The organism is Parabacteroides johnsonii DSM 18315 (assembly GCF_025151045.1).
Lineage (GTDB): Bacteria > Bacteroidota > Bacteroidia > Bacteroidales > Tannerellaceae > Parabacteroides > Parabacteroides johnsonii.
This window is the reverse complement of record NZ_CP102285.1, coordinates 3,344,947-3,460,289: the sequence shown is the minus strand read 5'-3', so window position 1 is coordinate 3,460,289 and position 115,343 is coordinate 3,344,947. Positions and strand designations below refer to the sequence as shown.

The 115,343-nt window shown below is 44.6% G+C and carries 88 protein-coding genes and 1 tRNA gene (1 of these 89 running past the window's edge); 56 read left to right on the top strand and 33 right to left on the bottom strand.

Annotation, left to right across the window (positions count from 1 at the left end):
• The first annotated feature begins 247 nt into the window (after positions 1–247).
• From NQ564_RS14445 to rfbD, 3 genes are all read left to right on the top strand, one after another.
• A complete protein-coding gene (locus NQ564_RS14445; RefSeq protein ID WP_008146335.1) occupies positions 248–1,411 on the top strand; it encodes a 6-bladed beta-propeller in 1,164 nt (387 codons plus the stop codon).
• Between the two features lie 73 nt (positions 1,412–1,484).
• Complete coding sequence (locus tag NQ564_RS14440) at positions 1,485–2,705, top strand: DcaP family trimeric outer membrane transporter (RefSeq protein WP_008146334.1); 1,221 nt, start codon at positions 1,485–1,487, stop codon at positions 2,703–2,705.
• On the top strand, positions 2,705–3,592 hold the full coding sequence (gene rfbD, locus NQ564_RS14435) for a dTDP-4-dehydrorhamnose reductase (RefSeq protein WP_008146332.1): 888 nt from the start codon (positions 2,705–2,707) through the stop codon (positions 3,590–3,592). Before NQ564_RS14440 ends, rfbD begins: the two co-directional genes overlap by 1 nt.
• Positions 3,593–3,643: 51 nt before the next feature.
• On the opposite strand, the gene NQ564_RS14430 is transcribed toward rfbD, so the two are convergent.
• Positions 3,644–4,654 (bottom strand): aspartate-semialdehyde dehydrogenase, encoded by a 1,011-nt coding sequence (locus NQ564_RS14430; RefSeq protein ID WP_008146330.1) that lies wholly within the window; start codon positions 4,652–4,654, stop codon positions 3,644–3,646.
• A gap of 132 nt (positions 4,655–4,786) precedes the next feature.
• Here NQ564_RS14430 and NQ564_RS14425 point away from each other — a divergent pair, with 132 nt between their 5' ends.
• On the top strand, positions 4,787–7,138 hold the full coding sequence (locus NQ564_RS14425; protein ID WP_008146329.1) for a lamin tail domain-containing protein: 2,352 nt from the start codon (positions 4,787–4,789) through the stop codon (positions 7,136–7,138).
• A 7-nt stretch (positions 7,139–7,145) separates the two neighbouring features.
• Here the strand turns inward: NQ564_RS14425 and NQ564_RS14420 are convergent, their stop codons facing one another.
• On the bottom strand, positions 7,146–8,273 hold the full coding sequence (locus NQ564_RS14420) for a clostripain-related cysteine peptidase (protein ID WP_008146327.1): 1,128 nt from the start codon (positions 8,271–8,273) through the stop codon (positions 7,146–7,148).
• A 144-nt stretch (positions 8,274–8,417) separates the two neighbouring features.
• On the opposite strand from NQ564_RS14420, the gene NQ564_RS14415 reads away from it, so the two are divergent.
• Both NQ564_RS14415 and NQ564_RS14410 read left to right on the top strand, forming a co-directional pair.
• Complete coding sequence (locus NQ564_RS14415; RefSeq protein ID WP_039848021.1) at positions 8,418–8,975, top strand: DUF3575 domain-containing protein; 558 nt, start codon at positions 8,418–8,420, stop codon at positions 8,973–8,975.
• A gap of 7 nt (positions 8,976–8,982) precedes the next feature.
• Positions 8,983–9,483, top strand: a complete 501-nt coding sequence (locus NQ564_RS14410) for a DUF3868 domain-containing protein (protein ID WP_008146324.1) — start codon at positions 8,983–8,985, stop codon at positions 9,481–9,483.
• 559 nt (positions 9,484–10,042) lie between these two features.
• Here the strand turns inward: NQ564_RS14410 and NQ564_RS14405 are convergent.
• From NQ564_RS14405 to NQ564_RS14380, 6 genes are all read right to left on the bottom strand, one after another.
• Entirely contained in the window at positions 10,043–10,951 is a 909-nt protein-coding gene (locus tag NQ564_RS14405) for a fimbrillin family protein (protein ID WP_008146318.1), read from the bottom strand.
• Between the two features lie 136 nt (positions 10,952–11,087).
• Positions 11,088–12,053 carry a fimbrillin family protein gene (locus NQ564_RS14400; RefSeq protein ID WP_129650200.1) on the bottom strand — a complete coding sequence of 322 codons (966 nt, stop codon included), beginning with the start codon at positions 12,051–12,053 and terminating at the stop codon, positions 11,088–11,090.
• A 45-nt stretch (positions 12,054–12,098) separates the two neighbouring features.
• Positions 12,099–13,010: a DUF5119 domain-containing protein gene (locus NQ564_RS14395; RefSeq protein ID WP_008146315.1), complete on the bottom strand. Its 912-nt coding sequence runs from the start codon at positions 13,008–13,010 to the stop codon at positions 12,099–12,101.
• Positions 13,011–13,135: 125 nt separating this feature from the next.
• The gene (locus NQ564_RS14390; RefSeq protein WP_008156402.1) at positions 13,136–13,987 is read right to left on the bottom strand and encodes a helix-turn-helix domain-containing protein; all 852 of its coding nucleotides are present in this window, start codon (positions 13,985–13,987) and stop codon (positions 13,136–13,138) included.
• A 12-nt stretch (positions 13,988–13,999) separates the two neighbouring features.
• Positions 14,000–15,529 carry a glycoside hydrolase family 10 protein gene (locus NQ564_RS14385; protein WP_008146311.1) on the bottom strand — a complete coding sequence of 510 codons (1,530 nt, stop codon included), beginning with the start codon at positions 15,527–15,529 and terminating at the stop codon, positions 14,000–14,002.
• Between the two features lie 97 nt (positions 15,530–15,626).
• Complete coding sequence (locus NQ564_RS14380; protein WP_039847987.1) at positions 15,627–16,391, bottom strand: GntR family transcriptional regulator; 765 nt, start codon at positions 16,389–16,391, stop codon at positions 15,627–15,629.
• A gap of 232 nt (positions 16,392–16,623) precedes the next feature.
• Here NQ564_RS14380 and NQ564_RS14375 point away from each other — a divergent pair, with 232 nt between their 5' ends.
• The 8 genes from NQ564_RS14375 to uvrA all read left to right on the top strand — a co-directional run bounded on the left by NQ564_RS14375 (position 16,624) and on the right by uvrA (position 34,730).
• Positions 16,624–17,811, top strand: coding sequence for an MFS transporter (locus tag NQ564_RS14375; protein WP_129650406.1), 1,188 nt, complete (start codon positions 16,624–16,626; stop codon positions 17,809–17,811).
• Between the two features lie 78 nt (positions 17,812–17,889).
• Positions 17,890–19,347, top strand: a complete 1,458-nt coding sequence (locus tag NQ564_RS14370; RefSeq protein ID WP_008146307.1) for an L-fucose/L-arabinose isomerase family protein — start codon at positions 17,890–17,892, stop codon at positions 19,345–19,347.
• Between the two features lie 29 nt (positions 19,348–19,376).
• The gene (locus tag NQ564_RS14365) at positions 19,377–22,577 is read left to right on the top strand and encodes a SusC/RagA family TonB-linked outer membrane protein (protein ID WP_008146305.1); all 3,201 of its coding nucleotides are present in this window, start codon (positions 19,377–19,379) and stop codon (positions 22,575–22,577) included.
• Positions 22,578–22,598: 21 nt separating this feature from the next.
• The gene (locus NQ564_RS14360; protein WP_039847986.1) at positions 22,599–24,035 is read left to right on the top strand and encodes a RagB/SusD family nutrient uptake outer membrane protein; all 1,437 of its coding nucleotides are present in this window, start codon (positions 22,599–22,601) and stop codon (positions 24,033–24,035) included.
• A gap of 40 nt (positions 24,036–24,075) precedes the next feature.
• Positions 24,076–26,616, top strand: coding sequence for a hypothetical protein (locus NQ564_RS14355; protein WP_129650198.1), 2,541 nt, complete (start codon positions 24,076–24,078; stop codon positions 26,614–26,616).
• 89 nt (positions 26,617–26,705) lie between these two features.
• A complete protein-coding gene (locus tag NQ564_RS14350) occupies positions 26,706–28,211 on the top strand; it encodes a sialate O-acetylesterase (RefSeq protein ID WP_039847985.1) in 1,506 nt (501 codons plus the stop codon).
• A 265-nt stretch (positions 28,212–28,476) separates the two neighbouring features.
• Positions 28,477–31,704, top strand: coding sequence for a glycosyl hydrolase (locus tag NQ564_RS14345; protein ID WP_008146299.1), 3,228 nt, complete (start codon positions 28,477–28,479; stop codon positions 31,702–31,704).
• Between the two features lie 239 nt (positions 31,705–31,943).
• Positions 31,944–34,730, top strand: a complete 2,787-nt coding sequence (gene uvrA / locus NQ564_RS14340; RefSeq protein WP_008146297.1) for an excinuclease ABC subunit UvrA — start codon at positions 31,944–31,946, stop codon at positions 34,728–34,730.
• A 249-nt stretch (positions 34,731–34,979) separates the two neighbouring features.
• Here the strand turns inward: uvrA and NQ564_RS14335 are convergent, their stop codons facing one another.
• Positions 34,980–35,204 carry a hypothetical protein gene (locus NQ564_RS14335; RefSeq protein ID WP_005633206.1) on the bottom strand — a complete coding sequence of 75 codons (225 nt, stop codon included), beginning with the start codon at positions 35,202–35,204 and terminating at the stop codon, positions 34,980–34,982.
• A gap of 402 nt (positions 35,205–35,606) precedes the next feature.
• On the opposite strand from NQ564_RS14335, the gene pyrH reads away from it, so the two are divergent.
• The 6 genes from pyrH to rsgA all read left to right on the top strand — a co-directional run bounded on the left by pyrH (position 35,607) and on the right by rsgA (position 41,725).
• On the top strand, positions 35,607–36,317 hold the full coding sequence (pyrH, locus tag NQ564_RS14330) for a UMP kinase (protein WP_008146293.1): 711 nt from the start codon (positions 35,607–35,609) through the stop codon (positions 36,315–36,317).
• 7 nt (positions 36,318–36,324) lie between these two features.
• Positions 36,325–37,971: a DUF4980 domain-containing protein gene (locus NQ564_RS14325; RefSeq protein WP_008146291.1), complete on the top strand. Its 1,647-nt coding sequence runs from the start codon at positions 36,325–36,327 to the stop codon at positions 37,969–37,971.
• Between the two features lie 26 nt (positions 37,972–37,997).
• Positions 37,998–38,867 (top strand): carbohydrate kinase family protein, encoded by an 870-nt coding sequence (locus tag NQ564_RS14320; RefSeq protein ID WP_008146288.1) that lies wholly within the window; start codon positions 37,998–38,000, stop codon positions 38,865–38,867.
• A 2-nt stretch (positions 38,868–38,869) separates the two neighbouring features.
• Positions 38,870–40,030 carry an MFS transporter gene (locus tag NQ564_RS14315; RefSeq protein WP_005644707.1) on the top strand — a complete coding sequence of 387 codons (1,161 nt, stop codon included), beginning with the start codon at positions 38,870–38,872 and terminating at the stop codon, positions 40,028–40,030.
• A gap of 109 nt (positions 40,031–40,139) precedes the next feature.
• The gene (frr, locus tag NQ564_RS14310; protein ID WP_005633201.1) at positions 40,140–40,703 is read left to right on the top strand and encodes a ribosome recycling factor; all 564 of its coding nucleotides are present in this window, start codon (positions 40,140–40,142) and stop codon (positions 40,701–40,703) included.
• Between the two features lie 89 nt (positions 40,704–40,792).
• Positions 40,793–41,725: a ribosome small subunit-dependent GTPase A gene (gene rsgA, locus NQ564_RS14305; RefSeq protein ID WP_005644705.1), complete on the top strand. Its 933-nt coding sequence runs from the start codon at positions 40,793–40,795 to the stop codon at positions 41,723–41,725.
• Here the strand turns inward: rsgA and dgt are convergent.
• From dgt to NQ564_RS14275, 6 genes are all read right to left on the bottom strand, one after another.
• Complete coding sequence (dgt, locus tag NQ564_RS14300; protein ID WP_005633199.1) at positions 41,722–43,047, bottom strand: dGTP triphosphohydrolase; 1,326 nt, start codon at positions 43,045–43,047, stop codon at positions 41,722–41,724. The genes rsgA and dgt overlap by 4 nt on opposite strands.
• A gap of 14 nt (positions 43,048–43,061) precedes the next feature.
• Positions 43,062–43,670 (bottom strand): L-threonylcarbamoyladenylate synthase, encoded by a 609-nt coding sequence (locus NQ564_RS14295; protein WP_005633198.1) that lies wholly within the window; start codon positions 43,668–43,670, stop codon positions 43,062–43,064.
• Between the two features lie 100 nt (positions 43,671–43,770).
• On the bottom strand, positions 43,771–44,628 hold the full coding sequence (locus NQ564_RS14290) for an enoyl-ACP reductase FabI (RefSeq protein ID WP_005633196.1): 858 nt from the start codon (positions 44,626–44,628) through the stop codon (positions 43,771–43,773).
• Positions 44,629–44,737: 109 nt separating this feature from the next.
• Positions 44,738–47,203 carry a bifunctional UDP-N-acetylmuramoyl-tripeptide:D-alanyl-D-alanine ligase/alanine racemase gene (locus tag NQ564_RS14285; RefSeq protein WP_005633184.1) on the bottom strand — a complete coding sequence of 822 codons (2,466 nt, stop codon included), beginning with the start codon at positions 47,201–47,203 and terminating at the stop codon, positions 44,738–44,740.
• Between the two features lie 20 nt (positions 47,204–47,223).
• The gene (locus NQ564_RS14280; protein WP_036658198.1) at positions 47,224–48,207 is read right to left on the bottom strand and encodes a GSCFA domain-containing protein; all 984 of its coding nucleotides are present in this window, start codon (positions 48,205–48,207) and stop codon (positions 47,224–47,226) included.
• A gap of 300 nt (positions 48,208–48,507) precedes the next feature.
• Positions 48,508–49,587 carry a mannose-1-phosphate guanylyltransferase gene (locus NQ564_RS14275; RefSeq protein ID WP_008146278.1) on the bottom strand — a complete coding sequence of 360 codons (1,080 nt, stop codon included), beginning with the start codon at positions 49,585–49,587 and terminating at the stop codon, positions 48,508–48,510.
• Positions 49,588–49,767: 180 nt separating this feature from the next.
• On the opposite strand from NQ564_RS14275, the gene NQ564_RS14270 reads away from it, so the two are divergent.
• The 4 genes from NQ564_RS14270 to NQ564_RS14255 all read left to right on the top strand — a co-directional run bounded on the left by NQ564_RS14270 (position 49,768) and on the right by NQ564_RS14255 (position 56,123).
• Positions 49,768–49,851 (top strand) — tRNA-Leu (locus NQ564_RS14270).
• 156 nt (positions 49,852–50,007) lie between these two features.
• Complete coding sequence (locus tag NQ564_RS14265) at positions 50,008–51,168, top strand: acyltransferase (RefSeq protein WP_008146277.1); 1,161 nt, start codon at positions 50,008–50,010, stop codon at positions 51,166–51,168.
• Between the two features lie 320 nt (positions 51,169–51,488).
• Positions 51,489–54,884, top strand: a complete 3,396-nt coding sequence (locus NQ564_RS14260; RefSeq protein ID WP_008146276.1) for a sensor histidine kinase — start codon at positions 51,489–51,491, stop codon at positions 54,882–54,884.
• 27 nt (positions 54,885–54,911) lie between these two features.
• Positions 54,912–56,123 (top strand): sugar MFS transporter, encoded by a 1,212-nt coding sequence (locus NQ564_RS14255; protein ID WP_008146275.1) that lies wholly within the window; start codon positions 54,912–54,914, stop codon positions 56,121–56,123.
• 73 nt (positions 56,124–56,196) lie between these two features.
• Here the strand turns inward: NQ564_RS14255 and NQ564_RS14250 are convergent, their stop codons facing one another.
• Positions 56,197–57,078, bottom strand: coding sequence for a PfkB family carbohydrate kinase (locus tag NQ564_RS14250; protein WP_005636645.1), 882 nt, complete (start codon positions 57,076–57,078; stop codon positions 56,197–56,199).
• A 592-nt stretch (positions 57,079–57,670) separates the two neighbouring features.
• On the opposite strand from NQ564_RS14250, the gene NQ564_RS14245 reads away from it, so the two are divergent.
• The 7 genes from NQ564_RS14245 to NQ564_RS14215 all read left to right on the top strand — a co-directional run bounded on the left by NQ564_RS14245 (position 57,671) and on the right by NQ564_RS14215 (position 67,438).
• Entirely contained in the window at positions 57,671–58,240 is a 570-nt protein-coding gene (locus tag NQ564_RS14245; protein WP_008146274.1) for an RNA polymerase sigma-70 factor, read from the top strand.
• Positions 58,241–58,308: 68 nt separating this feature from the next.
• Positions 58,309–59,292 carry a FecR family protein gene (locus NQ564_RS14240; protein ID WP_005644670.1) on the top strand — a complete coding sequence of 328 codons (984 nt, stop codon included), beginning with the start codon at positions 58,309–58,311 and terminating at the stop codon, positions 59,290–59,292.
• 216 nt (positions 59,293–59,508) lie between these two features.
• Complete coding sequence (locus NQ564_RS14235) at positions 59,509–62,907, top strand: TonB-dependent receptor (RefSeq protein WP_227963164.1); 3,399 nt, start codon at positions 59,509–59,511, stop codon at positions 62,905–62,907.
• 22 nt (positions 62,908–62,929) lie between these two features.
• Positions 62,930–64,498 carry a RagB/SusD family nutrient uptake outer membrane protein gene (locus NQ564_RS14230; RefSeq protein WP_005644666.1) on the top strand — a complete coding sequence of 523 codons (1,569 nt, stop codon included), beginning with the start codon at positions 62,930–62,932 and terminating at the stop codon, positions 64,496–64,498.
• A 57-nt stretch (positions 64,499–64,555) separates the two neighbouring features.
• Positions 64,556–65,344, top strand: coding sequence for a cupin domain-containing protein (locus NQ564_RS14225; RefSeq protein WP_005644664.1), 789 nt, complete (start codon positions 64,556–64,558; stop codon positions 65,342–65,344).
• An 11-nt stretch (positions 65,345–65,355) separates the two neighbouring features.
• Positions 65,356–66,072, top strand: coding sequence for a 3-keto-disaccharide hydrolase (locus tag NQ564_RS14220; protein ID WP_005644662.1), 717 nt, complete (start codon positions 65,356–65,358; stop codon positions 66,070–66,072).
• 19 nt (positions 66,073–66,091) lie between these two features.
• On the top strand, positions 66,092–67,438 hold the full coding sequence (locus NQ564_RS14215) for a Gfo/Idh/MocA family protein (RefSeq protein WP_005644661.1): 1,347 nt from the start codon (positions 66,092–66,094) through the stop codon (positions 67,436–67,438).
• Positions 67,439–68,148: 710 nt separating this feature from the next.
• Here the strand turns inward: NQ564_RS14215 and NQ564_RS14210 are convergent.
• Positions 68,149–69,435, bottom strand: coding sequence for a UDP-N-acetylmuramoyl-tripeptide--D-alanyl-D-alanine ligase (locus tag NQ564_RS14210; protein ID WP_005644658.1), 1,287 nt, complete (start codon positions 69,433–69,435; stop codon positions 68,149–68,151).
• 96 nt (positions 69,436–69,531) lie between these two features.
• Between NQ564_RS14210 and folP the strand changes: the two genes are divergently transcribed.
• The 5 genes from folP to NQ564_RS14185 all read left to right on the top strand — a co-directional run bounded on the left by folP (position 69,532) and on the right by NQ564_RS14185 (position 75,805).
• Positions 69,532–70,392, top strand: coding sequence for a dihydropteroate synthase (gene folP, locus NQ564_RS14205; protein ID WP_008146267.1), 861 nt, complete (start codon positions 69,532–69,534; stop codon positions 70,390–70,392).
• A 4-nt stretch (positions 70,393–70,396) separates the two neighbouring features.
• The gene (gene cdaA, locus NQ564_RS14200) at positions 70,397–71,182 is read left to right on the top strand and encodes a diadenylate cyclase CdaA (RefSeq protein WP_005644656.1); all 786 of its coding nucleotides are present in this window, start codon (positions 70,397–70,399) and stop codon (positions 71,180–71,182) included.
• Between the two features lie 132 nt (positions 71,183–71,314).
• A complete protein-coding gene (gene pta / locus NQ564_RS14195) occupies positions 71,315–72,328 on the top strand; it encodes a phosphate acetyltransferase (RefSeq protein ID WP_005634495.1) in 1,014 nt (337 codons plus the stop codon).
• A gap of 85 nt (positions 72,329–72,413) precedes the next feature.
• On the top strand, positions 72,414–73,613 hold the full coding sequence (locus NQ564_RS14190) for an acetate/propionate family kinase (RefSeq protein WP_008146264.1): 1,200 nt from the start codon (positions 72,414–72,416) through the stop codon (positions 73,611–73,613).
• A gap of 173 nt (positions 73,614–73,786) precedes the next feature.
• Positions 73,787–75,805 (top strand): type 1 glutamine amidotransferase family protein, encoded by a 2,019-nt coding sequence (locus tag NQ564_RS14185; RefSeq protein WP_008146262.1) that lies wholly within the window; start codon positions 73,787–73,789, stop codon positions 75,803–75,805.
• A 107-nt stretch (positions 75,806–75,912) separates the two neighbouring features.
• Here NQ564_RS14185 and NQ564_RS14180 read toward each other — a convergent pair whose 3' ends face one another.
• From NQ564_RS14180 to rsmA, 8 genes are all read right to left on the bottom strand, one after another.
• On the bottom strand, positions 75,913–76,689 hold the full coding sequence (locus tag NQ564_RS14180) for a UDP-2,3-diacylglucosamine diphosphatase (protein ID WP_008146260.1): 777 nt from the start codon (positions 76,687–76,689) through the stop codon (positions 75,913–75,915).
• A gap of 4 nt (positions 76,690–76,693) precedes the next feature.
• Entirely contained in the window at positions 76,694–77,011 is a 318-nt protein-coding gene (locus NQ564_RS14175) for an SUF system Fe-S cluster assembly protein (protein WP_008146258.1), read from the bottom strand.
• A gap of 154 nt (positions 77,012–77,165) precedes the next feature.
• Entirely contained in the window at positions 77,166–77,846 is a 681-nt protein-coding gene (gene radC, locus NQ564_RS14170; RefSeq protein ID WP_008156512.1) for a RadC family protein, read from the bottom strand.
• Positions 77,847–77,931: 85 nt separating this feature from the next.
• Positions 77,932–78,495, bottom strand: a complete 564-nt coding sequence (gene efp, locus NQ564_RS14165) for an elongation factor P (protein WP_005634477.1) — start codon at positions 78,493–78,495, stop codon at positions 77,932–77,934.
• 346 nt (positions 78,496–78,841) lie between these two features.
• Positions 78,842–79,540 (bottom strand): LrgB family protein, encoded by a 699-nt coding sequence (locus NQ564_RS14160; protein WP_008146252.1) that lies wholly within the window; start codon positions 79,538–79,540, stop codon positions 78,842–78,844.
• Positions 79,533–79,883, bottom strand: a complete 351-nt coding sequence (locus NQ564_RS14155) for a CidA/LrgA family protein (RefSeq protein ID WP_008146251.1) — start codon at positions 79,881–79,883, stop codon at positions 79,533–79,535. Before NQ564_RS14155 ends, NQ564_RS14160 begins: the two co-directional genes overlap by 8 nt.
• A gap of 78 nt (positions 79,884–79,961) precedes the next feature.
• Complete coding sequence (gene mgtE / locus NQ564_RS14150; protein ID WP_008146249.1) at positions 79,962–81,311, bottom strand: magnesium transporter; 1,350 nt, start codon at positions 81,309–81,311, stop codon at positions 79,962–79,964.
• Between the two features lie 79 nt (positions 81,312–81,390).
• Positions 81,391–82,176: a 16S rRNA (adenine(1518)-N(6)/adenine(1519)-N(6))-dimethyltransferase RsmA gene (rsmA, locus tag NQ564_RS14145; RefSeq protein WP_036607887.1), complete on the bottom strand. Its 786-nt coding sequence runs from the start codon at positions 82,174–82,176 to the stop codon at positions 81,391–81,393.
• Positions 82,177–82,272: 96 nt separating this feature from the next.
• On the opposite strand from rsmA, the gene NQ564_RS14140 reads away from it, so the two are divergent.
• Both NQ564_RS14140 and NQ564_RS14135 read left to right on the top strand, forming a co-directional pair.
• Positions 82,273–83,268, top strand: coding sequence for a lysylphosphatidylglycerol synthase transmembrane domain-containing protein (locus NQ564_RS14140; RefSeq protein ID WP_008146245.1), 996 nt, complete (start codon positions 82,273–82,275; stop codon positions 83,266–83,268).
• Between the two features lie 88 nt (positions 83,269–83,356).
• On the top strand, positions 83,357–84,811 hold the full coding sequence (locus NQ564_RS14135; RefSeq protein ID WP_008146243.1) for an aminoacyl-histidine dipeptidase: 1,455 nt from the start codon (positions 83,357–83,359) through the stop codon (positions 84,809–84,811).
• Between the two features lie 293 nt (positions 84,812–85,104).
• Here NQ564_RS14135 and NQ564_RS14130 read toward each other — a convergent pair whose 3' ends face one another.
• Positions 85,105–86,100, bottom strand: a complete 996-nt coding sequence (locus NQ564_RS14130) for an IS110 family RNA-guided transposase (protein ID WP_227963163.1) — start codon at positions 86,098–86,100, stop codon at positions 85,105–85,107.
• Positions 86,101–87,288: 1,188 nt separating this feature from the next.
• On the opposite strand from NQ564_RS14130, the gene NQ564_RS14125 reads away from it, so the two are divergent.
• From NQ564_RS14125 to porU, 5 genes are all read left to right on the top strand, one after another.
• Positions 87,289–90,654 carry a DUF6383 domain-containing protein gene (locus tag NQ564_RS14125; RefSeq protein WP_008146241.1) on the top strand — a complete coding sequence of 1,122 codons (3,366 nt, stop codon included), beginning with the start codon at positions 87,289–87,291 and terminating at the stop codon, positions 90,652–90,654.
• A 359-nt stretch (positions 90,655–91,013) separates the two neighbouring features.
• On the top strand, positions 91,014–91,211 hold the full coding sequence (locus NQ564_RS14120; protein ID WP_008146240.1) for a hypothetical protein: 198 nt from the start codon (positions 91,014–91,016) through the stop codon (positions 91,209–91,211).
• Between the two features lie 305 nt (positions 91,212–91,516).
• A complete protein-coding gene (locus NQ564_RS14115; protein ID WP_008146238.1) occupies positions 91,517–92,167 on the top strand; it encodes a redox-sensing transcriptional repressor Rex in 651 nt (216 codons plus the stop codon).
• A 3-nt stretch (positions 92,168–92,170) separates the two neighbouring features.
• Positions 92,171–92,785 (top strand): fumarylacetoacetate hydrolase family protein, encoded by a 615-nt coding sequence (locus NQ564_RS14110; protein WP_008146236.1) that lies wholly within the window; start codon positions 92,171–92,173, stop codon positions 92,783–92,785.
• Positions 92,786–92,801: 16 nt separating this feature from the next.
• Positions 92,802–96,167, top strand: a complete 3,366-nt coding sequence (porU, locus tag NQ564_RS14105) for a type IX secretion system sortase PorU (RefSeq protein WP_008146234.1) — start codon at positions 92,802–92,804, stop codon at positions 96,165–96,167.
• Here porU and NQ564_RS14100 read toward each other — a convergent pair.
• From NQ564_RS14100 to NQ564_RS14090, 3 genes are read right to left on the bottom strand one after another with little or no spacing between them, the layout of a single operon-like run.
• The gene (locus tag NQ564_RS14100) at positions 96,156–97,436 is read right to left on the bottom strand and encodes a DUF6080 domain-containing protein (RefSeq protein ID WP_008146232.1); all 1,281 of its coding nucleotides are present in this window, start codon (positions 97,434–97,436) and stop codon (positions 96,156–96,158) included. The genes porU and NQ564_RS14100 overlap by 12 nt on opposite strands.
• Positions 97,437–97,444: 8 nt before the next feature.
• Positions 97,445–98,038, bottom strand: a complete 594-nt coding sequence (locus NQ564_RS14095; RefSeq protein ID WP_008146230.1) for an HAD-IB family hydrolase — start codon at positions 98,036–98,038, stop codon at positions 97,445–97,447.
• 1 nt (position 98,039) lies between these two features.
• A complete protein-coding gene (locus tag NQ564_RS14090; protein ID WP_008146228.1) occupies positions 98,040–98,936 on the bottom strand; it encodes a decaprenyl-phosphate phosphoribosyltransferase in 897 nt (298 codons plus the stop codon).
• Between the two features lie 140 nt (positions 98,937–99,076).
• Between NQ564_RS14090 and porV the strand changes: the two genes are divergently transcribed.
• From porV to NQ564_RS14055, 7 genes are all read left to right on the top strand, one after another.
• Positions 99,077–100,243, top strand: coding sequence for a type IX secretion system outer membrane channel protein PorV (gene porV, locus NQ564_RS14085; protein ID WP_008146225.1), 1,167 nt, complete (start codon positions 99,077–99,079; stop codon positions 100,241–100,243).
• A 26-nt stretch (positions 100,244–100,269) separates the two neighbouring features.
• Positions 100,270–100,746 (top strand): 2-C-methyl-D-erythritol 2,4-cyclodiphosphate synthase, encoded by a 477-nt coding sequence (ispF, locus tag NQ564_RS14080; RefSeq protein ID WP_005634408.1) that lies wholly within the window; start codon positions 100,270–100,272, stop codon positions 100,744–100,746.
• Positions 100,747–100,967: 221 nt separating this feature from the next.
• Positions 100,968–101,312: a translation initiation factor gene (locus NQ564_RS14075; RefSeq protein ID WP_008146220.1), complete on the top strand. Its 345-nt coding sequence runs from the start codon at positions 100,968–100,970 to the stop codon at positions 101,310–101,312.
• A 4-nt stretch (positions 101,313–101,316) separates the two neighbouring features.
• Positions 101,317–104,544: a UvrD-helicase domain-containing protein gene (locus NQ564_RS14070; RefSeq protein ID WP_008146218.1), complete on the top strand. Its 3,228-nt coding sequence runs from the start codon at positions 101,317–101,319 to the stop codon at positions 104,542–104,544.
• Between the two features lie 72 nt (positions 104,545–104,616).
• On the top strand, positions 104,617–105,279 hold the full coding sequence (locus NQ564_RS14065) for a phosphatidylserine decarboxylase family protein (RefSeq protein ID WP_008146216.1): 663 nt from the start codon (positions 104,617–104,619) through the stop codon (positions 105,277–105,279).
• 9 nt (positions 105,280–105,288) lie between these two features.
• Entirely contained in the window at positions 105,289–105,993 is a 705-nt protein-coding gene (locus tag NQ564_RS14060) for a CDP-alcohol phosphatidyltransferase family protein (protein ID WP_008156540.1), read from the top strand.
• Between the two features lie 52 nt (positions 105,994–106,045).
• The gene (locus NQ564_RS14055; protein ID WP_008146214.1) at positions 106,046–106,312 is read left to right on the top strand and encodes a DUF4834 family protein; all 267 of its coding nucleotides are present in this window, start codon (positions 106,046–106,048) and stop codon (positions 106,310–106,312) included.
• Positions 106,313–106,317: 5 nt separating this feature from the next.
• Here the strand turns inward: NQ564_RS14055 and NQ564_RS14050 are convergent, their stop codons facing one another.
• Together NQ564_RS14050 and NQ564_RS14045 are read right to left on the bottom strand one after the other, a co-directional pair.
• Entirely contained in the window at positions 106,318–106,761 is a 444-nt protein-coding gene (locus NQ564_RS14050) for a nucleoside deaminase (protein WP_008146213.1), read from the bottom strand.
• The gene (locus tag NQ564_RS14045) at positions 106,758–106,985 is read right to left on the bottom strand and encodes a hypothetical protein (RefSeq protein ID WP_005644624.1); all 228 of its coding nucleotides are present in this window, start codon (positions 106,983–106,985) and stop codon (positions 106,758–106,760) included. The genes NQ564_RS14050 and NQ564_RS14045 overlap by 4 nt, the downstream gene beginning before the upstream one ends.
• Positions 106,986–107,055: 70 nt before the next feature.
• On the opposite strand from NQ564_RS14045, the gene NQ564_RS14040 reads away from it, so the two are divergent.
• Genes NQ564_RS14040 through NQ564_RS14030 form a run of 3 tightly spaced genes read left to right on the top strand, consistent with a single transcriptional unit; the run spans position 107,056 to position 108,544 of the window.
• On the top strand, positions 107,056–107,421 hold the full coding sequence (locus tag NQ564_RS14040; protein ID WP_008146212.1) for a YraN family protein: 366 nt from the start codon (positions 107,056–107,058) through the stop codon (positions 107,419–107,421).
• An 18-nt stretch (positions 107,422–107,439) separates the two neighbouring features.
• The gene (locus tag NQ564_RS14035) at positions 107,440–107,796 is read left to right on the top strand and encodes an MmcQ/YjbR family DNA-binding protein (protein WP_008146211.1); all 357 of its coding nucleotides are present in this window, start codon (positions 107,440–107,442) and stop codon (positions 107,794–107,796) included.
• Positions 107,789–108,544 carry a biotin--[acetyl-CoA-carboxylase] ligase gene (locus NQ564_RS14030; RefSeq protein WP_008146210.1) on the top strand — a complete coding sequence of 252 codons (756 nt, stop codon included), beginning with the start codon at positions 107,789–107,791 and terminating at the stop codon, positions 108,542–108,544. The genes NQ564_RS14035 and NQ564_RS14030 overlap by 8 nt, the downstream gene beginning before the upstream one ends.
• 123 nt (positions 108,545–108,667) lie before the next feature.
• On the opposite strand, the gene NQ564_RS14025 is transcribed toward NQ564_RS14030, so the two are convergent.
• Entirely contained in the window at positions 108,668–110,875 is a 2,208-nt protein-coding gene (locus tag NQ564_RS14025) for a GH92 family glycosyl hydrolase (protein ID WP_008146209.1), read from the bottom strand.
• A gap of 33 nt (positions 110,876–110,908) precedes the next feature.
• Entirely contained in the window at positions 110,909–111,118 is a 210-nt protein-coding gene (locus NQ564_RS14020; RefSeq protein WP_008146208.1) for a hypothetical protein, read from the bottom strand.
• Between the two features lie 154 nt (positions 111,119–111,272).
• On the opposite strand from NQ564_RS14020, the gene NQ564_RS14015 reads away from it, so the two are divergent.
• From NQ564_RS14015 to NQ564_RS14005, 3 genes are all read left to right on the top strand, one after another.
• A complete protein-coding gene (locus NQ564_RS14015) occupies positions 111,273–111,842 on the top strand; it encodes an RNA polymerase sigma-70 factor (protein ID WP_008146207.1) in 570 nt (189 codons plus the stop codon).
• 310 nt (positions 111,843–112,152) lie between these two features.
• Complete coding sequence (locus tag NQ564_RS14010; RefSeq protein WP_008146206.1) at positions 112,153–113,094, top strand: FecR family protein; 942 nt, start codon at positions 112,153–112,155, stop codon at positions 113,092–113,094.
• A 212-nt stretch (positions 113,095–113,306) separates the two neighbouring features.
• Positions 113,307–115,343 carry the 5' portion of a TonB-dependent receptor gene (locus NQ564_RS14005; RefSeq protein WP_227963162.1) on the top strand. It continues 1,275 nt past the right edge of the window, so the window shows 2,037 of its 3,312 coding nt (coding positions 1–2,037); the start codon lies at positions 113,307–113,309; its stop codon lies off the right edge, out of view.

Below are 115,343 nucleotides of genomic sequence, written 5' to 3'. Positions count from 1 at the left end.
GGTATAAAATCAAATTTTATGCGCTACTGTTTCGATTTGGACCAATGGGTATTTTGGAAAACAATACAATAAGGTCTGGAATGACAATAAGCTACGGTTCTTTTATACAGAAAGAAGAATGGTTTGTTAAATAATGTATGAATTGGTGGGGTGAAGATTATTCCTTATCTTGGCAAAATATTGGAAGACCGGAGAGTTTCGGTTGCTACGAATTAAGGATGTATAAGTAAATAAAGAATTTAGTACAATGAAAAGAAGAACTGCAATAGGGGCGGTTGTCCTATCCGTTTTAGCCGGAATAGGAATAGTAGGGTGCCAGCAATCCGAAATATCCGAATCCCTTGTGACTATTGACGTAAAAGCTGATTATCCGGAAAAGGAGCTGACCCTCCAGGATTTTATGGAGGTGGAATACATCCCGTTGGAGACGAATGACGAGTTCATTACGCAAGGGAGCGTCAAGGCAATCGGGCGTGACTATTTAGTCGTGACAAACCGCATTAATGACGGTAATATTTATATGTTTGACAGGAAGACCGGTAAAGGAGTAAGAAAAATTAATAGAATGGGGCAAGGTGCCGAAGAATATGCTTTTATCAACGGGATTGTCTTGGACGAAGATAACGGGGAAATGTTTGTCAATAGTGCTTCAATGAAAAAGATATTCGTGTACGACTTGCAGGGAAACTTCAAGAGAAGTTTCAACCATGCGGAAGGGGCGGAATATTTGGAAGTGTACGATTATGACAAAGATAACCTGATATGTTATGATATGTCTCTATATTATAAGGATGGCGAGAAAAGAGAGAACAAATTTTACCATGCGCTCATATCGAAACAAGACGGAAGTGTCACCCGGGGTATTCCAATCCCATTTGATATCGTTAAAGCACCTTTTGTACAAAAGGGAGATATGGTTGCAGTCTCTGCTGTACGCTCGATAACTCCATATCGGGAAAACTGGTTGTTGGTTGAAACCTCTTCCGATACGGTGTATCGATATACATCTGCAAAAGGTAAGTTGACCCCGTTCCTTGTGAAAAAGAGTACTACGGAACCTGACGTTATGCTTAGCATGGGTGTTGTTACTGACCGTTATTATTTTATGCAAGCCATAGAAAAAGTGTTTAACTTCGAAAAGGGAAGAGGATTCCCGAGTTCGGACTTGATGTACGACAAACAGGAGGCTGCCGTATTCAAGCCTGTTGTGTTTAATGCGGATAATGATAAACGGGTGGAATTGGTTATGCATCCGGAAGGTGGAGAGATCGCCTCATTTCAAAGCTTGTCGGCAGATCAACTGGTTGAAGGCTATCAGAATAACGAGTTGAAAGGGCGACTGAAGGAAATCGCAGGCAGATTGAACGAAGAGTCTAACCCGGTTATCATGCTGGTAAAGTACAAGAAGTAAAAGATCCTAAGTCGTTGTTTTTGTAGTGAGAGCAAACTTCCTTACCTTTGCAATCAATTTGAAAAGACGGACAATGAAAAGATACTTGCTACTCTTTGCGGCCTTGTGTATGGGTATGGCCGGTTATGCTCAGAAAAAGAATTTTTCTTATAAATTTTATGGGCAGGTGCGTGGCGACCTGTTTTATAATTCACGTGCCAATGCTGAAATTGTTGACGGGCTATTCCACCTTTATCCGAAAGACAAGAATTTGGATGCCGATGGAAATGACCTGAATGCTACAGCAAACGGGAGTTTCTATCTGCTCTATTCCCGCTTGGGAGTGGATGTGACGGGACCGAATATCGGGAAAGCCGTGACGACAGCCAAGTTGGAGGCGGATTTTCGTGGCTCCGGGAGTAATTGGGCAGTCTTGCGTATTCGCCATGCTTATGTCAACCTGGATTGGGGGAAATCAGCGGTGCTGGTGGGGCAAACCTGGCATCCGTTGTTCGGCGATGTGTCTCCGCAGATGTTGAACCTTTCGACCGGTGCGCCTTTCCAGCCGTTTAACCGTAGCCCGCAGATCCGTTACCGGTACACGTCGGGCAAAGGATTGCAACTGACGGGGGCTGTATTGTGGCAGTTGCAGTATTTGTCTGCCGGCCCGAACGGAAAAAGCGAGGAATATATAAAGAACAGTTGCATCCCGGAAGTCTACGTTTCGGCTGATTATAAGGCAGACGGTTTGATTGCCGGCGTCGGTATGGAAATGCTGTCCTTGAAACCCCGGCAGCAGACGACGGTGGACGACCGTGTGTATAAAGTGAACGAGCGCGTGACTTCCCTTTCTTTCGAGGCACATGCCAAATATACAACCCGGGACTGGGTGATTGCCGGTAAGACCTTGCTGGCTTCTAACTTGACGCAGGCCTGTATGCTGGGCGGTTATGCGGTTACCTCTGTCGATCCGCGTACAGAGGAACAGGAGTATACGCCTTACCGCCATTCCATGACCTGGTTGAATGTGGTCTATGGCAAGAAATGGAAACCGGGAATTTTTGTCGGCTATCTGAAGAACTTAGGGACGGGAAAGGCGATCGCCGGACCGACCTATGGCGTCGGACTGGATGTGGACCAGGTGTTTACCACTAACCTCCAACTTTCTTATAATCTGCCTCACTGGAAGTTGGGAGTGGAGTACAGCCCTTCTCTTGCTTGGTATGGAGATATGAATGCGGAAAATGGTAAAATAGAGAACACGCATTCGGTGACAAACCACCGTGTGTTGGGTGTCCTGATCTATATGTTCTGATGAAAAAGATATTGGTTATAGGTGCAAACGGGTTTGCTGGGCGGAGAATTCTGGATAAACTTTCGTCGAACGGGGAATGTGAGGTTGTCGGTTGTTCTCTTCATCCGGATATCCAGCCGGGGGAAAAGCATACGTTTGTCCGGGTGGATATGAATGATTATCCGGCAGTGGAAGTCTTGTTCGATCATGTATGCCCTGATGTCGTGATCAATTGCTCGGCTCTTTCCGTCCCTGATTACTGTGAGCAGCACCGTGAAGAGGCGTATGCGATTAATGTGGCGGCGGTGGAGAATCTGGCGCACTGTTGCGAGCAGCAGGGAAGCCGCTTTATCCATCTGTCGACGGATTTTGTGTTTGACGGGAAAAGCGACCGTCTCTATACGGAAGAGGATATGCCTGCTCCGCTTAACTACTATGGCCTGACCAAGTATCAGGGAGAACAGGCGGTTGCAAGGAACTGTCGCAACTATGCGGTTGCCCGTGTGGTTGTCGTCTATGGGAAAGCATTGCCGGGACAGCATGGCAATATCCTGCAACTGGTCAAGAATCGTTTGGAGGCAGGGCAGGAGATCCGTGTCGTTTCCGACCAATATCGTACGCCGACTTGGGTGGCGGATATCGCAGATGGCGTAGAGAAGCTGGTGTATTCCGGCAATTCCGGCATTTATCATATCTGTGGCGGGGAATATCTCTCTATCGCCGAAATGGCGTACCGTGTAGCCGATTATTTCAAGTTGGATCATTCCCTGATCTGTCCCGTTACAACGGAAGAAATGAAGGAGGCAACGCCACGTCCGCGTAATAGCGGATTGTCTATTGATAAAGCGAAGCTCGAGTTAGGCTATCGCCCGCATACGCTGGAAGAAGGGTTAAGGGAAATGGCATAAAAAAAGAGGATAGCTTTAACGCATCCTCTTTTCTGTATATTTAAATATCGTTTATCCGATATTCTTTACCTTCAACAAATACTCTGCGATCTGTACGGCATTCAAGGCTGCCCCTTTCTTGATCTGGTCGCTCACCGTCCAGAAAGTCAAGCCGTTCGGATTCGTGATGTCCTTACGGATACGGCCCACGTAGACAGGGTCTTTTCCGGCGATGAACAATGGCATCGGGTAGTCTTTCTTTGCCGGTTCGTCCTGCAGGATAACACCTTCGGCTTCAGCGAACGCCTTACGGGCTTCTTCTACACTGATCGGTTGTTCTGTCTCTACCCAAGTCGCTTCGCTGTGGGCACGCATAACCGGAACACGTACACAAGTTGCGCTCACTTCGATGTCGGAGTGCATGATCTTGCGTGTTTCGTTATACATCTTCATTTCTTCCTTCGTGTAGCCGTTATCCGTAAATACGTCTACGTGCGGGATGACATTGTAAGCCAGTTGATAAGCGAACTTCTCCACTGTCGGTTCTTCGCCTTTCAACAGTTGTTCATATTGTTTTACCAGTTCGGCCATAGCTGTTGCGCCTGCACCGCTGGCAGCCTGGTAAGTCGATACGTGTACGCGTTTGATATGCGACAGGCCTTCGATCGCCTTCAATGCAACGACCATCTGGATAGTGGTACAGTTCGGATTGGCAATGATACCACGCGGACGATTCAGTGCATCTTCCGGGTTCACTTCGGGAACAACCAAAGGTACATCGTTGTCCATGCGGAATGCGCTGGAATTGTCGATCATCACAGTACCATGTTTCGTAATGGTTTCTGCGAACTCGATAGAAGTACCGCCACCGGCCGAAACAAAAGCAACATCGATTCCCTTGAAGTCGTCGTTATGCTTAAGCTCCTTGACGGTAATCTGTTTACCACGGAAAGTATAAACACGTCCGGCACTGCGAGATGAGCCAAAAAGCACCAGCTCATCCATCGGGAAGTTTCTCTCGTCGAGTACGCGCAGGAATTCCTGTCCTACCGCTCCACTCACTCCAACAATTGCTACTTTCATTTTGAGCACTAATTAATTTGTTTATAGAAAAAATAGTATAACTTTACAACGTCTACAGAAAGCTTTGCGCTTCCTTCATTACAACGCTTTGGGGTGCAAAGATATACAATTTATAAACAAAACTAGAAGGCTATGAAACAATTTATTCTTTTTCTCTTCGTATTACTTCCTTTTTGTGTGAATTCACAGGTGAATGAGACGTTTGATGGCCCGACGTTGGGGGCCGACTGGATCGGCAAGGACAGAGGGCAGTTTGCAATCAATGCCGATGGCAGGCTTCAGTTGAATATCGAACCGACTGAGTCAGGTACTGCTTCCATCGGCAAAGAAATCGCCTATTCGTCCGATATGCAATGGGAGTTTGATGTGCATATGCAGAAGTCTCCAAGTGACAAGAATAAACTATATGTTTACCTGTACCAAGAGAATGACGAACGCTTTTGTTATGTGCATATAGGAAATGTCGGCTATAAGGAGTTAGGCTTGAAACATCATGGCAATACCGATTTGATATCGCCTCAGACAGAATTCGAGGCCTTTCCTCTGCTGCTGCACGTGAAAGTGACGCTTGAAGATCACGAACGTTGGAATTTATATTACAAAACCGATGAAATGACCGGATATCGTTCGGAAGGTTCAGCCTTGTTTGCGACAGACGAATCGGTAGGGAAAGGCAATCTGATCTTTACATTTTATTATACGAAGACATTGAGCGATTTGTTCAGTATCGACAATGTGCGTATTCTCAACCGAGTGACAGAGACTCCACTCGAACCGGAGATACCAGACAAACCTGAAATCTTGCCGAATCTCATAGAAGTAGAGTCGTTTTCGGCCTCTAATCTTTTGTTCTCTTTCGACAGTCCGGTCGATATCTCCGATGCGGTTTTCAATATCTCGACTATTGGAGACGCCTATACAAAGAGTTATGTGGATACTGATACTAAACGGGTTGTCAGTACCTTCTTTGAGAAAAAAATGCAGACTGACTGTTCGTACACAATCTCTTATACAGGATTAAAGTCATTGTCGGGAAAGGCGATGCAAGATGAATGCTTGGAAGTCATATTGCAGGAAGAAGGCTCGGATCCTTCTCCTGAACCGGATCCTGTGCCAGGCAGACCTGATTCGTATCCAAAGGGATCAGTCGTTATCAATGAGGTTATGGCAAAACCTGGGAACGGGGGAATGGTGGAGTATGTTGAGTTACGCAACATGACTTCTGCTTCCGTTTCCTTGCATAAATGGGAGTATAAGAATGTGACGGGCAGGAAAACGAAAGTCTTGCCGAATATCGATTTGCCGGCTGGTGGATATGCTGTTCTGTTGGACGATGAAGAGAAGTTGTCCGTTCCTGCCCAAGCAGCGCTTATCCTGCTTGAAAAGTTTCCGGCATTGAACGACAATGGTGCGACGCTACAGTTGTGGGATGCTGCCGGGAATAAGATAGAAGAGATGACGTATGATGCTGCGACCTCCGGTGTGTCTTGGGAGCTGTCGGAAGGGAGATGGCTGCTTTCTACCGCCGTTTCGGGAGGAACACCCGGAGCAGTTAATTCTAACCCTCAAATAGAAGAAAAGCCGGAAGATCCTGACGATCCCGACGAGAACCCGGAGGGTCCAGAAGAGCCGTCTGTCCCGGATGAATTCGAACCTGTCCTCCCAGGAGAAATCATCATTAACGAGTTGCTCCCCGATCCGTATGCCGGAGGCAGCGAATATATCGAGTTGTATAACCGCTCGGAGCATGCCTTGTCTTTGTCCGCCCTTTCTCTCGCCATCCGTAAATCGGACGGGACGCTCAGCACCCGCTATCCTTTGACTTCTGTCCCGCATAATCTGAAAGCAAAAGGTTATCTCCTTTTGACCAAGAATTTGGAAGGCGTAACCTCTTTCTACGACATTGCCGATCTGTCTGCTTTTTGTGAGTTATCCAAACTTCCTATCCTTGCTAATACCTCTTCTACTTTGGCATTGCTTCGTACGGCAGATAAAATAGTAATAGATGAAGTCGCCTATTCTTCTAAATGGCACGCCCATTCGGTCAAAAACGTCAAAGGAGTCGCTCTTGAGCGTATCGATCCGGATGCCGCTACGCAAGATCCTGCCAATTGGACTTCCGCTTCCAAAACAGTAGGTTGCGGTACCCCTGGCTATCAGAACTCCCAATATAAAAATGCTTCATCGGGCGATGCTACGGGAATAGAGCCTCCTGTGTGGATAGAAGAATCCGGCAGCTACACCGTTTCTTACCTGCTCGATCGTCCGGGATATAGCTGTCGCGCTTTCGTTTTCAATACCTCCGGGCTGCGTGTTGCCGAGATATCCAATCATGAGTTGTTAGGCATTTCCGGCAAAATCATATGGAGTGGCATAGCTAACAACGGAAGTCCGTTGCAAGCAGGTATCTATATCTTCTATGCTGAAATATATCATCCCGAAGGTATGGTGAAACGCTTCAAGAAAGCTTTCCTGATCAGGTGAAGAAGGTTTATTCATAAACCGCCTGATACCAGCTAACCCTTTGTTGATACCATTCGAGCATTTTGGGTAGAGATTCTTGCGGAACGAAAACGGTCAGGCCGCAATAGCTGTTAATCGGCAATGCGTTTCCTATGGCGGCGTAGTAGGACTTTGGCGTATGTGCCTTGTAGACGACTGCTTTGTCCAGGCAACTGATGAAACGGTCGTATTGTTCGGCTGTCGCCAACTGCTTGATATAATCATTGAAGTCATAGAGCATTCCCGGGCTGCGGTATAAATATTCCAATCTTTGCATCTCCTTTAGATCGAGGCTGTAAATATCGCTTTCGGTCTTATCTGCCAAGATATCATGTGTTACGCTTTTCAGATTATCCAGTTCGCTCGTTTTCGTAAGCGATACGGTCGCATACGGATAGGAATCGTTCAGATAATAGTTGTAGAAGGTTTCGCCTACCTTTTCCAATTGTAGGTCGGTAGCGAACAATTGCGGCATCATCTCTTTATAAGGCCATCCGTCCGCCAATGTCTCTGTCGGGGAAGCTAAGATATATTCTGCTTTGTCTCTAAGCTCATATGCACATTCGATGCTTGCCATATAGCAGGCATCGAACAGGATAAAATTAAATACGTCGTCCGGCAACCCCTTTGCCAGGTCGTCGATCTCCATCCAGTTGTTGCCGTCCTGTCCGAACGCTTTCAGTTTATTCTGGTAGTCGGAAGGAAGCCAGGCAGTCCCGTGGCTCCATAACACCAATCCGTAACTGTCTGCCGGATATTGTGAAACCACTTCGCTGATCACGCTCCGCATCACGTCTGGATCAGCAGAGTTCTGTTTTTCATAGTCCTTCAGATGGAATTTCTTGACAATGCCGTTTTCTTCTTTTATCTGAAGAAGTTCCGGGTTCGAGCCAGAAGGGGCATAATAAACGATCAGATTCCCTCCGTTAAGGTTTTTGCCGGTCGCTCCTTCTATCATGCTTTCTATGTTTTTCGAGGCGAAGCTGTTGAGGCTGTTATTGGCCATCATATAGACTAAGATGGTGCGAGGTGTCCGGGGTTCCGGGGTCTCGTTCTCGGAACAGCTTGTGAATCCTAAGCAAAGGATGATAAACAGAGTGATAAGTTTAAATTTCATATGCCCCCAATACTAAATGGTTTGCTGCACAAAGATAGGTAATAAATCTGTCCGAATGTGCATTTAGTATTCGATTCTGTTTATGGACAGATGTATTTTGCTTATCTTTGTTTTCTAATTCATGTTGTAAATCAATAAATGTCGATGAATAGAGTCTATCTCGTCCTTGTCTGTCTGTGTTGTGCTTTCTGTGCCCGGTCGCAGGTGGTTGCCGTCAAAACGAATGTGCTGTATGATGTCACTACGACTTTCAACCTGGGAGCTGAAGTTGCATTCGATAAACATCTTTCGCTGGATATTTCCGGCAATTACAATCCCTGGACTCTCCCGGACGATAAATCCATTAAGCACTGGCTCGTACAACCGGAGTTGCGCTATTGGCTGCATGAACGGTTTAACGGACATTTTTTGGGTGTCCATGCCCTGTATGCCGATTATGATGTGGCAGGCAAGACACTTTTGAATGTGATGAAGTCCGATTATGCTTATGAGGGCAATGCCTATGGGGGCGGTATTTCGTATGGCTATCAGTTATATCTTTCACCCCATTGGAATATCGAGTTTACTGCCGGAGTCGGATATGTTCGTTTCAAGTACGACAAAACGCCTTTCCCGGCGGGCCAGGAGGCGGCAGGCAGTTATCGGAATGACTATTTCGGGCCTACCAAGTTAGGGATAAGTATCATGTATATCATTAAATAAGAACTTTATGAGAACAATTCCATATATCCTGTTTTTTCTTTTTACCGTCTTGTCCTGTCCTGCTCAGGAACTTCTGTCCGATTACCGGGGAATGGTGTATGTAAGAGAAAATAGTATCGAGCAGCAGGGAGATAACTTGATGTTGAATTTGCAAATCGACTTGTCCGGATTGTCCGTAGGCCGCTACCAAAGCCTGGCGATTGCACCGATGCTCCGTGAAGGGCGCGATTCGCTGAAGCTTCAACCGATCGTTGTGAACGGAGCCAATAAGCAGAAGATGTACGAACGGACCCTTGCCTTTAAAGGAAAAGTTGTGGCTGATGACGGGGGGTATCTGGTTGTGAAAAATCAACCGACCTTACTTCGGGAGGTTACTTATCGGATGGCAGTCCCTTTCGAGTCTTGGATGAAGGGAGCGGAGCTTGTCTTGGTCGGCGAACTGAAAAATTATGATGGTGTTACAAAGGAGGTCTATATAAATATTTTGACGGATAATCTAATCTTTTGATGCGCGGTGTGTCAGAACGTGCTTGTCCCCGCGCTCGGTAAATGCGGGTCGTTACACTAACGGATTTACTATTTTATAGAGAAAATGCTAAAATGCTCGACACCCGACATCTTTTACTTTTATCATTTTGATAAATAGACGATTATAAAGGTGTCGTTCTGGTGCCGTCCTGGTGTCGTTCCGGGTGATGCCGGTTTCAACATCCGGTATCACCCGGAACCAGTCTCCGATAACCGGCAAACTAATCCGTTTCGTGCCATCAACTAAGTCAAAACACCCGAAGAACTAAATGATAACATATAGTAAAGTATGTATAGGCAGTTACTGCCTGTTGCCTATAGGTAGTACTACTAATTGGTGATATGTAGCACTATGTATTCGTGATAAGTAGTACTACATATAAGTAATATATAATATGTTTTGAATTAGTTTACTATGACTTTCGAGTTAGTTTAGGGGATGTTCCGGATTAGTTGTTCGATGAGAGCGGAAAATTCCGGGTGAAGTGCCGGAAAATAAAAAGGTATGATCCGTATTGGCCAATAACAGGTTCTTGTTGCTAAAAATAAACCGTCTCATTGCTTGAACCTCCATCTGTCCAGGGATTGATGCTGCCGGAGAGATGGATGTCTTTCGCTTGTAAAGTGAATTCGTAGGTTTGTTTCTTTCCTGACTCGAATGCTTTTAAGGACTCGATGGTGTACTCTTTCCCGCTCATACGCACGATAAACACGGGCTTAGGAACCGGAAAAAGCAAATAGTCGGTAACGATCGTCTGTTGCGCTGGAATGACAGGCGTATTTAAGCCTTTGATAAATGTATAGGTTGCAGTGGAAACCGCCTGTGTCAGTTTGCCTGTTTGAATATCGAGTTGCAAAGTCGGGGAGTAATTGGCTAAAGAGATGCTTTCTAAAATCATCTCTTCTTTGATATCATCATCTTTTTGGAATTTGATGGTGACGGCGGAAAGGAGGTGGTTGAAAGCGAGGTTAACCGCTTCTTCGTTTGTGGCTTTACTCCGGTTCAATACGGGAGTGGACCACATGATATCTTCTTGTTTGCTTAGATCGAATGGAATGCTTCCAGATGTATGGGCGGCCGACTGTATATAAGGATAGTAAGCGTAGAAATTTAGCAAGGTGTCAGGATTGATGGGATAATGGGCGTCTGTCGAAGCTGCTAATTCAGTGTCGCCGGCTTCTTTGGTATAGAGATTGTTTGCCAGATCTTTACGGAGTGTCGTATTGACGCTTCCGTCGTTTTTATGATGTCCCCAGGAAAAGACTCCGATTTGGGAGTTGTCGGGAAGGGTAGTTCCGGTAATGATGGACTTGGTGGTAAGGGTTTGGATACGGGTGGAAAAGTGGATGGCTTGTGATGGCGTTACTTCTACCAGTGGTACATCTGTTTCATTACAACCAGATAGTATAAGAAGTAATAGTCCAAACGTGTATTTGATGATTTTCATTTGTTATGATTGACTTGTGAAAGGAATAAAGCTATAAAGGGCTATGTCACAACTGCCTTGTTCTCGTATTTGATTCCATGGCCGTCAAATGCGAGGACAAGAAGATTTCGACACAGCCCTTTAAGGCTTTCTTTAATTAATCAAATGTTCCACTTCCAGAAGTAGTACCTGTTCCCCAACCTGTAATAGTTGCTGTTGGTTCAATACCTGTTGCACTGAATGTTAATGTGATCTTATGTGCATTACCAATTGTTGCTGCTCCAGTCATTGTAATAGTGACCTCTTTTTCTGTAACATTGTCTGTCGCAACGAGTAAAGTGTAACTTTCAGCAGGCTGTAACATTAGATAACCAACGTTTTGAGCATCTGCTGTCACTGGCATGTCAATGTTTGCAATCTCTTGATCATCGTTCTGGTTACGAACAGATAAATTTGTTTTGTCTGTAGTATTTGTCCAGTCTAATGTAGTTACTTCATTATCACTAAATGTCATTTTGGGTTTGGTTAGAGCATCTTTTACCTTGATGGAAACTATCTTTCCAAATGTTGCTTTTGCTGCTTCGCTTCCAATGACTTCAAATTGTAATTGAGTTAATAGATGTTTGAATGATAAAGGGGCCATCTGTTGGCCCTCTGTTTTTGAACCACTAACGGCTTTTGCAATTATTATATCTTTTGTTCCATCTATAGTCCATTCGACTTGTCCAGCAGTATTTGTTCCTTCAGGGCTGTATGCAATTAAATGCGATTTATTGCTTGCATTTGCATTATAATATAATTTAGTTGCATTTGTAAAATCAATTTTCCCATCTGTACTTAATTGAGGAGTGGATGCCACAGTTGCTACATCTGTCCAAACTGCTGATGGAGCGTCTGGAGCTGCAACAATTTGTAACGGAACAGTTGTTGTAGGATAATTGGCATTACCATCAGTTCCATTTTCAATAGGGGTCTTTGTTAATATAACGCCAGCGCTCAACTTTATCTCCACCTTATCCTGATTACCGCCAGTCACTTCGTCAATCACATCGCTTTCGTTTGAGCAGCTGCTCAAAACTGAAATGCTTGCTATTGCAAGCATGCTTACTACTAAATTTTTCATGATATTCTTTTTAAAATTGTTATTATACCCTATATTGCTTATCATTTATTCGATGATTAGACTGTCTCCGGCTGCTACTTCCCAATGGTTGATTTTGACTGTGAAAGTGGGGCCGGGAACGACGGAGGCTTCTATGGCTACGTCTATGTCGTGGCCTTCGGTTTCGTCGATGGAGGTTCCTAAGTCGATGGTGGAAGAACTGCTGCTACCGTCGGATAAGGTAAAATCTAATGTTACCTCATGAGTGGGAGTCTCCGGTTTTTCCGATGGTTCTTCTCCTTTTTCTTTAGGTTTTCCCAGTATCAGAATGTTTGCATTTACTCCTTCCTCTGAAGGGGTGGTTTCGAATGTCAGGTCTGTCTTCTCACCGGTTACAATCTCCTGTCTGCTTAGATTGATGGAAGTCGACATACCGCTGATGGTCCCTTTACAATTTGTTATCTTCTCCATTCCGTCTACTTTGACCTTGATGGACAGGTTACGGACCAATGGTTCGGGAGTGAATTCGATTAACTCGTTGCTCCCGGCTTTTATTTCTAATTCTTCAACAACAACCCCGTATAAGGGGATTTTTCCTGCTTGAGCGCTTTCGGCCGTCTTTGTCGTTTGAAGGTAAGCCTCGGCTGTTTCAAACTTATTGGTGTTTCTAAAATCGATGTCTGCGGCATCACAATTAAATATCAATAATTTATAGCGGGCAGGCGGCAATGTGAAACTCAATTCATCGGCATCATCTTCCATCTGGATGACTGAACCTCCGTCTGTCGGATAGAAACAGTATCTAACCCGTTCCGGGGCCGGATATCCTTTCAAGCGCTTATCCCATTTGAAGGAATATTGTATGTCGCCCTGTTTGTCCAGACTCGGTGTCTTTTCCGTACTGCATCTGATCAGTGTGATGATAATGCAACAAATGGTAAAGACGATTCCTGTTTTTATACAATTCTGAATGTTCATTCTTTAAATAAGTATTGATAATCAATACTATTTTTTCTTTATGTCGCAAATATAGAGGGATAACAGGTAGCTGGAATTGCTTTTTTTAATCAAAAGGTTGTAAAACCTATGAAATATATTGATTTTTATACGTTTTCGTCCCTTTCGTTACGGATGGCCCTCGGAGACTTGCCGAAGTTAGCCCGGCAGAAGTGGGAAAAGTTAGACAAGGATTCGAAGCCGTACTTATAGCAGATCTCGGATATGCTTGCATTCGTGGTGGTCAGGTCGTTTTGTATATCCAGGCATTTCTTTTTGGTCATCCATTGGTAAGCCGGCTCTCCGAATGTCTCTTTGAATAAACGCCGGAAGGTGGGAGTGCTATATCCTCCTAATTGCGCAAAAGACTCGACATCTTTTGCTTTCAGGTAGTTTTGCATGACAAAGTAGCGGAATGTTTGGCTATACCTATATATAGGTGCATAGAAATTGGCAATCTCTTTCAAGGTATAGTAGCAGTTGAGCAGGAAATACAACTCCGTCTGCTTGGCTTTCAGGAATTCCGCACACAGGAGATCATTGTTGAGGTACATCTTGAGCCCGTTGATAAAAAGGCGCAACGGGAAACACATATCCATGACGACCGGGAGCATGGGAGACTCTTTCGCCAGTTCCAGTCCTTTGTTGAAACGGTCGGTACAAATGTTTTGCGGAGCCTCGAACAGGTAAAGGATGCATTCTGTAGATTCCAGGATGTGGAACTCTACACGTGAACCGATCGGTTGCATGATGAACTGCCCGTCATGAAATACCGTGCCCGGATGCTCGTCGCTGGTTACCCGAACGGAGCCGGATATCAGAAAATAGATCGTATTTTGTGAACACCGTTCTTTTGGGATCATCATTCCTTTCAGGAAAGAACGGTATTTGAATATCTGCTTCTGATAGTGGGAGCAAGAAGAACAGTCTGTATATTTCTGACAGATAAAATCAGACATCCGTGGCTGAATTTAAAGTTTTACCTTTTTGCTTTTACCTTGATTTTCATTATGGAAACGGTCTACGGCTGTGACTACATAACGGTATTTGTGTTTCCCGTCGTCGTAGGGCAGCAGATAGTTCGTCTCGCGTGTGACCGCTACGATCTTGGAAGGATCGTCCAGATTGACCGGCTCCTTGTTTTCGAAGCGGTAAATGACGAAATAGCTTGCCAATTCGGGATTGGTCTTGCTCTGTTCCGCCTGCCAGTGCAACATATATCCCTGGGCTGTCCATTCGGTTTTCAGTTTCTTGACCTCTTGCGGAGCCCGGTTGTGCAGATGGGTATAGGCCGGGATCAAGGCTGGATAGCGGTGGTAGTTCCGTTTCAGGCTGTCGGCTACACCCTTGTTGTTCCAGAGTATTTCGTTTGCGGGCCAGAAGCAGTTACCTTTTACTTTCGAGAGCGAACGTTCGTAAAGCATTTTGCGGGTGAGCTGGTCTGCTTTCATGGTGCGTGCTACGTCTTGGCCGATATACAGATGCGTGCCTTCCCGTGTCGCGTTTTTGTTCCACCATTGGATCAACGTGATATAGTCGGCTGCCGGATGTCCGATCTCCCAATATATCTGTGGAATGTTATAGTCTATCCAACCCTCTTTTACCCAGTGTGTCACGTCTGCATACAGGTCGTCGTAGTTTTGCAGTCCGTTGGTGTTGCTGCCTGAACCGTCGGGTGTACTTTTCTTGTTGCGGTAGATACCGAACGGACTGATACCGAATCTTACCCAAGGTTTGGATAACAGGATGGTGCGCTTGATCTCGCGAACCAGCTTGTTCACATTTTCCCTTCGCCAGTCTGCACGTTGTGATGCTTTATATCCTTTGTTCAAACCGTATTTCTGAAAACTTTTGTCGTCCGGGAAAGAGATACCCGCTACCGGATAGGGGTAGAAATAGTCGTCCATATGGATCGCGTCTACATCATAGCGGCTGACGATATCCCGTACCACGCGACAGATGAACTGCCGGCTTTCCGGTAATCCCGGGTCAAACAGGATTTGCTTGTTGTAGGTTACGAACCATTCCGGATGCTTATTATATATATGTGAATCTGCAAAACGGGTATTCCCGGCTGTGCTTGCCCGGTAAGGGTTCAGCCAAGCGTGAAATTCCATATTCCGCTTGTGGCATTCTTCGATCAGGAAAGCCATCACGTCGAAGTCTCCGTCTGGGGCGAGCCCCTGCCTGCCGGTGTAGAAACGGCTCCAAGGTTCGATATCCGATTTATAGAAAGCGTCGGCTTCCGGGCGTACCTGGAAGATGATAGCGTTGATCCCGCATTTTTGCAGATAGTCGAGTTTGCGGATAAAGTCTTTCCGCATTTGTACGGGTGTCATATCCTTGTATTCTCCCTGGAAAGCCGTCTGTATCCAAGCCCCGCGAAATTCCCGTTTCGCTTCTTTTCCAGTCGGTTGCTGCGGTTTTTGTTGTGTCGTCTTACATGACGTTACTGCTCCAAGCAGCAAGATCAGTAACAGACGAAGGTATTTTGCCATCATGAAGTCTGTGAGTTTGAGATTCTTTTGTTTGTTGTCCTATACACTTTGTACAAGCCGACACAAAGATAATAAAAGTTTAAAAGCAGAATAAGGTCCGCTATTTCTTTTCACTGATTAGTTGCGGTTTTGTATGGATTGAAAATTTATATTTATCCCCTCTGTATAGGGAGTGTTCGATCTCTACTACTTTCTGGTTTTCACAAATTACGGCACTGTCCAGTATAAAAACGGAGAGCGGAAGGTTATTCTCAAAATAATTATTTTCTTCTTCCGGATATGTGACGGTCGTGCTGAGGGTTCTCTGCACGCTGTCCAGCTTCAGATGATATTTATCTTCGTATATTTTCAGAAAAGCTTGGTTCAGTTCCATCATATTCATTTTGGGACAAAGGGCCATTGAAACATAGCGGGTTTCGTCTTTTAATAACAGTTCGTCCGCATACCGGAGTCTACGTATTTTCAGAACATTGCCTTCTATTATATAGTTCTTCCCATTGATATTGATGGATATTCCACTATCAATGATGGTTTTTTCAAGTGTTACGTTTTTCGGGGTAAAGCCTTCTTTTACCAGGTTATCGCTAAAACTTTCTTTGATAGCATGGAAAGATCCCAATATACGGGTAAGGTGTTTGTCTTCGGAGCGGTTCAGGACAAATGTCCCTTTTCCCTTGATCCGGTTGGCCCAACCTTGCAGTTCCACTTCCAAAAGGCTTTTCCTTGCAGTCGTATTACTGATCTTATACATATTGATAAGTTCGTTTTCTGAAGGGACCTTGTCTCCCGGTAATAATTCTCCAGCTTCGATCTTTGCTATTATCGCTTTGCTTATCTCGATATATTTTGGACTGCTGTTCTTCATATTTCTTTTAGATTCTTGTATTGAAAAGGACTTCATGCACTAACATGTGTCTTTTGTCAACTTTGTTTATATGTGGCAAAGGTACAATGTTTTATCTTGTCTGCAATTATTTTTCAAAAAAAACTGTATAAAACTTGTTTATTAAATAATACTACTTATATTTGCGGAGTAATAATCTTAGTGCGTTAAGTCTAATATGAGGAAGAGGAGAATATTTTGGATTGTTTCATTGATGCTGTTACTTGCAACGGCTTTGAGCTTTATGGATCGTCAGGTTTTGTCGATCTCTATCATTCGGATAAAGGATGATCTGCATATCACCGATACGGAGTATGGCTTTATAAATTCAGGATTCTTGATTAGTTATGCTGTCATGTTTACATTGGGAGGTATGCTGATCGATAAATACGGAAGTCGGTTAGGGTTGGCTTTCTCTGTTGGGTTCTGGTCTTTGGCAACTGCCTTGCATGCACTTTCAATGAATGCATTTCATTTCGGACTGTTCCGTTTTTTATTGGGAGTAGGCGAGGGTGGGTGTTTTCCGGGAGCGATAAAAGCTGTAATCGAATGGGTCCCCAAGCAGAAACATGCCATTGCTAATGGCATTGCTATCGGAGGTTCAGCGATAGGAGCGGTAGTTGCTGTTCCGCTTTGTGCTTTTACTTTGAATTATACGAACTGGCGGGTACTTTTTCTAATAAGTGGAGTATTGGGGTTGATATGGGTGTTATGTTGGTTGCGGATGACAAATAAATATGCAAAGGAGCAGAATCAAATTGTAAACAAAGTCTCCCACTCTTTGAAAATGTCTGATTTTGTGGCTTTGTTCCGTAACAGAGATGCGCTTCTGTTTATTTTGATTCGTTTTTTATTGGACCCGATCTTTTATTTTTATATGTTTTGGATTCCAAAATATCTGAACGAATCGAAGGGGCTTTCTTTAGATCTGATCGGTAATATTTTGTGGATTCCCTTCCTGGCTTTAGGAATCGCAAATGTGATGGGAGGGTGGTTGTCCGATAAGATTCAACAGAAAACCGGGAATACGGGCCGGGCACGAAAAATTTCAATGGGACTTGCTGCAGTTTTGACATTACCGGTTTTGTCGGTCGGAATGCTGGAATCATCTATGCTGGTTATTTTTGTGATGTCATTGGCTTTCTTTGCACATGGAATCTGGATTACGAATTACATAACTTCTATCGGAGATGTTTTTGGCGCTTCGAAATCATCGACGGTGGTCGGATTATCGGGAACGGCGGGTGCAATCTCTTCTTTTGTGATCAATCCGTTGATGGGAGTGGTGATTGCTAATTATACATATACTCCTTTGTGGGTATATTCAGGCGTAATGTATCCGGTTGCTTTTCTCATTTATCTTTTCTTCCTGCATGGTATTCGTATCAATGGCGGAAAATAGAGTAAAAAAGTTGTGTTTTATATAGTATTATACTCAAAATAACATAGTGCGTTAATTAAAAAATAAACAAGCGTTAATATGAATAAGATGAAGGAAGAGAAGATGGGAAAAGCACGTATAGGTGTTTTTAGTGTCGGATATGATAAGTATTGGTCACAATTTCCCGGACTGTTGGATGAGCTTCTGAAAAAGGAAGCCGAGTTTATTCGTAAGATTCCTGTGGAGGAAGTGGAGGTCTTCAGTTTCGGGATGGTTGATTCTCCCGCTGTCGCTTACGAAAAGGTGAAGGAGATCGTTGCTGCGAATCTGGATTTCCTGTTCTGTGATATGTTGACTTATGCGACTTCCGGGACTTTCGGAGTGATTGCTCGTTCTGTGCAGTGCCCGATTGTATTGGTCGCTTTACAGCCGTTGAAAGCGATGGATTATAAACAGGCTACAACTTATATGCAGTTAGTGAACGATGATATCTGTGCCTTACCTGAATTTACAGGTGTGGCGGTGCGCTTGGGAAAGCCAGTTCCGGAAATCATTATCGGAACTTTGTATGATGACCGGCAAGTGGATGAGGAGGTTCGTGAATATTGCCGGATAGCAAAAGTTTTGCACAGTCTGAAAAATGCGAAGTTAGGACATATAGGCCATCCTCTTAATTCGATGATGGATATGAATACGGATCCGACTATGTTGACTGCTTTCTTTGGCTCTCATGTCATCTCATATGAACCGAATGAGCTATTGCAGCAAATGGAAAATGTTTCGGACAGAGAAGTTAAGGAGAAAGAAGCCTGTATCCTTGATTTCTTCGATACTCCTGATCCAGTCTCAGACCCGATATCGATGAAGTTGAGAGATGAAGATCTGAAAGTGGCAGCCAAAGTAAGCCTTGCTTTGGATAAATTCGTGGAAAGCAATGGGTTGAATGGTTTGGCATATTATTATGACGGAGCAGATAATAGCTCTATCCGTCAGCTGATGTCTAACTTGATTGTTGGAAATTCATTGCTGACGGCAAGGCATATCCCGATGTGCGGTGAGTCTGATTTGAAGACACTGGTAGCATTGATGATTATGGACCGTTTGGGTATCGGAGGCAGTTTTGCCGAATTTCATCCGATTGATTTCAATGACGGTTTTGTTTTGGTCGGGCATGACGGTCCTCATAATATCTCGATAGCAGAAGGTAAACCGGTCTTGAGAAGTTTAAAAAAGTATCACGGAAAGCCCGGCAACGGAGCAGGCGTGGAGTTTAAAATCAAAGAAGGACCTATTACATTATTATCAATAAATTCAACATATGATGGAAAATTCAAATTAATTATTGCTGAAGGTGAGTCTGTAAGCGGGCCTATTCCTCCCACAGGGAATACGAATACGAGAGGATTCTTTCAACCGGATGTACGGACTTTCTTGAAAAGGTGGATTAGTGAAGGTCCTACGCATCATTTTGCGTTAGGCATCGGGCATCATGCGGCAACTCTGGAAAAGATTGCCAGATACTTGAATCTTGAATACAAGATTATATCTGTTAATTAAAAAACTATTTCAATTTAAATCTGAGAATCATGGGAAAACAGTGTCAAATGATTGACGCATTGCAAATCAGGTTTCGGCAATTAATTCGTTTGCCCTTTTTGGTTTGCTTTGCTTTTTTTAGTGTAATGATGGCTTATGCATCTCCTGGAACAGTAAAGGGTAAAGTGATTGGTTCTGACGGCTATGGTATTGCTGGTGTGAATGTTATTGAAAAGGGTACGACGAATGGAGTTATTACGGATGTTGAAGGGCGATATGTTTTAAATCTGACTACGGAGAATCCTGTAATTGCATTTTCATTTATCGGATATGTCTCGCAGGAGCTCTCGGTCGGAAATAAGACAGTTGTCGATATTGTGTTGAAAGAGGATGTGAAAGCGCTTGAAGAAGTAGTGGTTGTCGGATATGGTACGCAGAAGAAAAAAGATCTGACAGGTGCCATTGCTTCGGTGAATAGTGAAGATTTGGGTAAGACGCCTGCATTAAGTTTCGATCAGTCATTGCAAGGAAAAGTTGCAGGTGTACAAATTTCCCAGACGAACGGAGCTCCGGGTGGTAATATAAATATTATGGTTCGTGGTATCAGTTCGATTACCGGTTCTAATTCTCCTTTGTATGTAGTTGACGGATTTCCTATCGGAACAGGTGGGGGAGGTTCTAACTTGTCCAATTTTTCCAATAGCAGCTATTCTTCCAGTGGTATGGCAAATGCCACGACAGAGAAAATCAATCCGTTAAGTACGATTAACCCCTCGGATATCGAGTCGATCGAGATATTGAAGGACGCATCGGCTACGGCTATTTATGGTTCCAGAGGAGCGAATGGTGTTGTCTTGATTACGACAAAGAAAGGGAAAACCGGTAAAACATCCATTAATGTAAATGCCTCTTTCGGTGTACAACAGGTCGCTCATAAATTGGATTTGTTGACTCCTCGCGAATATGCGGAATTTGTAGCGGAAGGTAGAGATAATGCTTGGATTTATGCTGGTGGTCAAGCAAGTGATCCGAATGAAGTCAGAACTTCCAATGCTTGGGTAAGGCCAGAATACCGTAATCCCTCTTCCATTTCAAATGAAGGGACAGATTGGCAGGATGTAATATTCCGTTTGGCAACTGTCCAAAATTATCAGGTATCGGCTACTGGGGGTACCGAAAATATAAAATATATGGTATCATTAGGCTTCTTCGATCAGAAGGGTATCGTGATTGGTTCCGATTTTCAACGCTTCAATATCCGTTCTAATATCGAAGCAAAACTGACGAAACGATTGAAGTTCGGTACAAATCTTGCTGGTTCTTATGGGTATGGCGATTTTGCACGAACTGAAGGACATCTGGGCTTAAGAGGTATGATTCAATGTGCATTGGCTATAAATCCGGGAATGCCGGTTTATGGTCAGGATGGCAGTTATAATTCCGAGTTTGATGATCCGATGGGAGCACCTGTGGAAAATCCGTTATTTATTGCTGAAAATTTCTCCGACAAAAGAAATATGAAGGATTTCATTGTAAACAATTATCTGGATTATGAATTTATACCAGGTTTGAATTTCAGAACATCGTTTGGTTTGAAGTTTAATTTGAATCAAACGGAACTATGGAAATCGTCGAAGATCGGAACCTATGCGGATAAATCCAGTCCGGCAACAGCTGCCGCTATAGATAAGAAAGGCTTAAACTGGTTGAATGAAAATACATTGACATATAAAAAGAACTTTAATGAAAAACATGATTTGAATGTTGTAGCTGGCTTGACAGTTCAAAAGGATACCTATAGTCAATTATCTGCCGGAGCAACGGATTTTCCTACCGATTATATACATTATTTATCTGCCGGAACGATCAATTCTGGGACACACCTGAAGTCCGAATGGTCTATGGTCTCTTTGTTGGCGAGAGCAAATTATGTTTATGACAATAAATATATGTTGACGGCGACTGTTCGTAGAGATGGTAGCTCACGGTTCGGAGCAAATCAGAAATGGGGAACATTTCCTTCTGTTTCGGTTGGGTATCGTGTATCGGAAGAACCTTTTATGCAGAATTTTAGAGCTTTGTCCGATTTAAAAATAAGAGCAAGCTATGGGGTTGCCGGAAATAACAGTATCGGAAACTATAATCAGATAGCTTTGTTAGGCGTTTCTAATTATGTGGATGCAAACAAAATCTTACCGGGTTTGGCTCCAAGTACATTGGCAAACGATGAACTGACTTGGGAAAAATCTAAGCAGACTGATATCGGTATTGATTTCGGTTTGTTCAACAACCGTGTGTCAGTCATTGCCGATTGGTATTATAATCTGAAAACAGATTTGTTGTTAAGTGTGAATCTGCCGGCTGCCTCTGGTTTCGGAAGTGCAATGCAAAACGTTGGAGAAATAGAAAACAAAGGATTTGAGTTTGCTTTAAACACTGTGAATATCGATACAAAAAATTTCTCATGGTCGACTTCTTTTAATATAAGTACAAATCGTAATAAGGTAAAAAAACTTGCAACGGAAGATGGGCGTATCGTTTCTGATAAGTTTATAACTGAAGTGGGGCAACCCATTTCCAGTTTCTATATGATGAATGTTGTCGGAGTTTTTAAAGATGATGCGGATGTCGCGAAAGGCCCGGTTTATTCTCCCAATACAAGACCAGGTGATTTGAAATATGAAGATGTGGATGGCGATGGCAAGATTACGACGGCTGATAAAACAATTGTCGGATCGCCATTTCCCGATTTTACCTGGGGCTTGAATAATGAATTTAAATGGAAGAATTTGAGTTTAAGTGTTTTTGTTAACGGGTCTCAAGGGGGAAAGACCTATTTCGAAGCAGGAGAAACCTTGTTAAATTGTGCAGGTGTACAGAACCAATTGTCATTGGTTAATGATCGTTGGAGATCTCCTGAAGAACCGGGTAATGGATATCTGCCGAGGGCTATACGTTCCGATTATGCGCTGGGGATGTCTGCCAGTTCCAGATATTTATTTGATGCTTCGTATGTCCGTATTAAAGACATTACCTTATCGTATGATTTCCCAGGATCTATCACGCAAAAAATTGGATTGAAGGGGTTGAATGCCTATTTCAATGTCTCTAACGTATATACATTCACGGATTATCCGGGTTATGATCCGGAAGCAAGCCAGTCTGGAGACTCTGTGACTTCTGCTGGGATAGATAGTGGCGTTTATCCTACTCCGAGAACATACACATTAGGTGTAAAGGTTGCTTTTTAATAATTGCTTAAAATGAATAGTATGAAAAATAGAATAATGAGATATTTACCTCTTTTGGCAATATCACTGAGTACGATGTCTTGCTCTGATTTCTTGACATTAAAACCTGAATATCAAATGAACGAGTTGGGATTTTATCAGAATGAATCTGATTTTGAAACAGCTGTAGTCGGTTTGTATTCCGGATTACAGAGCTATGGTCAAAATTTGATCTGGATGAATGAGCTGGCTACCGATAATGCAGTTTTCCAATTGGCGAATGCCGAGACTGCCGTAACAGGGTTTGATTATATGAATTTATCTGCGACAAATGCTTATGTGAGTACTTACTGGAGCAATTCGTATGGAATGATAAGCCGTGCAAACGGTATACTGAACAGATTGTCGAATTTTGATTTCAATTCAAAGGCGAAAATGCAGGGTGAATGTAAGTTTATACGTGCATTGGCTTATTTCCAGTTGGTTCAATTGTTTGGTGACGTTTCTATAACGGAGTTGGAATTTTCAAGTCCGAATCAGATTGCAGACTATGATTTTAGTCGGAAACCTGTGGACCAAGTTTATCAACTGATCATACAGGATTTGATGGATGCTGAAAGTTTATTGTCTTCAGAAATTCCAGAAAATAAAGGAAAAGTATCGATTGGTGCTGTAAAGGCTTTGTTAGGAAAAGTCTATTTGACAAGACATGAATATGATAAATCAGCAGAAAAGCTGAAAGAGGTGATAGATTTGAATGCATATTCTTTGGAACAGGACTACGGTTCTCTCTTTTCCGAAGGCAACGATGACAAATCGGAATCGATATTAGAAATAGAGTTCGCTTCGGGCAATCTCGGGGAAGGTTCTAATTTTGCACATCATTTTTATCCCAATGTAATCAATATGGATGTATTTTCCGGTGGAATATTAGGAGGAGGGAGATGTGTCCCCAGTGAAACCTTGTGGAATACTTACGAGGAAGGCGATTTAAGGCGGGATGCTGCTTTGGGGAATAAATTGCCGATGAAAGACGGTACGACTTCGGATTATTATTTCTGCAAAAAGTTTGTAGATTATTCGGCAACGACGACAAGCGACTGTGGTGTGAATTTTACTCTTTTGCGCTATGCGGATGTTCTGCTTATGTATGCAGAGGCTCTGAATGAGTTGGGAAAAGCGAGTGAAGCTTTGCTATATATTAATCAGGTAAGGCAACGTGCAGGAATCGGAGATTTGCACGGATTGTCTCAAACTGCATTACGCACTGCTCTGGAAAAAGAAAGACAATGCGAACTTTGTTTTGAAGGACATCGCTGGTTTGATTTGATGAGAACCGGACGGACCTTGGAAGTATTGAATGAAGATTTCAAAAATCGTGGTCTGGCTTTTAGTGTAGAAGAGTATGAATTATTGCTTCCGATTCCTCAGGGACAAATAGATATTGATCCGGATTTGGAACAAAATCCGGGATATTGAGTATATTTCGAATTGTAAATACTTAAATTGAACGATGAAAATGAAAAAAGCAATATTATTATTTGCCTCCTTTCTATTATTGTTTCCTTCCTGTGGGCAAAAAGCACTGAACTGCGATTTGCTTAGGGATAAGAGCGACAAGGATAGCCGGATAAAACCTTTTAATGATATTCATCTCGAAATGTCTTTAAAGCCTTTTAAAGTGAATGATCGGGACTCTATTGATCAAGTTTGCCGGAATATTTTTGCCCAGTGGGGACCGTTGTTAAAACATGCGGATACGATTTCAGTTATGTTATGGACAGCCGATGGTTCAGAGATTTTGAATTATAAGGGAGACAAAAAGCAACGGTTGGAATGGTCCCAGTATGTCGGAAATCCGAATACGGAACATGAGGTAAATTCCGGACCAGTGGATTTGAGTTTACATCAGCGTGCCTACGATTATATTCCCAATCCTCCTCAATATACATACGGAGATTTGAAATATATCGTATCTTCTCTGAAAGAGCAGGGAAAGTTGCTGACTGGCAAGACGATTCGTGTCGGTGAGACTTTCGATCCGGGGCCAGAGTTTGCAAAGTCCGAGTTCAAGTATAAAAAGCATCCTGAGATTTGTATGGGAAATACGATGGGAGCAAAAACGTTTGTATGTTGCTATGCCACTTTGAATGAAGACAAAGAGCATTATGCAGGCTTTCCTTCGGGAATACCACAGGGTACGCCATTCGGTACATTCTTCGGTAAACAGAGCCAACATTTCTTGACAGATATGGGGTTTGATTTCCTATGGCTTTCTAACGGGTTAGGTTTTGGGATGGAAACATGGAGCGCAACCGGAGCTGTTTTCGACGGAAAAAAATTTCATCCTGAAAAGCTGAATGATACCCGTGAAAAAATTATTGATTTCTGGACAAAGTTTCGGGCTGAATGTCCGGACTTTCGGATCGAGACACGGGGTACGAATATCTCAGTTGGAGCCGACTTGGCGAAAGACGGTGTCGATTTGAAAGCTATTTATAATGGAGGTTTTAATTTATTGCCGCCACCGAACTCTCCGTGGGCTGCCTTGGATGGGAACTTTGGTTTGGAATTAGCCGGATATATGTCACGTATTTCCGAGCTACCGGACGACCGTTACCTTTTCAGATATTATACGCATGATCCGTGGTGGGCAAACAGTCCCTGGTTGGATCGTTACGGACGGGAAGCACATGATATCTATTTGCCGATGGCGGTTACCCGTATCGATGCCGATGGAAATGTTAAATTACCTACTCACTTGACTTTCCTGACGATCGATGATTCTTACGGAAATATGCCGGAACAGGTTCCCTCTGAAGTGATTCCTCATATTTTGCAGGGGCGCCGGACATCGCCTGACCAGCCAGGCTTGATTGTCTGGGTATATCCTTTCGATGAATATCACGACTGGGCATATAAACAGCCGGAACGAATAGAGGAAATCTATTATGGAGATTGGTTTATCCAGCAGGCAATTAATGATGGATTTCCGATGAATACAGTTGTATCCAGCGGGAATTTCACCAAATTGATGGAAGAGGGTAAGAATACTTTCGATGAATCGATTTTGGTTTCAATCGTACCGGATGCCGGCTCCGAAATGGAAAAGCAGTTGATGAAGTTTGTGGAGAATGGGGGGAAACTATTCGTATATGGCCCGTCTTCGCATGCAAGTAAAGAGTTTCTTGATTTTCTGAATATCAAGACTGTCGAACCTATATCCGGAGAGATGAAAATGAAACTTCGGTTGAAATCTGATCGAATAAAAGTTCCGGGTTCTGACATTTTGAAACATAATGCAGATATGTCCGGTGGAGGAATCGAGACAGTTGTAAATAACAGTGCTGATCCAGGTACGAAGGTATTGGCACAGGCTTTCTTAGGAAATCAAAAGAGAGATGTTGTCGTGCAGCGTCAGGAAAAGGAATGGAATGGAGGAATGGTAACCTACCTCCGTGGAACGAACTCTGCTACTTATCGGGGTGGTCATCTTCTGACACCGGACAACCCCGATAAGTGGTTCAATGGTTCCTCTTTACTGAGGTATTCTCTGGATAACATGGGGTATAGTATCCATTTTGATAAATTGAAAGCAGGTTTGAAAAACCCGATCAACTGTATTTCCAGATGTGATAATGCATTCTACTTTTCAGGATTTACGCCTAACCAGACAATTGAGCAGCAGTGGTTGTTCCCACAGGGAGCTCCGATTTTTACCGGATATGAAACGGAGTTGAGGAATGGTATGGCACATTATCGTATGCCTAAGTCTTATCAAGAAGAATGCCGTGTGTTTGTCAAACAAGATGAAGGAGTCGTCTCTTGTTACGAGGTTGCTCCTGTTGAATGGAATGTGAAGCGCAGAATTGGTATTAACGGGTTGAAGCAGGCTACGGTAAGAATTTATCCGGGTGCGGACGATACACATTTTGAAGTTGTAAATAATGTCGGTTATCCCTATAATAAACCCTCCTTGGAACGAAAAAAAGGGACGGATTATGCCGGAACTTATTATGAGTTCGAGAATATAACCGGCGAATTAATTGCGATATGGTAAATAGGTGGTTTTTTCTTTTTTTCATTTTTATAGTATACTCGGAGCCTGCGTTATGCAAGCTCCGGGTTTCTGGTTTATTTGCCGACAACATGGTTCTTCAACGTGACGAACCGATTTTTGTACAGGGCACTGCCACTCCTGGAGATAAAGTATCGGTGGCTTTCCACCTCTCGTCAGTATCCTGCAAAGTAAACGAAAAGGGATGTTGGCAAGTGCGGTTACCGGCTGAAAAAGCCGGCGGACCTTATCTATTGGCTGTATGGACAGAAGAAGAAACATTATCATTCAAGAATGTATTGGTGGGAGATGTTTGGTTTGCTTCCGGACAGTCTAATATGGAACATCCGATTGAGGGATGGGAATGGCTACCTAATTCCAGCATATATAGATGCGAAGAAGAATTGGTTGATTCGGATTACCCGGAGATACGATTATTTACTGTGCCTAAATATCCTGCATCGATCGAAGTGGAGGAGGTTCCGATAAAAGAATGGAAAATACCGGAACCGGAAAGTTTACGTGGTTTTTCTTCAACAGCTTGGTTTTTCGCAAAAGCATTGTATAAAAAATTACAGGTTCCGGTTGGGATCATTAATTGTTCGTGGGCTGGAACATCGATTAAAGCGTGGGAGAGTAAGGCTGTTTTGAACGAATTTAAAGACTCTCTGAATTTTAAGGGAACTCCACCTATTCCCGATCGGGATAAAGTCGTGGAAGCTCTCCGAGCGAATCAGCAAAGGAGGTGCCAGATATCTATCCCACGGGAAGGACAAGTCCGGGAAATCGGTCTTTTACCGACCGTGGCATGGACCCCGTTTGATCTGAAAAAAATACCAGCATCTTCAGAAGTTTTTTGGTTGAAGAAGGAAATCGATCTACCGGAGCGATATGCGAAAGAGCCATTGTTTCTGTCGTTGGGATTGCTGAACAGGCAAAGTATTATCTATTTTAATGGTAGAGAGATTGGAGAATATATGTATCCCGAACCGGCTATTGCCCTTATTCCTAAATCTTGTATTTGTCCGGGAAGGAATGAGTTGCTTGTGCGGCTGGCGCAACCTTTTGGTCCGCCTTCTGTAAAAGGTGATAAAAGCCTTTTCTTTATGTCAACGAGAGATGCCGGATTTCGGGAGGATTTGTCGGAAGGTTGGTCTATAACCGTGCAAGATTCCATCCTTAAGCCAGAAGCAGAATACCAAAATTATCCGGGAGCTCTCTTTAACGGAATGGTACATCCTTGTCTAGAATATAATGTTAAAGGTGTTATCTGGTATCAGGGAGAAAATGATGTCTGGAAACCAGAGCTATACGCAGAAATGTTTAGAGCATTGATTCTTGACTGGCGTAAAAAATGGAAGAAGGAGGATCTGCCTTTTTTATATGTTCAAATATCACTGTTGCCGGAGATAGATCCGGAAGCTGGTGAGCCGCCCTATCAGTTATTCCGGGAAAAGCAGTGTGTTGCTTTACCTAATACCGGGATGGCCTATTCTCTGGATATCGGTGATCCGTATGATGTGCATCCGAGGAATAAAAAAGTCGTTGGTGAGAGATTGGCGGAGCAAGCATTCCGGATTGTTTATGAGATAAAGTAAATAATCAAAATGTCACTGCTTTTGCATGTAATCGGTTTTACTACCCCATGTAAATAGAATTACTATAGCGGGTAATATTTTTTAACAAATCAGATGGTTGTTAAACAAGGGGAAGTCTTGTCAATTTGTCAATGATCGTTTCGGTCTTTTTTATATAGACGAGGGGATTTGAAAAAGCATTTTTGAAAACATATAAATCAATATAGAAAACAGAAGCGAGGATAATCTTATTACTTTTACCGCCGGAATCTTAAAAGAACAGATCATGAGGAAACCTCTGCTTAAAATACTGCTTTGCCTTTCACTATTGTCCCCTTTTACGGGGAGTGGCCAAGATAAAAATGTGCTTGAATCCGGCTTCGTGAATCCGGAGAAGCAAGTACAGACTTCCGTTTATTGGTATTGGATTTCTGGGAATATCTCGGAAGAAGGGGTGAAGAAAGACCTGTATTCGATGAAAGAAGCCGGGATCAACCGGGCTTTTATCGGGAATATCGGGCTGGAAGGAATCCAGACGCCTTATAAGACCGTGCCGTTCTATAGTGAAGAATGGTGGAAAATACTGCACGCAGCCCTTAAAACAGCAACGGAATTAGGAATAGAGATCGGCATCTTTAATTCACCCGGATGGAGCCAGTCGGGTGGACCGTGGGTGAAACCGGAGCAGGCGATGCGTTATCTGGCATCGGTAAAGGCGGAAGTCAGTGGAGGAAAACAGGTAGAGGTGATTTTGACGAAGCCGGATAAGGACTTTCAGGATGTAAAGGTGATCGCTTTTCCATCTGTCGGGAAGAAAACAACCCGGTTGTCGGCGGCAAATACCAAAGTGACATCTGCTATGTCTTTGCAAAATCTGAACCATTTGGTTGACGGGAATAAGGAAACAGTGATGCTTTTTACGGAAAAAAGCGAAAAGCCGGTGGCGATCGATTTCAGGACGGATCAACCGTTTATTTTACGCAGTTTGCAAATCTTCCCTGCCCGCCAGCCGATTCAAACCAATGCCCGTTTATTAGTAAAAGAGAACGGGGGCTATCGGATGCTGTCCGAATTTAAGATCGACCGTTTCAATGCGAATTTGAATGTCGGCTTCGATCCGTATGCTCCGGTTGTTATCTCTGTCCCGGAGACGACGGCAAGCGAGTTCCGGTTGGAACTGGCTAACACGGCATCCGGTACGGGATTGGGAGAGGTAGAATTCTTGTCCCTTCCTGCTGTGGAACGTTATCCCGAAAAGACATTAGCCAAGATGTTTCAGACTCCGCTTCCTTATTGGCATGAATACCAGTGGCCGGTACAACCGGAAGTGGGTGATCCCTCCCTGGTCATCGATCCGGGGAAAGTATTGGATATTTCTGCTTTCTTGCAAGGAGACCGCCTTGTTTGGAAAGCTCCGGCGGGAGAATGGACGATCCTGCGTACCGGTATGCTCCCGACGGGTGTGACGAACAGCCCGGCCGATCCCGAAGCGACCGGACTGGAGATAGATAAGATGAGCCGCAAGCATGTAGAAGCGCATTTCGAGGCTTTCATGGGTGAAATATACCGTCGTATTCCGGCTGAAGACCGTGCTTGCTGGAAAGTAGTCGTACAAGATAGTTACGAAACGGGCGGACAAAACTTTACCGACGATTTCTTGTCGGAATTCCAGGCGCGTTACGGTTATGACCCGTTACCGTTCCTTCCCGCTTATGAAGGATATGTGGTCGGGAGCGAGGATCGTTCCGACCGTTTCCTTTGGGATCTGCGCCGTCTGATTGCGGATAAAGTCGCATACGATTATGTCGGCGGCTTACGGGAGGTGTGCCATAAATATGGCTTGACGACCTGGTTGGAAAACTACGGGCACTGGGGGTTCCCCGGTGAGTTCCTGCAATATGGCGGACAATCGGACGAGATAGGAGGCGAGTTCTGGAGTTTTGGCGATTTGGGGAATATCGAGAACCGTGCCGCCTCTTCCTGCGGACATATTTATGGAAAGCAGAAGATTTCGGCCGAATCGTTCACCAGCGGCGGGACGCCTTTCAGTTGTTATCCTGCCATGATGAAACAGCGTGGCGACCGTTTCTTTACGGAAGGAATCAATAATACGTTGTTGCATGTCTATATCTCGCAGCCTTCGGAAGAACGGGAGCCGGGGATGAACGCTTGGTTCAGCAGCGAATTCAACCGGTTGAACACTTGGTATCCGCAGATGGATTTGTTTACATCTTATCTGAAACGTGTCAACTATATGTTGCAACAAGGTTTGAATATTGCCGATGTCGCTTATTTCATCGGCGAAGATGCTCCCAAGATGACCGGTATCGTAGAACCGGAACTGCCGAAAGGCTACCAGTTCGATTATATCAATGCCGAGGTGATCGAGCGCGACCTCTTTGTTAAAGACGGTTTGCTGACGTTGCCTCATGGTACGCAATACCGAATACTGGTACTTCCGAAGCTTGAGACCATGCGTCCTGAACTGCTTGCCAAGATCGGGAAACTGATCGAAGACGGGGCGGTTGTCTTGGGGCCTGCTCCGAAACGTTCGCCGAGTGGCGAATCTTTTCCGATGGCTGACAGGCAGGTTAAGAAATTGGCCGACGAATTATGGGGCGGTCTGGACGGGCGGAACGTGAAGGCTGTTAAAAGAGGAAAAGGTGAGTTGTTGTTGGGCATGACGATGGAAGAGGCCTTGATGCATATCGGTTGTGTACCGGACTGCGGATTGCCGGCGGATGCTCCGGTTCTCTACGGACACCGTTCTGCTGGAGATGCCGAGATCTATTTTGTCTCCAACCAGAAAGACGAGACGGTCGAGATCAGTCCGGAATTCCGTATCCGTTCAAGGCAACCGGAGTTATGGGATGCGGTAACCGGCCGTATTCGTATGCTTCCTGCTTATGAAGAGACAGCTACGGGGACAGTTGTTCCTTTGAAGTTGCATCCTTATGAGAGTGCTTTTGTCGTGTTCCGCCGGCCGGCCGTAAAGGCTGAGGGAACGGAACTGGAATTGAACTATCCGGTTCCGCAGACGCTTGTCCGCCTGGATGCTCCTTGGAGAGTCTCCTTTGAGGAAAAGAGAAGAGGACCGGCAGTTCAAACCTTTGCCCGCCTGGAAGATATCAGCAAGAACGAAAATCCCGATATCCGCTATTATTCCGGTACGATTTGGTACGAGACGGAATTTAAATTGAAAAAGAAACCGGAAGGCGAATTGTATCTGAATCTGAACGATGTCGGGGTAATGGCAAAAGTGAAGATCAACGGTCAGTATGCCGGGGGCGTTTGGACGGCTCCCTACCGGGTAAATGTAACGGATTGGGTTCGGAAAGGGAAGAACAAAGTCGAGATAGAGGTCGTTACCACTTGGATGAACCGTTTGATCGGTGATAGCGGTTTGCCGGAGTCCGAACGAAAAACCTGGACACCCTGCAATAGCTGGAAGCCTGCCGATACGTTGCAGAAATCCGGCCTGATCGGCCCTGTTTATCTAGAAAGTGTGAATTGATTGTTTCCGAATGTGAATGCCAGCCGTTTGCTTGGCGAAACGGCAATCCTTTTTTACCTTTGCAATGTTTATATGGGGGGCAAAATCCCCTTGTCCCTGCGCTTGACGCGGAGCCGCAAAAGAGCAAGCCTTATCAATCAGATGTTTATATGACTGGCTTTAATGCGATCCCGCGTCAAGCGCGGGAACAGGATAGTTTTGACACACCCCCCTATATGTTATGCTGATAAATCATTGTTATGTCCGAAAACAATTCTATATTCATCAAGGGAGCTCGAATCAATAACCTGAAAAATATCGATGTCGAGATTCCCAGAGATAAACTGGTCGTTATAACCGGCCTTTCCGGTAGTGGAAAATCATCATTGGCATTCGATACGTTGTATGCGGAAGGGCAGCGCCGCTATGTGGAGAGCCTTTCGGCCTATGCACGCCAGTTTCTGGGGCGTATGAGCAAGCCGGAGTGCGACTATATCAAAGGCATTCCCCCTGCCATCGCTATCGAACAGAAGGTGAACACCCGCAACCCGCGCTCGACGGTAGGAACTTCTACGGAGATATACGAATACCTTCGGCTCTTGTATGCCCGTATCGGGAAAACTATCTCTCCTGTCTCCGGGATGGAAGTGAAGAAACACCAGGTAAGCGATATTGTGAAAGAAGTTTTAGGCTACCCTGCCGGAACACGCTTTGCCGTATATGCTCCTGTCGTCCTGCCGGATGGGCGTGGCATCAAGGAGCAGTTGGAAATCTTGCAAAAAGAAGGCTATACCCGTTTGTCCATTGGCGAGACCGTTTACCGGATCGGTGAAGTATTGGCGGATGACACATTGCTTTCCTCCCCGGTGATCGAACTGTTGATAGACCGTCTGGTCGTATCGGATGACAAGACATTGAAAAGCCGTCTTGCCGATTCCGCCGAAACGGCTTTCTTCGAAGGGCACGATACTTGTATCATCCGTATCTACACATCTGAAGGAACAGTTGTAAAAGAATATTCCAAGAAATTCGAGGCTGATGGTAGGGTGTTCGAGGAACCGACCGATATGATGTTCAGCTTTAATAACCCGTTAGGTGCCTGCCCGACTTGCGAAGGTTTCGGGAAGGTGCTTGGTATCGATGAAAATCTGGTCGTGCCGGATAAAAGCCTGTCCGTTTTCCAGGGAGCGGTAGTCTGCTGGAAAGGTGATGTGATGGGAGAATGGCTGAAAGAGTTTATTGTGAAGAGCGAGAAATATAACTTCCCGATCCATCGTCCTTATTACGATCTGACGCAAAGGGAGAAAGACTTGCTTTGGCACGGTGCCCACGGACTGCACGGCATCGACGACTTTTTTAAGTTTGTGGAAGAGAACCTTTATAAGATACAGTATCGTGTGATGTTGGCACGTTATCGCGGAAAGACCGTTTGCCCGACTTGTAAAGGGTCCCGCCTGCGTCCTGAAGCCCTCTATGTAAAGGTAGGGGGAAAGGATATTGCGGAACTGGTTACCCTTCCGATCACGGAAGCAAAAGCCTTTTTCGATCACCTTCAACTTGACGAGAACGAGGCATCCATTGCCAAACGTTTGCTGACGGAGATCACTAACCGCCTGCAATTCCTGTTGGATGTGGGGTTGGGCTATCTGACGCTTGACCGCCTGTCTTCCTCCCTTTCCGGAGGAGAAAGCCAGCGTATCAATTTGGCGACCTCTTTGGGGAGTAGCTTGGTCGGGTCTCTTTATATATTGGACGAGCCGAGTATCGGGCTCCATTCTCGCGACACTGATTTGCTGATCAAGGTGCTCCGGCAATTGCAGGCATTAGGTAATACGGTGGTCGTGGTGGAGCATGACGAAGAGATTATCCGTGCGGCCGATTACATTATCGACATCGGTCCGAAGGCCGGTCGCCTGGGTGGGGAAGTGGTCTATCAGGGTGATGTGGACGATTTGAAAACCAGTAGCAACAGCTATACCGTCCGGTATCTGACGGGAGAGGACCAGATAGAAGTGCCTCTTTATCGTCGTCCCTGGAATAATTATATCGAGGTGAAAGGTGCCCGTAAAAACAATTTGAAAGGGATTGATGTGAAGTTCCCTTTGAATGTGATGACAGTCGTAACAGGTGTCAGCGGTTCGGGTAAAAGTTCGCTCGTGCGTGATATTTTCTACGAAGGTGTCAAGCATTATTTAGACGAGGCTGCCCGCTTGATGGTTGACTGTTCCGGCTTGGAAGGCGATATGCACATGATCAAAAGCATCGAGTTCGTCGACCAGAACTCCATCGGCAAGAGTTCCCGTTCCAACCCGGTGACCTATATCGGGGCCTACGATGAGATCCGTAAACTTTACGGTGAGCAGCCTTTGGCTAAGCAGATGGGCTATTCGGCTGCCTATTTCTCCTTTAATAAGGAAGGCGGGCGATGTGAAGAATGTAAAGGAGAAGGAAAGATCACGGTCGAGATGCAGTTCATGGCCGATATCACCCTCGAATGCGAAACCTGCCATGGCAAGCGCTTCAAACAGGATGTGCTCGATGTCGAATATCACGGTGCGAGTATCTATGATATGCTGGAAATGACCGTGAACCAGGCGATTGAGTTCTTTGGACAATATCCGGGATCACAGGAAAAGAAGATCGTCAAAAAGCTGAAACCCCTCCAGGATGTCGGGTTGGGGTATATCAAACTCGGACAGACTTCATCCACTTTGTCCGGTGGTGAAAACCAGCGTGTGAAACTTGCTTACTATCTGGGCCAGGAGAAACAGGAACCGACGCTTTTCGTCTTTGACGAGCCGACGACCGGTCTGCATTTTCATGATATCAAGACGTTGCTGAAGGCTTTCAATGCCCTGATCGATAAAGGTCATACGGTTGTCATTATCGAACATAATATGGATGTGATCAAATGTGCCGACTATCTGGTTGATCTCGGCCCCGAAGGAGGAAATGCCGGAGGAAATCTGGTTTGCACCGGAACGCCGGAGGAGGTGGCCATGTGCGAGGCATCTTATACGGGAAAATATTTAAAGGATAAACTCTGATAAAAATGGAGAGGCGTGTTAGTAAAACACGTCTGTTACGATAATTCGAGGAGGGTGTGTCAATTTGATATCATTGGACGCAGATGACGCAGAACACACAGATGGACGCAGATTTATTTTGCTGATAATTAATAATATCTGCGTTGATCTGCGCTCGTCTGCGTTGTCTGCGTCCCATGAATACCGATATTTGACATACCCTCCTCAAACTATGTCTGAATTAGTAAGCAGGATTTTGTTTCGACTATTTTATTTTTTGCTCTTTTCCTGCTCTGCAACCTGATGAACGCGGTCGGCAACATATTCTACTTTGTCCAAGCCTGCGTCTTTCAGGTTCATCGCTTCTTCTTTTGCCTTTGAAGCAAGGTGGTGGAGGTTTGCGTGGAGGCAACGGAATTTACCATCATCTTCCATTTTGCGGAGTACATAACCTGTGACAACTCCGACTACCATACCGATTAATAAATCTTTCATACCATTACGTTTTTAAATGATTACTACTTTAGAAACTGTTTCTTAGTTTTATTCCCTCAAAACAAGAGGTAAATCCGTATTGTTTCGGTTTTTAAAGTATTTATAGGTATTGCGGGATTGTTTAGGTAAAAATATACGGCAACCCGTTTCTTTCCGCTGAAAGAGGATTGCCGTATAAAAGTTAGGAATAAGGTCTTGGTGATTTCTTCGCGTCTTCAAAATAAGTAATATAAGTGTGTGTTTCTCTTTTCTACAGACAAAGGTAGAAGGGAGATGTTACAAAATTGTTACAGTGGGTGTACAGTCTCGTTAAAATGTTTTACTAAAATAAAGGACTGCTATTGCTGGGTCATTGAAATACTGTATTTTTGTGGGTATAACAATCAAATAAATCAAGACAATATGGCTCAGTACAAACGTATCCTGTTGAAATTAAGCGGAGAATCGCTTATGGGAGGTAAACAATATGGTATAGACGAAGTTCGTCTGAACGAATATGCGACGCAGATCAAGGAAATTGCCGAAATGGGTGTCCAGATCGGAATTGTGATTGGTGGCGGCAACATCTTCCGCGGCCTGAGCGGGGCTTCCAAAGGCTTCGACCGTGTGAAAGGCGACCAGATGGGGATGCTGGCAACGGTCATCAACAGTCTGGCCTTGAGTTCTGCCCTCGTCGCTCAGGGCGTGAAAGCCAAAGTGCTGACTGCTATCCGTATGGAACCGATCGGCGAGTTTTATAATAAATGGCGTGCGATCGAATTGCTTGAACAGGGCCATGTTGTGATTATGTCGGGCGGTACTGGCAATCCGTTTTTTACGACTGACACAGGTTCTTCCCTGCGTGGTATCGAGATCGAAGCGGATGTGATGCTGAAAGGAACCCGTGTAGATGGTATCTATACTGCCGATCCGGAAAAGGATCCGACGGCCACCAAGTTCTCGGACATCACCTACGACGAAATCTATACGCGTGGCCTCAAGGTGATGGACCTGACAGCCACCACGATGTGTAAGGAAAACAATCTTCCGATCATTGTCTTCGACATGGATACCAATGGTAACCTGAAAAAGGTGATGAGTGGTGAAAATATCGGAACGCTGGTGCATAATTAATGCTGAAATGAATAACAAACGTATATGGGTGCTTGCGAGTGCCCTGGTGGGTTGTGTCTTCACCTTGAGCGCGCAAGACCTGGCAATGAAAATAACGAAGAGATACCTCAATCTGCCGATTTCGCATCAAGTAGACCGGGCTCTGATGACATTTGATGTGGGAGGGCGGCAAGAGCGGGCGTTCGAGATTCGTTTAGCCTCAGGAAAACCGGACTATTGGGTGTTTTGTGATCTGTCTGCCTTGAAGAACAAAGAGATAAAAATATCTTATACTGGGAATAAAACAGGTATAAACAAGATTTATCAAGCGGATGAAATAGCCGGACAAGATAGCTTGTATAAAGAAACCAACCGTCCGCAAATCCACTATACTCAACGTAGAGGATGGAACAACGATCCTAATGGATTGCTGTATTATGACGGTGAATATCACTTGTTCTACCAACATAATCCGTATGAACGCGATTGGGGGAATATGCATTGGGGGCATGCAGTAAGCAATGATTTGATACATTGGGAAGAGCTACCGATCGCCCTGTATCCCGACGAACACGGTACGATGTTTTCCGGTTCGGCAGTGATCGACTATGACAATACTTCCGGCTTCGGAAAGAATGGTATTCCGGCGATGGTGGCTATTTATACGGCTGACAACCCGGAAAAGCAGGTGCAATGTATAGCCTATAGCCTGGATAAAGGACGCACTTGGACAAAATATAAGGGCAATCCGGTGATCGATTCTAAGGCCAAATGGAACAGTAAGGATACTCGCGATCCGAAAGTCTTTTGGCATAAATCATCAGGTAAATGGGTTATGGTGCTGAATGAGCGCGACGGACATTCCATATACAACTCCGACAACTTGAAAGACTGGACGTTCGAAAGCCATATTACCGGTTTTTGGGAGTGTCCTGAATTATTCGAACTTCCTGTCGATGGGAATAAGGACAATACCAAATGGGTGATGTACGGTGCTTCCGGGACTTATATGTTGGGTGCGTTTGACGGAAAGAAATTTACACCTGAATCCGGCAAATATTACTATTCTACCGGTTCTATCTATGCTGCCCAGACGTTTACGAATATACCTGAGTCGGATGGCCGTCGTATTCAGATCGGTTGGGGGCGTATCTCTCATCCGGGAATGCCTTTTAACGGGATGATGTTATTCCCGACGGAGTTGTCTTTGAGAACGACGAAAGACGGCATTCGCCTGTTTAGTAAACCGATCGAAGAACTTGAGCGCTTGCAGACCTCAGTCGGAAATTGGAGAGCGCTGACGGCAGATAAAGCTGATGAACTGCTTCGGCAGTATAGGGATGCAGGTACATTGCGTATCCGTACAACCCTCAAATTGTCTCATGCTACAAATGCCGGCCTGAACCTGTTCGGGCAGTCATTACTGGATTACGATATGAATTACAACCGGATCAATGGTGTGTTCTATTCGCCCGAAAACATGACAAGTATGGAAATCACGGCCGATATTATCTTGGATAAGACTTCTATTGAAGTTTATATTGATGATGGGGCTTATTCTTATTCGATGGAGCGTCGGCCGGACTTGAAGAACAGGGAAGGATTCCATTTTTGGGGAAATAATATCGAAGTAAAAGAAATGGAAGTATACACGTTCCGATCCATCTGGGAATAATTTTAAAAATATAAAATAAGTAAATAATGAAAGATAGTAAACCTGTTGTTGTCGGTATAGGTGAACTCCTTTGGGATGTGTTGCCAACGGGGAAGCGTGCCGGAGGTGCTCCGATCAATTTTGTATACCATGCTACCCAATTGGGGGCCGAAGGATATGCGGTCAGCGCGATCGGGGACGACGTGTTCGGAGCGGAGATCGTCCAGGAGTTGGATAAGAACGGTATCTGCCATTCGCTGGGGATAGTCGAATATCCTACCGGAAGCGTGATGGTGGAGTTGAGAGACGGTATCCCGACCTATACGATTATAGAAGGTGTTGCCTGGGATCATATACCTTTGACTCAGGAAGCCATCGACCTGGTGAAAGAAGCGGATGCCATCTGCTTCGGTACGTTGGCGCAGCGTTCGCCCGAATCGTGTGCGACGATTCATGCGTTACTTTCCTATGCCTGTAAAGAGGCGCTTCGGTTTTTCGATATCAATATCCGTCAGTCTTATTACTCGAAGGAGTTGATCGCCAGTCTGCTGGAAGAGGCGAATGTATTTAAGATCAATGACGAGGAACTCGACCTGATACGTGAAATGTTCTCCCTTTCGGAGGATGAAGATACGGCTTGCCGCCAATTGGTCGAGCGTTACAGCCTGCGCTATATGATTTTGACTGCCGGCAGTCGCTACAGCTCTGTCTATACGGCTGCCGACAAGTCGACGATTCTTACTCCCAAAGTCGAGGTGGCTGATACGGTCGGGGCGGGAGATTCTTTCTCTGGAGCATTCGTTTATTCTATATTAGCCGGTAAATCCTTGCGCGAAGCCCATCAAACAGCTGTCGGGACAGCAGCTTTTGTTTGTACGAAAGAGGGTGCATGGCCTGCTTATCCTAATAAAGACTGATTATGAAAGAGAAACGCTTGTATATAAGGCTGATCCCAGTGATGTTAGTTTTCTTCACGATGGGATTTGTGGATTTGGTAGGAATTGCCTCCAACTATGTGAAGTTGGATTTAGGATTGACGGATTCCGAAGCGAATATCTTTCCTTCTTTAGTGTTCTTCTGGTTTCTGATCTTTTCCGTCCCGACGGGAATGTTGATGAATAAGATCGGACGGAAAAAGACGGTCATGCTGAGCCTGGTTGTTACCTTCGTGTCGTTGCTGATCCCATGTTTCGGCGATGGCTATATGGTGATGTTGGTCTCTTTTTCTTTATTAGGGATTGGGAATGCTTTGATGCAGACCTCTCTGAACCCGCTTCTCTCTAATATTATTACTGAAGATAAGTTGGCGAGTAGTTTGACTTTCGGGCAGTTTGTCAAGGCGATCGCTTCTTTTCTGGCGCCCTATATCGCCATGTGGGGAGCGACGGCGGCGATCCCTTCGCTGGGATTGGGCTGGCGTGTACTGTTTCCGATCTATATGGTGATAGCAATTGTGGCGATTTTACTGTTGGGGGCGACTTCTATCAAGGAAGAGGCACCTGAAGGCAAACCTTCCACATTTGCCGAATGCATTGCCTTATTGGGTAACCCGTTTATCCTGTTGATGTTTGTCGGTATCATGTGTCATGTCGGCATAGATGTCGGCACGAATACTACCGCCCCGAAGATCCTAATGGAACGGTTGGGGATGGACATACATGCGGCAGCGTTTGCAACGAGCCTCTATTTTATCTTCCGTACGGTCGGTTGCCTGACTGGTTCGTTGATCCTGGCCCATTGGACACCGAAGAAATTTTTTGTTGTCAGTGTCGTGTTGATGGTAGCTTCGATGGCAGGTTTCCTTTTGTTCGACAGCAAGGCTCTGCTATATGTCAGCATCGCTTTGGTCGGATATGGCAATTCGAACGTCTTCTCCATCCTTTTCTCTCAGGCTTTATTGTCGATGCCCCAACGGCAGAACGAAGTATCCGGCTTGATGATTATGGGACTTTTCGGTGGAACGGTTTTTCCGCTCTTGATGGGCTTTGCTTCTGATGCTCTTCATTCGCAGACAGGCGCCTTGCTGGTTTTGGCAGTCGGAGTGTTTTACCTGCTTTTCCTTTTTACAAAGCTGAAGTAGTCCCAGCGGTTCGGGAATAACATATTTCCATAAACAGTTTGCCAAAAAGAAAAACTTTACTATTTTTGTTTGCCTAACAAACAAAGAAAACAAAAATATACAATCACTTATGGCAGATATAAAACAGTATGTAAAGGCGGCAGAAGAGAAGATGACCTTTGCGATCGAATATTTGGATGAACAGTTGTCTCATATTCGTGCCGGTAAGGCGAATCCGAAAATCTTGGATTGCGTGAGAGTAATGTATTACGGTGCTCCTGTTCCTTTGACAAATGTGGCTACCGTAACTGTTCCGGATGCGAGAACGATCATGATTACTCCTTGGGAGAAGAAGATTATCAAGGATATTGAAAAAGGGATCATGGATTCCGAAGTCGGTATCACTCCTGAAAACAATGGTGAAGTGATTCGTTTGGGTATTCCTCCTCTGACGGAAGAACGGCGTCGTCTGTTGGCTAAACAATCTAAGCAGGAAGCGGAAACTGCTAAAATCAGTATTCGTAACGCTCGCCGTGATGCAATTGAGCAATTGAAGAAGAGCATTAAGACTGACGGAACTCCTGAGGATGTCGAGAAAGATGCAGAAGCAGAAGTTCAGAAGGTCCATGACAAGTATATCAAGAAAGTAGATGAACTCTACGCTGCAAAAGAAAAAGAAATAATGACGGTATAACGAGTTGAGAGTTGAAAGTGGCGGAATAGATCCTTCCTTTCCTCCTTATCTTTCAACTTTCAATTTTCAACTTTCAACTTTCAATTAACATGAGGGGATTGGTTATTAAGAATACGGGTAGCTGGTATACCGTACGCACCGATGATGGTCGCGATATAGAAAGTAAGATCAAAGGAAATTTCCGCCTGAAAGATATCCGTACCACCAATCCTGTTGCGGTCGGAGACCGGGTCGATATTGATATCAATACCGAAGGGACCGCCTTTATCACCAAGATCGAAGACCGGAAGAATTACATCATCCGCCGCGCTTCCAATCTTTCCAAGCAGTCGCATATTATCGCCGCGAACGTAGACCAGGCGATGCTGATCGTGACAGTCAACTATCCGATTACCACTACCGTTTTTATCGACCGTTTTCTTGCTACAGCCGAGGCTTATCGTGTGCCGGTGAAGTTAGTCTTCAACAAAATAGATCGCTATCATGGCGGTGACCGGGAATTATTGGACGATTTGGTCAATCTGTATACGACGATCGGCTATCCTTGCTCTATGCTTTGTGCCCGTACCGAAGAGGGCTTGGATGTGTTGAGAGAAGACCTTAAAGGGAGAATCACTTTATTGTCGGGTCATTCAGGTGTGGGGAAATCAACTATTATCAATAAACTGATCCCAGGTGTCAATCTCCGTACCGGCGATATCTCCGAATACCATAACAAGGGAATGCATACTACCACCTTCTCTGAGATGATTCCTTTGTCGGATGGCGGTTACCTGATTGACACTCCAGGTATCAAAGGTTTTGGCACGATCGAAATGGAAGGTGCGGAAATCGCTCATTACTTCCCTGAAATATTCAAATTCTCCGCTGATTGCAAATTCAATAACTGCTCTCACCGCCATGAGCCGGGCTGTGCCGTCTTGCGTGCCGTAGAAGAACATTATATCAGCGAATCGCGATATAAAAGCTACCTGAGCATTCTTGATGATAAACAGGAGAGCAAGTATAGGGAAGAATATTAGACTGCCGGCAAGCTCATCCCTGTGATCTTGCGGTATAAATCCAATGCATATACATCTGTCATGCCGGAGATATAATCGAGGACGCATTGTACTTTGCCGTAGACGGTTGGTGCGTTTGTGTCGTACTGTTCCGGGATGCGTTGCAACAGGAGCTTACTGTAGGCATGATCCTGGTTCATGACAGCTTCTGTCAGCGTGTCGATCAAATGACTGAAGATATGGTAACCTGCTAGTTCAATGTCTAAAACTTCTTTGGCGCGGTATATCTTTTTGTAAGCGGTTTTTGAGCAGGTGTCGTATGCGGCTTTTGCCTGATCGCAAATGTTATCGATAAGCGGAGTGTTGTATGTTCCGCTGAGGATATCCTCTTCGTTTTCGAGGAAGATGCGGGAACATTCGTCAACCAAGAGGCCGATGATACAGGAACGTAAGTAGGCGATCTGTTCGTTGGTATCGTCTACCATCTTCATGACACGGACAATATGGTCGAGGCGTTCCCCTTCGAAAAAATTGAGGAGCAACCGGATGGCTTCTTCCGTTGTTAGGATATGCAGTTTGTAGGCATCCTCGATATCCATGATCTGGTAGCAGATATCGTCAGCTGCTTCCACCAAATAAACAAGCGGATAGCGGACGAACCTATTTGCGTCTTCCGGGTTCCGGCTAATGCCTAATTCGTTGGCAATGCGCAGGTAAGCCTCCTCTTCCGACTGGAAGAAACCGAATTTTCCTTTCTTCCCTGCGTAAACGGAAGAATACGGATATTTGATGATGGAGGCAAGCGTGCTGTATGTCAGGGCAAAGCCCCCTTTGCGGCGCCCGATGAACTGGTGGGTGAGCAGACGCATGGCGTTCGCATTCCCTTCGAAATGAAGAAAGTCTTCATAGCGCCCTCCTTCGTTGAGAATCTTTTCCTGTAACTTTTTTCCGTTACCTTCAGCAAAGTAAGCGGAGATCGCCCGTTCTCCTGAATGTCCGAATGGCGGGTTGCCCATGTCGTGGGCAAGACAGGCGGCTGAGACGATGGAACCTATTTCCGGGAAATTGACGCTTCCGTCGGGATATTTCAGCATCAGGCCTTTGGCGACATTGTTGCCTAATGAGCGTCCTACACAGGAGACCTCTAAGCTATGTGTCAAACGGTTGTGCACGAATATACTGCCCGGTAGGGGGAATACCTGAGTCTTGTTCTGTAAACGGCGGAAAGGGGAGGAAAAGATCAGGCGGTCGTAGTCTCGCTGAAAATCGGTGCGTTCATGTTTGCGTTCGTGATATTCTTCCATTCCGAAACGTTTGCCGGAGAGTAATTGATTCCAGTTCATCTTGTCTTGTTTGCTTAATAGATTAATTCTCCTTTTCCTTGGCGGATGATTTCAAAGTCGTCTGTTGTGCAGTTGATGACGGTCGAGGCTTCCGTACCTCCGTAACCGCCGTCGATGACGATGTCCACTAGGTTTTCATACTTCTCCTCGATCAGTTCGGGGTCGGTACTGTATTCGATGATCTCGTCTTTGTCATGCAAAGACATGGTCAAAATCGGATTTCCGAGTTCCCGTACAAGTGTACGGATGATATTATTGTCCGGCACGCGGATCCCTACCTCTTTTCTGTTCTTGTAGATTTTTGGTAGCTCACTGCTGGTCGGCAAGATGAAGGTAAAGGCGCCCGGTAGGTTTTTCTTCATCAACTTGAAAGCAGCGTTGCTCACTTTGGCGTATTCGCTCAGATTGGAAAGATCATAACAGATAATGGACAGGTTACTTTTCTGCGGGTTGACGCCTTTCAGCTGGCAGATCTTTTCGACTGCACGCACATTCAACGCGTCACAACCGATGGCATAAACGGTGTCGGTCGGGTAAATCACGAGGCCACCGTCGCGCATGATATTGACCACCTTGTCTATCTCCCTGAGATTGGGGTTTTCGGGGTATATTTTTACGAGCATAGCGTTATGAGTTGAAAATTGAAAGTTGAAAGCTGAAAGTTTGAGAAAACACGAAGTAAACTTTCCACTTTCACCTTTCCGCTTTCACCTGATTTACGGCTTAACCGTAAATGATGTGTCCGTTTTCGTCGGTATATTCTTCCAGACCTTTGCTGTACTGGTTCATGGCACGAAGGCTCATACCCATGCTTGAGAAGCCACCGTCGTGGTAGAGGTTCTGCATTGTGACTTTGCGGGTGAGGTCGGAGAACATCATAACGCAATAGTCTGCACATTCGTCGGCTGTGGCATTGCCCAGCGGGCTCATCTTTTCGGCGAAATCCATCAAATGATCCATGCCTTTCACGCCACTACCGGCTGTAGTCAATGTCGGTGACTGGGAAATGGTATTGATACGCACGTTCTTTTCACGGCCATAGATGTAGCCGAAACTGCGGGCAATGGATTCCAGTAGGCTCTTGGCATCTGCCATGTCGTTATATCCGAAGAATGTACGTTGTGCTGCCACATATGAGAGGGCGATCACTGAACCGTATTCGGCAATGGCATCCTGCTTTTTGGCAACCTGCAACATCTTGTGAAAAGAGATTGCGGAGATATCCAGTGTCTTTTCCAACATGCTGTAGTCCAAATCATCGTAAGTACGCTTCTTGCGCACGTTCGGGCTCATGCCGATGGAATGTAAAACGAAATCTATCTTACCCCCTAATATTTCTACTGATTTAGAGAAAACCGTTTCCAAATCTTCCACGCTCGTAGCATCCGCCGGAATAACTTCGGCGTGCAACTTCTCAGCCAGAGCATCCACCTGTCCCATACGAACGGCGATCGGTGTATTGCTCAGTGTGATCGTTGCTCCTTCTTCTACGGCTTTTTCAGCCACCTTCCAGGCGATGGACATGTCATTCAGCGCACCGAATATAATGCCTCGCTTGCCTTTCAATAAATTATGACTCATACCTTTTATTTTAATATGTTACGGCACAAAGATAGTAAAAATGTGCAAGATACGCAATCGCTTACATGAAACCCCTTCAAGTCTGGGACTGGATAGGGCCCCCGGATATTTATTCCCTGTAGTACACTCTTTTTACCCTCGGCGAGATAGAGGTAAGTATCTCGTATGGGATGGTCTTTAGTTTGTCCGAAAGTTCGCTGACAGGGAGTTCTTCGCCGAAAATGATGACGGAGTCTCCTTCGTGTGCGTCGGTATCGGTGACATCGATCATGCAGGCATCCATACAGATATTGCCAATGATCGGGCAACGGTGGCCATTAATCACGACCTCGCCACCACCATTGCTGAAATGACGGTCCAAGCCGTCGGCATAACCGATCGGGATAATCGCGATGCGGGAATCGCGCTTTACATAGCTCATCCGGCTGTAGCCGATGGAATCGCCTGCCGGAACGTTTTGTATCTGCAAGATAGTCGTCTTCAGCGTGCTGATGTTACGCAACCCTTTCTGACCGGAGGCACTGACTCCATACAGGCCGATGCCGAGACGTACCATATCCATCTGATAATCGGTGAACCGTTCTATTCCGGCCGAGTTCAGGATATGCTTGATCACCTTGTATTCCAACCCGGCTTCCAGTTCTGCTGCCACGCGGGTGAACGTATCCAGTTGCTTTTTTGTGAAATCGTCGAAGATATAGGAGTCGCTGCCTACGAGATGTGAGAATACGGAGCGAGCTACTACGCCGCTCTGTTCTTTCAGGCGACGGCAAACCTCCGGTACATCTTCCGGCTGGAAGCCTAAACGGTGCATTCCCGTGTCGATCTTGATATGGATCGGATAAGAGGTGATGCCCCTGCGTTCCGTCTCTTTTATCATTGCGTCGAGCAGACGGAAACTGTACACTTCCGGCTCCAGCTGGTTTTCAAACAAGACATTGAAGCTGCTGAATTCCGGATTCATGACGATAAGCGGGATCGAGATGCCTTCCTTGCGCAGTTCTTCTCCTTCGTCGGCAACGGCAACAGCCAGGTAGTCGCAACGATGTTCTTGCAGTGTCTTTGCCAGTTCATAGGAACCGGCTCCGTATCCGAAAGCCTTGACCATGCAGACCATTTTAGTTTCTGGCTTCAGCTTTGAGCGGTAATAGTTGAAGTTATGGACAACGGCATCCAGGTTCACTTCCAAGATCGTCTCATGCACTTTCTTTTCCAGCAGCTCGGATATACGTTCGAAATGAAATTGGCGGGAGCCTTTTATCAGAATCAATTCGTCTTTGAACTTTTTGAAAGACGGAGACTTGATGAATTCATCCGTTGTCAGGTAAAATTCTTTTTCGATATCGAAAGCACCTCCGTACTCTTTCAAGTCACGGCCGATACCGATAATGCGATCGATCTTCTTTCTGCGCACCAAGTCCGCAACTTTCTTATAAAGAGACTTCGGTAACGTTCCCGATTGCAGGATGTCTGAAAGGATTAGTGTGCATTTTAAATTCTTCTCTACGCGGCGGCTCTGTTGGAAGTCGAGGGCGATATCCAAAGAATTGATATCCGAATTGTAGGTGTCGTTTATCAATAGGCAGTTGTTGATACCCTGCTTTACGTCCAAGCGCATGGCAACCGGTTCGAGGCGCTTGAATTTTTCGATATCGTTTACGCTTGTCGGTTTCAGATACAACATCACGGCCATACAGTGGATGGCGTTTTCGATAGAAGCGTCGTCCGTAAAAGGAATCGTGTATGTCCGGTCGAAACCTAAAAGCGTGCAGCGGATAATGGTTTCGGAATCCAGTTTCTTGATCGATTCGATATACAAAGGGGCTTCCGAGTCTGTCCGACTCCAAGTGATTGCTTTGTGGGACAGGCAGGCCGACTCGATGCAGTTGGCGATAAAAGCATCGTCGCCGTCATAGATGATTGCTTCGCAGTCGTTGAACAACGTCAGCTTTTCTAGACATTTCTGCGTGGAAGAGATAAAGTTCTCCTGATGCGCTTCCCCTATGTTTGTGATTACGCCGATGGTTGGTGCGATGATCGGTTGAAGGCGTTCCATTTCGTCCGGCTGGGAAATGCCTGCTTCGAAGATGCCTAATGTATTTTTGTCGCTCATCTGCCATACCGACAGCGGAACCCCCAATTGCGAGTTGTAGCTCCGGGGGGAGCGGACGATGTTGAACTCGTTGTGCAATAATTGATAAAGAAACTCTTTTACAATCGTTTTCCCGTTGCTTCCCGTAATGCCGATTACCGGAATATTGAAACGTTTCCGGTGATGGGCCGCTAACTTCTGGAGTGCTTTCAGTGTATCCTTGACGACAAGGAAGTTTGCTTCAGGCATCGATTCGAACTCCGGTAAAAAAGTGCTGACTACGAAGTTGCGTACACGTAATTTATATAATCCTTGTATATAATTATGTCCGTCGTTGGTCTTTGTCTGGAGGGCAAAGAATAGACTTTGTTCGGGGAATGAAAGACGGCGGCTGTCGGTAAGCAATATACTGACAGGAGCGTCATATAATTTTTGGGCGTCAGCTCCAATTATCCCGGCGATTTCTTTAATTGAATATTCCATTCTTTTTTCTATAATTAAGTTTAGAACTTCTTTTTAATCATTTCGACTTCATTTGTCATATCAAAGTAAGGGAATTTCTCGTTAAGTCGTTCCATCTTTAACAAAGTTTGCGAGATGAATCGTTTATAGGCTTCGCTTTCCGGTTGAAACGGCTTGTGGTTAATGGCCTTTTGGATATCCTTCCATTCTTTAAGAATTGACAGCGAATCAGGTGAAAGCATGCTGCCTGTGAACCGTTCCCAGATATATTCGATCGCCGTGGTGGATGGATGCAGCATATCGTCGGCATAGAAACGGTACTCCCTCAATTCGTCCATCATGATTTCGTAAGCTGGGAAATAGGCGGTGTGTTCCGGGAATTCCTTTTGCAGAGCGTCGATGGCAAGCAGGAGGGTAGCTTTGCTGAGCTGGTTACCGTGTGCTCCGTCTTTCCAATGGCGGATCGGACTGACGGTGAAGAGTATCTTCAGCTCTGGATTCTGTTTCCAAAGCGATAGAAGCAGACTTTTCCATTCCGCTACGATTTCTCCTACGGTAAGTAACTGTCGGTCGAACATCTTTTCTGGCAGCCTATGGCAATTGGATACGACCTTTCCCGAACTTTTCAGCTTGTAGACCCATGCCGTGCCGAAAGTAAGGATCATCCGTTGGGCTTTCAGTATCGTGTCAGCGGAACTGAACAGTCGCCTATTGATGTTGGCTAAGCATTCCGTTTCCGAAGGTGAGGAAAAACGGCTGTGATGGCTGAAGCTATGATAAATCCCTTCATGCTGAAAAAGATCATCTCCTGTGAACTGTTCCGGCTGAAGTAGCATGCGAATCGCTTCGGCTATGGACGAAGGATTATAAAGCGTACCGAATGGGTTCAAATCGGTCTTGAACTTGTTTCCCTCCAATTTTTTTCCTATGTTCTCGGCAAAGCAGGAACCAAGCAGAACCGTTTGCACCGTATAGGAAAATGTAAATGGGGTTTTGGGGATTGTGATGTGGGTGTAAAATTCCATATTGTATTTAATTGCCATATATTTATTCGTTTTTCAATCACTTCCTTTACAAGTTTATGCAACTTTTTTCAAATAGGTAAATTTTATCTCCTTTTCGAATTGGATATTTATCTGTGAGCATAAGCTGTCATTGTTTCGGACTTCGACACTTTTGGTTTAAACACATATAATCGCAAATTTGGCTTTTTACAGGTGGAAAGAAATAAAAAATGACAATTGACAACTAAAAGGCAGGCCTTTGATTGTCAATTGTCATTTTTTTGATCATTATGAGATGCCTGATTAATTGGCGATTATCAGTTAATTAAACTCTTTCCCATATTTCATCTGTGCATCGGCAACGAATTGTTTGATGCGTTGTTCGTCCTCTTTCTTGCAGATCAGGAGAACATTGCCGGATTCGGCCACGATGCAATCATTGATGCCCTGTATGACGGTGAGGCGTTTCGGATTGTCGAGGGCAACGATATTGCCGTTGCTTTCGTACATTATCGCTTCACTTTTTAGGAGCGCATTGTTTTGTTCGTCTTTCTTCGCCAGGTCAAACAGCGATCCCCATGTCCCGAGGTCGGCCCAGCCGAAGTCAACACAGAGCATATATACGTTGTCCGCTTTTTCCATGATCCCGTAGTCGATGGAGATATTCAGGCAGTAAGGGAAGTTCTCGGCGATGAAATCTCGTTCTTCCGCTGTGTTGAATTTTTCTTTGCCCAAATCGAAACGGAGGGAGATATCGGGGAGAAATTTGGAGAATGCTTCTAAAATGGTGTTGACGTTCCAGACGAAAAGACCGGAATTCCAGAAAAACTCGCCGCTCTCCATGAATACTTTTGCCAGTTCCAAATCCGGCTTTTCAGTAAAAGTCTTCACTTTCGTGAATTCGCCCAGCATGATATCGCTGCTTTGGATATATCCGTAGCCTGTTTCAGGACGGCTCGGTTTAATGCCTAACGTAACTAGTGCATTGTTGTCTTTTACGAAGTCGAGGCTTTTCTGCACATCTTTCAGGAAAATGTCCTCTTTCAGAATCAGATGATCGGAAGGTGCGACAACAATATTTGCATTCGGGTTGCAAGCTTTGATATGATATGCCGCATAAGCGATGCAAGGAGCTGTATTACGACGTGCCGGTTCCAATAATATCTGCGATTTTCCCAACTCTGGCAGTTGCTCTTTTACAAGTGAAGCGTATTGCTCATTTGTTACAATATAGATATTTTCGATCGGAATAATCTTGGAGAAACGATCGAATGTCATCTGTAGTAGCGACCGGCCTGTACCGAAAAAGTCAAGAAACTGTTTAGGGTAACTTTCTCTGCTGAAAGGCCAGAAACGGCTTCCGATCCCACCGCCCATGATAACGCAATAATTATCTTTCATGATGATCCAGGTTGTTTTTTTAGTTATACTCTTACAAAGTTAACGAAATATTCCGGGATTTCGTTTATCCATAAATCCTAAGAAGATATAAAATGAAAAAAAAGAGGAAAATGTTTGCAGGTTTAAAAATAATGTCTACCTTTGCAACGCAAATGAGAAACAAACTTACTCAAAGCAAATGCCCAGATGGCGGAATTGGTAGACGCGTTGGTCTCAAACACCAATGGATTCACTTCCATCCCGGTTCGATCCCGGGTCTGGGTACAAGGAATCCTGACAATATTGATTGTCAGGATTTTCTCTTTTATAGAGCGTACAAATCCTTTAATAGTTTGATAAAGCAATGAAAGCTTTTCTGGTTCCGTTTGCACGGCGGGCGGTTCTTAGCTTGGAATATAAACTTAGTAAGATGCTAATATTATGATGAAGAGTCAGAATTCGGCAATTGGCCGATCGCATGTTGTTTGGCTGGATGTGGTACGTTTTGTTGCCATGTTTACCGTGGTTTGTTGCCATAGTGCAGATCCGTTTAACTTTTATCCAGGTGAACCACCAGCTAATATCGATCAGATTAAGTTCTGGGGGGCAGCCTATGGATCGTTTCTCCGTCCTTGTGTTCCTCTGTTTGTGATGATTACGGGAGCTTTGCTGTTGCCATTGAAGGACGATACTTCCGTCTTTTATAAAAAAAGGATCAGTCGTGTCTTTTGGCCTTTCCTGATTTGGTCTGTGCTTTATAACCTGTTCCCTTGGATAACCGGACTGCTTGGCTTGTCACCGGAGGTGATTTTGGACTTTTTCCCTTATTCTGGCGAAGAAGTTGCCCGCCAGTCGTTGGGTATTTCCTTGAGATATATTGCGGAAATTCCGCTGAATTTCTCGATTGTGGATGTGCATATGTGGTATATCTATCTATTGATCGGTCTGTATCTGTACCTGCCTATTTTCTCTGCCTGGGTGGAAAAGGCTTCTGAAAAGGCCAAGTTATGGTTTCTGCTGGCCTGGGGCGTGTCGACGTTGCTACCGTATTACTATCAGTTCGTTTCACCTTATGTCTGGGGAGGCTGTTCCTGGAACTCCTTCAATATGTTGTATTATTTTGCCGGGTTCAACGGCTATTTGCTTTTAGGACATTACCTGCGCAATCACGACTGGAGTCTGAATAAAATCTTGTTGGTCGGGATCCCGATGTTTTTGATCGGCTATGTCGTAACTTTCTTCGGTTTCCGCTATGTAACCGCTCTGCCGGAATACAGCGAAGAATTGCTGGAACTTTTCTTTACCTATTGTTCTCTTAATGTCGTGATGATGACGGTCCCCGTTTTCCTATTGATGAAAAAAGTGGATGTGCGATCCGAAAAGATCAAGAGTTTGCTGGCAAACCTAACGACTTGTGGGTTCGGAATCTATATGGTGCATTATTTCTTTACCGGTCCGGGTGTCGTTCTGATGCGTGCCCTGCATGTACCGGTGGCTTTACAGATACCTGCCGCCGCGGTTGTCGCATTTGCCATTTCCTGGTTGATCGTAGCTTCCATTTATCGATTGATGGGGAGGAATGCCAGATATGTAGTAGGGTAACTTTATACTGTAATAAACTAAAGCTATTCAAGTCGATGTGCCTATATGTCAGGAAGGATGTGTGGGTAATTTTTGAACGGCATCTTCTCAGATGGTCGTCGAATGCTTGGGGGGAGCTCAAAGTTAAGTCGGAAGAAAAAAGGCTCGATTTTCTGGTTGACACTCCCTAATTATCCGTCTTAGCATTGGCTTGATGTCAATGATCGTATCCTGGCTAATGGGACGTTTTTGCCATAATGTGGCTCAAATACAAGCATATTAGGTTCTTGAAATGAAAAAATGCTGTACTTTTGCAGGTATAGTCTAATAACAACGGGATAATGATGCTAAATGGCAAGTTGATAATCGACGAACTACTGATAATTTTATTTGTTTTTACTCTTTCTCTTTTCCCTATGGAGGCAAGGACGACAAGCGTCAATGGTCAGAAGGTTTTGGTCATTAGCTCTTATTCTCCGATCAAGGAAGAGGGAAACCATCTGATTGCGTCTTTCATAGATCAGATGCGGGTAGATTCGGAAGCGAAAATATTTGTTGAGTATATGGACTGCGAGGCTTCTCCCGTCTTTGAAACCTGGGTAGGATGGATGCGGCAGCTTTTTGCTGCCTATAAGGTAAAGCCGGATGTGGTCGTGCTGCTAGGTAATGAGGCTTGGTCTTCCTATCGGGTCACTTGTGTGGATAGCTGGCATGAGATTCCTGTCGTGTTGGGTTATGTGAAAGGAGCCTTCATTGATTATGAGAATAAAGACAAGAAGCTGTTTTCGGTTGCCGATATGATGCCGATGAAAGAGTCGTTCGGCGATTTCAGAATAACGGGATATTCCTATAAGGACTTTGTCATTGAGAACCTGTCGCTGATAAAACAACTTCAGCCACATATCCGCAAAGTGGCGTTTTGTTATGACAATCGTTATAATATGGCGTTTTTCGAGTCCTATATCAACGATCTTTTCAAGCAGATTGATTCGCTCGACCTTCGCTATATGGATGGCTGTAAGCTGTCTACTCCCCAACTACTCGATTCGATTGCCTGTATGGATGATTCCTATGCCATCTTATCGGCGGGATGGTATACCGATGCCCTTCAATATCCCCATGCACATTCGATGCTCCACAATGAGCTGGCACGTTATACGTCTAAGCCGGTTTATCAGGTTTTGGATCAGGGCACGTCGAACATGAATTACATCGGTGGCTATTTTATTTCCGGAGAGGATTTGGGTAAAGACTTGGCTTTGCTGACTCATTGTGTTCTGACGAAAGGATTCGAAAATAGTCCGGCTTTTCAGTTCACTCCTTCACTTCCCAATTATTATATCAACTATCCGACGTTTGTAGCTTCAGGGATCGACCCCTCGTTGTTGCCTGAAAATACGGTGTTCTATAACGAAGAACCTTCATTATGGCAGGAACATCCGGTAGAAGTGATCCTGTTTGTCTGTTTGGTTATTTTGATGGTGGTTATTTTTATTGGTATCTTAAATTACAGGAAACGAAAGGAAGACGCTTACAAGACGGCAAATACCAAAATGATGGAACTCTTGAGCCGGATGCCGGACATGGCGACCATCTATGACTCCGATTTGAATATAGTGGATATTGTGAACCCTGATAATCACAATTGGAAAGATGTCGACACGAGATGCCAGATAGGGAAGAATCTGAAGGATCTTCATCTTGAATATCCGCAGGCTAAAGAGATGCTGGATGAAATTATCTTGCATGTGAAACGGACGGTCGAAACGGGTGAGGTGACTGTCTTTAATTGCAAGTACGGGGAAAAGGATCGGATCAAATATACAAAGGCACGTGTTGTGCCGTTTGAGAATAATTCGGTTATCTGCTTTACCCATGACGTGACTCCTTATGTTGTTGCCGAAAAGGAAATCCTGCGTTTGAAAACATTCCTGCAATCGATCATGGATAATCTGCCGGTAGGATTGTTTATCAAGGATGTGAGTAATGAGTACCGCTATCTGTTCTACAACAACAAAGTCTCCGAATTTTATAAAGAGGCCTTTGATTGTATGTTGGGGAAGAATGATTTTGAAGTGAACGATTTGAAAGCTTCTCTTTTCAGGGAAGAAGATAACCGGGTGTTGCAAAGCGACAAGCCGATTTCTTTTAACCGGGTATTGTTTGATGAAGAAACCGGGTTACCTGTCCGTTGGGCTGTTACTACTAAGACGCGCTTGGAAGATAAAGAGGGAAACCTATATATTGTTGCTACAATGGTTGATACGACGGATATTCGTAGGAATGAACTCGAGCTTGATGATATACGCCGGGAATTGTCCGTTGCCCTTGATGCCGGTTCCCTGTCGGCTTGGTGCTATGATGTGCAGAAGGATACATTCACATCTCTTTACCGGAAGACGCTTGCCAACGATGGTTTGAGCAATAAAGGTGCACTGGATTTATTGCATCCGGACGACAAAGAAAAATACAGTCGGTTTATGTCCCGCCTGTCCAGGGGAGTAGAAAACAAACTGAGGGAAGTGTTTCGCTTCCGGCGGGGTGAAGGCTATGATTGGTTCGAAACCTATGCAATCGGGTTGAAGTCGGAAAAGACTGGCGAAGTCGAACAGATTATCGGGACGGAAAGAAATATAACGGGTGAGATGAAGAGACGGCAGGAACTTGAAGAGAACAAACTACAGTTGGACTTCACTCTTGATGCTGCTCAGATTATTTCGTGGGAGTACAATCCGGATACTCGGATTTTCTACTCGCCGCGGTCTACCGTGTTCGAAGGAATGACAATTTCGTTGGATGAGTATCTTTCGTTCGTAGATCTCGAAGACCGTGATTTGCTTCGGAAAGGTTTGGAAGACCTTGCCTGTGGAAAGATCCATGTGATGGAGGTCCAGATCAGGACAATGGTCCCAGCACTGGGAGATCGCTGGTTCGAGATGCATGCCGTTCCCTATGGACGGAATGAAAATGGAAAGATACGTAAGCTCATCGGGTTGAGGCGCGATATTACGGACTTGAAGATGACGAACGAACTGATCCGCCTGCGTAATAAGGCGGAGGAGGCCAATCGGTTGAAAAGCGCTTTCCTAGCCAATATGAGCCATGAGATACGAACGCCCCTGAACGCGATTGTCGGCTTCTCGAATCTGATTGCGATGGCGGAAGAGCCGGATGAGATCGGTGAATATGTCAAGATCATCGAGACGAATAATGAGCTTTTGCTCCAGTTGGTCAATGATATTCTCGACCTTTCGAAGATCGAAGCCGGGCAGATGGATTTCAATTATTCGGCAGTCGACTTGTCCGAGATATTCAATAACTTGCAGCAGGTCTATAAGTCGCGTGTGAAGGATGGTGTCGATTTGGTTTGCCATCTGCCGTCTGTCGCTTGTGTGATCCATTCGGAAAAGAATCGGCTGACACAGGTTCTCTCCAATTTCCTCAGTAATGCTTGCAAATACACTTCGGAGGGTTCTATTACGATGGGATATGAGAGGATAGGCGCTATCCTGCGCTTTTATGTGGCGGACACCGGCAAAGGACTTGCCGAGGAGAATATTCCGCATGTTTTTGAACGTTTTGCTAAATTTGACAGCTTTGTCCAGGGAACGGGGTTGGGGCTTTCCATCTGCGAGTCCATCATACAGTCTTTGGATGGCAAGATCGGTGTGGATTCGGAGTTAGGTAAAGGCTCGACTTTCTGGTTCACGATTCCCTACAATCCGGTAAATGAATAAGATGAGTATAAAACAAATAACAATAAAATGGAAAAAGTAAAGAAATCGTTGGTAAAGAAAGAGTATCTGGTTCCTTTTGTATTAGTCACATCTCTGTTTTTCTTATGGGGTTTTGCACATGCTATTTTAGATGTGCTGAACAAGCATTTCCAGGAGGCGCTTGTCATGACGAAGGCTCATTCTGCTTTGATCCAGGCAACGATGTACACGGGTTATTTCACAATGGCTATCCCAGCCGGACTTTTTATTAATAAATACGGATACCGCCAGGGGGTGGTGTTCGGTCTGATCCTTTACGGGATCGGATCGTTGCTTTTCATTCCGAGCGAACAGTTGATGTCATTCAACTTCTTTCTCTTTTCCCTGTTTGTGATCGGTTGCGGACTGACGTTCTTGGAGACGGCAGCCAATCCTTACGTGACAGAGCTTGGGGATCGCGAGACGGCAGCCAGTCGTTTGAATCTGGCACAATCCTTCAATGGGTTAGGTTGTATCTGTGCACCTGTAATCGGTGGAATGCTGTTGTTTTCCGGCAACGGAGATGCTAACATTGCTTTGCCCTATACCGTGATGGGCGTTATCGTCCTGTCTGTTGCTCTTATTTTCTTCCGCATCCGCTTGCCGGAGATCAACCATGACGATTGCGAAGATACGACTGCTGAGGCTAAAGCCGGATTGAAAGGATTGTGGAAACATCGTTGTTTTACCTGGGGGGTGATGGCCTTGTTCTGCTACGAAATAGCGGAAATATCGATTAACAGTTTCTTTATTAATTATGTGACTGACGATGGGTGGATGGATGCACATGATGCAGCGATCGTTCTTTCCTTTGGTGGATTGGGCTTGTTTATGATCGGGCGTATTATCGGTAGTTGGATTATGAGTTATATCCGAGCGGAGAAAGTCTTGTTTATTTGTGCGATTTTTACTGTTTTGGGCGCTCTGTTCGTTACCCTGAATTTAGGTACTCTGTCGAAAGGTGCTCTATTTGCCTGCTATATCTTCGAGGCTATTATGTTTCCGACGATTTTTGCTATCTCGCTGAGGGGATTGGGTGACTATACCAAGCGTGCTTCGTCCTTCTTGATGATGTCTCCGATAGGAGGAGCTGTCGGACCGTTATTGATGGGCTATGTAGCCGATATCTCGACAATGTCGTTTTCGTTCGTCGTACCGCTATTTGGGTATGCCGTAGTCCTTATTTATTCCTATATGGTGATGGCTAAGAAACTGCGTTGATTTATGATTTCAGATTTATGATTTATCAGTGATACATAGCTCATAAATCATAAATCTGAAATCATAAATCGTTTCACTTATACCTTTCGATAATATCCCAAACATCCTTCTCTGTTCCCCCGAAAGGTCCTGAGGCTTCCAGCTTGATTGTACACATGGCGGCGGCAAAACATCCTGCTTCTTTGTATGAAGCTCCTTTGTTTCGCATGTACAGATAGCCGGCCATATAGGTATCGCCACATCCCGTAGCGTCTACAATCTCTGTTGGAGGGTATGCGGGTATTTCATGAAATTCGCCGTCGGCATAAATGACAGATCCCATGCTTCCTAATGTCAGCAAAACCTCCTTAACGCCCCAGTTGGCTAATTTCAGAGCTGCTTCACGCGGATTTTTGCATCCGGTGAGAACTTCCGTTTCGTGTTCGTTGGCTTTCAGGATATGGATGTATTTCAGTGCCTCTTCCTTTTCCGGCCAGTCTACGGCGAAAACATTCTCACCGCGAACTTCACGCAGGTAGCCTTGGGCATCGACCGATAACATCCCTTTGGTCGATAAATATTTGATTACATCTAAAGAAAAATCGTCCGCCAGCAAACTTCCCAAATGATAGATGCGGGCATCGACATCCTGTAACCCTTCAACTGTGAACGGATCGGCTTTTGCCAATACCCGCTGCGTCCGGTTGTTCTGGTTCTCGCCATATGTATTTTCAAAATAGACGGAATGGGTACTGGGCAAAACCTTTACATCGATCCCTTTCCTGCGTATTTCTTCCACCGCGTCCATCTCACTGACAGCAAGAGCTGTTACCAACAGGAAGTCGGAAGTATCTAATTTGCTCATTCCATGCGCGAAATAGAAAGATGTTCCTCCCGGCATATGCAGTGTCCTTTTCGGCGTTACAATCTTATCCAACGTAATGTGGCCGATGCAACAAAGATTATGTGTATTCATATTACTTATTTAATCAGGCTGCAAAAGTATATAAAAACAAGAAATAAATTGTTGCTATGAATATTTTTAGCTCTTCCTTCGCCAGTTTGAATAATGAAACTTGCCATTAATAGTTTGTCATAGGCTCAAACAATGGAAATTTCTGATAACTCATGCCCTATCATGCGAATTGTTTCCACTAGATCCGAGAAACGCTGTTTGGAGAGCTTATTGGTTCCTTCTCTCGGAAGTTCTTGTACTTTATGCACAGCTATCGACTAAAAATTAGATACGTTTGTCTTGAATACAATATACAGTTTACTTGTCTAACCAATAACTATTATTATATTTGCATTGTGCAAATAGCACAATTGCGTTGTTTAACTGATTCTTTCAAATAAAAATCTGGAAAATTTGAAAGGGGGAAGAATGGGTTAGCATATCCCGCATCGTATCCGTAAGTATGGTGTGGGAGTATGTTGCTTATTTACTCCCAAAGGTTTTCCAGAGCCCTATTTGATAGATAAGTCACAGCTCTCACACTCTATATAATAATTTAAAGATTAAAGTTTGGAGATCGAGAACGCCGTGATTTTATTCACACAGAAGAAAGATGCTGGTTGAAAAGAAAATACTATCCGACCATTTTGAAGAAATATATGTCTCTTGGTTTTCCCGGATGAAATATTTCGCTCTGGAGTATGTCGTGTCAGAAGAAGACGCAGAAAATATCGTCCAGGACGTATTTACCGAATTGTGGGAAAAAAAAGAGATCTTGGCTTATGATGTGAATCTGGTTGCCCTGCTTTTTACTTCGATCAAAAACCGTTGTATCGACCTTTTACGTCACCGCATTGTTGTAAAGGAAGCTGTCAACCTGATACAGGAAGAGTATCAGGCTACTTTGCGGATGAAACTTGCCTCCTTGGAATTATTCGATCAGTCTCTACTCTCCGAGCAGGATATCGAACGGATCATTACTGAAGTGGTAGACTCTTTGCCTAAAAAATGTCGGGAAATTTTTATCAAAAGCAAAATAGAGGGGAAAAAACAGAAAGACATAGCTGCAGAATTGAATATTTCCCTTAAAACTGTTGAAAATCAAATGGCTATTGCCTATAAAAAAATTAAAAGCGAATTGAAAGACTATCTCCCTTTATTAATATTTTTACTCGCTAATTAAAAAAAACCGTTTATCCTCTTGGGGGTTTTGGTTCCCTGATCCGTTTATTAAGAACAAAAGCGGAAAATATGAACGAACGGATACATAAATACTTTTATGAGGAACTTTCCACGGAAGAGCGACTATCCCTGCTGCGCGATGTCGAGGCGAGTGAAGAACTCAAAAAAGAATTTGTAGAGTATCAAAATCTATATGCCTTGTTGAACTTAGGACATCAGGTGCAGGATAAAACAATCGGCAAACAGAAATACGACCGCTTTATTTTGCAAAAGCAACACTCCGTGATGTGGAAGCGTTGGACACGCCGGATCGGGTATGCGGCTGCTATCCTGATATTGGTCGTTTCAACAAGTATATTGACATATTGGTATGCACAGCCTGAGCAAGCGGAGTTTTTATCGGAGAATGTGATGAATACTCTGTACACTCCTGCCGGACAGCGGGCACAACTGGTCTTGCAGGATGGGACGGAAGTTTGGCTGAATGCGAAGTCGAAGTTGATCTATCCAGCCCGTTTTACCGATGATAAAAGGAATGTTACGATCGAAGGAGAAGCCTTCTTCAAAGTGGCGAAAGACCCTTCCCGCCCTTTCATTGTTTCTACGCATGATGTCGATATGGAAGTTTTAGGCACCCAATTTAACGTGTGCAGCTATCCTGCGACCGGCTATGTACAAACCAGTTTGTTGGAAGGTTCTGTACGCGTCTTTTTCCGGAATAAGGAATCTGACGGGATCATTTTGGAACCGGATCAACAAGTGACTGTCTCGAACGGAAAGATGAAGGTAGAACCGATTCGCCTGAAAGCTCATTTTTTATGGCTTGACGGTATATATGCCTTTGAAAATGAACCTTTGATCAATATTCTGGAAAAAATGGAACTTTACTATGACGTAAAGATCGTAGTAAAAGACACATCTTTATTCAAAGATACTTATACGGGAAAATTCAGGCAGCGCGACAGTCTCGACGATGTTTTCCGCGTATTGCAGCAAATCCGCAAATTCAAAGTAGAGAAAGACACAGAGCGGAACATAGTGACCTTAAAATAAGAACATGTCAAACATAAAAACGTATAGCCTATGATGAAAGAACAGTAGAAAAACAAAAGCGGCAGAAGCTACCAACAACTGCCGCAGGAGTTAAAGCAAACACAAGTCGTAATTTTTTAGTATTCACTTTAAATTTAGAACAAAGATATGAAAAGAAAAACTTTGTTACAGTCCTTTATTGTGCATAATAACCGCATTAAAGTTTTTTTTAGAATTATGAGAATATCACTTTTTCTTTTGTTTGTTTGTGTGTGCCAGTTAATGGCAGAAGAGGCTGGTGCGCAAAATATTGAGATCAAGATCAGCCAGAATAGCATGACTATTAAACAACTGGTCAAAGAAATCGAGACACAGACCGACTATCTGGTTGTGTTTCGGGATCAGGATGTGGATGTCAATAAGACCGTGTCTTTTCGAAAGAAGTCTGCAAAGATATCTGATTATTTGGAGCAGGTAGCTGAGAGTACTGGGATTGGGTATCGATTTGAAAATAATTATATCACATTGGTTCAGAAATCCCAATCTGTTACCCAGAACAAGAAAAAGATTTCCGGTAAAATTGTCGATTCGACGGGTGAACCTGTTATTGGAGCTAATATTGTCGAAAAGGGGACGACTAATGGAACGATAACGGATCTGAATGGTAATTTTACATTGGAAGTTTCTTCTAAAAGTATTCTACTAGTCAGCTATATTGGATATGCTCCTCAGGAAGTTACAGTAGGAAATCTGCAAAGCATTAATGTAAAACTGCGTGAGGACACGGAAATGCTGGATGAAGTAGTCGTTGTCGGTTATGGTACGCAAAAAAAGTCGGATGTAACGACTGCCGTCGCTTCAGTTTCTTCTGAAAATTTGAAAAACAGGGCGGCTGTGAACTTTGGAGAGGCAATGGCAGGACAGGTTCCCGGTGTACTGATCCAGCAAACGAACGGAGCTCCAGGTGGTGAGGGACTGACGATAAAGGTGCGTGGCACAGGTTCTATCACGCAGTCTAACGATCCACTTTATGTTGTTGACGGCTATCCGATGGAAGGAGGTGCATTTCGTTTGTTGAATTCTTCCGATATTGAGAGCATACAGGTGTTGAAGGATGCTTCTTCTACTGCTATTTATGGCTCGAGAGGTGCTAACGGTGTTGTTATTATTACGACAAAGAAAGGACAAATAGGTAAACCGACTGTTCAGTTGAATGCATATGTTGGATTTCAACAGCGCGAAAAGAAAATCGAAATGATGAACCGCGACCAGTATGTACAATGGTTTATTGACGGACGTAACCAGGCTTGGCTGGATGCGAAAGTCATTTCTTCGGACCCGGACCAGTCTCCGCATTCCATCAATGATCCGAACTCCCGTCGTGCTCTTTATTCCGGAGCAAGTAGCCAATATATGATACCGGACGGAACAGGCAGTTATAAATATAATTTCCTTGATCCGGCTTCAGTGGCACAAATGCCAGATAACGACTGGCAGGACCTGCTGTATCGCAATGCTTTAATGCAACAGTATGAACTATCGGTTTCGGGTGGTTCGGAAAATACACGTTATACATTCTCTGGTAGCTATACTAGTCAGGATGGTATTGTGTTGAATACTGATTATGAGCGCTTTAATTTTCGTACAAACGTCTCTTCCAAAATTGCAGATTGCTTGAATGTTGGGATGAGCTTGATGGCCTATAGTGCGGATGGGACGGAGCAGGCAAATGGAAAAGACTCTCCTGTACTGTATGCTTTGAATTTACCTCCTATTTATCCTTTGCATAATGAAGACGGAACGTACGGTTCGATGGTCCGTAATCCGGAAATTTTGGCCGGTGATGTTGCTAACCCGCTCGGTATTGCCGAGCAGGTGATGAACAAGCGGAAACGTCACGGATGGTTAGGAACTATTTTTGCCGAGTGGGAAATTATTAAAAATTTGAAGTATCGTATCAGCATTAATGGTGGAATACAGGATAATATCCAGAAGAAGTTCGAACCTTCTTATGTTGATTTCGATTCTTCGAAGGCTCCCCGTCCAGCAAAAGGTATTAATGAACGGTGGACAGACCGTGATTGGGTGATTGAAAACACTTTGAATTACTCGTTTACTTTGGCTGACAAACATAGTTTTAATGCATTGTTGGGATATACGACTCAATCTCATACATACGAACATATGAAAGGAGAAGCTCGAGGGTATGCAAATGATAATATCACGACCTTGAATGCAGGAACCATGTATGCTCTGACGAGTGACGAATCAGAATATTCTATGATCTCTTACCTGGGACGTATCAATTATGTTTATGATAATCGTTATATGTTGACAACGACTCTTCGTAGTGATGGTTCTTCTCGGTTTGGTAAAAATACTAAGTGGGGAACTTTTCCGTCCGTTTCATTAGGGTGGCGTATCTCACAGGAGAAGTTCATGCAAGATGTGAAGCAGATCAGCGATTTGAAGCTTCGTGCAAGTTTTGGTATTTCTGGTAATAACCGTATCGGTAATTACTCAGCTATCGGTTTGTTATCTACGGGCTTTTATCCGACAGGAGATGCTGTCCAGAATACTGTCAATCCCAGTACGATGGCAAATAATGATTTGGGATGGGAACGTACCCGCCAATATAATTTGGGTTTTGAATTGGGTTTGTTCAATAATCGGATCCGTTTGGAAGGCGACTTTTATGATAGCCAGTCTCTTGATTTGCTGTTGAATGTTCCAGTCCCGACTATAACAGGCTATTCTACCCAGATGCAAAATATAGGTAAGGTTCAGAACCGGGGTATGGAGTTCACGTTGAATACTAAAAATTTGACAGGCGAATTTGCATGGTCCAGTAATTTCAACATTTCGTTTAATAAAAACAAAGTGTTGGAAGTGGGAGTGGATGGACGTCCTATATATGGAAGTGCTGCAAATGCGAATAATGCATTTATCACAAAGCCTGGGTATCCGATTGCCAGTTTTTATGGCTATAAATATATCGGAGTTTTCCAGAGTGAAGAAGAATTGGCTAAATATCCACATTTAAGTGGCGACAAAGTGGGAGATGGCCGTTATGAGGATGTAAATAAAGATGGAGTGCTGGATCAGAATGATAAAACGATCTTAGGAGACAATAATCCGTTGTTTACAGCAGGATTTAGCAACTCTTTCAGTTATAAGAATTTTACATTGGATATTCAGTTTACAGGTTCTTATGGAGCAGAAGTTTTCAGCTTTTACAAACGTATGTGCGGAATCTATCATGGCGACCGTAACGGTATGATCGAACAATTGGGACGTTGGCAATCGAAAGATCAACCGGGTGATGGTATACATTTTCGTCCGACCCGTACACCGTCTGGTTGGCAACGTGATCCTTCTTCTGCTTGGGTACAAGATGCATCTTATCTGCGATTGAGAAACTTGACGCTCGGCTATAATTTCGACCAGAAAGTTTTGGATAAGATGAAAATGAAAGGACTGCGTCTTTATGTGACGGGACAAAATCTCTTTACGATTACGAATTATGTAGGATATGATCCTGAAACCAGTAGTGAAAGTGGTCTTGCGCAAGGTGGTGACTATTTAGGATATCCGGCTGCACGCTCGTTTATAATTGGTGCTAATATTACGTTCTAATCATCTTTAATACTATATCATTATGAAAAAGATATATTTGTTATTTGTATTATCTGTTTTATGTATGTCTTGCAGTGATGATTTCATTAGCAAAAATCCTCCTTCGGATCTTAACTCGGAAGGATTTTATAAGACTGAAACCGATATGAACCAGGCAGTATTGTCCGCTTATGCGAATTTACGCTCCCTTTATAACCAAACATATGTCAGATTAGGAGAAATTCGCTCTGATAACACAACCTATTCTTGGTTAAGTGGAAATCCGGCAAATGAAAAAGGAATTGATGAATTTTCATCTCCTTTATTGCCAGAAAATAATTTCTTGGCCAGCTGTTGGGATGATAGTTATAAAACGATTCTGCGCTGCAATATCGTGATTGGAAGGATTGAAAATATTGAATTTAAAAGTGAAGTATTGAAAGCTCAATATACGGCAGAAGCACGATTCCTGCGTGCATTAATTTATTTTTATCTGAATCGTATATTCGGTGGATACGGAGTGAATGGTGAATTACTTGGTGCTATTAAAGTCGATAGGGAGATCACACAAACGGAAGCTTATGACATGGGAAGAGTTTCTCTTCAGGAAATGTATGATCTTATAATTCAAGATTTGAAATATGCGGAAAGTAATTTGCCTGAATCATACGGCTCTACTGATATCGGGCGTGTGACGAAAGGAGGAGCAACGGCTTTATTGGGTAAAGTCTATATGACGATGGCAGGCTATCCGCTGAATAAAGGGGAGGAGTATTATAAATTAGCAATAGACCAATTTAAATCGGTAATTGGTAATTCTCGTTATTCTTTGGTCCCAACCTATAAAGATTTGTTTGAAGTATCCAACAAGAACACGTCGGAATCGCTTTTTGAGGTCCAATATAAGAAAGGAACGCAAGGCGGAGCTACTGGCAGTCCTTGGAACAATAACTTTGCACCTCGTTTTTCTGATAAAGAAGTTGTGTTGGTGGGAGATAAAGGTGGTGAAAATTCCCCTACGCAAGATATGTCCAATGCTTATGAAGTGGGTGATCCGCGTAAATACGTTTCCATGCGTGACGGTTGGACGAATGCGAAGACGGGAGCTTGGGAAAATGAAAAATATGTCTGCAAATATTATGATGTTTCAACAAGCGGTTCGGACAACGATAACAACTGGATCGAATTGCGGTTGGCTGATATTTATCTTTTATATGCCGAAGCACTTGTTCGTACGAATGGTGATAAACAGACTGCTATTGACTATGTAAATAAAATTAGAGAACGTGCACGTAATACGCCGGGAGATCCGGACATTACACCTGCTGCGGATTTATTACGGGATTACACGCTTTCAGATTTCTCAACCTCCAACGACCTGTTATTGGCTATCGAAAAAGAACGTCGCGTGGAACTGGCTTTCGAAAATCATCGCTGGTTTGACTTAGTGCGTACAGGACGGGCAAAGGATGTGATGACTGCTGAACAAAAGTTTGACGGTTATTCCGATTTTACTTGGAGTGATGATGCTCTTGCTTATCCTATTCCGATGACTGTCATGCAGTCTAATCCTGGTAAAATTATCCAGAATAAGGGATATACGCAGTTGTAATTGATATAATGAGGGTGTATTTGCACCCTCATTATAAACTCATAATTTGCTAATGCCATGAATAAAATAAGTGTTGCTTTAAGCTTCTTGTTATTGGCCGTCTGTACATCTTTTGCACAAATAAATGAGAAAAGGTACACAATATCGGATTGTATAACCTCTTTTTCAGATGAGCGTGTGATTAAGAATAAGACAGGCTGGGCTTTCTGGTTTATTCCTGCTGACGGAATTGCGGATACTCTTTCAGTAAAGATGTCGTGTGTGGATAAGGGAATAAAGACACATGAACCTCATTCTCATTTTGAAGACGAACTCTTTTACATGGTAGAAGGGACATCCGTCGTTCATCTGAATGGCGAAGAGCATGTTCTCAATCAGGGGGATGCCTTTTATGCTCCGGGAAGCTCTTCTCATAATATTCGAAGGGTAGACGATAAACCGATCAGGTATCTTATGTTCAAGCGTGAGATACGGGGAAAATTGTCAAAACCTTTTTTACCGGGGAAAAAGAATTATTCTATGAAAGACTGCTTGATCCCCTTTGATCATTCGCTTCATACCCCAAAAGGCGGGAGGCTAAATATGTGGTATCTGACAAAAGAAATGTCGGCTGGAGGTTTGAATGCTCAGTTACATGTTTTTTCGGATTCACATCTATACAAGCAAGACGATTATACCGGGCAGGAGGTCTTTTTTATACTGGAAGGGAAAGCGGAAGTAACGGTTAACGATGAAAAACGTATTGTTGAAGCGCTTTCATCCTGCTATTGTCCTCCTGGTTCAAAACATAGTATTCAAAAGGCAGGAGGAGATCGTTTGAAATTCATTGTAGTAAGAACAAAATAATAGAAATGGAGATGAAAAAAGTGTTTGTATTTTTAGCCGCACTTCTGTTTACGTGGACAGGAAGTGTCGAGGCACAAGACAATCAGCTTACAGCCAAGGAAAAGAAAGAAGGCTGGGTGCTGCTATTTAATGGAAAGAATCTGGATGGATGGACTTCTGTCGGGAAAGATGTCCCGCCTGCATTCGGTTGGGAGATTGAAAACGGAGTAATGACGGTTCGTAAACAGGATGGTAAAAGAGGTGGCGATATCATTACACGTGCACAATATTCGGATTTCGACCTGAAAGTGGATTTCCGTATCACGAAAGGAGCCAATAGCGGAATTAAATATTTCTTCACCAAGTACGAAAAAGGGGGTTGGTTAGGGTTGGAGTATCAAATCATGGATGACGAAAACCACCCGGACGGGAAATTAGGACGTGACGGAAATCGCTTGGAAGGTGGCCTTTATGATATGTTCCCGACATCCGCTAAAAAGGTAAATCCGATAGGTGAATGGAATCAGGCCCGTATTGTTGCTAAAGGTTCGAAAGTCACACATTACTTGAATGGAAAGAAAATCCTGACATTCGACCGTAGCAGCCAATTGTATAAGGAAACCTGGCAATTGAGCAAGTATAAGAATTGCCAACCTATGTTTGGAGATGTGGAAAAAGGGCATATTCTTTTGCAGGATCACGGGGATGTCGTTTCTTTTAAAAATGTAAAAATCAGAAAGTTGAAATAATTAAAAAACAAACAGAGACATGAAAAATACAACAACAAGAAGAGGCTTTATCAAACAAGTCGCCGCAACGGGTGTGGGTCTGACCATCGGCGGTATGTCGTTCAAAGCGACCAGTGCCAAGAGTTATGCGAATATTATGGGTTCGAACGAACGAGTGAATATGGCCGTTATGGGAACCAATGGCCGTGGTGCCGGTATGGCTCGCAATTTCCAAAGTCGTAAGGATGTGGAAATGCGTTACGTTTGCGATGTGGAAGAAAAAGCATTGGCAAAAGGGGTTGCTGCCGTAAAGAAAGTTGGAGGCAATCCGAAGACGGAAAAGGATATTCGTAAGATATTGGAAGATAAAAATATCGATGCCATACTGGTGACGGCTCCTGACCATTGGCATGCACCTGCAACCATTATGGCTTGTCAGGCAGGTAAACATGTCTATTGTGAAAAACCTTGTAGCCATAATCCTCACGAGGGTGAGTTGAGTCTTGCCGCCGCCCGTAAATATAACCGTGTCGTACAGGTCGGTGCACAGCGTCGTTCATGGCCCGGGCTGACGGAAGGAATAGAAGCTTTGCATAATGGTGTCATCGGAAAGGTTCATTTTGCAAAGGCTTGGTACACGAATAACCGCAAATCGATCGGTTTCGGTAAAGAAATTCCGGCTCCTTCCACGATTGATTTTGATTTGTGGCAGGGACCGGCTCCCCGTCGTTCTTACCGGGATAACCTGATTCATTATAACTGGCATTGGTTCTGGCATTGGGGAACAGGCGAGGCTTTGAACAACGGCACACATGAGATAGATGTCGTTCGTTGGGGATTGGGATTGGATTTCCCGACAGCCGTCAGTTCTGAAGGCGGACGTTTCCGCTATAAGGATGATTGGGAAACTCCTGATACGCAGACGATCGATATCCGGTTCGGCGATGATTGTCTTGTAACTTGGGAGGGACGTAGTTGTAATTCCCGCGATACGGAAGGACGTGATCGTGGTGTGATCTTCTATGGTGAAGGTGGAGCGTTGGAAACAGGTCATAATGGGTATCGCATTTTCGATATGAAGAACAAGCTGGTTAAAGAGCTTGCTTCAAAGGATGTCATTGACGGTCGTGACCCGAACAGTCCGAGTGCTAACTTGGATATGGGACATATTGCCGATTTCATCGATGCGATCAAGACAAACCGGCGCCCGAATGGAGACATTGAAGAGTTACATAAAAGTACGTTGTTAGTCCAGTTGGGTAATATTGCCTGGCGTACAGGTCATCGCTTGATGATCGACCCTTCCAATGGTCATATTGTGAACGATCCGGAAGCTCAACGCTTGTGGAGCCGCACGTATGAACCGGGCTGGGAACCTATTGTTTGAGTTTCTATTTCATGGTAAAAATAGAAGAAAAGCCGGATACTTGTTTGGAAAAACAAGTTCCGGCTTGATTTTATTGGACTAATACATGTTGATTGACATTGTCCTATATAAGAATATTTGAATCTATGAATGATGATTTAGAAACAACCATCATACCATCATGCTTCTTGTGTGAAGGTTGAATATCAAGATATACAGCTATGATAGTTCTCATTTCAACTATCATGCAACTATCATAAATCAGCTGTTTAACCATCATTTTGGTCGTTTTTATCGGAAATAGATGTACTTTGGAAGTGTTAAAACAGAATGTTTTTGAGAATGTATAAGCCTTTTTTGCCGGAATAAGGTACTTTGGAAAGCAAAAGAGGTTAGTTCTTTTCCTCAAAATACGCGTATCAGGTCCATTTACACCCCCATCTGAGCGGTCTTGAGACCTGGGTCTGCAGGGGGGTGACACCCGGATCTCGACAAAAATATATAGCTATATTGCTGAGAATAAGCTATATGTTGTGTGTGAAAAAGCTATTATATCTATGATAGTATGATAGTTAAAAAAACATCCATCATGCCTGCTATCATTCTATGTAGAGATTGATATTCATTATATAAAAGGCAAAGCATGATGGTATGACAGTTGTTTTCGCAATCGAAATTCATCTCTTTGCAGAGATATGTACCTCCTTCATGTGAATCGGATTTGTGGATTTTTATAAAACCTCTACCACCCTCTCCAGGGCCATCCCGTGCGATCCCTTTATCAGCACATGATATCCTTCCAAGGGATTTTTGCGCAAGGCTTCGATCAGCTCCTCTGTTGTGGCATAGGTGGTGAAGTCTTTTCCGGCGGCTTTTTGGAAATGTTCGCCGCACAGAAATACTTTATCGTAATTACCTTCCTTGATCCGGGCTACGACTTCGGTATGGAGTTCGTCGCTTGTAGGACCTAATTCGCGCATGTCGCCTAAGATGAGAGCTTTGGGCGAGACAGGCATTGTGGCGAAATTGTCTAAAGCGACTTTCATGCTGCTCGGATTTGCGTTGTAGGCATCGATGATCAGTTCGTTATTTTCAGTCTTTTTCAGTTGTGAACGGTTGTTAGTCGGCTCGTAAGCGGCAATGGCACGGCTGATGCGTTCTGCCGGAATCTTGAAGAAACGGCCAACAGCAACGGCAACTAAGGCATTGTCCAGATTGTAGTTACCGATCAGATGGGTTTCCACTGTGTGGATTTTGCCCTGTTGTTTCCATTCGAAAGTCAGGTAGGGATTGCAGCTGACTACACATCCCCAGGCAAAAGCCGTTTCATCGGAACCGTATGTGACCTGTTCGATTCCATTGGCGATCTCTTTCAGATATTTATTATCCTGATTGATGAATATCTTACCTTTCGTGCGGCGCATATAGTCGTATAATTCACCCTTTGTTTTGATCACACCTTCGAATGAGCCGAAACCTTCCAGATGGGCACGCCCGACATTGGTGATAATCCCGTAGTTTGGCTGTGCTATGTCGACCAACTCTTTGATATCGCCCGGATGGCTGGCTCCCATTTCGATCACAGCCATTTCGTGGTCGTGCGTCAGGCGGAGCAAGGTGAGAGGTACGCCGATATGGTTGTTCAGGTTGCCTTCGGTGTAGAGAAGGTTGTATTTGGTAGACAGGACGGAAGCCAGCAGTTCCTTGGTCGTTGTCTTTCCGTTTGTTCCGGTGATACCGATAATCGGACAGCCGATCACTTTACGGTGGCGGTGCGCTAATTGCTGCAAGGTCGTCAGCACGTTGTCCACAAGGATTGTGCGTTCTCCTATAAAATAATCCGGATTGTCGATTACCGCATACACGCAACCGGATGCCAGCGCCTTTTCTGCATATTGGTTACCATCGAATTTATCCCCTTTCAAGGCAAAGAAAATCGAACCGCGAGGGCAGTTTCGGCTGTCGGTTGTCACTTTCGGATTGTGTATAAACAATTCATATAGTTCAGGAATAGTCATAGTCTTTTTCCCTTTATAATTTCTATGAGAGTTATTTTGCGCAAATGTAGTGATTTAATGTATTTACCTTTATCTTTGTCGGAAAGAAAAATAAGAATGTTACATAAAACGCTCAATATTAGAGGAACGCTTACCTCACTCGATACTCCGCTGGTGATGGGGATTCTGAATGTCACTCCCGACTCTTTTTATGCCGATAGTAGGAAGCAGACGGAAGTTGCAATTGAGGAACGCATACAGGCAATTTTATCCGAGGGAGGACAGATCATCGACCTCGGAGGTTATTCTTCCCGCTCCGATGCCGCAGAGGTCTCACCGGAAGAGGAGATGAAACGTCTGGCTTTTGCCTTGAAAATACTGAATACGCATTATCCAGATGTGACCCTGTCTGTCGATACATTCCGGGCGGATGTGGCACGTCGTTGCGTCGAAGAATACGGCGTCGCGATAATCAACGATATTTCGGGAGGAGAGTTGGATGCTGGAATGTTTGAGACGGTCGCCCGTTTGCATGTACCTTATATAATGATGCATATGCGCGGAACTCCTCAGACGATGCAGCAACATACCGATTATGCAGATATAATGGAGGAGATTATGCTCTATTTTGCCCGGAAAGTCCGACAGCTCCGTTTGTTGGGAGTGAACGATATTATATTGGATCCCGGTTTCGGTTTCAGTAAGACGGTAGACCAGAATTATACGTTAATGGGACATCTGCGTGAGTTTAAGGATTTCGGTTTACCTTTGCTCGTCGGTGTTTCCCGCAAGAGCATGATTTATAAATATCTGGGTGGAACACCAGCCGACAGCCTGAATGGAACGACAGTCCTGAACACGATTGCTTTGTTGAATGGGACGGATATCCTTCGTGTCCACGACGTAAAAGCCGCAGTAGAAGCAGTCAAACTCGTTTCGAAAACTTTCAATTTTCAACTTTCAACTTTCAACTGTTAATATTATGTGGATGAATTTCGGAATAAAAGACCTGATTGATGTTTTATTGGTAGCCTTCTTCTTGTACCAGACATATAAGCTGATGAAGAATTCCGGAACTCTGGCTATCTTTAGTGGAGTAGTGTCGTTTATTATTGTCTGGATTCTGGTTTCCCAAGTGTTGGAGATGCGTTTGATGGGAGCGATACTCGACAAGTTTATCAGTGTCGGTTTCCTTGTACTGGTGATTTTGTTTCAGGATGAGATACGTCGTTTTCTGGTGGCGCTCGGTTCGCACAGGGGATGGAAGTTCCTGGGAAAAATATTTTCGAAGAAGAACCATGACAAGGAGAACGAAGGGAAGTTTATTGCCCCGGTTGTCCTGGCCTGCATGAATATGGCGAAGAAAAAGACGGGAGCACTGATATGCATCCAGCAGGATGTCGATCTGACCGTTTATGAGCATACCGGTGAAATGTTCAATGCTGATGTCAATGCCCGCCTGATCGAAAATATATTCTTCAAAAACAGTCCTTTGCATGATGGCGCCATGATCATTGCGGACAATCGTATCAAGGCTGCCGGCTGTATTCTTCCGGTTGCCCAAAACGCTAATTTGCCGAAAGATATGGGATTACGCCATCGTTCCGGCTTGGGAATGTCTCTCGAAACGGATGCACTGGTAATCATCGTTTCGGAAGAACGTGGGAAGATATCGGTCGCTCATAATGGTAAAATAGAAGTGAACGTTACGGCAGAGGATTTGCAACAAATCCTGTCAGGGGAGAAGGAAGTAACAAATTATTGTTAAATGTTCTGAAACTGATAGGTCTGCATGTAAATCTTTTACTGATTTTGCAAACTCTATATTGCATTTTGCCTACTTTTGTACCCGATTATTGTGATATCTAACTAACAATATAATAAAAACAGATCTTCCGCTATGGACTTAATGCAAGAGATTATTGCACGCGCTAAAGCAAACAAACAGCGTATCGTTCTTCCTGAAGGAACAGAAGAAAGAACATTGAAAGCTGCCGACCGTTTAGTGGCCGACGAAGTTGCAGACATTATCCTGATTGGCAACCCCGCTGAAATCAACAGCCTGGCTGCTCAGTACGGGTTGAACCACATCGGACAAACTACTATTATCGATCCGAAGAATCACGAAAAGAAAGCCGCTTACGCAGACCTGCTTTTCCAGTTGCGCCAGAAAAAGGGTATGACTCCCGAAAAGGCTGCCGTTTTAGTAGAAGATCCTTTGTTTCTTGCCTGCCTGATGATTAAATCCGGCGATGCCGACGGTGAAATCGCTGGTGCACAGAACACGACCGGCAATGTGTTGCGTCCTGCTTTACAGATTATCAAGACTGCTCCGGGTATGAGTTGCGTTTCAGGTGCGTTCCTGATGTTTACAAAGACTCCCCAGTATGGTAAAGAAGGCATTTTGGTATTTGCCGATTGTGCCGTAATGCCGAATCCGACAGCACCAGAATTGGCAAGTATCGCTATTGCTACAGCTGCTACAGCCCGCGATATCGTAGGAATGGAACCGCGTGTCGCCATGCTGAGTTTCTCTACGAAAGGCAGTGCCTCTCACGAGATGGTCGACAAGGTTGTCGAAGCTACCCGTCTGGCAAAAGAAATGGCTCCCGACCTGAAGGTTGACGGAGAATTGCAGGCCGATGCCGCTTTGGTTGAAAAGGTCGCTTCATTGAAGGCTCCGGGCAGCGATGTTGCCGGACAGGCTAACGTTTTGGTATTCCCGACTCTGGAAGTGGGCAATATCGCTTATAAGCTGGTTCAGCGTTTAGGAGGTGCAGAAGCTGTAGGTCCTATCCTGCAGGGTATGGCTGCTCCGGTTAACGACCTGTCTCGCGGTTGCTCTGTTGACGATATCTATAAGATGGTTGCGATTGCATGTAACCAGTCGATAGGTTTGAAAGCGAATAAATAATTTGATTTATGAATTATGATTTATGTGACGATGATAAATCATAATTCATAAATTCCTAAAATCCCAACTCATAAATCATTAAATCATGAAAGTATTAGTATTAAACTGCGGTAGTAGTTCTATTAAATATAAATTGTTCGATATGACATCCGGTGAAGTAATGGCACAAGGTGGTATCGAAAAGATCGGTCTGCCCGGTGCATTCCTGAAACTGACCGACAAAGACGGTAAGAAAGTTGTTTTGGAAAAAGAAATGCCCGGCCACAAGGAAGGTATCGAATTTATCCTGAGTATTCTGACTGACAAGACATATGGCTGCATCAAGGAATATAACGAAATCGACGCTGTCGGCCACCGTGTGGTACATGGAGGTGAAAAGTTCGCTTCCAGCGTGAAGATCGACCGGGATGTGATCAACAAGGTAATCGAATGTTCGGATCTGGCTCCGTTGCATAACCCGGCTAACCTGAAGGGTATCGATGCTATGGAAGCATTGATTCCGGGTATTCCCCAGGTGGCTGTGTTCGATACGGCTTTCCACCAGACAATGCCGGCTAAGGCTTATATGTATGGTTTGCCCTACGAGATGTATACGAAATACGGTGTACGCCGCTACGGTTTCCACGGGACAAGTCATCGCTATGTTTCCCGTCGTGCTTGCGAAATCCTGGGCGTTCCTTATGAAGAACAGAAGATTATTACGGCCCATGTAGGCAACGGTGGTTCCATCGCTGCTGTAGACCACGGCAAATGTGTTGATACTTCTATGGGGCTGACTCCGGTTGAAGGTCTGCTGATGGGTACTCGTTGCGGCGATGTAGATGCTGGCGCTCTTTCTTTCATTATGGATAAGGAAGGGTTGGATGGCCATGGCTTGTCGGATTTGATCAATAAGAAGAGTGGTGTTGCCGGTTTGGTAGGCGGTTCTTCTGACATGCGTGATTTGGAAAATGCGGTAGCTGCGGGAGACGAACGAGCTATTATGACATTGGACGTTTATAACTATCGTATCAAGAAATATATCGGTGCTTATGCTGCTGCTATGGGCGGTTGCGATATCTTGGTATGGACCGGCGGTGTCGGTGAAAACCAGTGGGCGACACGTCGTGTCGTTTGTGAAAACATGGAATACATGGGTATGAAGATCGACGTTGAAAAGAACGAAGGTATGCGTGGTGAAGAAATGGTTATCAGCACGCCGGACAGCAAGGTCACGATCATCGTGGTACCGACAGACGAGGAATACATGATCGCTGCCGATACAATGGATATATTAGGTAAATAATAATTATTCTAATCCTCACAGCTTACAAAACATTAGGATTAGTGTTTAGACTGCCCCGACACCGGTTGGGGCGGTCTTTTTTTATGCCTGTCTACAACGGATTACGGGTTATTTGTTTATCTTTGGCAGAGTTCTTAATCAATTGGTTAACCATTTTAATTCAGTATCATACCATGAAATGTTGTAAGTTTTTAATTCTTTTATTCCTCTCGGCACTGTTGCTGCCGGAATATGTAAAAGGACAGCAGTCAATCTCTGTCGATGATTATCCGCTCATAGGGGCACAGGTCTTTATCGAACCCGGCCAGACGGAAGAAGAAACCGAAGGATGGTTTCGGACGATGCGTGACAACGGCATGTCGGTTTGCCGCATTCGTATGTTCGAGTCGTATATGCGTAAGCCGGGAGGTTGGGACTTTTCTCTTTTCGACCGTGCTTTCCGTTTGGCGGAGAAGTATGATATCAAGATTATCGGGACTTTCTTCCCACTAACGGAAAAGACGGATATCGGTGGGTGGAAATTCCCTGAAAGCCGCGTACAACTGAATTCGTTTGCCGAATATATCAAGCAAATGACCACTCACTTCAAACAGTTCAAGTCTTTGTATGCCTGGGTGCTGATTAACGAACCGGGAGGCGGTCTGAAAGATAACGAATTTTCACGCCAGATGCGCAAGGAATGGAACAGGCAGTATCCGCAGCCGGAATATCTGGAAAATGGCTATCCGGTATTGGTCGATTTGCAGGATAAGCGCTTTATGAACTATATGACTACTTGGATGTTGAACTGGATCGCATCCGAAGTGCGCAAGCATGATAAGAATATCCACTTACATGTAAACAACCATGCTATTTTTTCTAATATCGCCGAGTATAATTTCCCGGAATGGCGCCGTTTCTTGAATAGCTTGGGCGGATCGGCACATGCAAGTTGGCATTTTACCCTTTTTCCGCGTGAAGAATACAGCCTGGCCATGTCGGCTGATTGCGAGCTGTTGTTGTCCGGTGCAGGAAACTTGCCCTGGTTCATGACGGAACTGCAAGGTGGTAATAATACCTATAGCGGTGGCCGTGCCATGTGTCCGACAAAGGAGGAGATCACGCAATGGCTCTGGATCGTCATGGGGACAGAGGGAAAAGGCGGTATCTTCTGGTCGCTTAATCCGCGTGCTTCGGGTATCGAGTCGGGTGAATGGGCGTTGCTTGATTTCCAGCATCAGCCTACCGATCGTGTCACTGCGGTAGCAGAGGTTGGTAATTGCCTGAAGCGACATAAACCGCTTTTCTCGGAGGCAAAGAAACTTGATCCAGGAATCAGCATTGTCTATATCCGTGAATCTCTTTGGACGGAAACAGTCGTGTCGCAAGGTACGCCTGCTGCTCAGGATGGTCGTGCCATGTGTATGACAAATATGTTAGGATATTTCAAAGCTTTGTCGGAAAGAGGTATTACCCCCAACCTGAAAGCCTTTGAGGAATATGATTTCAGCTGTCCGGATTATACGGGACAGACGATTATCCTGGCTCATCAGATTGCAGTCCCTCTTTCCTATGTTCCATTATTGGAGTCTTTTGTCCGCAAAGGAGGCAAACTGATTGTGGATGGAATGACGGGTTTCTATGATGGGGACGTACACAACCAGATGTTGACAGGTTTCTCTCTGAAAAATCTTTTCGGGGGCTGTGTATCCGAATTTAAACGAATTGATACTCCCTGTCTGTACCGCTTGAAGGGCTATGAACAGCCTGTGCCGGGATACGGCTGGAAAGGTCTGATCCGTCCCGATAAAGGTGCTGAAACGCTCAGTAGGGGAGGAGAACTGTCATTAGCTTCCCGTTTTGCCTTTGGAAAAGGAGAGGTGGTCTGGGTTCCGGGACTGTTGGGTAGCGGTGCTTGGCAAGGAGATGGTGCTCCGCTTGCCGGGTGGGTTTGCCGGGAATGCAATACTGATCGTTTGCCTTATTCTTTCCAAACCTATCATAGAGACGTCCTTATGAAGCTTTCGGAAACGAAAGAGGCCTATATGGCTGTCGTTGTAAACAAGTCGGGTACACTACAAACTATTGCTTTGAAGACGGATGGGAAAAAGCGTCCAGCGGAAGTTCTCTTTGCCGATAAGGGAGGTGTTGTAAATGGTGATATTCTGACTGTTCATCCGGAGGAGACATTGGTGGTCTGCTGGAAAAAATAATATTGGGATGTCTCTGCCGGTTTGATTCCTGTCCTGCGAAATATAGCTCCCTTCCCATAAAAAATGGCTCCTGTGCCGGATTGTGTGCGTTCGGTTTCGCTGGGTAGTTACTCCGTCTCGAACTGCTCCATATACAGGGTTTCCCCGTCCCAGACGATATAGGAGAAGTATTGCATCCAGTCACCCGCAATCAACAGCCGCGCAGAACGCGAAAGCATCAGGTCGAGCATGATATGGCGGTGCCCGAAGATAAAGAAGTTGATATCCGGGTGCGTCTTGAGGTATTCTTTTGCAAAGAGAACCATATATTCGTGGTCTTCACCCTGGTATTCGGCAGCTTCCCTTGTCTTATGTTTTTTTAGTCCGCTTTTGCGACTACTGAGCGACCAGCCGAGAGCGAAGCCGAATGTCCAGCGGGGATGGATACCTGCATACAGCCATTGGCAGAAACGATTGCGGAAAAGGGTGCGGAGGAAACGGAATGCTCGGCTTCGATAGTCTACCTCGTCGCCATGCCCAAGGAAGAACCGTTTGCCTAAAAGGTCTATGGTAAGCACATCCCGGTGGATGACCGCACCTATCTCTTTTGTCAGGTAGTCGAACATCCAGATGTCGTGATTGCCGATAAAGATATGGATTTCCACCCCGTTGTCGGATAGTTCCGCCAACTTGCCGAGGAAACGGACGAATCCTTTCGGTACGACGTATTTATATTCATACCAATAGTCGAACATATCCCCTAAGAAATAAATCGCCATTACCTCGTTTTTGATGCTGTCCAGCCAGCGTACCAGTCTCTTTTCAATGGCAAGCGGGTCTTTATGGAAACGGGCGCCCAAATGGGCGTCCGATGCAAAATATATTTTCTTTCGAAGGGAATCCATGTCTCTATAAAAAACCTAATTCAAGTTTGGCTTCTTCGGACATCATGTCCTTATCCCATTCAGGCTCGAACACGAGGTTTACTTCCACATTGTTCACGCCGTCGACAGACTCTATTTTCATCCGGACATCTTCCAGAATGAAATCGGCGGCAGGACAGTTGGGCGCGGTGAGGGTCATGTCGATGCGGACGTTCTTCTCATCGTCCACCTCTATATTATAGATCAGTCCAAGATCGTAGACGTTCACCGGGATTTCCGGGTCGTATACGGTTTTAAGCATGGCGACAATAGCTTCTTCTGTTTGGAGGAATTCGTTGTTCATATTTCTTTAATTTGAATGCAAACGTACGAATTAATTGACAATTGACAATTGACAATTGACAATTAATAACAGGAAAGGATGAGTTCTGTTCTGTAACCAATAGCTTTGCGATGGCTAATGCATAGGGTTATCCTTCGTAAAGCATAGCTTTATCTTATAGGGTTCCCTCGTCCGAATAGCTGTAGTAACTGCCATCTGTCAGAACAATATGATCTAGTAATTGCATGTCGAGCAAGCGGGCGGCATCGCGCAGGTGTTGTGTCAGATGGTCGTCTTGCTGGCTGGGGCGGATGTTTCCCGAAGGATGGTTATGGCAAAGTATAATGCCTGTTGCAAGGGCGTTGATCGCAGCTTTCAGGATGATACGCAGGTCTGCAGAGGTCTCGCTTGTCCCGCCCTGACTGATTTTGACTTTTTCGATGACAAAAGAAGAACGGTTTGTCAGTGCGATCCATAGCTCTTCGTGAGGAAGATCGCAGAGCAAGGGATGAAAGAGGCGGTAGGCGTCGTCACTCGTACGGAGGGCAGGCCGCTGGATGGGGGTGCTGTTGCCACGCCGTTTCCCAAGTTCGAGAGCTGCATTGATAGTGATCGCTTTCGCTTCTCCTATACCTCTGAATTTGATAATCAAATCTTTGATGGAAAGTTTGGCTAAGGCATTCAGGTTGTTGTCGACGGAACTTAATATGCGTTGCGATAGTTGGACAGCGGTTTCCTGGCTGTTGCCGGAGCCGATCAGGATGGCCAGTAATTCGGCATCGCTAAGGGATGCAATACCTTTCAATAACATTTTCTCGCGTGGGCGGTCTTCTTCTGCCCATTCTTTTATTTTCATAGAAAGAGAGTTTTGGATGATTTTAGATTTATGATTTATCTTGTCAACGTATAAATCATAAATCATAAATCTAAAATCATAAATTTTACCGGATACGTCCTACATAAGAGCCGTCCTGTGTATTGATTTCGATGATCTCACCTTCTTCAATGAACAACGGAACGCGTACTTCGGCACCTGATTCTACTGTTGCAGGTTTCAAAGTGTTGGTTGCTGTGTCACCTTTGATACCCGGCTCCGTATAAGTTACTTTCAACTGTACTTTTACAGGCATATCTGCGAACAGGACAGTTTCTGTTGAAGCATCTGAAACAACTTCTACAATCTGGCCTTCGATCATGAAGTCCACACCGTTGATCAGGTTTTTGTCGATGATGATATCGTCAAAAGTTTCCTGATTCATGAAGTGATAGTGTTCACCTTCCTGATATGTATATTGGTACGGGCGACGTTCTACGCGTACGTCTTCCAGCTTTTCACCGATATTGAAACGACGTTCGATCTGACCGCCTTTGACAACGTCTTTCAGGGTTGTACGCATAATCGTATTACCTTTTCCCGGTTTTACGTGAAGAAAATCGACGCAGAAATAGAGTTTACCGTCCAGACGGATACATGTTCCTTTCTTGATGTCCTGTGAATTAATCATACTAATGTGCTTTATATTATATTGTTAATTTATCTCGTGATGGATTTCGGGTGCAAAAGTAGTGTTTTCCTCTTAAAGTAACAATAAACTTCTGCATTTTTATTTGGAAATAGGTTGCAAATCAGTTTGATAAGCAGAGGATATACAACGGCAAAATACGGGGGTGTCGAAACTGTCCTATGAGGGTGTGTCAAATTGATATTACCGGACGCAGACAACGCAGACGAGCTCAGACTGACGCAGATATTTTAATTATCAGCAAAATAAATCTGCGTCATCCGCGTCCGGTAATATCAATTTGACACACCCCCACAAGGGGATTTTGACACACTCTCTGACTGGGAAGCTAAAAGAGCGAAATAATAAAGCTGATAACCGGAACGAGGATAGCCGTCATGATCCCCATCAAGCCGATGGCAAGTCCGCTCAAAGCCCCTTCCACCGCACCGATCTGGATGGCAACGGAAGTGCCTACCCCGTGCGAAGAGGCACCCAACGCCAATCCTTTGGCTATACGGCTTTCAATGCCTAAGATTTTCATCACGAACGGTCCGACAATGCTACCGAAGATTCCGACTGCTACAACGATGACGGCTGTCAGGGAAGGAATGCCGCCGGATTTTTCAGCAATGCCCATTGCGATCGGTGTTGTGACCGACTTCGGCTCGAGCGTGGCGACTAACGCGGCATCTGCTCCCATCAGTTCGCCGATCGCTATAACGCTGACAATCCCGACAATTGCTCCGACAAAGACGGACGTCAGGATCGAAATCACATTTCCTTTCAGGTATTGGATCTGCTCATACAGTACATATCCTAACGCCACGACCGACGGCCCCAACAGGAAATGGATGAGGTGACTGCCTTTCTGAAACGATTCGTATTCGATATCCATCGCTTTCAGAACAACTATAATGACTAATATGGAGGTGATAAGAGGATGCAGCAGACTGATATGTGTCTTTCTGTACAAAGCCAAAGAAGCCAGATAAGTGCCGATTACCAAAGTCAGCGAAAATACTTCCGATTGTGCCAGGTTATTCATTACTCTCCGTCTCCTTTCCTAATTTTTGCTGGATGAGTGCCACGCTGGCAATTACGAGTAGGGTACTGACAACGGAGGCTGTTACGATCACTACCCAATACTGGGAGATGATGCCGAGCGAGTTCATCAATCCCACACCCGCAGGTAGGAAAAACAATCCCATGTTTTCGGTCAGAAGCGTGGAGAGCTTCTTCACTTTGTTAGGTTTGACTATCTTGAATGCCAGCGCCAGGAATAACAACACCATTCCAATTACGCTACCCGGGATAAACCCGTCGATAAAATAACTGATAAACTCTCCTGTAAAATAGAAGAAGAGGATGTAAAATGCTTCTATTAGCATATTCTTACTGTCTTTTAGATAACCGCTGCAAAGATAACATCTTCGCAAGAAATATGTTCTACAACATATAATATTTAACTATCCGGCCAGTGCAGACGTAATGAACATGTAAATCATCATACCGATAATGTCGTTTGTAATCGTGATAAACGGCCCGGTGGCCAAAGCGGGATCGATCTTTAGTTTATCGAGTGTCATGGGGACCAATGTTCCAAAGATACTGGCGAACATCACGACTGCAAACAGGCTTAAGGAAACCGAAGCGGTGATGCCTCTGTCGCCTAACATAAAAAAATTATAGATAAATACGACTAAACTGATGATGCTGGCATTGATCAGCGAAACGACAGACTCTTTCAATATCTGAGGCAGAATGTTCCCTTCCTTCAAACTGTTGTTGGCCAAGCCTTGTACTACGATGGCGGAAGACTGGATACCGACATTTCCGCCTGTCCCCCCAATCAGCGGGATAAACAGTGCCATCTTGGGGTTGACGGCGAAATTTCCTTCGAAATTACCTAAGATCAGGGAGTTCCCGATACCGCCTATCATGCCGATCAGGAGCCAGGGAAGGCGGGCGGCTGTTTGGGTGAAGACGTTATCCGAAGTTTCCACATCCTGCGAGATACCGGATGCCAATTGGTAATCACGTTCGTGCTGTTCGCGTACTTCGTCCATGACGTCGTCGATGGTGATACGTCCGACAAGACGCCCGATACTGTCGATAACCGGCAGGGCGACCAGGTCATACTTCTCGATTGTCTCGGTCACCTCTTCGATACTGTCGCTGTCGCGGACGGAGATCGGGTCTTTCTTCATCACATGCTTGATCTTCGAGACGGAAGGATTGGTGATCAACTTCTGCAAGGGGAGGACTCCACGTAGGCGCTCGTCGTCGTCGACTACATAGACGTAATAGATTTCATCCATGTCTTCGGCTTGCTTGCGCATTTCGTCGATACATTTGGGCATACTCCAATTTTCGTTCACCACGATCATTTCGGTCCCCATCAAACCACCGGCGGTGTCTTCGTCGTATTTCAGCAGGTCGACGATATCACCCGCCTGCTCTACGTCTTCGATGTGCGAAAGAATTTCTTCCTGGGTATCTTCGTCCAACTCACGCATCAGATCAACCGCGTCGTCGGTCTCCATATTGTCCACGAAGCGTTTGGCAATCAGTTCGTTCGGGAGTTCCTTCAGCAACTTGTGACGGTCTTCTTCGTCCAGCTCCATCAAGACATCCGCTGCCTTTTCGCCATCCATCAGCAGATAGAGGTAGATCGCCTCTTGAAGATTTAGCTCCTGGTACAGTTCGGCTATGTCCGCCGGATATAGTTCGTCCAGTATCTCCTTGATCTTTGCGTCATCCTTCTCTGTGATGATGTCTTTCAGATTGTCTATATAATCTTTCGTCAGTTCAATCATTTTGGGAGAATTTATAATTTATGATTTATGATTTATGAAACAATACAAGCTCCATAAGTCATAAATCATAAATCTGAAATCATAAATCGTTTAAGTTCCGCTCTGTTATCAGTGTCAGTTCCACAAACTGTTCTACGGATAACTGTTCCGGTCGTTTGTCGAAAATCGGGAGCGGATAATCGGGACAATCCTTTCCTAATAGCGGTTTCATGGAGTTACGCAATGTCTTGCGGCGTTGGTTGAACGAGGTTTTGACAACCGTCTTGAAAAGCTTCTCGTCGCATCCCAATGATTTCCGGTTATTACGTACCATCCGTATCACCGCGCTCTTGACCTTTGGAGGTGGATCGAATACTTTTTCGCTGACCGTAAACAGATATTCCACTTCATACCATGCTTGCAGCAGTACGCTCAGGATACCGTATGTCTTGCTGCCTGGACCGGCGGCAAGGCGCTCGGCCACCTCTTTCTGTATCATGCCTGAACAACAGGGAATATGTTCCTTGTAGTCGAGCACTTTGAAAAATATCTGGCTGGATATGTTATAAGGATAATTACCGATCACGCAAAACTGGTCCGGAAACAGCTTGCTAAGATCCAGACGTAGAAAGTCTTCGGCCAGAATCTTGCCTTCCAAGGCAGGGAAGTTCTGTTCCAGGTAATCGACCGATTCCATATCCAGTTCCACTACTGTCAGATCATGCCCTTTTTCCAGTAAGAATTGGGTGAGGACGCCCATACCAGGGCCGATTTCCAATACAGGCAACTGCTTGTAATCGGACAATGTATCTGCAATACGCTCAGCTATTTGCAGATCTTTCAGGAAATGTTGTCCTAATGCTTTCTTTGGCTTAACTAATCTCATCCACTTCTTTGGTGTAATGTGTTCGTATTTAAATATAATGCTTATCTTTGCAGGCGTACAAAAATACAACAAATAATTTAAAGTCATCTACGCATAATGGATTTTAAAGCAATTCTACGCACGTTTCTCAAGATAATTCTCCCGCTTGCTTTCGGTTGTTTACTTCTCTGGTATCTGTACAGTAAGATGGATATCGGCGAGATCTGGAATGTGATTCGTAAGGGGGTTCGCTATGAGATCATTCTTTTTTCCCTTCTGTTCGGTTTGGGAGCCAATATTATCCGGGGATTGCGTTGGGGGTTGCTGATCCGTTCATTAGGTGATAAGGTGAAGACCGGCAACGTGATTTATGCCGTGCTGGGGAATTATGCCGTGAACCTTGTGTTGCCTCGTGTCGGGGAGGTCTGGCGTTGCGGGATGATAACCAAATATGACAAAATACCATTTACCCGCCTATTGGGGACACTGCTCGTCGACCGTGTGAGCGATACCATCATGGTCGGACTGATCACAATGTCCATCATTATCTTCAATTTTGATTTCTTCCGCAGCTTCTTTGCGAAGAACCCGGCGTTGCTGGATGGCTTCCAGTCTATGTTCAACTCGATATGGATTTACGTGGCCGGCGTAATTTTTATTGCCGGAATTTGGTTTATATTCACATATATGAGTAACTTTACGCTGGTCAAGAAAGCAAAGTCGATGTTGCAGAACGTCTGGGACGGAATGAAGAGCATCTGGCTGATGAAGCGTAAAGGTCTTTTCGTGATTCAAACCCTGTTGATCTGGACAGGATATTTCCTGTATTTCTACATCACTTTCTATGCTTTCGATTTTACCCGTGATTTGGGCGTTACGGTCGGTCTGATCGCTTTTACGATGAGTAGTATCGCCGTAGCGGTACCCGTTCAGGGAGGTATTGGCCCGTGGCATTTTATGGTGATCGCCACCTTAATGTGCTTCGGGGTAAAAGAAACCGATGCTGCGGCTTTCGCCCTGGTGGTGCATACGGTGCAAACCGCTTGGCTCGGACTTACGGGGTTGTTCGGTGTGGTGGCGCTTCCCTTTATGAATAAATCAATTGACAATTGACAATTAAATGTCCGGTTGTCCATTCGATATATAACATTATTATTAACCTAATTGTCAATTGACAATTTAAAAAACACCGTTTTTTATTATGTCCGCAGAAATCAAAAATCTTTCTCCGCAGCCAGTCTGGGGTTATTTCTATGACCTTACGCAAATCCCTCGTCCGACCGGACATATGGAGGCTGTAACCCGTTTTATGGTAGCTTTTGGTAAAGGATTGGGATTGGAAACTTTGCAGGACGAAGTGGGAAACGTTTTGATTCGTAAACCGGCTTCTCCGGGAATGGAAGGACACAAAACCGTGACCATGCAGTCTCACCTTGATATGGTTCCGCAAAAGAACTCTTCGGTAAAGCATGATTTTCTAACCGATCCGATCGATGCTTATATAGATGGAGATTGGGTGAAAGCACGCGAAACGACATTGGGTGCTGATAACGGTATGGGTGCTGCTTTTGCTATGGCTGTCCTGGCGGACAAGACATTGACGCACGGTCCTCTGGAAGCCCTTTTTACCATTAACGAAGAAGTGGGAATGGATGGTGCAGTCGGTTTGAAGCCGGGTTTCCTGAAAGGGGAAATCCTGTTAAACTGTGATTCGGAGGAAGAAGGCGAGTTGTTTGTCGGTTGTGCCGGTGGCGCCGATCTGAATGTCTCCATGCAATTTAAGGAAGATACTTATATTCCGGAGGGCGATGTTGCCGTGAAAATCAGCCTGACCGGCTTGAAAGGCGGTCACTCTGGTGTGGATATTCATTTGGGACGTGCGAATGCGAATAAGCTGATGTTCCGTTTCTTGAAAGAGGCCGTACGCGATTATGGGGCTCGTCTGTCATCTATCGACGGAGGTTCGTTGCGCAACGCAATCCCGCGCGAGGCTTTTGCCATCATAACGATCCCGGGCGATAATGTGGAAGCTCTTTGGGAGCTTGTCTCCGATTATCAGGAAATGTACCGCTCCGAATATAAGGGTATTGAACACAATATTAATTTTACGGCCGAAATGACCGATATGCCGGTAACTCTGATTCCGGAAGAGATTCAGGATGATCTGATCAATGCGATAGAAGGTTGCCAGAACGGTGTGATCAGTATGCTGGTCGATTTTCCGGGCACGGTCGAATCGTCTACAAACTTGGCAATCGTCAAGTCCTCGAACGAGATGATCGAGATTCAGATTTTGGTTCGCAGTTCGTCCGAGAGCCGCAAGGAAGCTGTTTGTTCAAGTTTGGAAAGTATTTTCTCTCTAGCCGGGGCGAAAGTGGAATATTCGGATGGTTACGGAGGATGGCAGCCGAATATTGATTCGCCGATCCTGAAAATCATGCAGCAAGCTTATTTGGATTTGTACGGAAAGAAGCCGGAGGCAAAGGTTATGCATGCCGGCTTGGAATGCGGTATCATCCAGGAATCCTATCCCGATATGGACATGATCTCTATCGGCCCGGACTTGCAGCATCCGCATTCTCCTGACGAGCGTGTAAGCATTCCGTCTGTTGCCCGTACATGGGATTTTATTGTTACGACGCTTGCGAGAATCTGATTCGTATATAGTGGGTTATATCAAAAATGGCTGTAGGCTATCGGGCTTACAGCCATTTTTGTTATAACTTCTTTATGTTTTTGGAAGAGGTATCTGTATACCCTGATTTTTTTTGTTTGTCTTTGTAAGGAGGTGAATTCTAAGTCCTCTCCAAACAATATCTCTCAAATCTTACCCAAGTTTACGAACATTAACGTATCCTTGGGTAAGTTCGTATATAGACATAATAACTCTTCAGAAGTGTATAGCTACTTCCTAAACCTAAGATGTTTTCAAAGTTAAGGATCTTTTTATTATACGGCTAATGTTACAAATGGAGTCTGCCTTCGTATCACAGCAAAAGATCTTGCTATGATTTTGGCTCTTACAGCATTGATTACAGATGCTTTATGTTTCCCCTCCGCTATTTTCCTTTTATAATATGCTTCCATCTGCGGATCCCAAGATGTGGCAGTAATAGCTGCTCGGGTAAGGTATACTTTTACTTCTTTGTTAGCCAATGAAGAAGTCTGCGTTTTTCCCCGTATGGAAATACCTGAAGTATGTTCAAATGGGGCAACCCCACAATAGCAGGCAAATTTCCTCGGGTTGTCAAATCTTTGAAAATTGTCAGTAACACACAGTAATACAATGGCATTGATAATTCCTATTCCTTTTATACTTCTTAATAGCAAGTAATTTGTGTAAAGCGATGTACTGGCGGCTATTAGTTGCTCCATATCCTCTTCCACTTCCAGGATCTTTTCTTTTATCGACTTGAGCTGCTCTTCCAAAAAAGAAATGGATTCTGCCACATCAGCCAACTTAGCCATCTGGGAGAATGTTTCCAATAACTTTATGTTTGATACTTTTTGCTTAACCAAATTGTCACGTATAATAATCCATCCCCGCAGTCTCACCAAGTCTTTGTTAGGTAATTTGTATAACTCTAGTTTTCGATAATGTAATACCGCATAGTTCGCTATCCTTTTGGCGTCAATGCGGTCATTTTTGCCTCGTTGCAAGTCTATGGACTTCTTGATGGTCAACGGGCAAACCAAAGCCAGGGGAAATCCCATGGAGACACTGGAAACAGATAACTCTGTGACATAGCTTCCCATGTTTTCAGCACAGAACAAGAGTTTAGATAAAGAGAGATGATAACCTGCTATCCAATCCAATAAAGATTGGATCCCTTCTGGAGTGTTATCAAAAGACTTGTGAGACAACTCTTTTTCGGCCGCAGACATTAATGATGCATCGAAAGTTTTTTTTCCTACATCAAGACCTACAAAATGAGAATAATTCATAATTTTGTATTTTACAGTATTAAACATGAAGGAGAAACAGCTAATACATTTATTAGGTCGTGAGCCTACAATTCTAACTGGCTAGGTTCTCCTATTAAGAGAGTTGCAGTCTGATTCAGCTCATAGTCATTTAAGACTAGTGTCAAAGTTAGTTCACTGCAACTCTTCTTTTCAAATATACACTTATATTTTATTGTGATATTTAATACTGCAAATGTAAATGTGTCAAAACTATCCTGTTCCCGCGCTTGACGCGGGATCGCATTAAAGCCAGTCATATAAACATCTGATTGATAAGGCTTGCTCTTTTGCGGCCCCGCGTCAAGCGCGGGGACAAGGGGATTTTGACACACCCCTTACAAAAAGATAAAGAGTATGAGATTTATGATAGAACAAGCGATATGTAGATGGGTCGTATCTGCTTGGAATCAGCAATGGTTTGTAAGTGAATTTCCAGAAGTTTCAAATCTGAATTATGTTTGAAACTAAAGTTTCAGATAGTCCCTCCCCTTGAAACTTTAGTTTCATGCTGATGGAACAAAAGTTTCCCCGGATGAAACTTTTGTTTCGCGCCTTGGAACTAGTGAAACCTAAGTTTCGGCTACAGGCTTTTCGATTTTGGTCATTGATACCAAAAAGTAGAAGACTGAAACAATGACGACCTGTGCTTTGAGGGAAATAGCTGTCTTGGAAAGGGGGTAAAAAGGGCTGTTTTGGGCGGTTTTCTGCAAAAAGGCGTATTTTGGTACTTTTGCGATTTTCGTAATAGATTGATTGATAGTAATGTGCTGATTTATATAATGTACGCGTAAAGTGGCTTTTTTAGGGGCAAAATAAGTATAAAATCGAATGTAAAATGTTGATTTATAGAATTATATTCGGGGTATGAAAAATGACTAATGAAAACGTACGTTTTTTTTAGTCATTTTTCAGCTACAAAAATACATATACTTTTTGAACCTGCAATTCTTTCCTCAAAGATTTTTCTTTTTCTATATTCTTTCTTATCAATCAGATAGCTTAGTAAGTACGAAAAACCACCTTTTTATCACAAACCATTTAAACCCTCCCCAAAAATGACTAAAAAAAACGTACGTTTTCATTAGTCATTTTATAGGATGATCCCAAGAAGGGACTTATAGAACTGAATTTCATTATATATAGTATTATTAATTAAATTATTAGATTATGAACAAAAAGTTTTCTACTCTTGTAGTGGCTTGTATGGCTTCGGCTGCGTTCTCATCTGCTTTTGCTGCAAATATCACAAATGCGAGCAGAACAGTGACGAAGATCGAAACCGAAAAAGCTTATCAATTAAGTAATGCAGATGGTAGTAAAATCCTCGTTATGGTTCCTCAAGGAGAGGGTTACACTCTGAAATTAAAAACAGCAACTTCTGTCACAGACCTGAACTCTACTTTATGGGAGATTCAGTATTCTTATCCTAACGGTAGTGCTTCCAGCCCTGATTTTACATTTGTAAATAAGGCGACAGGTATACCTTTACAGGTTGATCCGAAAAAAGCAACACTGTTTTCGGAAGGTACAACTTACTCTACATCAAACAGTTCTTATGTAGAAATGTCTGGTTCTGTTTCTACTTGGAAATGGAAGGATTTTGTAGAGACACAAGGTAGTCCTTTCGGAACAAGTGGCTTGGTGTCTCATTTTGCTAAAGACTCTATTGTTGCATTGGTGACGGGTGCTACACCTGCTGCTACTACGAATAACTATGCAAATTCTGAAGATGTTTATTTGGTTAAAGCCCATGCAAATCGTTCTACATGGAATGGTATTCATCTAAGAGTTGCTCCCGCTTATGCAGGTGGTGTTACATTATCTGCAAAAGATTTGAATACCAAATTGGGAACAGATCCGGAAGGTAAATCTTTCAAACTGTCTTCAACTCCGGAGTTGAAGGTGGGTACGAATGGAAATAGTACATTGGGTAATATCTTTACGGATAATACACTGCGTGCATGGGAACCTGCTGCTGCTACAGATGAAGCAAATTCTAAAATTTATGTGGAACAGTCAAATTTCAATAACGGAACAGCTAATACCTTTACAGGTATGTTCCTTCAAGTTATTGATAATGATGCTAAAAAGGATGATCCTTTTAATGATGTTTATTTAATGGCGGATACAGCTTACATCAATGGAATGTATCTAAACAATCAGAACTGCATTAAGTTTACAAAAGATTCTATCAAAAGCGCTGAATGGCAAGGTAACAACTATTTGAATAAAGTTAAGCCGGGGCGTAACAACCATGCTGCGTTGTTCACTTTTGAATATTTTGCTTCTCAAGATAGTATCGCCATCAAGGTTTTTGAATATAACACAAAACAGACAACTGCAGTAACGAAAGATGGTAAGGTTACATTCTGGGGCGGTACACCTGTTACGAATGCAAATACAGTAGTTTTGAATAAACTGACTTCTATTAGCGAAATTACTTTGGGTGACGCAGATATGAGTACACCTAAGCCAGCTAATATTAGATTCACTTTGGGTGAAGGTACAACGAACCGCAAATCCATTAACAATGGTGTTTACGTGATTAAGAACACGAAGGGCCAGTATTTGGCAGTTCCTATCTACAATACGAAGAAAGCAACATCTTGGAATGCTGCTGAATGGGTGACAATTGAGACAGATGCTCAAGATGCTTTGCGTATGCCGGCTTATCAGTGGGTTGCCGTACAGCGTGACACATTATCTTCCGGACTGAAAGAAATTTCTCGCATGGCTCTCACTAACCGTGAGTTCGAAAATGTTGCAAAAGATATCCAGTTGCGTAAGGATGCAGGTGCTACTTATTTCTTCGCTAATGAAATCGCTGGAGGAAAAGATTCTTTGATTATTGAAGCTGTCGCTCCTACTATTATTGCGGACAAAGAATTAGGTTATTTGAACTTAGACGATGCTGAGTTGGACGTTATGACATATAACTTCAATTACTTGCACGCTTATGCAGATGACAAATTCATCGGTATGATGGAAGATTCTGTTTTGAACGTGAAAGACGGTAAGTATGCATTCTACATGGATGAAGAATCTACAGAAGCAAATTATGGTTTCACAACTCCGTATGTAGCCGGTTTGAAACAACTGACACGTGTGATCTACACTCCGTATGTTAAGACTGTCAATGGCAACCGTTATATTGCAATCGATAGTGAAAACCGTTACAGAATGACTTATAATAAAGCTGAAGCTCAGAAGTTCTATCTGAAAGAAAATAACTTCTACAAACCGGCATCTAAAGAAGCTGCACAGCCGTATTATGCATTTATTAATGTAACAGAAACAACTGATTCTACTAAGATGGGTTCTGCCGATCAGGATCTGAGTGTAATTTTGAGAAATCAGGTATTGGAAGAAACTCGTACTTCTGCATTTGCAGTAGTTCCGAACGATGCTCCTCTGTATCGTCGTTTCAATACAGAACTGGAAGGTGCTGTTGAAGGACAGGAAGATGCAACGAAGATCTTGAAGTTCAAAGAATTCTATCGTGGTGAATACCTGATGGACGAAAATAATAAAAAGTTCCAGGATGAAGTTGTTAACTATGCAGGTATCGAACGTGCTGATAAGGCTACTGGCTTATCATTCTATGTAGATACAGTTGTAGTGAAAGGTACAGCAGGTCACGAACAGAAACCGCAGTATTTCATCTATGTTGACAGAGTAGTTGTTGATCCGGTTCCGGGTAAAGAATGTCAGGAAGGTGACAACCATGTTGATGCTAACGGTGATCCGACAGATGCTGCACATTGCGTTCATGCAACTCCTTCTAAAGCTGGTTTCACTGTCGCTAAATATATGGTTAGCTTCGCTGACTCATTGAGTGCAAAGAATGCTGACGAATTATATAAATTCGGTGAATATACTCGCGTTGGTTTCGTGAAAGGTTTGCATATTGGTGACAGCCTGTATATCTTGACAAACGGCTTCGAAAATATGGAAGCAAGCAAGTTGGATACTGCTGCTATTCGTGCTAACTACAAGGCAACAAACAATGAGTTCAATATTATCGACTTGAAAGCAAAACATACAGACGCTCATCATAATTACACTTGGTCATTCCGTTATACAAATCCGGAAGCTGCAGCTGCAGTTGATGAAGATGCTCGTCGTTTCTTGATCGAATCTAATAGAGGAGATGCAGATATTGCTCCGTCTAAGGCAGCATGGTTGAAGAGCCAGAATGGTTGCTTAGTATTGTCTGATGCTGCTACATCTAAGTTTGAAAATGCAAAGACCGGTGGTGACAACGCTCTTATCTTCAATATCGAAGTAGGTTCAGAAAATGATCTGGCAACAGACAACGAAGAAATCGCAACATCAGAAGTAACAGTAATCGCTCAGCAGGGTGCTGTACGTGTTGCTAATGCTGCTGGTAAGAAAGTAGTTGTAACTAACATCTTAGGTCAGACAGTAGCTAACACAGTTATCACTTCAAGCGACGTTACAATCGCTGCTCCTCAGGGTGTAGTTGTAGTAGCTGTTGAAGGTGAAGAAGCTGTTAAGGCTATCGTTAAATAATAATAGAAAATTCATTATCAGGTAGGGATACGAACAATCGTATCTCTGCTCTGAAAAAGAATAAGATTTTATAAATCAAATAATTCTAAATTTTACCGTGCAGCTTTCAAGCTAATTATCCCGTGACGGGTGAACAGGCGGTAATATTAATACTAAAGTAAAAAATTAAAAAAGTTCATCTGCCATTATCTCTGTGAAGAGAAAAGGTAGACACAAAATGAAGCCTCTCCGGTAGCAATATCGGGGAGGCTTTTTTGTTAAAAAGCATTGGCCCTGCATGTTTTAGAGATTAGGATGAACCTGTTTCATTTTTTATTACTACATTTGTTGTATAATAATACACAAAAAGGCTAAGAGTTATGATACAGGCAGTTCCAAATCCTAAGATGACAAAGACGGAAGTTGAAAATTTTCGGCGGGAGTTTCGGCGGATCAAAGATGGCAGATTAACTCCTGAAGAAAAGAAAATGGTTGCTGAAAGAGTGGCCAGAATGAAGAAAACCGCAGAAATATTTATTAGCAACAATGGAGGAAAGAACCCGATACTTGGATATTGAAAATTTATCCATTTGTAAAATAATGGAAGATGATAGCGAGGCGTTGTCATCTTTTTTTGTGGAAGAGCAGAACTTGATGAATTCTTCCATAATGAAATATTAATCTGTGTAAAATATCATTATGTCTCTGCTTATTGTGTGCGAGACACTATAACTTAGACATATTTAATGAGACTAGAAGAATGTACCTCCCGATTCAATTTTATAAAGATTGAAAACGGCTTTATGAAAAGAGCGTATTCCATTTTTCTATTCCCAAAGAAAAAAATTGTACTTTTGTGAGCTACATTAATAAAGATTGAACAATGGCTAACGATGAAATGAAACAAATCTGGAAAGTACCTGAGCCGACTCTTAGGAGGTTGCCGTGGTATCTTGCCTTTTTGAAACTGATGAAAGGAAGAGGAGAGACTTTCGTATCATCTACTCAGATTGCCAAAGAAATTAATGTGGACCCCAGTCAGGTGGCGAAAGACCTCTCCTTTGTGAATATTTCAGGGAAGACACGTGTCGGCTATGAGATCGGTACGCTGGTGGACGTGTTGGAAGATTTCTTGGGTTTTACGGCGCAGCATAAAGCATTCCTGTTCGGTGTCGGTAGCTTGGGAGCCGCCTTGTTACAGGATTCCGGTCTGAAACAATATGGATTGGAGATTGTAGGAGGCTTCGATGTCCGTCGCGAACTTGCCGGAACTGAGATCAACGGAATACCGGTCTACCACATGGATGATTTTCCTGCCAAGCAGAAGGAATACGGAGCGACGATCGGAGTGATTACCGTCCCTGTCGATAAGGCGCAGGAAGTGACCGAACTGATTATCGCCGGAGGGATCAAGGCTTTGTGGAACTTTACCCCGTTCCGTATCCGTGTGCCGGAAGATATCGTGGTGCAAAATACCTCTATGTATGCCCACCTTGCCGTGATGTTCAACCGCTTGAATTCAATCAATCACTGACATATGAAAATAATAGCCGTAGGAATGAATTATGCTGCCCACAATAAAGAGCTGCATCATTCGTTAGAATTATCGGAGCCTACTATCTTTATGAAGTCTGACTCTTCGTTGCTGAAGGACGGCAAACCGTTCTTCATTCCTGATTTCTCTTCGGAGATCCATTACGAAACGGAGATCGTCGTGAAGATAGACCGGCTGGGAAAAAACATTGCCGAACGTTTCGCCCATCGTTACTATAACGAGGTGACGGTAGGGATTGATTTTACAGCTCGCGATTTGCAAAACAAGCTGCGTGCGCAAGGTCTGCCCTGGGAAATCAGCAAGGCGTTCGATAATTCGGCTGTTCTTGGGACATTCGTCCCGCTGGAACGTGTGGGAGATGTGAACCGCCTCCCTTTCCATCTGGATATTAACGGAAAGACCGTCCAGGAGGGAAATACACAGGATATGCTTTTCCCGGTCGACAAGATCATTGCCTATGTGAGCCGTTTCTTTACGTTGAAGATAGGCGATCTGATCTATACCGGAACCCCGGTAGGCGTGGGGCCGGTCAAGATAGACGACCACTTGCAGGGATATATCGGCGAGCAGAAGCTGCTGGATTTCTTTGTGAGATAACACGGAAAAAGAACGTATGAAGAGAATCTTATGTGCCTTGCTGTTTGTATTCGGTCTGCTCGCTTCTGCTTGGGCGGATGGTAGCCGATATGCCTCCGAGTCGGTATTGAGCTCTGGGAAATGGGTGAAGATACAGGTGGCGGAAGATGGTATTTACAAACTGACGGCTACCGATCTGAAGAAGATGGGCTTTTCCAATCTGGACAAAGTCGCTGTCTATGGTTATGGAGGCTGGCCTTTGGATGAAGATTTCTCTACTACTTATATTGATGATGTTCCAGAAGTAGCCGTGTGGAGAAATGCGGACTATCTGCTATTTTATGGGAAGGGACCACGTAAATGGGAATATTCTTCTTCTGATAAGTCTTTTATCCACACCAATAATCCCTATTCCAATTACGGATATTATTTCGTGACCGAGAAAGAAACGGCCGGACGCACGATGGAAAAGGCTGTATCCGCCGATGGAGCCACCCTGCAAGTGACGACTTTCGATGACTATGTCCTGCACGAGGAAGAGTTGGTATCGGTGAACAGTTCCGGGCGTGAACTGTATGGAGAATCGTTTACTTCTACTTTATCTCGTGATTTCACGATATCGGTTCCGGGCATTACGGATGACGAGGGAAAAGCTACCCTGTCTTTTATCTCCCGGGGCAACGGAACGATCACGATGAATGTCGATGGAAATTCTGTAATCTCCGGTTCTGTGTCTGTTCCGTCGGATGAATACGAAGTGGCACGGGAACTGTATCGCGAAAGAGCTTGGACTGCTGATAAAGGTGAGACTGTGAAGGTTAATATAGGATACAGCACGACCGGACATAAGAATGTACACTTGAACTATTTCCGCCTTCAGATGAAGAGGCAATTGAAAGTATATGATCCTTATACATTCTTCCGCAGCCTCTCGGCAAGAGGCAATGCTTCCCGTTTTGTGATTCAGGGAGCCGATGCCGGTACGCTGGTTTTTGATGTGACCGACGGTGTAAATCCGCAACAGATGGAAACGTCTCTGAACGGGACAGAGTTGTCTTTTTCGATTCCTGCTTCCACTTCCTTGAGGGAGTTTGTCGCTGTAAAACCTTCGCAGATCAAAGCTCCCGTGACGGTCGGCGAGGTAACGAATCAGAACCTGCATGCTTTGCCACAGCAAGATATGATCATTATTGCCCAGCCTAATTTCACCACGCAAGCGGAACGTTTGGCGGAAGCGCATCGGACAAAGGATAACCTGACGGTCCGAGTGGTGACGCCAGAATCAATTTATAACGAGTTTTCCAGCGGTACACCGGATGCAACTGCTTATCGCCGTTTTATGAAGATGTTCTACGACCGGCAGACTTCGGAAGCTGATGCTCCTAAATATTTACTACTGTTCGGCGATGGCTCGTTTGACAACCGTAAATTGACTTCCGCCTGGAAATCGGTGGATATGAGCAATATGTTATTGACGTATCAGACGGAAAACTCATTAAGTAGTCAATCGTATGTGATTGATGACTATTTCGGATTTCTGGATGATGCGGATAATAAGAAATCCCTTCAAAATAAAAAGCTATGTCTGGGGATCGGACGTTTTCCTATCAGGACTGTGGAGCAGGCGACTCAGATGGTGGATAAGGTAATCTCTTATATGGAAAATAAAAATACAGGGTCGTGGAAAAACAATCTGTGTTTTATGGCTGATGATGGTAGCAATACGGATGGATTTATGACTGAGCATATGGAGTTTGCTGATCAGCTGGCAGGTTATGTCGAAAGTGAACATCCTGAGTTTTTGGTGAATAAGCTGTATTATGATGCCTATAAAAAAGACATGGCAGCAGGAACTTATCCGGATGTAAGGAGTGGCTTGCAAAAACTTCTAAAAGACGGACTTCTATTGTTTAATTATACCGGACATGGAGGGACAACGGCTTTAAGCGATGAGAAAGTGTTGACACAAACAGATATCAACCAGTTTACTTATACTCATCTGCCGGTATGGGTGACGGCTACCTGCGATTTTACGCGATTCGATGACTTGAATACGTCTGCCGGAGAAGATGTCTTTCTGAATAAAAGCAGTGGAGGCATTGCGCTGTTTACGACTGTCCGTGTCGCTTATTCCAGACCTAATTTCCCGATCAACGACAATGTTATCCGTAATTTGTTTGAAAGAAATAATGGGCGTCGTCGTACGCTGGGAGAAGTGATGCAAGCAACGAAAAATACTTTGTCGTCCGTTTACAAACTTGGTTTCTGTTTGATCGGAGACCCTGCTGTAAAAATGGCTTATCCAGAATTTGGAATGAAAGTGACGACCGTAAATGGACAAGCGGTAGATGAAAATTCAATCTCTTTCAAAGCTTTGGAAAAGATTACTGTCGAAGGAGAGGTGTTGGATGCTTCCGGACAGTTGGTAACTGATTTTACTGGTATAGTAAACCCGACTGTAAAAGATAGCAAGGTGACTGTCACTTGCTTGAAGAACAGCAATAAAGATGACACTCCGGCTTTCACCTTCACCGACTATCCGAATACGATTTTTATAGGGAATGACTCCGTGCGCAACGGAAAGTTCAGCTTTACTTTTACGGTTCCGAAGGATATTTCCTATTCCAATTTGCAAGGGAAAATGAACCTGTATGCCGTTGATACGGAAAATGGTCATGAGGCACAAGGTAATTTCGACAATTTTATTGTCGGAGGAACTTCCGACACGGCGGAAACCGATACGATCGGTCCGGAAATCCGTGCCCTTTACCTGAATGATACGACATTTGTAGATGGCGGTCAGGTGAACACGACTCCCTATTTTGTTGCCGAATTATGGGATAAGAGTGGAGTGAATATCACGGGAAGCAGTGTCGGGCATGACATGATGCTGGTAATAGACGAATCGACTGTCCTGAGTTATAACCTGAACAGTTATTACGAACTGCTTCCGGGCGAAGAGGGGGCTGGTATCGTGAAGTTTCCGATCCCGGCACTTGAGCCGGGCAAACATACAGCGGAGTTCTGGGTATGGGATATCCAGAATAACTCGACCGTGCGGACATTCACCTTCGAGGTGGTTGAGGGATTGAAACCGTTCCTGTTCGATGTGATCGCAACGCCGGGTATCGCCCGCGAGCAGGTGACCTTCCATCTTATGCACAACCGTCCCGAAAGCCGTATGCGGGTGGGTATCATGGTCTATGATCTGGCAGGACGCCAGCTTTGGAAACATGAAGAAAGCGGAACGTCTGGCCTGTTCGAAAACTATACAGTTTCCTGGGATCTGACATGTGGGGGCGCCCGTATGCGCCCCGGTGTCTATATCTACCGGGCAGCCATCAGCACCGATAATTCCAAAGACGCGACAAAAGCAAGGAAGTTCATCATTTTAGGCGAATAGGAAGGAGCGCATGAACTCCATCGTGTTTATCGTTGCAGTCAGAACAAAGAAACCGATAATGATCCAGTCCAGTATCCGGTACATGCGGACCGGCAATCGCGTGTATAGCCAGCCCAGCAGGATCGGGACTGCAAACATCCAATGTCCGCCGAACAAGATCGCTTCGTTCATCCCGTAGCGGATGATAAAGTGGATCACGAAATCGATACTCAGGTACATAAGCAACAGTTGTACATATTTGTTTTTCAGGTTGAGCAAAGCCGAGGCTGTGACTAAGAACAACAGAAACATGATTACGGCATTGTTCCAACTGTGCAGGTATTCGCTGGGCCGTAATACGACCTCTTTTCCGACTAACTGTTGTGTGAGAGGCGTGCTTATGATCGTGTTGCCCCAGAAATCGACCAATGCTTGTTTACCGAATGTCTCGTCATGGATAAAATACTGTCCGAGTTGCCCGGTCGTTTCGATAGGAGACGGACCTTCCGGGTTGAACAATTTCGCTTTGAGGGTATAAAAGCCCATGATGACAGCTACGCAAATGACAAATGGCAACATTACTTTGATCCCCGTCCGTATTTTACGCCAGAACGGTGCTTTATTCAGGAATAGGGCCATTGCCGGTTTGGCAGCGTTGGTGATTGTTATTCCTCCACAGAGGAAAGAGAGGAAGAGAATAGTCCGTCCTTTTATATATCCGGTCAGCTTGTATTCCCTGGAAAGCATTAATAGTGAGAAGACGAGCAGGAAAAAGGAGAACGGATAAGATTCTGTGGTGAATGATAGGACAACGGTTGTGAAGAAGCATCCCGTGAACCCTGTCAGCAATAATGCCCGCCTGGAAGAAATCTGGACAATCTGTTTCAGGTAACGATAAATCAGGACCAGTCCGCCGGTTATCAACAGGTTCATCAGCATCAGGCAAATAATACCGGAAGTTTTCTCTTTGAACAGGGTTGTCAACAGGATTATCAACAAGGTTTTCAACAAATGAAAAATACCGAAGAAGGGATGGCTGATGTCAAACGCTCCTCCGCGCGTGTGGAGATGGAATAGATTGTCATACCCCAAGTAACTTCCTGCTCCCCCGTTGGGCACATCTATCAGTTCCGTATGAAAGAGCATCCGGTACCCGATATACCCGTAAAGAATGAGGAAGAAAAGGAAAAGTCCGGTTTCTATCAGGGTCGGTGGAAATAACGTGCGCTTAGTCTCTCTCCACTCGATCCGGAGAGCGCGAAACAGAATAGACAGGCAGGATGGCATCATATATATGTTTATTTATTGTTGAATGGTTTATAATGGGGAACATCTGCAAGGGCAAGCAGTTCTTTGTCACCGGAACTGTCACCATATACATGCAGCGTCTCGGAGGAGAAATCCGGATATAGCTGACGGAGCCTGCGTACCTTCTCGCTCCCTTTACAGTTGGGCGTGGAAAACCGACCGGTCAAAATCTGTCCCCTGATTTCCAGTCCGGTCCCTTCTACGAGCCGGATTCCTATTGTTTGTGCCCAGGGACGTATCCAGTCTGGCACGGACGCGCTGATGATGGCGATCTTGTTGCCTTCTTCCTGATGCCTCCGTATCTCTTTCAGGGCCGCAGGATAGACGAAAGCCGGTATGCGGGAGGCATATTTGAGGCAAGCCTGATGAAAATCCTCTGTCTTCATCCCTTGCAGGAAAGAGGAGATCACAAGTTCTTTGGCCCGGTGTGTGGAAAGAATGCCTGTTAAAGCTGCTCCTTTCAGCAGGATAATCCAGGGAAGTCGCAGAAGGAAAGCTTTCCGTCCACAAGCCTGAATCAGGAAATCCGGCAGTGAGTCGCGGGAGATGATAGTACCGTCGAAGTCGAATATTGCGATTGCCATATCAATAAATCAGTAAAGCGAATACGATAAACCAGCCGGCCACTGTCAGTTGCAAAGTACGGTCCTGCAACAGGATATCGGTCGGATTGCAGTTACTCTTTTCCACCAAGATGATTTGCAGGTAGCGCATGATGCCTGCCAGTACGAAAGGGACCGTAGCATACAAGTATTCGCTGCTCCTCGACGTTACTTCGGGCGAAAGCGTATATAATATGTAAGTCACGGCTATGATGGAAGAGAGAAACGACAGGATCACGTTCAGGTAGTCGATCGTATATCCGGTAATATTCTTACGTGAAATCTGTCCGGTCTCCATGAAATTACGCAAATCATCCCGGCGTTTGGCAAAGGCGAGAAACAGGGAGAGGATGAATGTCATGATAATCAGCCAGTGCGAAAGTTCTATCTCCCCGGCGACAGCTCCCGCTTCAAGCCGGATGATGAAACCGCAGGCGACAATCATGGCATCTATGATCTGTATCTGTTTGAGATAAAGCGTATATGCTAAATTCAGGAGGATATATCCTCCTGACAACAACCAGATCTGGTTGTTACTTGTATGCATGAAACTGAAACATAATGCACTCGTCCCATATAGCAAAAATAGGAAGACAAAGGCTACCATCGGCGAAACCTTCCGGGAGGCAATCGGCCGGAATCGTTTGACCGGATGCAGGCGGTCTTCACCCGCGTCCATCAAATCGTTGAAAACGTATACGCCGCTGGTAAGCAGACAGAAACCGGTAAACAGGATGGCAACATTCCATAACCTGTCTATGTCCCCTATCTCCTGTGCAAAAAACATGGGAAGGAACAAGATGATGTTTTTTACCCACTGGGAGGGGCGCATCAGAAGAAATAATGCTTTAACTTTGCCTGTCGATTGTATATCTTTCATACTCAAAAGACAAAAGTAGGAATTTTATTTGAGCATACAATAAAGTTCGGATTATTCAGTTTATAATGCAGTAGGAGCGGTTCGTGAACCGCCCGTACTTCGTTGATAGGTAAATCGGAAAATAATTTAAGAATAGACATATGATAAGTAAATTCAGAATCGGTGTACTCGTTATAATACTTAACTTCTTCGCTTCGGTTGCGACGACTTGGGGACAAGTGGAGAACCCTTCTTTGCTCCAAATGGCGGTTCCTTCGCTGAACATCGCTCCGGATGCACGAGGAGGCGGTATGGGAGACATGGGAGCGGCAACTTTGCCGGACATCAATTCGCAGTATTGGAATGCGGCCAAATATGCTTTTATGGGAAGTAAGGCGGGAGTCAGTTTGTCTTATACTCCGTGGTTGCGTAAATTGGTCAACGATGTGGCTTTGGTGAACATGACCGGTTATTACAAATTAGGAAATAGTGATTTACAGGCTATCAGCGCATCTTTGCGTTATTTTTCATTAGGAGAAGTAAATATATGGGAGAATATCGGGGATGTTCCCTATGGTTTGAACCCGTATGAGATGGCGTTCGACGTGGCTTACAGCCGTAAATTGTCCGAGTCCTATTCGATGGCGGTAACCTTGCGTTACATCCGTTCGGATATGGGAACAGACCAGAATGAAGAGAGCAATGCGGGCAATGCTTTTGCAGCCGATATCTCCGGTTACCTGGAAAAGTATGTGCTGATGGGCAATGCCGAGGCATTGTGGAGCTTTGGTTTCAACCTGTCCAATATCGGGAGTAAGATCTCGTATGACGGGGGAAATAGGAATCAGTACCTTCCGGCCAAGTTGACTTTGGGAACAGGGCTGCTTTATCCGATCGACGACTACAACCAGATCGGTGTTTATTTGGACCTGAACAAATACATGGTTCCGTATGCTCCGCAAAAGAAAGATGGAGAGACTGATGCCGACTTTCAAGCGCGTGAGGATGACTATAAGTCGTGGTCGAGTATTTCCGGTATGTTGAAGTCTTTTACCGATTCACCTAACGGCTTGCTGAAAGAGATCATGGTTTCGGTCGGAGCCGAGTATAGTTATAATGAACAATTTTTTGTTCGCGGCGGTTATTTTTACGAGAATGCGAATGTCGGTAACCGTAAGTACTTTTCTGTAGGTGCCGGTTTCCGTATGAGCGTGTTCCAGCTGGATGCCGCTTATCTGATCAGTACGGTTCCACAGAACCCGTTGGACCAGACACTTCGTTTCTCCCTGTCTTTTGATATGGATGGAATTAAGAACTTGTTCAGATGAAAGTTGAAAGTTAAAAATTGAAAGTGATGAAAGTACGGGTTGGGTTTGGATATGATGTGCATGCACTGGTTCCGGAACGAGATTTATGGCTGGGCGGAGTGAAAATAGAGCATACGATGGGCTTGCAAGGGCACAGCGATGCAGATGTCTTGATTCATGCTATCTGCGACGCTTTGTTGGGGGCCGCCAATATGCGTGATATCGGTTATCATTTCCCCGATACGGCAGGAGAATATAAGGACATTGACAGCAAGATCCTGTTGTTCGATACGATGGAACTGCTTCGTGATGCCGGATATACATTGGGTAATATAGATGCGACTGTCGCTGCCGAACGTCCGAAGCTGAATCCTCATATCCCCGAAATGAAACGGGTGATGGCCGATGTCCTCCAGGTGGATGTAGAAGATATCTCCATCAAGGCGACAACAACCGAGAAGTTAGGCTTTACCGGACGGCAGGAAGGAATAGCTGCGTATGCAACGGTACTGATACAGAAATAGCCTTCCTCTTCCAGTTCTTTCTCTCAAATATTTTCAGGTGTTTCCCTTGGGTGAAAATTTATTTTCATGCAAGGGAAAATTTATTTTCACCGGCATGAAACAAAAGTTCCCCTTGCATGAAACTGAAATTCTCCTTGTATGGAACAAAGTGAAATTAACCACTCATCTTGTTTTTCCCGCCGTTAATTTGTAGATTTGACCCCATAAAGATGGAATGAAATATGAAGAGTAACGACTGGAAGGACCGTCTGGGAGTCATGTATTCTACGAACCCGGATTTTCAATATAATACAGGAAACGAAGAGGAAGAAGAAACGCTTCCGAAAGAGAAGCAGCAGTTGCGCATCGCTTTGGATAAGCGGAACCGGGGCGGCAAGGCCGTGACATTGGTAACCGGCTTCCAGGGAACGACCAGCGATCTGGAAGCACTTGGGAAGTTCTTGAAAGTGAAATGCGGTGTCGGCGGCTCGGCCAAAGATGGAGAAATCATCGTACAGGGCGACCTGCGTCCTAAAGTGCTGGAAATATTGCAAAAAGAAGGCTATGTCAAAAGCCGCATAATCTGATTGTATGCTGACTGTCTACAGAGCTTCCGCTGGAGCCGGGAAGACGCATAAGCTGACCGGTGAATATCTGACCTTGCTATTTACGGGGCCGGGCGCTTTTCGCCGTATCCTTGCCGTGACCTTTACGAATAAGGCGACGGACGAGATGAAGACCCGTATCGTCGATGAACTGTATAATTTGGCTTCCGGCAGGAAATCGGATTATGTGGAATTGCTGACGTCCACCTATTCGTTGACAGAAGACCAGGTGCGGAAGCAGGCAGCCAAAATATTGATTGATATCCTGCATGATTATTCCGCTTTCAATATCAGTACGATTGACCGCTTTTTCCAGCAGACTATGCGTGCCTTTACACGTGAGATCGGTTTGCAGGGTGGTTATGGGATCGAGATGGACCAGGAGTTGGTGCTTACGACGGCAATCGATAATCTGTTGTCGGATCTCGAAAAGCCTGAAAGCAAGGACTTGTTAGGCTGGCTGCTCCGGTTTGCGGAAGATAAGATAGAGAACGGAGGGGAATGGAACCTTCGTAAAGATATTATGGCCCTGAGCCGGGAGGTCTTCAAAGAGAGCTATAAGGCTTTCAGTGAAGCGGTCGGCCGGGATATAGAAGACAAGAAAGCGCTGGATGACTATAAGAACGAGCTGTACGGCATCATCCGTTCGGTGGAATCAGCCGCTAAGGAGTTGGGAGAACGTGGCCTGGCAATCCTGAATAAGTACGGACTCAAAGTCACTGATTTTAAAGGGGGCAGTCGTTCGCCTCTGACGCTTCTCGATCGTCTGGTGCAAGGAGAGATGAAAGAACCGTCCGCTACTTTTATCGGTCTGGCGGATAACCTGGACGGCTGTTTCACGAAAACGGTTTCGCTCGGTACCCGGCAGATCATCGGATGTGCTTTCGAGGATGGCTTGAACGATTGTATCAAAGGGATTATTTCCCTGTTCAATAATCTGACCGCTTATAATACCGCCCGTGAAATTGTCCGTTATTATTATACTTTGGGGATTCTGACCGATGTGTCCCGCCAGATAGCCGCCTACCGGGAAGAAAAAAATGTGATGTTGATTGCCGACACGACCGAGTTGCTGAATAAGGTGATCGGGGGTAGCGACGCTCCTTTCATTTATGAGAAGACCGGTACGCATGTCGATCACTATATGATAGACGAGTTTCAGGACACCAGCGGAATGCAGTGGAACAACTTCCGTCCGTTGATCGAAGAGAGCCTTGCACATAGCCGGGATAATTTGATCGTAGGAGATGTGAAGCAAAGCATCTATCGTTTCCGTAACTCGGACTGGAAGTTGCTGGACGAACAGGTGCAAGCCGATTTCTCTCCTGAAGTAGTTCATGAAGAGACGCTGAAGGATAACTGGCGCAGTTGCCGGAATATCGTGGAGTTTAACAATGCCCTTTTCACGACGCTTCCGGGTGTTTTACAGACTGTATATAATGAAGCGCTGTCTGTTTCTTCTCTGAGCGAGGAACAGCGTGCGGCGTTTTTCACCAAGATCATGTCCGCCTATGATAAAAGTTTCCAACAAGTTCCTCCTCCTTTCATGCAGAAAGACGGGCATGTGCGGATTGAATTTCTCTCTGGAGATGATGAGAAAGATTGGAAAGAGGAAGCCCTCGGACGTCTGCCTGGCGTGTTGGGGAAATTGCAGGATAACGGATATGTGCTAAAAGACATTGCGATCCTTGTTCGTACCAATCAGGAAGGGGCACAGGTGGCGGATACTTTGCTGGCCTATAAGGAAGAACATCCTTCCGACCGCTACAACTACGATATTATTTCAGATGAGGCTCTGTTTGTCAGTGGTTCGACGGCTGTCCGCTTCATGGTTTCCCTGTTGCGTTACCTGAAGAACCCCGAAGACCGGACGAACGGACAGATTGCTTTATACTCCTATCAGGTATTGAAAGGGATATTTGGGGTTGAAGCTCCGGCTTTTCCGCCGGAAGTCATCTCTGTTCTGCAAATCCTTTCCCGTCAGTCTCTCTATGAAATAACGGAAGGTCTGTTCCGCCTTTTTGCCGACGACTTTCCCGAAAATGAGCAGGTTTTTGTCCAGGCTTTCTTGGATATGGTATCCGAATATACTCAGAAGGAGAGTGCGGACCTGAATCGTTTTCTGAAATGGTGGGATGAGACGGGCTGCCGGAAAACAATTGCCACACCGGACGGACAGAACGCTATCCGTATCCTTACGGTCCATAAGTCGAAGGGGCTGGGTTTTAAAGTCGTAATCATTCCTTTCGGGGATTGGGAGATCGATCATAAGCCGACAAAACCGGTTATCCTCTGGTGTCATCCGGAAGAGAAGCCGTTCGACCGCCTGCACTTAGTTCCCGTGCGCTACGGCCAGTCGTTGGGAAAGACGATTTTTGCAGGTGATTATTTTAAGGAACGATTGCATGCCTTTATTGACAACCTGAATACGTTATATGTCGCTTTCACCCGTTCGAAAGAGGAGTTGATCGTCTTCTCTCCGCGCCCGAAGAAGATAAAGGAAGAAACCGGCGAAGTGGAAAAGATATCGACTTTGACCGACGCTTTGTGGGCCGGTCTGCGTACGGATATGCCCGATACACGGGAGGGAGAGAAACTGATCTCGCTGCCTGCCGTTTTCGATGCCGGGACAGGTGTTTTCGAGTTGGGCGATTGGTGGCATCCGGTTGCAAAGGAAGATAATGGGGATATTCAGGAGATCGGAATGGCACGTCTTAGCTCTATCTCTCCGGACGACCGCTTGCAATTACGCTTGCATGGCAAAGGCTATTTCTTCGATAATGCCCGCCGGAAACATGGGGCTTTGATGCACGAGGTGTTGAGTCGTATCCGTACTCGGAAGGATATTCCGCAGTCGGTCGAACGATACCGTCAGGAAGGGGTGATCGACAGAGAGGAAGCGGCGTCACTTGTCGCTCGTCTCGAAGAGTTGTTGAGCCTGCCGGAAGCCGCCTCTTGGTATGACGGTACGGCTCGTGTGTTGAACGAGGTTGATATTCTGTTCGGAAAAGGGTTGTCCAAACGTCCGGACCGCGTGATGATCACTGGAAACAGTGTGATTGTGATCGACTATAAATTTGGGGAACATACCGACCAACGTTATCACAGCCAGGTAAGGAACTATCTGAAACTGATCCGGCAAATGGGCTATGGAGAGGTTGAAGGTTTCCTTTGGTATGTTGAATTAAACAAAATAGAAGCGGTGAAAGGGTGATATATTTTTGTTATTCGGTAAAAATGAATATTTTTGCAAATTCTTACGATAAATACTCGATTAGATTAAAGAATGAAAGTACATAAAGAAGGAACAGGTCTATTATTAACGCTTTTCACGATATTCTTTGTCGTGGACGTTGCGCTGTATCATACTGTCGGTAGAGGTTGGGTGTTCTATACCACGACTTTCGTCACCACAGTCCTGTTCTTGTTGGTACTTAACTTTTTCCGTAGCCCGTTCCGTCGTTTTCCGTTCGATTCGGAAGGATTGGTGATCGCCCCTGCCGACGGCACGATCGTGGCGATCGAGGAAGTGATGGAGAATGAGATCCTGCACAGGGAATGTTTGCAGATATCCATATTCATGTCCGTTTTCAATGTGCATGCCAACTGGTTTCCGGTGAATGGGACTGTCAAGCATGTGTCACACCAGAAGGGACGTTTTATGGCGGCCTACCTGCCGAAGAGCAGCACGGAGAATGAGCGTTCGGCTGTCGTGATCACGACCCGCGGTGGAGTGGAGGTGCTGGCTCGCCAGATCGCGGGAGCAATGGCACGGCGTATCGTGACTTATGCCAAAGTCGGCGATAAATGCCACGTAGACGAGCAGATGGGCTTCATCAAGTTCGGTTCGCGTGTAGATGTTTACCTGCCTGTCGGGACGGAAGTCCTGGTCGAAATGGATCAGAAGGTTACCGGTAACCAGACTCCGATAGCCCGTTTGGGAAAATAAGAGAAATAAATGAGCATCAAGAATAGTATACCTAATTTTGTTACCTGCTGCAGCCTGATGTCGGGTTGTATCGCTTGTATTATGGCGTTAAGGGGAAACTTGCCGATGGCGACCCTATGGATTGTCATTGCCTCTGTTTTCGATTTCGGTGACGGTTTTGCCGCCCGCTCCCTGCACGCCTATTCTCCGATGGGGAAGGAATTGGACTCACTTTCCGATATGGTAAGTTTTGGTGTCGCTCCCGGAATGATCGTTTATTGGTTGTTGGAGCAGGCATGCATGACGGCTCCTGTTTTGGGAGAGGCGGCTGGTTATGTCCCGTATATGGCTCTGGTGATACCGGTCTTTTCCGGATTGCGCCTTGCCAAATTCAATATCGATGAAAGGCAGACAACTTCTTTTATTGGTATGCCTGTCCCGGCCCATGCTCTTTTTTGGGCGTCTATCGGGTATGCGTTTCATTCTGCCGTACCAGTGGACAGCATCGGGTTTATTGCCGGAACAATAGTTGTGGCAATCTTGTTTTCGTCTTTGCTGGTGTCTGAAGTTCCGATGTTCTCATTGAAAGTAAAGTCGTTGGCATGGAAAGGCAATGAGCTTCGCTATATTTTAGTAGCTGGGGCGGTGGTCTTTGTGGCTCTCTTTGGTGTTTTGGGCATTGCCGGAACAATCATTCTCTATATAACCTTGTCTTTTTTTAACAAAAGAAGATAAACAAGAATTCGTATCTTTGTGTTTGTGTAATGAACCAACTAAGTGACGGAATATGTTTAAGTTTTTGTTTGTTATGTTCTTCTTCTTTATCCTGTTAGTTTTTCTAATGGGATTCTCTATCTTGCGTACCTTTAAAAATATCCTGTTCGGAAGCGGAAGTAGTGGAAAGAAGGGTGAACAACGCCGTCAAACAAGCGGTTACTCTTCCAACGCGCGCAGCAACAGCTCTGCACGCGAAGAATATGCCTCGCAGGCCTCCCGTAAAAAGATCTTTGCCAAAGATGAAGGAGAGTATGTGGATTACGAGGAAGTGAAATAAGTTGTTCAGCGCTTGCGCTGAAAGAAGTTGCGCATTTCTTCGGCGCACTCGTTTTCAAGGACCCCTTTTTTGACTGTTGATTTTGGATGTAAGGCTTTCGGTGCGTATTGCTGGAAGCCTCTTTTTTCATCTGTCGCTCCGTAGACGATCTTGCTCAGTTGTGACCATCCGATCGCTCCGGCACACATCACGCATGGTTCTACCGTCACGTAAAGACTACATCCGGTCAAGTACTTGGCTCCTAAGACGCCGACTGCCGCTGTTATTGCCAGCATCTCGGCATGGGCAGTCGGATCGTTCAGACGCTCCGTCTGATTGTGGGCGCGGGCTATGATCCGGTTGTTGCATACGATAACGGCGCCGACGGGAACTTCTCCCTCTTTGGCTGCTGCGCGGGCTTCTATCAGTGCCTGCTTCATGAAATATTCGTCGTTGAATGGATCGATCATCTTCTCATTTCGTTTTCATTGAAGAGGGTAGGATAGTCCTCTTCCAGGGTTTTAAGTATGTGGGACAGGATTGTTTCGCGGTACCAGCGGGATTTGTTGATGATTTTATACCTGGCAAGATAACGTTCCACAGCCTTCTGCTCATCGTCGTTGAGCATGAAAGTGACCTTGTGCACGCGCGGGTGATTCGGCTGTGGAGATGAATATTTACGTTTCAGTGTCATAGTTTTGCAAATGTAAGGGGGAAAGCGCAAATAAAAAAGAAAAACATTATATTTGTGCAAATTACAAGGAATGGCTAAACGGAACGAAACGGGGAAAGACGGTGAGTCGGTTGCACGTGCTTTTCTGGAAAAGCAGGGTTACAGGATTACTCATACAAACTGGCATTGGCATCATTATGAGCTGGATATCGTAGCAGTCAAGGATACCTGGCTGATAGTCGTAGAGGTGAAAACGCGTTCGGAAGATTACCTTTTAGCTCCGGAAGAGGCAGTCGATGCTCCCAAAATCCGCCGTATCGTGGCGGCAGCCGATGCGTATGTCCGCTTTTTCAATCTCGAACTGCCGGTTCGTTTCGACATTATAACCGTAATCAAAAAAGGGGAGGAGTTTGAAATAGATCATATAGAAGATGCTTTCTATGCTCCTTGCCGCTAATAAAACAGGTAGAGCAGTATGAATATAGAAGAAGCCAGGGAGTATTGCCTGTCGCTGAAGAATGTGACGGAGTGTTTCCCTTTCGATGATGTTTCGCTGGTGTTCAAAGTGGAGGGGAAGATGTTTTTGCTCCTGCCTCTGGATACCGTGGAGCCGTGCGTGTCGCTGAAATGCAGCACTGATTATATCGAAGATCTGCGTGAACGATATACGGCAGTAGAAGGTGCTTGGCATTTTAACAAAAAATACTGGAACACCATCTACCTTGACCGGGATATGCCGGATAGCGAGATCAAGCACTGGATCCACCATTCTTATCGCGAAGTGATCGCCAAGTTACCGAAGAAAATAAGAGAAGCTTACGAAAATGAATGATAAAAACGAAACTCCAAAGATCATCCGGCTTGCCGAGACGGACTCGACCAATAATTACCTGCGGGAACAATGTGCAAAAGCCAGGTTGCCGGAAGGCAGCCTCGTCATAGCAGATTTTCAAACAGCCGGAAAGGGGCAGGTCGGAAACTCATGGGAGTCGGAAGCCGGGAAGAATTTGATGTTCAGTATTCTTTTATATCCTGATTCCCTTCCTGCGAACCGACAGTTTCTGATTTCCCAAATCGCCTCCCTGAGTGTGAAGGAGACGTTGGAGGGATATACGGATTCCGTCAAGGTGAAATGGCCGAACGATATTTACTGGAAAGACCGTAAGATATGCGGAATGCTGATCGAAAACGATCTGTCCGGGCAGCATCTCTATTGTTCGGTAATTGGTATCGGACTTAATATCAACCAGGAAATATTTCGCAGCGATGCTCCCAACCCTGTATCCCTGACTCAGATTACAGGTAAGGCATATGACCGGGAAGAAGTACTGGCCCGCTTCCTGCGTATCTTCTTTAACTACTATTTCCTATTATTACAGGAGAAAGAGGAAGAAATCCGAACTGCCTATATGGCGGCCTTATATCATGGTGACGGTTATTATTCCTATATCGATGAAAACGGTCCTTTCGAAGCCTGTATCCATGCCATCGAGCCGACCGGTCATCTGATCCTCCAATTGCACGATGGGGAGCGGCGAAGATATGCATTCAAGGAGGTGACAACTGTTATTTCCAGATAAGAAGGTATGCAAGACTGAATCCGGCTTGCTGATTAGTATAATTCAGGGCAGTATGTCAGAACTACCTTGTTCCCGTGTCAAGCTGGGGGACAAGTATATTTTGACATACTGCCCTGAATCTTACTATCTTCTTGGTTGGTCTGTCATTGTGAACACCAGGTTTCCGCCATTCATGATATCTTTATGGCTGATTGTAAGACCGGTGACCGGCTTTCCGTTCAATTCCACTGATTTGACGTATTTGTTGGCTTTGGATAAACCTTTGGCTTCGACAGTGAATGTTTTGCCTTCGGGGAGAGACAGAGAAATCTTTTCTATCTGAGGAGCGCCTAAAACATATTCCCCGCTGATCGGGTTGACCGGATAGAAGCCCATAGCCGAGAAGATATACCAGGCGGACATCTGCCCGCAATCGTCGTTGCCGCACAGACCGTCCGGTTTGGCCAGGTAGAAGCGATCGAAGACTTCGCGGATCACCTGCTGCGTTTTTTCCGGATGGCCGGCATAGCTGTAAAGGTACGCTACGTGATGGCTGGGCTCGTTACCGTGTGCATATTGTCCGATCAGCCCGGTTACGTCAGAAACGAAACCGGTGTTCTCGGCTGTGCTTTCGAGGAAGAATAATGAGTCGAGTTTGGTCACGAAAGCCTCATTGCCGCCCATCAGATCGATCAGGCCTTGTACATCGTGTTGTACGTGCCAGGTGTACTGCCAGGAATTGCCCTCCGTGAAATCGCCACCTGAAGAGCTGGCGTGTGAGAGCAGGAAGGAATTGAACGGCGTACGCCAGTTGCCTTTAGAATCTTTTCCTCTCATCAGCTTGAGTTCCGGATCGAAGAGATTCTTATAGAATGCAGCACGTTTGGAGAAATGTTCGTAATCTTCCGTTTTACCTAATGCTTTTGCCATTTGGGCTACACAATAGTCGTCGTAAGCACATTCCAAAGTCTTGGAAACCGATTCGGTGTCGATGATGTCGAACGGGAAGTAACCGTATTTCTCGAATGTTTCCCAGTCGGAGTTGAAATGGCTGACGGTGGCACTCGCTTTGACTGCCTGATAAGCTTCTTCCGCATCGAACCCTTTGAATCCTTTCAGGTAAGCATCCACGATCACTGGAATGGCGTGATTGCCGATCATGCAGAAGTTCTCTTTGCCCCACAAAGCCCAGATCGGCAGGAAACCTTGTATCTTCTGATGATCCAGCATCGTCTGGATCATGGCGTCTACCTTATCCGGATTCAGGATAGTGTATAGCGGATGAGCGGCGCGATAGGTATCCCAAAGTGAGAATGTAGAATAGTATTCGCCTGTCGGAGACGTATGAATATTGTCGTCGATGCCACGATACCGTCCGTCGATGTCGGCAATGTTGTTCGGCTGCATCATCAAGTGATACATGGAGGTGTAGAAACTTGTCTTTTCATCCGTCGTACCTGTAACTTGGGCACGGGAAAGGAGTGCCTGCCACTGGTCGCGTGTGGACTGGTGGACAGCATCGAAATCCCATGCCGGGTTCTCTTTTTGCAGGGATGCGAGCGCTCCGTCGACACTTACGCTTGACATGGCGATTTTCACCTGTACGGCTTCGCCCGGTTTCGTGTCGAATTCGAGTATCAGGCGTTTCGCTTTCTCCCCTTTTTCGGCGGGAAGTTCTTCCCTGAGCGTATAAGGACGGTCGAATTTGATCACATAGAAATAATGGCGTGTCACCCAGGCGCGGGTTTGGTTATGCCCGGTGATCGTCTGGTTGTCCGGCATTTCGAGCTCGGCTTCTAAGACATGTGTTTTCAGTGCATCCTTGCTTCCGACCATACCGCGTTGAAGGTCGACCAGCAGACGTGCCGGCCCTTCGTTGTTGTATTTATAGCGATGGAGGGCTGTGTGGGCGGTAGCCGTAATCTCAGCATCAACACCATAGTCGGACAAGGTGACCGCATAATAACCCGGCGATGCTTTCTGGGTGGATTTGTCGTATTCGCTTTTATAAGTATTGTCTTTTATATCGCCGCTGAACGGGAACAGTAGGATGTCGCCCAAGTCCGGACAGCCCGTTCCGTTCAAATGTGTTTGGGCGAAACCTTCGATAAAGTTATCATCGTAATTATATCCCGAACAGTATCTCCAGGAGCCGACACCGGATTCGGGGCTCGCCTGTATCAGGCCGAACGGTGCACAAGCACCCGGAAACGTATGTCCGTTGTCCGCATTTCCGATAAAGGGATTAACATACTGGCAATAGTCTTCCTCGACATTGTCCTTTGCCTGAGGTGCAGGGCTGCACGCACTGACCATCCCTAACAGAGACAGTCCGATCACAAGGTCCTTCATGAATTAGAATTTTATATTTGCAATTAAACTTCGTTATTCTATTTTTCCGTCTTTCATCTTGTCCCGAATCTTCAACCGTTTGATCTGCAGGAAACGCAGCAGGCCGATAACAAGAACAGTCGCCGCGATCACCCCGAAATACTGCACATAATCAGGATCGGCTTGTTTGCCCGGCCAGCCAATTATGCTCATAATGATCAGGTAAATCAATAGAACTGCGGTTGTTATGTTTACTTTCTTCATCGGATTTCTCGTATTTAATGTGCAAACTTAGAGAAAAAATATGATTTATGTTTGTCTTTGTTTCTATTTAACGGATAAATGCCGGAAAATCCTGCAAGAAAGATGGACAAGTCGGATTTATGTATATCTTTATCGGCGATTTGATTCTATATGTATGAAAGGTGGATCCGAGATATATTCTTTTAATCAGTTGTTTACTGACTATAAAGGTCGTTTTGTCCATTTTGCCAACACATATGTAGGCGATAGTATGGTTGCAGAAGATATTGCGATCGAAAGCCTGATGTATTATTGGGAAAATAGGGGAAAACTTGCACCTGACTCGAATGTCCCGGCCTATATCCTGACCGTTATCAAACACAAATGTCTGAATTACCTGCAACGTTTGCGTACGCGGGAAGAAATAGTCGAGTATTTGAAGGACTGCGACACTTGGGAATTGAACCTGCGCATCGCCACCCTCGAAGCCTGTAATCCTGAAAAGCTGTTCTCCGACGAGTTGCAGTCGCTTGTCGACAAGGCGTTGGAAACATTACCTGAACAAACACGTGACATTTTTGTCCGCAGCCGCTACAACAACCAAAGCCATAAGGAGATCGCAGCAGCCTTGGACATCTCGACGAAAACAGTGGAGTTCCACATTACCAAGGCCTTGAAAGTTTTGCGTGTAGCCTTAAAAGATTATTTCCCTTTACTGGCTTTTTTTCCGAGATTCTTTTGCTGATACTTGCCTGTCGACAATTGTCGGCAAGCCTGCTTATAATTGTCGGCAAGTTTGCTGACAGTTGTCAACAAGCGTGCTGACGGTTGTCGACAGGCGATTACTCGACGGAAAAATCCCGATACTTGGAGAGTAAATCGGAATACTTGGCAGGTAAATTTCAAATACACGGTGTCCGACCAGAATTATTAGCCTACTGTTTTCGCTTTCCTTTGGCTCTGTTTTTTACGTTATGAAAATTTTTTCAAAAAAAGTTTCCTTTTCCGTTAGGGATATTTCCTGCTTATTTGCTTTATAAACAGAAACGGAAAAAATGGAAAAAGAAACACTATATAAATTCTTTGACGGAAAAGCTTCTCGTGAAGAGAAAGAAGCTGTCCGTATCTGGCTGGAATCCTCTCCCGAAAACGAGCAAATGCTTTTCAGAGAACGAGAGTTTTTCGATGCGATGATTCTGTCGGGTAGCACGAAGTCGGCTGGGACGGAAAAGAAATCCCGTCCTTTTTACCGGACTGTCTTGTTCGAAGCCATGAAGATTGCTGCCGTGTTTGCTATTACTGTCGCCTGCGGAACGTATTTCTATAAGTCGGAAATCAGGAAGATAGGAGAGGCAATGAATACGATCAAGGTTCCTGCCGGTCAGCGAGCCAATCTGACTTTGCCGGATGGTACGAACGTCTGGCTGAATGCCCGTTCCGAAATGTGTTATCCTGCTGCCTTTACGGGCAATAAGCGAGAGATAACTCTGGATGGAGAGGCTTATTTCGAGGTGACTCACAATGATGACAAACCTTTTGTTGTTCAGACTAACAAGTGTAATGTCGAGGTACTGGGGACAAAGTTCAACGTGGAAGCATATAGCGACTCTGAGGATTTCTGCACGTCGCTGATGGAAGGCTCGGTACGGGTGTCGGATAAAGGGAATCCGTCGGAGAGCTTGGTCTTGGCACCTAATCAACAGGTTTCTTGGATCAACGGACATTTGCAGTCGAAACCGATTGCGGATTTTGATCCTTTCCGTTGGAAAGAGGGATTAATTTGTTTTAAGAGTATGCATTTTAAGGAGTTGATGTCTCGTTTTGAAAAATGCTACGGTATACATATTATTATAGAGAACCCTAAATTAGCCGATTATATCTGTAGTGGTAAATTCCGGATATCGGACGGTATAGACAAGGCACTGCGTATTCTGCAAAAAGATGCCAAATATACGTTTGAACGGAATAAAGATGAATCGGTCATCTATATAAAGTAATGTCTAATCTTAAAATATAATGCCTATGATAAAGGAGAAAGGTTAACCTTTTATTGAGAAAAATGCCGACAAGTGTCCCCACACTTATCGGCATAGCTTAACACAATTATTTAACTGTATTAATAAACTTTATTTCCAAAGATATGAATAAAAAATCTTTGTCGATGTCTTATTCTGTAAAAAGATCTCGATGTAAACAATTTTTTAGAGTCATGAGAATAACCACTTTGTTATTATTCGTGTTCATTTTCTGCATGCACGCAGAAAACTCCAGTTCTCAGAATGTAAATGTTACGATCAAAAGAAGTAACACCGAACTAGAGAATGTGTTGAACGATATTGAGAAACAAACTGATTATCTGTTTATTTACAACAAGTTTGTGAATGTGGACAGAAAAGTGTCTGTTAATTTGAAGAAAGCCTCTCTGGAGGAAGTCTTGGCAAATCTGTTCGCCGGAACGGATGTGAAATATTCTGTCGATGGTTCATATATATTACTGTCCGCAGGTGGAACGACGACTACAATCCCTTTGTCAGCACAGCAGGGTAAAACGGTTAGTGGTGTGATTACGGATATCAATGGTGAGCCTATTATTGGTGCCAACGTGGTCGAAAAAGGTTCAGAATCAGTTGGAACAGTGACGGATGTCGATGGTAAGTTTACCTTAGCATTGGACAAGCCTACTGCAACGTTAGTCGTGTCTTACATCGGTTATCTGACTAAGGAAGTGCCTGTAGGTAGCCAGTCTGTTTTGAAGATTATCTTATCCGAAGATACCCAGAATTTGGAAGAAGTGGTTGTGATCGGTTACGGTTCGGTAAAGAAAAGCGACTTGACCGGTGCTGTCGGTTCCATTCAAGTTGATAAGGTGCAGGGAATCAGCGTGAAATCCGTAGACCAGATGTTGCAGGGACGTACGTCCGGTTTGTATATGGTGCAGAATTCAGGAATGCCGGGTGCAAGTTCTACTGTCCGTATCCGTGGAGGTAACTCTATTTCTGGTGGTAACGAACCGTTGTATATCATTGATGGTATGCCTGTTTATCCGAGTGCGGATGCAAGCCAGACGGCATTAAGCCCGCTGAACTCGATCCCGACATCGGATATTGAATCGATAGAAGTTCTGAAAGATGCTTCTTCGACAGCTATTTACGGTTCCCGTGGTGCTAACGGTGTTATCATAGTAACAACCAAAAAAGGTAAAAGTGGAAAAACCTCTGTTGCGTTTGATGCCTACTGGGGCATTCAGAATATCTATAAGAAATACGACTTGCTGGATTCCCGCTCATTTGAGAGACTGGCAAATGAGGCATTGGTAAATTCAGGTGGTGCAGCGATTTATGATGAAAGCCTGATTCCTGCTACAACGGATTGGCAGGATTTGACATCCAATAAGAATGCTCTGACGCAAAACTACCAGTTGACTGTTTCTGGCGGTAATGATAAAACGACTTTCTTGACTTCTTTCAATTACTTCGATCAGGAGGGCGTCATCAAAGCATCCGAAATGAAAAAATATGCTTTCCGGGCCAATATCGATCATAAGATTTCTTCAACAATAAATTTAGGGTTGAGTTTGACGATGACGAAGGTTGATAATAACCGTGTCGGAAATTCTGTTTTGCAGTCTCGTTTGACTACGCCGCCGAATTTGCCTGTGATGCAGGATGACGGAAGTTATACGTTTAGTGACAACAATGGTGTCATTACATTCGACAATCCGGTTGGAGTTATAAACGAAAAGGTGGATTGGCATACCAGTTTCCGCTCATTAAACAATGCATTTGTTGAGTGGAATATAATTAAAGGACTGAAGTTCAAATCTTCTTTTGGTATTGATATCGATTATGCCACTAACAAAAGTTATAATCCCCGTTCTGTCTATTCCGGTAGCCAAAAAAGTGGAGAAGCCAAAAAAGTATCTAATAACACTTATACGTGGATTAATGAAAATATCTTGACTTATACGAATACATGGGGTGTACACTCTTTTACGGGTATGGTCGGATATACGCAACAGCAATCGACTTATGATGGTTTTAATGCCGGTTCTTATGGTTTCTTGAATGATAATTTGCAGATGAATAATTTAGGATCGGGTACGACTTATACGGCTCCGGGGTCTGAAGTTAAGAAATGGGCTTTGAACTCTTATCTGGCCCGTGTTAACTACACTGTGAATAATAAATACTTATTGACTGCTTCTATTCGTGCAGACGGTTCATCCCGTTTTGGTTCGGACAACCGC

Coding starts and splice junctions, on each gene's coding strand:
- NQ564_RS14445 (WP_008146335.1), top strand. CDS start 248: ATGAAAAGAAGAACTGCAATAGGGGCGGTTGTCCTATCCGTTTTAGCC.
- NQ564_RS14440 (WP_008146334.1), top strand. CDS start 1,485: ATGAAAAGATACTTGCTACTCTTTGCGGCCTTGTGTATGGGTATGGCC.
- rfbD (WP_008146332.1), top strand. CDS start 2,705: ATGAAAAAGATATTGGTTATAGGTGCAAACGGGTTTGCTGGGCGGAGA.
- NQ564_RS14430 (WP_008146330.1), bottom strand. CDS start 4,654: ATGAAAGTAGCAATTGTTGGAGTGAGTGGAGCGGTAGGACAGGAATTC.
- NQ564_RS14425 (WP_008146329.1), top strand. CDS start 4,787: ATGAAACAATTTATTCTTTTTCTCTTCGTATTACTTCCTTTTTGTGTG.
- NQ564_RS14420 (WP_008146327.1), bottom strand. CDS start 8,273: ATGAAATTTAAACTTATCACTCTGTTTATCATCCTTTGCTTAGGATTC.
- NQ564_RS14415 (WP_039848021.1), top strand. CDS start 8,418: ATGAATAGAGTCTATCTCGTCCTTGTCTGTCTGTGTTGTGCTTTCTGT.
- NQ564_RS14410 (WP_008146324.1), top strand. CDS start 8,983: ATGAGAACAATTCCATATATCCTGTTTTTTCTTTTTACCGTCTTGTCC.
- NQ564_RS14405 (WP_008146318.1), bottom strand. CDS start 10,951: ATGAAAATCATCAAATACACGTTTGGACTATTACTTCTTATACTATCT.
- NQ564_RS14400 (WP_129650200.1), bottom strand. CDS start 12,053: ATGAAAAATTTAGTAGTAAGCATGCTTGCAATAGCAAGCATTTCAGTT.
- NQ564_RS14395 (WP_008146315.1), bottom strand. CDS start 13,010: ATGAACATTCAGAATTGTATAAAAACAGGAATCGTCTTTACCATTTGT.
- NQ564_RS14390 (WP_008156402.1), bottom strand. CDS start 13,987: ATGTCTGATTTTATCTGTCAGAAATATACAGACTGTTCTTCTTGCTCC.
- NQ564_RS14385 (WP_008146311.1), bottom strand. CDS start 15,529: ATGATGGCAAAATACCTTCGTCTGTTACTGATCTTGCTGCTTGGAGCA.
- NQ564_RS14380 (WP_039847987.1), bottom strand. CDS start 16,391: ATGAAGAACAGCAGTCCAAAATATATCGAGATAAGCAAAGCGATAATA.
- NQ564_RS14375 (WP_129650406.1), top strand. CDS start 16,624: ATGCTGTTACTTGCAACGGCTTTGAGCTTTATGGATCGTCAGGTTTTG.
- NQ564_RS14370 (WP_008146307.1), top strand. CDS start 17,890: ATGAATAAGATGAAGGAAGAGAAGATGGGAAAAGCACGTATAGGTGTT.
- NQ564_RS14365 (WP_008146305.1), top strand. CDS start 19,377: ATGGGAAAACAGTGTCAAATGATTGACGCATTGCAAATCAGGTTTCGG.
- NQ564_RS14360 (WP_039847986.1), top strand. CDS start 22,599: ATGAAAAATAGAATAATGAGATATTTACCTCTTTTGGCAATATCACTG.
- NQ564_RS14355 (WP_129650198.1), top strand. CDS start 24,076: ATGAAAAAAGCAATATTATTATTTGCCTCCTTTCTATTATTGTTTCCT.
- NQ564_RS14350 (WP_039847985.1), top strand. CDS start 26,706: ATGGTTCTTCAACGTGACGAACCGATTTTTGTACAGGGCACTGCCACT.
- NQ564_RS14345 (WP_008146299.1), top strand. CDS start 28,477: ATGAGGAAACCTCTGCTTAAAATACTGCTTTGCCTTTCACTATTGTCC.
- uvrA (WP_008146297.1), top strand. CDS start 31,944: ATGTCCGAAAACAATTCTATATTCATCAAGGGAGCTCGAATCAATAAC.
- NQ564_RS14335 (WP_005633206.1), bottom strand. CDS start 35,204: ATGAAAGATTTATTAATCGGTATGGTAGTCGGAGTTGTCACAGGTTAT.
- pyrH (WP_008146293.1), top strand. CDS start 35,607: ATGGCTCAGTACAAACGTATCCTGTTGAAATTAAGCGGAGAATCGCTT.
- NQ564_RS14325 (WP_008146291.1), top strand. CDS start 36,325: ATGAATAACAAACGTATATGGGTGCTTGCGAGTGCCCTGGTGGGTTGT.
- NQ564_RS14320 (WP_008146288.1), top strand. CDS start 37,998: ATGAAAGATAGTAAACCTGTTGTTGTCGGTATAGGTGAACTCCTTTGG.
- NQ564_RS14315 (WP_005644707.1), top strand. CDS start 38,870: ATGAAAGAGAAACGCTTGTATATAAGGCTGATCCCAGTGATGTTAGTT.
- frr (WP_005633201.1), top strand. CDS start 40,140: ATGGCAGATATAAAACAGTATGTAAAGGCGGCAGAAGAGAAGATGACC.
- rsgA (WP_005644705.1), top strand. CDS start 40,793: ATGAGGGGATTGGTTATTAAGAATACGGGTAGCTGGTATACCGTACGC.
- dgt (WP_005633199.1), bottom strand. CDS start 43,047: ATGAACTGGAATCAATTACTCTCCGGCAAACGTTTCGGAATGGAAGAA.
- NQ564_RS14295 (WP_005633198.1), bottom strand. CDS start 43,670: ATGCTCGTAAAAATATACCCCGAAAACCCCAATCTCAGGGAGATAGAC.
- NQ564_RS14290 (WP_005633196.1), bottom strand. CDS start 44,628: ATGAGTCATAATTTATTGAAAGGCAAGCGAGGCATTATATTCGGTGCG.
- NQ564_RS14285 (WP_005633184.1), bottom strand. CDS start 47,203: ATGGAATATTCAATTAAAGAAATCGCCGGGATAATTGGAGCTGACGCC.
- NQ564_RS14280 (WP_036658198.1), bottom strand. CDS start 48,207: ATGGAATTTTACACCCACATCACAATCCCCAAAACCCCATTTACATTT.
- NQ564_RS14275 (WP_008146278.1), bottom strand. CDS start 49,587: ATGAAAGATAATTATTGCGTTATCATGGGCGGTGGGATCGGAAGCCGT.
- NQ564_RS14265 (WP_008146277.1), top strand. CDS start 50,008: ATGATGAAGAGTCAGAATTCGGCAATTGGCCGATCGCATGTTGTTTGG.
- NQ564_RS14260 (WP_008146276.1), top strand. CDS start 51,489: ATGATGCTAAATGGCAAGTTGATAATCGACGAACTACTGATAATTTTA.
- NQ564_RS14255 (WP_008146275.1), top strand. CDS start 54,912: ATGGAAAAAGTAAAGAAATCGTTGGTAAAGAAAGAGTATCTGGTTCCT.
- NQ564_RS14250 (WP_005636645.1), bottom strand. CDS start 57,078: ATGAATACACATAATCTTTGTTGCATCGGCCACATTACGTTGGATAAG.
- NQ564_RS14245 (WP_008146274.1), top strand. CDS start 57,671: ATGCTGGTTGAAAAGAAAATACTATCCGACCATTTTGAAGAAATATAT.
- NQ564_RS14240 (WP_005644670.1), top strand. CDS start 58,309: ATGAACGAACGGATACATAAATACTTTTATGAGGAACTTTCCACGGAA.
- NQ564_RS14235 (WP_227963164.1), top strand. CDS start 59,509: ATGAGAATATCACTTTTTCTTTTGTTTGTTTGTGTGTGCCAGTTAATG.
- NQ564_RS14230 (WP_005644666.1), top strand. CDS start 62,930: ATGAAAAAGATATATTTGTTATTTGTATTATCTGTTTTATGTATGTCT.
- NQ564_RS14225 (WP_005644664.1), top strand. CDS start 64,556: ATGAATAAAATAAGTGTTGCTTTAAGCTTCTTGTTATTGGCCGTCTGT.
- NQ564_RS14220 (WP_005644662.1), top strand. CDS start 65,356: ATGAAAAAAGTGTTTGTATTTTTAGCCGCACTTCTGTTTACGTGGACA.
- NQ564_RS14215 (WP_005644661.1), top strand. CDS start 66,092: ATGAAAAATACAACAACAAGAAGAGGCTTTATCAAACAAGTCGCCGCA.
- NQ564_RS14210 (WP_005644658.1), bottom strand. CDS start 69,435: ATGACTATTCCTGAACTATATGAATTGTTTATACACAATCCGAAAGTG.
- folP (WP_008146267.1), top strand. CDS start 69,532: ATGTTACATAAAACGCTCAATATTAGAGGAACGCTTACCTCACTCGAT.
- cdaA (WP_005644656.1), top strand. CDS start 70,397: ATGTGGATGAATTTCGGAATAAAAGACCTGATTGATGTTTTATTGGTA.
- pta (WP_005634495.1), top strand. CDS start 71,315: ATGGACTTAATGCAAGAGATTATTGCACGCGCTAAAGCAAACAAACAG.
- NQ564_RS14190 (WP_008146264.1), top strand. CDS start 72,414: ATGAAAGTATTAGTATTAAACTGCGGTAGTAGTTCTATTAAATATAAA.
- NQ564_RS14185 (WP_008146262.1), top strand. CDS start 73,787: ATGAAATGTTGTAAGTTTTTAATTCTTTTATTCCTCTCGGCACTGTTG.
- NQ564_RS14180 (WP_008146260.1), bottom strand. CDS start 76,689: ATGGATTCCCTTCGAAAGAAAATATATTTTGCATCGGACGCCCATTTG.
- NQ564_RS14175 (WP_008146258.1), bottom strand. CDS start 77,011: ATGAACAACGAATTCCTCCAAACAGAAGAAGCTATTGTCGCCATGCTT.
- radC (WP_008156512.1), bottom strand. CDS start 77,846: ATGAAAATAAAAGAATGGGCAGAAGAAGACCGCCCACGCGAGAAAATG.
- efp (WP_005634477.1), bottom strand. CDS start 78,495: ATGATTAATTCACAGGACATCAAGAAAGGAACATGTATCCGTCTGGAC.
- NQ564_RS14160 (WP_008146252.1), bottom strand. CDS start 79,540: ATGAATAACCTGGCACAATCGGAAGTATTTTCGCTGACTTTGGTAATC.
- NQ564_RS14155 (WP_008146251.1), bottom strand. CDS start 79,883: ATGCTAATAGAAGCATTTTACATCCTCTTCTTCTATTTTACAGGAGAG.
- mgtE (WP_008146249.1), bottom strand. CDS start 81,311: ATGATTGAACTGACGAAAGATTATATAGACAATCTGAAAGACATCATC.
- rsmA (WP_036607887.1), bottom strand. CDS start 82,176: ATGAGATTAGTTAAGCCAAAGAAAGCATTAGGACAACATTTCCTGAAA.
- NQ564_RS14140 (WP_008146245.1), top strand. CDS start 82,273: ATGGATTTTAAAGCAATTCTACGCACGTTTCTCAAGATAATTCTCCCG.
- NQ564_RS14135 (WP_008146243.1), top strand. CDS start 83,357: ATGTCCGCAGAAATCAAAAATCTTTCTCCGCAGCCAGTCTGGGGTTAT.
- NQ564_RS14130 (WP_227963163.1), bottom strand. CDS start 86,100: ATGAATTATTCTCATTTTGTAGGTCTTGATGTAGGAAAAAAAACTTTC.
- NQ564_RS14125 (WP_008146241.1), top strand. CDS start 87,289: ATGAACAAAAAGTTTTCTACTCTTGTAGTGGCTTGTATGGCTTCGGCT.
- NQ564_RS14120 (WP_008146240.1), top strand. CDS start 91,014: ATGATACAGGCAGTTCCAAATCCTAAGATGACAAAGACGGAAGTTGAA.
- NQ564_RS14115 (WP_008146238.1), top strand. CDS start 91,517: ATGGCTAACGATGAAATGAAACAAATCTGGAAAGTACCTGAGCCGACT.
- NQ564_RS14110 (WP_008146236.1), top strand. CDS start 92,171: ATGAAAATAATAGCCGTAGGAATGAATTATGCTGCCCACAATAAAGAG.
- porU (WP_008146234.1), top strand. CDS start 92,802: ATGAAGAGAATCTTATGTGCCTTGCTGTTTGTATTCGGTCTGCTCGCT.
- NQ564_RS14100 (WP_008146232.1), bottom strand. CDS start 97,436: ATGATGCCATCCTGCCTGTCTATTCTGTTTCGCGCTCTCCGGATCGAG.
- NQ564_RS14095 (WP_008146230.1), bottom strand. CDS start 98,038: ATGGCAATCGCAATATTCGACTTCGACGGTACTATCATCTCCCGCGAC.
- NQ564_RS14090 (WP_008146228.1), bottom strand. CDS start 98,936: ATGAAAGATATACAATCGACAGGCAAAGTTAAAGCATTATTTCTTCTG.
- porV (WP_008146225.1), top strand. CDS start 99,077: ATGATAAGTAAATTCAGAATCGGTGTACTCGTTATAATACTTAACTTC.
- ispF (WP_005634408.1), top strand. CDS start 100,270: ATGAAAGTACGGGTTGGGTTTGGATATGATGTGCATGCACTGGTTCCG.
- NQ564_RS14075 (WP_008146220.1), top strand. CDS start 100,968: ATGAAGAGTAACGACTGGAAGGACCGTCTGGGAGTCATGTATTCTACG.
- NQ564_RS14070 (WP_008146218.1), top strand. CDS start 101,317: ATGCTGACTGTCTACAGAGCTTCCGCTGGAGCCGGGAAGACGCATAAG.
- NQ564_RS14065 (WP_008146216.1), top strand. CDS start 104,617: ATGAAAGTACATAAAGAAGGAACAGGTCTATTATTAACGCTTTTCACG.
- NQ564_RS14060 (WP_008156540.1), top strand. CDS start 105,289: ATGAGCATCAAGAATAGTATACCTAATTTTGTTACCTGCTGCAGCCTG.
- NQ564_RS14055 (WP_008146214.1), top strand. CDS start 106,046: ATGTTTAAGTTTTTGTTTGTTATGTTCTTCTTCTTTATCCTGTTAGTT.
- NQ564_RS14050 (WP_008146213.1), bottom strand. CDS start 106,761: ATGATCGATCCATTCAACGACGAATATTTCATGAAGCAGGCACTGATA.
- NQ564_RS14045 (WP_005644624.1), bottom strand. CDS start 106,985: ATGACACTGAAACGTAAATATTCATCTCCACAGCCGAATCACCCGCGC.
- NQ564_RS14040 (WP_008146212.1), top strand. CDS start 107,056: ATGGCTAAACGGAACGAAACGGGGAAAGACGGTGAGTCGGTTGCACGT.
- NQ564_RS14035 (WP_008146211.1), top strand. CDS start 107,440: ATGAATATAGAAGAAGCCAGGGAGTATTGCCTGTCGCTGAAGAATGTG.
- NQ564_RS14030 (WP_008146210.1), top strand. CDS start 107,789: ATGAATGATAAAAACGAAACTCCAAAGATCATCCGGCTTGCCGAGACG.
- NQ564_RS14025 (WP_008146209.1), bottom strand. CDS start 110,875: ATGAAGGACCTTGTGATCGGACTGTCTCTGTTAGGGATGGTCAGTGCG.
- NQ564_RS14020 (WP_008146208.1), bottom strand. CDS start 111,118: ATGAAGAAAGTAAACATAACAACCGCAGTTCTATTGATTTACCTGATC.
- NQ564_RS14015 (WP_008146207.1), top strand. CDS start 111,273: ATGAAAGGTGGATCCGAGATATATTCTTTTAATCAGTTGTTTACTGAC.
- NQ564_RS14010 (WP_008146206.1), top strand. CDS start 112,153: ATGGAAAAAGAAACACTATATAAATTCTTTGACGGAAAAGCTTCTCGT.